Origin of the sequence: Ignatzschineria rhizosphaerae, assembly GCF_022655595.1 — a bacterium.
Lineage (GTDB): Bacteria > Pseudomonadota > Gammaproteobacteria > Cardiobacteriales > Wohlfahrtiimonadaceae > Ignatzschineria > Ignatzschineria rhizosphaerae.
This window is the reverse complement of the sequence record NZ_CP093379.1, coordinates 280,343-395,685: the sequence shown is the minus strand read 5'-3', so window position 1 is coordinate 395,685 and position 115,343 is coordinate 280,343. Positions and strand designations below refer to the sequence as shown.

100 protein-coding genes, 3 tRNA genes and 1 pseudogene (1 of these 104 cut by a window edge) are annotated in these 115,343 nt (G+C 39.0%); 43 read left to right on the top strand and 61 right to left on the bottom strand.

The features are described from left to right. Window positions 1–14 precede the first annotated feature (14 nt). From MMG00_RS01755 to def, 7 genes are all read right to left on the bottom strand, one after another. The gene (locus MMG00_RS01755; protein ID WP_242150525.1) at window positions 15–1,190 is read right to left on the bottom strand and encodes a lytic transglycosylase domain-containing protein; all 1,176 of its coding nucleotides are present in this window, start codon (window positions 1,188–1,190) and stop codon (window positions 15–17) included. 241 nt (window positions 1,191–1,431) lie between these two features. Further along, window positions 1,432–2,814 carry an argininosuccinate lyase gene (argH, locus tag MMG00_RS01750; protein WP_242153227.1) on the bottom strand — a complete coding sequence of 461 codons (1,383 nt, stop codon included), beginning with the start codon at window positions 2,812–2,814 and terminating at the stop codon, window positions 1,432–1,434. Next, window positions 2,804–4,996, bottom strand: a complete 2,193-nt coding sequence (locus MMG00_RS01745) for a sensor histidine kinase (RefSeq protein WP_242150522.1) — start codon at window positions 4,994–4,996, stop codon at window positions 2,804–2,806. The genes argH and MMG00_RS01745 overlap by 11 nt, the downstream gene beginning before the upstream one ends. Beyond that, window positions 4,993–5,730 carry a DUF4390 domain-containing protein gene (locus MMG00_RS01740; protein WP_242150519.1) on the bottom strand — a complete coding sequence of 246 codons (738 nt, stop codon included), beginning with the start codon at window positions 5,728–5,730 and terminating at the stop codon, window positions 4,993–4,995. Before MMG00_RS01740 ends, MMG00_RS01745 begins: the two co-directional genes overlap by 4 nt. Before the next feature lie 25 nt (window positions 5,731–5,755). Continuing rightward, entirely contained in the window at window positions 5,756–7,102 is a 1,347-nt protein-coding gene (gene rsmB / locus MMG00_RS01735; protein WP_242150516.1) for a 16S rRNA (cytosine(967)-C(5))-methyltransferase RsmB, read from the bottom strand. Further along, the gene (gene fmt, locus MMG00_RS01730; RefSeq protein ID WP_242150513.1) at window positions 7,103–8,035 is read right to left on the bottom strand and encodes a methionyl-tRNA formyltransferase; all 933 of its coding nucleotides are present in this window, start codon (window positions 8,033–8,035) and stop codon (window positions 7,103–7,105) included. It lies immediately after the preceding gene. 138 nt (window positions 8,036–8,173) lie between these two features. Further along, complete coding sequence (def, locus tag MMG00_RS01725; RefSeq protein WP_242150510.1) at window positions 8,174–8,701, bottom strand: peptide deformylase; 528 nt, start codon at window positions 8,699–8,701, stop codon at window positions 8,174–8,176. Window positions 8,702–8,984: 283 nt separating this feature from the next. Between def and MMG00_RS01720 the strand changes: the two genes are divergently transcribed. The 7 genes from MMG00_RS01720 to MMG00_RS01690 all read left to right on the top strand — a co-directional run bounded on the left by MMG00_RS01720 (window position 8,985) and on the right by MMG00_RS01690 (window position 16,665). Further along, complete coding sequence (locus MMG00_RS01720) at window positions 8,985–9,914, top strand: DMT family transporter (RefSeq protein ID WP_242150507.1); 930 nt, start codon at window positions 8,985–8,987, stop codon at window positions 9,912–9,914. A 334-nt stretch (window positions 9,915–10,248) separates the two neighbouring features. After that, window positions 10,249–11,484, top strand: a complete 1,236-nt coding sequence (locus tag MMG00_RS01715) for an acetate kinase (RefSeq protein ID WP_242150504.1) — start codon at window positions 10,249–10,251, stop codon at window positions 11,482–11,484. Between the two features lie 202 nt (window positions 11,485–11,686). Beyond that, window positions 11,687–13,354 (top strand): phosphate acetyltransferase, encoded by a 1,668-nt coding sequence (gene pta / locus MMG00_RS14275; RefSeq protein WP_242150501.1) that lies wholly within the window; start codon window positions 11,687–11,689, stop codon window positions 13,352–13,354. A 195-nt stretch (window positions 13,355–13,549) separates the two neighbouring features. Then, on the top strand, window positions 13,550–13,993 hold the full coding sequence (locus MMG00_RS01705; RefSeq protein ID WP_242150498.1) for a type II toxin-antitoxin system RatA family toxin: 444 nt from the start codon (window positions 13,550–13,552) through the stop codon (window positions 13,991–13,993). Continuing rightward, entirely contained in the window at window positions 13,974–14,297 is a 324-nt protein-coding gene (locus tag MMG00_RS01700) for an RnfH family protein (RefSeq protein WP_242150495.1), read from the top strand. Before MMG00_RS01705 ends, MMG00_RS01700 begins: the two co-directional genes overlap by 20 nt. 233 nt (window positions 14,298–14,530) lie before the next feature. After that, window positions 14,531–15,883 (top strand): MATE family efflux transporter, encoded by a 1,353-nt coding sequence (locus MMG00_RS01695; RefSeq protein WP_242150492.1) that lies wholly within the window; start codon window positions 14,531–14,533, stop codon window positions 15,881–15,883. Window positions 15,884–16,014: 131 nt separating this feature from the next. Continuing rightward, on the top strand, window positions 16,015–16,665 hold the full coding sequence (locus MMG00_RS01690; RefSeq protein WP_242150489.1) for an SDR family oxidoreductase: 651 nt from the start codon (window positions 16,015–16,017) through the stop codon (window positions 16,663–16,665). A 323-nt stretch (window positions 16,666–16,988) separates the two neighbouring features. Here the strand turns inward: MMG00_RS01690 and MMG00_RS01685 are convergent, their stop codons facing one another. From MMG00_RS01685 to pyrG, 3 genes are all read right to left on the bottom strand, one after another. Further along, the gene (locus tag MMG00_RS01685) at window positions 16,989–17,456 is read right to left on the bottom strand and encodes a tRNA (cytidine(34)-2'-O)-methyltransferase (RefSeq protein WP_242150486.1); all 468 of its coding nucleotides are present in this window, start codon (window positions 17,454–17,456) and stop codon (window positions 16,989–16,991) included. 32 nt (window positions 17,457–17,488) lie between these two features. Further along, window positions 17,489–17,866: an Imm58 family immunity protein gene (locus MMG00_RS01680; RefSeq protein WP_242150483.1), complete on the bottom strand. Its 378-nt coding sequence runs from the start codon at window positions 17,864–17,866 to the stop codon at window positions 17,489–17,491. Between the two features lie 133 nt (window positions 17,867–17,999). Continuing rightward, window positions 18,000–19,625, bottom strand: a complete 1,626-nt coding sequence (pyrG, locus tag MMG00_RS01675) for a CTP synthase (protein ID WP_242150479.1) — start codon at window positions 19,623–19,625, stop codon at window positions 18,000–18,002. A 211-nt stretch (window positions 19,626–19,836) separates the two neighbouring features. On the opposite strand from pyrG, the gene tkt reads away from it, so the two are divergent. The 6 genes from tkt to MMG00_RS01645 all read left to right on the top strand — a co-directional run bounded on the left by tkt (window position 19,837) and on the right by MMG00_RS01645 (window position 32,100). Continuing rightward, window positions 19,837–21,804: a transketolase gene (tkt, locus tag MMG00_RS01670; RefSeq protein WP_242150476.1), complete on the top strand. Its 1,968-nt coding sequence runs from the start codon at window positions 19,837–19,839 to the stop codon at window positions 21,802–21,804. Window positions 21,805–22,328: 524 nt separating this feature from the next. After that, on the top strand, window positions 22,329–22,709 hold the full coding sequence (gene yajC / locus MMG00_RS01665) for a preprotein translocase subunit YajC (protein ID WP_242150473.1): 381 nt from the start codon (window positions 22,329–22,331) through the stop codon (window positions 22,707–22,709). 91 nt (window positions 22,710–22,800) lie between these two features. Next, window positions 22,801–25,650 carry a protein translocase subunit SecD gene (gene secD, locus MMG00_RS01660; RefSeq protein WP_242150470.1) on the top strand — a complete coding sequence of 950 codons (2,850 nt, stop codon included), beginning with the start codon at window positions 22,801–22,803 and terminating at the stop codon, window positions 25,648–25,650. A 181-nt stretch (window positions 25,651–25,831) separates the two neighbouring features. Further along, entirely contained in the window at window positions 25,832–28,981 is a 3,150-nt protein-coding gene (locus tag MMG00_RS01655) for a DNA translocase FtsK (protein ID WP_242150466.1), read from the top strand. A gap of 66 nt (window positions 28,982–29,047) precedes the next feature. Continuing rightward, a complete protein-coding gene (locus tag MMG00_RS01650) occupies window positions 29,048–30,433 on the top strand; it encodes a leucyl aminopeptidase family protein (protein WP_242150463.1) in 1,386 nt (461 codons plus the stop codon). 353 nt (window positions 30,434–30,786) lie between these two features. After that, a complete protein-coding gene (locus MMG00_RS01645; protein ID WP_242150461.1) occupies window positions 30,787–32,100 on the top strand; it encodes a serine hydrolase in 1,314 nt (437 codons plus the stop codon). Window positions 32,101–32,324: 224 nt separating this feature from the next. Here the strand turns inward: MMG00_RS01645 and MMG00_RS01640 are convergent, their stop codons facing one another. The 4 genes from MMG00_RS01640 to ung all read right to left on the bottom strand — a co-directional run bounded on the left by MMG00_RS01640 (window position 32,325) and on the right by ung (window position 35,827). Further along, window positions 32,325–32,468 (bottom strand): hypothetical protein, encoded by a 144-nt coding sequence (locus MMG00_RS01640; protein ID WP_242150458.1) that lies wholly within the window; start codon window positions 32,466–32,468, stop codon window positions 32,325–32,327. After that, on the bottom strand, window positions 32,455–33,444 hold the full coding sequence (locus tag MMG00_RS01635; protein ID WP_242150455.1) for an ornithine cyclodeaminase family protein: 990 nt from the start codon (window positions 33,442–33,444) through the stop codon (window positions 32,455–32,457). Before MMG00_RS01635 ends, MMG00_RS01640 begins: the two co-directional genes overlap by 14 nt. 114 nt (window positions 33,445–33,558) lie before the next feature. Next, a complete protein-coding gene (locus MMG00_RS01630) occupies window positions 33,559–34,842 on the bottom strand; it encodes an MFS transporter (protein ID WP_242150452.1) in 1,284 nt (427 codons plus the stop codon). A 307-nt stretch (window positions 34,843–35,149) separates the two neighbouring features. Beyond that, complete coding sequence (gene ung, locus MMG00_RS01625; RefSeq protein ID WP_242150449.1) at window positions 35,150–35,827, bottom strand: uracil-DNA glycosylase; 678 nt, start codon at window positions 35,825–35,827, stop codon at window positions 35,150–35,152. Between the two features lie 69 nt (window positions 35,828–35,896). Between ung and MMG00_RS01620 the strand changes: the two genes are divergently transcribed. Beyond that, a complete protein-coding gene (locus MMG00_RS01620; protein ID WP_242150445.1) occupies window positions 35,897–36,283 on the top strand; it encodes a fluoride efflux transporter FluC in 387 nt (128 codons plus the stop codon). A 242-nt stretch (window positions 36,284–36,525) separates the two neighbouring features. On the opposite strand, the gene ychF is transcribed toward MMG00_RS01620, so the two are convergent. From ychF to MMG00_RS01595, 5 genes are all read right to left on the bottom strand, one after another. Continuing rightward, entirely contained in the window at window positions 36,526–37,620 is a 1,095-nt protein-coding gene (ychF, locus tag MMG00_RS01615; RefSeq protein ID WP_242150441.1) for a redox-regulated ATPase YchF, read from the bottom strand. A gap of 23 nt (window positions 37,621–37,643) precedes the next feature. Next, window positions 37,644–38,204, bottom strand: a complete 561-nt coding sequence (gene pth, locus MMG00_RS01610) for an aminoacyl-tRNA hydrolase (protein ID WP_242150438.1) — start codon at window positions 38,202–38,204, stop codon at window positions 37,644–37,646. 30 nt (window positions 38,205–38,234) lie between these two features. Beyond that, window positions 38,235–38,891: a 50S ribosomal protein L25/general stress protein Ctc gene (locus tag MMG00_RS01605; protein ID WP_242150435.1), complete on the bottom strand. Its 657-nt coding sequence runs from the start codon at window positions 38,889–38,891 to the stop codon at window positions 38,235–38,237. An 80-nt stretch (window positions 38,892–38,971) separates the two neighbouring features. Continuing rightward, window positions 38,972–41,218, bottom strand: coding sequence for a DNA topoisomerase IV subunit A (parC, locus tag MMG00_RS01600; protein ID WP_242150432.1), 2,247 nt, complete (start codon window positions 41,216–41,218; stop codon window positions 38,972–38,974). Window positions 41,219–41,744: 526 nt separating this feature from the next. After that, on the bottom strand, window positions 41,745–42,410 hold the full coding sequence (locus MMG00_RS01595) for a protein-L-isoaspartate O-methyltransferase family protein (RefSeq protein ID WP_242150429.1): 666 nt from the start codon (window positions 42,408–42,410) through the stop codon (window positions 41,745–41,747). 188 nt (window positions 42,411–42,598) lie between these two features. Here MMG00_RS01595 and glyA point away from each other — a divergent pair, with 188 nt between their 5' ends. The 3 genes from glyA to MMG00_RS01580 all read left to right on the top strand — a co-directional run bounded on the left by glyA (window position 42,599) and on the right by MMG00_RS01580 (window position 45,538). Continuing rightward, entirely contained in the window at window positions 42,599–43,852 is a 1,254-nt protein-coding gene (gene glyA / locus MMG00_RS01590; protein ID WP_242150427.1) for a serine hydroxymethyltransferase, read from the top strand. Window positions 43,853–44,210: 358 nt separating this feature from the next. Next, a complete protein-coding gene (locus MMG00_RS01585) occupies window positions 44,211–44,462 on the top strand; it encodes a chaperone NapD (protein ID WP_242150424.1) in 252 nt (83 codons plus the stop codon). Between the two features lie 461 nt (window positions 44,463–44,923). Next, the gene (locus MMG00_RS01580) at window positions 44,924–45,538 is read left to right on the top strand and encodes a YdcF family protein (protein WP_242150421.1); all 615 of its coding nucleotides are present in this window, start codon (window positions 44,924–44,926) and stop codon (window positions 45,536–45,538) included. Window positions 45,539–45,544: 6 nt separating this feature from the next. Here MMG00_RS01580 and MMG00_RS01575 read toward each other — a convergent pair whose 3' ends face one another. The 5 genes from MMG00_RS01575 to MMG00_RS01555 form a co-directional block, all read right to left on the bottom strand. Beyond that, entirely contained in the window at window positions 45,545–46,558 is a 1,014-nt protein-coding gene (locus MMG00_RS01575; protein ID WP_242150418.1) for a CobW family GTP-binding protein, read from the bottom strand. 58 nt (window positions 46,559–46,616) lie between these two features. Beyond that, window positions 46,617–46,823, bottom strand: coding sequence for a YbdD/YjiX family protein (locus MMG00_RS01570; protein WP_242150416.1), 207 nt, complete (start codon window positions 46,821–46,823; stop codon window positions 46,617–46,619). Window positions 46,824–46,974: 151 nt separating this feature from the next. Further along, window positions 46,975–49,086, bottom strand: a complete 2,112-nt coding sequence (gene cstA / locus MMG00_RS01565; protein ID WP_242150413.1) for a pyruvate/proton symporter CstA — start codon at window positions 49,084–49,086, stop codon at window positions 46,975–46,977. Window positions 49,087–49,432: 346 nt separating this feature from the next. Next, entirely contained in the window at window positions 49,433–50,488 is a 1,056-nt protein-coding gene (locus tag MMG00_RS01560) for a DKNYY domain-containing protein (RefSeq protein WP_242150409.1), read from the bottom strand. A gap of 153 nt (window positions 50,489–50,641) precedes the next feature. Then, the gene (locus MMG00_RS01555) at window positions 50,642–50,977 is read right to left on the bottom strand and encodes a winged helix-turn-helix transcriptional regulator (RefSeq protein WP_242150406.1); all 336 of its coding nucleotides are present in this window, start codon (window positions 50,975–50,977) and stop codon (window positions 50,642–50,644) included. Window positions 50,978–51,107: 130 nt separating this feature from the next. Here MMG00_RS01555 and MMG00_RS01550 point away from each other — a divergent pair, with 130 nt between their 5' ends. The 3 genes from MMG00_RS01550 (at window position 51,108) to MMG00_RS01540 (ending at window position 53,813) form a co-directional block, all read left to right on the top strand. Continuing rightward, window positions 51,108–51,662, top strand: coding sequence for an NAD(P)H-dependent oxidoreductase (locus MMG00_RS01550; protein WP_242150403.1), 555 nt, complete (start codon window positions 51,108–51,110; stop codon window positions 51,660–51,662). Between the two features lie 90 nt (window positions 51,663–51,752). Continuing rightward, window positions 51,753–52,424, top strand: coding sequence for a glutaredoxin 2 (grxB, locus tag MMG00_RS01545; protein WP_242150400.1), 672 nt, complete (start codon window positions 51,753–51,755; stop codon window positions 52,422–52,424). A gap of 294 nt (window positions 52,425–52,718) precedes the next feature. Continuing rightward, a complete protein-coding gene (locus MMG00_RS01540; RefSeq protein WP_242150397.1) occupies window positions 52,719–53,813 on the top strand; it encodes a DUF1176 domain-containing protein in 1,095 nt (364 codons plus the stop codon). 99 nt (window positions 53,814–53,912) lie between these two features. Here MMG00_RS01540 and MMG00_RS01535 read toward each other — a convergent pair whose 3' ends face one another. Beyond that, a complete protein-coding gene (locus MMG00_RS01535; protein ID WP_242150394.1) occupies window positions 53,913–54,161 on the bottom strand; it encodes a hypothetical protein in 249 nt (82 codons plus the stop codon). Between the two features lie 42 nt (window positions 54,162–54,203). Then, window positions 54,204–55,601, bottom strand: coding sequence for an ATP-dependent RNA helicase DbpA (gene dbpA / locus MMG00_RS01530; protein WP_242150391.1), 1,398 nt, complete (start codon window positions 55,599–55,601; stop codon window positions 54,204–54,206). Window positions 55,602–55,803: 202 nt separating this feature from the next. Between dbpA and MMG00_RS01525 the strand changes: the two genes are divergently transcribed. After that, entirely contained in the window at window positions 55,804–56,640 is an 837-nt protein-coding gene (locus tag MMG00_RS01525) for a shikimate dehydrogenase family protein (RefSeq protein WP_242150388.1), read from the top strand. 186 nt (window positions 56,641–56,826) lie between these two features. Here MMG00_RS01525 and MMG00_RS01520 read toward each other — a convergent pair whose 3' ends face one another. The 8 genes from MMG00_RS01520 to MMG00_RS01485 all read right to left on the bottom strand — a co-directional run bounded on the left by MMG00_RS01520 (window position 56,827) and on the right by MMG00_RS01485 (window position 66,437). Further along, the gene (locus tag MMG00_RS01520; RefSeq protein WP_270049332.1) at window positions 56,827–57,177 is read right to left on the bottom strand and encodes a hypothetical protein; all 351 of its coding nucleotides are present in this window, start codon (window positions 57,175–57,177) and stop codon (window positions 56,827–56,829) included. Between the two features lie 167 nt (window positions 57,178–57,344). Then, window positions 57,345–58,313 carry a hypothetical protein gene (locus MMG00_RS01515; RefSeq protein WP_242150385.1) on the bottom strand — a complete coding sequence of 323 codons (969 nt, stop codon included), beginning with the start codon at window positions 58,311–58,313 and terminating at the stop codon, window positions 57,345–57,347. A 477-nt stretch (window positions 58,314–58,790) separates the two neighbouring features. Beyond that, window positions 58,791–59,618, bottom strand: a complete 828-nt coding sequence (locus MMG00_RS01510) for a MetQ/NlpA family ABC transporter substrate-binding protein (RefSeq protein WP_242150381.1) — start codon at window positions 59,616–59,618, stop codon at window positions 58,791–58,793. Window positions 59,619–59,677: 59 nt separating this feature from the next. After that, window positions 59,678–60,559: a MetQ/NlpA family ABC transporter substrate-binding protein gene (locus MMG00_RS01505; protein ID WP_242150377.1), complete on the bottom strand. Its 882-nt coding sequence runs from the start codon at window positions 60,557–60,559 to the stop codon at window positions 59,678–59,680. A 224-nt stretch (window positions 60,560–60,783) separates the two neighbouring features. Further along, the gene (locus MMG00_RS01500) at window positions 60,784–61,944 is read right to left on the bottom strand and encodes an acyl-CoA dehydrogenase family protein (RefSeq protein ID WP_242150374.1); all 1,161 of its coding nucleotides are present in this window, start codon (window positions 61,942–61,944) and stop codon (window positions 60,784–60,786) included. A gap of 142 nt (window positions 61,945–62,086) precedes the next feature. After that, window positions 62,087–62,761: a methionine ABC transporter permease gene (locus MMG00_RS01495; RefSeq protein WP_242150371.1), complete on the bottom strand. Its 675-nt coding sequence runs from the start codon at window positions 62,759–62,761 to the stop codon at window positions 62,087–62,089. Between the two features lie 2 nt (window positions 62,762–62,763). Then, on the bottom strand, window positions 62,764–63,846 hold the full coding sequence (locus MMG00_RS01490) for a methionine ABC transporter ATP-binding protein (protein WP_242150368.1): 1,083 nt from the start codon (window positions 63,844–63,846) through the stop codon (window positions 62,764–62,766). Between the two features lie 515 nt (window positions 63,847–64,361). Next, window positions 64,362–66,437, bottom strand: a complete 2,076-nt coding sequence (locus MMG00_RS01485; RefSeq protein WP_242150365.1) for a RelA/SpoT family protein — start codon at window positions 66,435–66,437, stop codon at window positions 64,362–64,364. Window positions 66,438–66,942: 505 nt separating this feature from the next. On the opposite strand from MMG00_RS01485, the gene MMG00_RS01480 reads away from it, so the two are divergent. Both MMG00_RS01480 and MMG00_RS01475 read left to right on the top strand, forming a co-directional pair. Beyond that, the gene (locus MMG00_RS01480) at window positions 66,943–68,154 is read left to right on the top strand and encodes a tetratricopeptide repeat protein (RefSeq protein WP_242150362.1); all 1,212 of its coding nucleotides are present in this window, start codon (window positions 66,943–66,945) and stop codon (window positions 68,152–68,154) included. A gap of 30 nt (window positions 68,155–68,184) precedes the next feature. Continuing rightward, window positions 68,185–68,550 carry a DsrE family protein gene (locus MMG00_RS01475; protein WP_242150360.1) on the top strand — a complete coding sequence of 122 codons (366 nt, stop codon included), beginning with the start codon at window positions 68,185–68,187 and terminating at the stop codon, window positions 68,548–68,550. Window positions 68,551–68,699: 149 nt separating this feature from the next. Here the strand turns inward: MMG00_RS01475 and tsaA are convergent, their stop codons facing one another. The 7 genes from tsaA to MMG00_RS01440 form a co-directional block, all read right to left on the bottom strand. Then, entirely contained in the window at window positions 68,700–69,542 is an 843-nt protein-coding gene (gene tsaA, locus MMG00_RS01470; protein ID WP_242150357.1) for a tRNA (N6-threonylcarbamoyladenosine(37)-N6)-methyltransferase TrmO, read from the bottom strand. Between the two features lie 9 nt (window positions 69,543–69,551). After that, window positions 69,552–71,585, bottom strand: a complete 2,034-nt coding sequence (gene ligA / locus MMG00_RS01465) for an NAD-dependent DNA ligase LigA (protein WP_242150354.1) — start codon at window positions 71,583–71,585, stop codon at window positions 69,552–69,554. A gap of 358 nt (window positions 71,586–71,943) precedes the next feature. After that, window positions 71,944–72,828 carry a cell division protein ZipA C-terminal FtsZ-binding domain-containing protein gene (locus MMG00_RS01460; RefSeq protein ID WP_242150351.1) on the bottom strand — a complete coding sequence of 295 codons (885 nt, stop codon included), beginning with the start codon at window positions 72,826–72,828 and terminating at the stop codon, window positions 71,944–71,946. A gap of 125 nt (window positions 72,829–72,953) precedes the next feature. Further along, on the bottom strand, window positions 72,954–74,045 hold the full coding sequence (locus tag MMG00_RS01455) for an RDD family protein (protein WP_242150348.1): 1,092 nt from the start codon (window positions 74,043–74,045) through the stop codon (window positions 72,954–72,956). Between the two features lie 72 nt (window positions 74,046–74,117). Beyond that, a complete protein-coding gene (locus tag MMG00_RS01450; protein ID WP_242150345.1) occupies window positions 74,118–74,777 on the bottom strand; it encodes a flavin prenyltransferase UbiX in 660 nt (219 codons plus the stop codon). 114 nt (window positions 74,778–74,891) lie between these two features. Continuing rightward, window positions 74,892–75,788 (bottom strand): Hsp33 family molecular chaperone HslO, encoded by an 897-nt coding sequence (gene hslO, locus MMG00_RS01445; protein WP_242150342.1) that lies wholly within the window; start codon window positions 75,786–75,788, stop codon window positions 74,892–74,894. Then, complete coding sequence (locus MMG00_RS01440) at window positions 75,781–77,403, bottom strand: TerC family protein (RefSeq protein WP_242150339.1); 1,623 nt, start codon at window positions 77,401–77,403, stop codon at window positions 75,781–75,783. The genes hslO and MMG00_RS01440 overlap by 8 nt, the downstream gene beginning before the upstream one ends. 101 nt (window positions 77,404–77,504) lie before the next feature. On the opposite strand from MMG00_RS01440, the gene mutS reads away from it, so the two are divergent. Continuing rightward, window positions 77,505–80,159 carry a DNA mismatch repair protein MutS gene (gene mutS, locus MMG00_RS01435; RefSeq protein ID WP_242150336.1) on the top strand — a complete coding sequence of 885 codons (2,655 nt, stop codon included), beginning with the start codon at window positions 77,505–77,507 and terminating at the stop codon, window positions 80,157–80,159. Between the two features lie 345 nt (window positions 80,160–80,504). Continuing rightward, a complete protein-coding gene (locus MMG00_RS01430; RefSeq protein ID WP_242150333.1) occupies window positions 80,505–81,281 on the top strand; it encodes an alpha/beta fold hydrolase in 777 nt (258 codons plus the stop codon). Between the two features lie 449 nt (window positions 81,282–81,730). Here the strand turns inward: MMG00_RS01430 and MMG00_RS01425 are convergent, their stop codons facing one another. Continuing rightward, window positions 81,731–82,480 (bottom strand): SDR family NAD(P)-dependent oxidoreductase, encoded by a 750-nt coding sequence (locus tag MMG00_RS01425; RefSeq protein WP_242150330.1) that lies wholly within the window; start codon window positions 82,478–82,480, stop codon window positions 81,731–81,733. 155 nt (window positions 82,481–82,635) lie between these two features. Between MMG00_RS01425 and MMG00_RS01420 the strand changes: the two genes are divergently transcribed. The 3 genes from MMG00_RS01420 to MMG00_RS01410 all read left to right on the top strand — a co-directional run bounded on the left by MMG00_RS01420 (window position 82,636) and on the right by MMG00_RS01410 (window position 83,674). Continuing rightward, window positions 82,636–82,719 (top strand) — tRNA-Leu (locus tag MMG00_RS01420). Between the two features lie 230 nt (window positions 82,720–82,949). Continuing rightward, a complete protein-coding gene (locus MMG00_RS01415; protein ID WP_242150327.1) occupies window positions 82,950–83,168 on the top strand; it encodes an EexN family lipoprotein in 219 nt (72 codons plus the stop codon). A 125-nt stretch (window positions 83,169–83,293) separates the two neighbouring features. Then, window positions 83,294–83,674 carry a PAS domain-containing protein gene (locus MMG00_RS01410; RefSeq protein ID WP_242150324.1) on the top strand — a complete coding sequence of 127 codons (381 nt, stop codon included), beginning with the start codon at window positions 83,294–83,296 and terminating at the stop codon, window positions 83,672–83,674. Window positions 83,675–83,741: 67 nt separating this feature from the next. On the opposite strand, the gene MMG00_RS01405 is transcribed toward MMG00_RS01410, so the two are convergent. Then, a tRNA-Leu gene (locus tag MMG00_RS01405) sits at window positions 83,742–83,823 on the bottom strand. 117 nt (window positions 83,824–83,940) lie between these two features. Between MMG00_RS01405 and MMG00_RS01400 the strand changes: the two genes are divergently transcribed. Both MMG00_RS01400 and eco read left to right on the top strand, forming a co-directional pair. Continuing rightward, window positions 83,941–84,120: a hypothetical protein gene (locus MMG00_RS01400; protein WP_242150321.1), complete on the top strand. Its 180-nt coding sequence runs from the start codon at window positions 83,941–83,943 to the stop codon at window positions 84,118–84,120. Window positions 84,121–84,281: 161 nt separating this feature from the next. Beyond that, a complete protein-coding gene (eco, locus tag MMG00_RS01395; RefSeq protein ID WP_242150319.1) occupies window positions 84,282–84,755 on the top strand; it encodes a serine protease inhibitor ecotin in 474 nt (157 codons plus the stop codon). Window positions 84,756–84,834: 79 nt separating this feature from the next. Here the strand turns inward: eco and MMG00_RS01390 are convergent, their stop codons facing one another. Next, the gene (locus MMG00_RS01390) at window positions 84,835–85,512 is read right to left on the bottom strand and encodes a hypothetical protein (RefSeq protein WP_242150316.1); all 678 of its coding nucleotides are present in this window, start codon (window positions 85,510–85,512) and stop codon (window positions 84,835–84,837) included. A 288-nt stretch (window positions 85,513–85,800) separates the two neighbouring features. Between MMG00_RS01390 and MMG00_RS01385 the strand changes: the two genes are divergently transcribed. From MMG00_RS01385 to MMG00_RS01370, 4 genes are all read left to right on the top strand, one after another. After that, window positions 85,801–86,028: a hypothetical protein gene (locus MMG00_RS01385; protein ID WP_242150313.1), complete on the top strand. Its 228-nt coding sequence runs from the start codon at window positions 85,801–85,803 to the stop codon at window positions 86,026–86,028. A gap of 65 nt (window positions 86,029–86,093) precedes the next feature. Next, on the top strand, window positions 86,094–86,336 hold the full coding sequence (locus MMG00_RS01380) for a hypothetical protein (protein WP_242150310.1): 243 nt from the start codon (window positions 86,094–86,096) through the stop codon (window positions 86,334–86,336). 13 nt (window positions 86,337–86,349) lie between these two features. Further along, window positions 86,350–87,048 (top strand): uracil-DNA glycosylase family protein, encoded by a 699-nt coding sequence (locus MMG00_RS01375; protein WP_242150307.1) that lies wholly within the window; start codon window positions 86,350–86,352, stop codon window positions 87,046–87,048. Window positions 87,049–87,120: 72 nt separating this feature from the next. Continuing rightward, window positions 87,121–87,197: transfer RNA gene (locus MMG00_RS01370), tRNA-Met, on the top strand. A gap of 67 nt (window positions 87,198–87,264) precedes the next feature. On the opposite strand, the gene MMG00_RS01365 is transcribed toward MMG00_RS01370, so the two are convergent. Continuing rightward, the gene (locus tag MMG00_RS01365) at window positions 87,265–87,768 is read right to left on the bottom strand and encodes a hypothetical protein (RefSeq protein ID WP_242150304.1); all 504 of its coding nucleotides are present in this window, start codon (window positions 87,766–87,768) and stop codon (window positions 87,265–87,267) included. A 70-nt stretch (window positions 87,769–87,838) separates the two neighbouring features. On the opposite strand from MMG00_RS01365, the gene MMG00_RS01360 reads away from it, so the two are divergent. Then, the gene (locus MMG00_RS01360; RefSeq protein WP_242153261.1) at window positions 87,839–88,642 is read left to right on the top strand and encodes an integrase core domain-containing protein; all 804 of its coding nucleotides are present in this window, start codon (window positions 87,839–87,841) and stop codon (window positions 88,640–88,642) included. Here the strand turns inward: MMG00_RS01360 and MMG00_RS01355 are convergent. After that, window positions 88,621–89,352, bottom strand: coding sequence for an MFS transporter (locus MMG00_RS01355; RefSeq protein ID WP_242150301.1), 732 nt, complete (start codon window positions 89,350–89,352; stop codon window positions 88,621–88,623). The two genes, MMG00_RS01360 and MMG00_RS01355, sit on opposite strands and share 22 nt — an antisense overlap. A 103-nt stretch (window positions 89,353–89,455) precedes the next feature. Here MMG00_RS01355 and MMG00_RS01350 point away from each other — a divergent pair, with 103 nt between their 5' ends. Further along, window positions 89,456–90,382, top strand: coding sequence for a LysR family transcriptional regulator (locus MMG00_RS01350; protein WP_242150298.1), 927 nt, complete (start codon window positions 89,456–89,458; stop codon window positions 90,380–90,382). A 2-nt stretch (window positions 90,383–90,384) separates the two neighbouring features. Here the strand turns inward: MMG00_RS01350 and MMG00_RS01345 are convergent, their stop codons facing one another. From MMG00_RS01345 to MMG00_RS01325, 5 genes are all read right to left on the bottom strand, one after another. Next, a complete protein-coding gene (locus tag MMG00_RS01345) occupies window positions 90,385–92,091 on the bottom strand; it encodes a DKNYY domain-containing protein (protein ID WP_242150295.1) in 1,707 nt (568 codons plus the stop codon). A gap of 149 nt (window positions 92,092–92,240) precedes the next feature. After that, entirely contained in the window at window positions 92,241–93,014 is a 774-nt protein-coding gene (locus MMG00_RS01340) for a PadR family transcriptional regulator (protein WP_242150293.1), read from the bottom strand. A gap of 351 nt (window positions 93,015–93,365) precedes the next feature. Continuing rightward, window positions 93,366–94,562, bottom strand: coding sequence for an SGNH/GDSL hydrolase family protein (locus tag MMG00_RS01335; protein WP_242150290.1), 1,197 nt, complete (start codon window positions 94,560–94,562; stop codon window positions 93,366–93,368). A 178-nt stretch (window positions 94,563–94,740) separates the two neighbouring features. Continuing rightward, entirely contained in the window at window positions 94,741–95,967 is a 1,227-nt protein-coding gene (locus MMG00_RS01330) for an SGNH/GDSL hydrolase family protein (protein ID WP_242150286.1), read from the bottom strand. A 10-nt stretch (window positions 95,968–95,977) separates the two neighbouring features. After that, on the bottom strand, window positions 95,978–97,483 hold the full coding sequence (locus MMG00_RS01325; protein WP_242150284.1) for an MBOAT family O-acyltransferase: 1,506 nt from the start codon (window positions 97,481–97,483) through the stop codon (window positions 95,978–95,980). 348 nt (window positions 97,484–97,831) lie between these two features. Here MMG00_RS01325 and MMG00_RS01320 point away from each other — a divergent pair, with 348 nt between their 5' ends. The 3 genes and pseudogenes from MMG00_RS01320 (at window position 97,832) to MMG00_RS14265 (ending at window position 100,347) form a co-directional block, all read left to right on the top strand. Continuing rightward, window positions 97,832–98,389: a hypothetical protein gene (locus MMG00_RS01320; RefSeq protein WP_242150281.1), complete on the top strand. Its 558-nt coding sequence runs from the start codon at window positions 97,832–97,834 to the stop codon at window positions 98,387–98,389. Window positions 98,390–98,721: 332 nt separating this feature from the next. Further along, window positions 98,722–99,303 (top strand): annotated as a pseudogene (locus MMG00_RS14270) (class I SAM-dependent methyltransferase); the annotation flags it as partial. Between the two features lie 3 nt (window positions 99,304–99,306). After that, entirely contained in the window at window positions 99,307–100,347 is a 1,041-nt protein-coding gene (locus MMG00_RS14265; protein ID WP_349775521.1) for an HNH endonuclease, read from the top strand. 100 nt (window positions 100,348–100,447) lie between these two features. On the opposite strand, the gene MMG00_RS01305 is transcribed toward MMG00_RS14265, so the two are convergent. The 4 genes from MMG00_RS01305 to hutU all read right to left on the bottom strand — a co-directional run bounded on the left by MMG00_RS01305 (window position 100,448) and on the right by hutU (window position 106,788). Then, the gene (locus MMG00_RS01305) at window positions 100,448–101,767 is read right to left on the bottom strand and encodes a Na+/H+ antiporter family protein (RefSeq protein ID WP_242150277.1); all 1,320 of its coding nucleotides are present in this window, start codon (window positions 101,765–101,767) and stop codon (window positions 100,448–100,450) included. Window positions 101,768–101,912: 145 nt separating this feature from the next. Continuing rightward, entirely contained in the window at window positions 101,913–103,451 is a 1,539-nt protein-coding gene (gene hutH / locus MMG00_RS01300; protein WP_242150275.1) for a histidine ammonia-lyase, read from the bottom strand. Window positions 103,452–103,718: 267 nt separating this feature from the next. Continuing rightward, window positions 103,719–104,954 carry an imidazolonepropionase gene (gene hutI, locus MMG00_RS01295; protein WP_242150272.1) on the bottom strand — a complete coding sequence of 412 codons (1,236 nt, stop codon included), beginning with the start codon at window positions 104,952–104,954 and terminating at the stop codon, window positions 103,719–103,721. Window positions 104,955–105,120: 166 nt separating this feature from the next. Continuing rightward, window positions 105,121–106,788 carry a urocanate hydratase gene (gene hutU / locus MMG00_RS01290; RefSeq protein WP_242150269.1) on the bottom strand — a complete coding sequence of 556 codons (1,668 nt, stop codon included), beginning with the start codon at window positions 106,786–106,788 and terminating at the stop codon, window positions 105,121–105,123. A 400-nt stretch (window positions 106,789–107,188) separates the two neighbouring features. Here hutU and hutC point away from each other — a divergent pair, with 400 nt between their 5' ends. After that, window positions 107,189–107,896: a histidine utilization transcriptional repressor HutC gene (hutC, locus tag MMG00_RS01285; protein ID WP_242150266.1), complete on the top strand. Its 708-nt coding sequence runs from the start codon at window positions 107,189–107,191 to the stop codon at window positions 107,894–107,896. 172 nt (window positions 107,897–108,068) lie between these two features. On the opposite strand, the gene MMG00_RS01280 is transcribed toward hutC, so the two are convergent. Next, window positions 108,069–109,181 carry a mechanosensitive ion channel family protein gene (locus tag MMG00_RS01280; RefSeq protein WP_270049330.1) on the bottom strand — a complete coding sequence of 371 codons (1,113 nt, stop codon included), beginning with the start codon at window positions 109,179–109,181 and terminating at the stop codon, window positions 108,069–108,071. A 360-nt stretch (window positions 109,182–109,541) separates the two neighbouring features. Then, window positions 109,542–110,444, bottom strand: a complete 903-nt coding sequence (locus tag MMG00_RS01275; protein ID WP_242150263.1) for a lytic transglycosylase domain-containing protein — start codon at window positions 110,442–110,444, stop codon at window positions 109,542–109,544. A 211-nt stretch (window positions 110,445–110,655) separates the two neighbouring features. On the opposite strand from MMG00_RS01275, the gene aroQ reads away from it, so the two are divergent. Genes aroQ through accC form a run of 3 tightly spaced genes read left to right on the top strand, consistent with a single transcriptional unit; the run spans window position 110,656 to window position 113,019 of the window. After that, window positions 110,656–111,114: a type II 3-dehydroquinate dehydratase gene (gene aroQ / locus MMG00_RS01270; protein ID WP_242153221.1), complete on the top strand. Its 459-nt coding sequence runs from the start codon at window positions 110,656–110,658 to the stop codon at window positions 111,112–111,114. A gap of 59 nt (window positions 111,115–111,173) precedes the next feature. Continuing rightward, window positions 111,174–111,650 (top strand): acetyl-CoA carboxylase biotin carboxyl carrier protein, encoded by a 477-nt coding sequence (accB, locus tag MMG00_RS01265; protein ID WP_242150259.1) that lies wholly within the window; start codon window positions 111,174–111,176, stop codon window positions 111,648–111,650. 13 nt (window positions 111,651–111,663) lie between these two features. Beyond that, window positions 111,664–113,019: an acetyl-CoA carboxylase biotin carboxylase subunit gene (gene accC, locus MMG00_RS01260; RefSeq protein WP_242150256.1), complete on the top strand. Its 1,356-nt coding sequence runs from the start codon at window positions 111,664–111,666 to the stop codon at window positions 113,017–113,019. A 267-nt stretch (window positions 113,020–113,286) separates the two neighbouring features. On the opposite strand, the gene MMG00_RS01255 is transcribed toward accC, so the two are convergent. The 4 genes from MMG00_RS01255 to MMG00_RS01240 all read right to left on the bottom strand — a co-directional run. After that, window positions 113,287–113,565 carry a hypothetical protein gene (locus tag MMG00_RS01255; protein ID WP_242150254.1) on the bottom strand — a complete coding sequence of 93 codons (279 nt, stop codon included), beginning with the start codon at window positions 113,563–113,565 and terminating at the stop codon, window positions 113,287–113,289. A gap of 79 nt (window positions 113,566–113,644) precedes the next feature. Further along, window positions 113,645–113,818, bottom strand: coding sequence for a hypothetical protein (locus MMG00_RS01250; protein WP_242150251.1), 174 nt, complete (start codon window positions 113,816–113,818; stop codon window positions 113,645–113,647). A 108-nt stretch (window positions 113,819–113,926) separates the two neighbouring features. Beyond that, on the bottom strand, window positions 113,927–114,874 hold the full coding sequence (gene hemH, locus MMG00_RS01245) for a ferrochelatase (protein WP_242150248.1): 948 nt from the start codon (window positions 114,872–114,874) through the stop codon (window positions 113,927–113,929). Between the two features lie 136 nt (window positions 114,875–115,010). Further along, window positions 115,011–115,343 carry the final stretch of a malate dehydrogenase gene (locus MMG00_RS01240; protein ID WP_242150245.1) on the bottom strand. 648 nt of this gene lie beyond the right edge of the window, so 333 of the gene's 981 nt are visible here — the last part of the coding sequence; its start codon lies beyond the right edge, outside the window; it ends in the stop codon at window positions 115,011–115,013.

The following is a 115,343-nucleotide window of genomic DNA, read 5'->3' as shown; positions in this document are numbered from 1 at the left end:
ACACCTTTCTAAGATCAAGGTTGGATACGACTTGGTCTGTAAAACCCATGATAATCAAGTCGCTTCATCGTCCCTTTAGGTAACCAAATATCATAATTACTCGGAATCTCTGCACGATTAGTCTCTATATTACGAAGCCATGCTGGATTTAACTCAATCAGTAACGATGATGGTACCCCCACCTCTTTAGAAAGATCATTGAGCTTCATAGGCGTTACTAACTGAATACCTTCAATATTACTCGCCATGAATGTATAACGAAATCCTGGGAAATATTTATCTGGCTCTTTCGCAATCTTCATCGCTGCTAAAAATTCTGCATAAAAGTTACGAGAAGCAAACTGAAATGCGCCTTCACTATAGTTAAAAACTATTTTCCCCATATCATTACCATAACGCTCTTTAGCACGAATACCGTGACCTACCCCTGAGTTATAAGCCGTAATCGTTAAAGGCCAATAATTCACAATATTATGGTTATATGCCATTAATTTTGCCGCCCCTTGCGCTGAGTGGCGAGGATCAAAGCGAGAATCTAAGACATTTGCCCTCATTGGCATAAAGCTTCTTGCGGTAGATGGCATAAATTGCCACATTCCAGAAGCACCCACTTTAGAGCGTGCCCCTTTATTAAAAGAGGATTCTACATGGGGTAAATAAGCAATTTCCTCTGGTAATCCTGCTTGTCTAAAGACCTTTTTAAAATAAGGAATATATGCCTGACTTCGCTCTAAACCACGGCGAAACTCTGATTTAAGACCTCTTTGTCCCCGTAACCTTTCCGAAGCTCCAATTAAAGCCTCAGGCCCCCCTGCTTTAAGCAGCATCTTTTTAATACGTTCTTGATTACTTGTTAAAGGTCTAGGGTTTAACATCGCCTCTTCAATCACCAAAAGGTCATCTTGAATCAGTTCAGAAATGGTATCCCATGTCATACGATCGCCTTGACGAATAGGAGAGAGTTCATAAACCACCTCTAAATAACGGTTATCATGGAATGCAACGACATCCGTATCCCACCGAGAATAGACATGCGTCCAAAAATTAATCATCGGTGCCATTGCCTTTGGCTCAGGAAATTCCACCCGAGAAGTAGGTCTAGGAGCGCTAGCGCATCCTGCAACAATCAAAATGAGAAGCATCAGCACGAAATGACGTTGCCATGCTCTAATATTTTTCAAAAAACTCATCAGTAAAGTGCCTCTTCTCAGCTAGTTGCCGCAATAATTGATTTCCCAAAGAATCGAACAGTTAGCGCCGAAAAACCTTAGCCTCTCGGTTCTCACCTATCTTTTCATTAGCATAGGGGATTAAATTCTCTAAAATTGATTAAGGGATAGATTCTCTATCCCTTATGGTGACTATTAACCTTTCATTTTTACCATTAACGCCGTTAATGATCAATGAACAATTATATATTGAATATCCTACTTAGATAATCGCTTTCGCACGAGATATTGCTGCTAGCACTTGCGCTGGCGCTGTACCACCATGATGATTACGTGCAGCAACCGATCCTTCTAGGGTTAAGTATTCAAACACATCAGCCCCAATTAGATCTGAGAACTGCTGTAATTCTGAAAGTTCCATGTCCGCTAAATCACGCTCTGTTTCAACGCCTAAACGAACCGCATTACCCACAACTTCATGCGCATTTCTAAAAGGCATGCCTTTACGCACTAAGTAGTCTGCTAGGTCTGTTGCTGTTGAGAAACCTAACTTTGTGCGCTCATACATTTGTGCTTTTTTACTAGAGATCGCAGGAATCATATCGGCAAATGCACGCACGCAACCTAATACTGTATCGACAATATCAAATAGCGGTTCTTTATCTTCTTGGTTATCTTTATTATAAGCAAGCGGCTGGCTCTTCATTAATGTTAAAAGAGAGAAGAGATGACCATAAACACGGCCAGTTTTCCCACGGACTAACTCTGGTACATCCGGATTTTTCTTCTGCGGCATGATGGAAGAACCGGTACAGAAACGATCTGGCAAATTAATAAAATCAAATGCCGGCGTTGCCCAAAGCACTAACTCTTCTGAAAAACGTGAAAGATGCATGGATAAAATCGAGGCATCTGCGGCAAATTCAATAGCAAAATCACGATCTGAAACAGAATCTAACGAGTTTTCAGATGGCGCATCAAAGCCTAAAAGTTTTGCTGAGAGATGACGATCAATCGGATAAGTAGTTCCGGCAAGTGCAGCTGCCCCTAATGGTGAAATATTAAGGCGTTTACGACAATCTTGAAAACGTGATCTATCACGTTTAATCATCTCAAACCATGCCATTAAATGATGACCAAAAGTAATTGGCTGCGCAACTTGAAGATGCGTAAATCCTGGCATAATCGTATCATGCTCTTTTTCTGCGACTTCTAAAATTCCTTCTTGAAGGCGCTTTAATTCCGCATCAATCAAATCTAGTTGATTACGAAGCCAAAGACGGATATCTGTTGCCACCTGATCATTACGTGAACGGCCTGTATGTAAGCGTTTTCCAGCAATACCAATTTTTTCAGTTAAGCTTGACTCGATATTCATATGCACATCTTCAAGCTCAATTGACCATGGGAATTCACCAGCTTCAATCTCTTTTTTTACTGCTGCTAAACCCTCTTTAATCAATTTAAAGTCTTCTTCTGTCAAAATCCCTTGCGTAGAGAGCATCTCTGCGTGCGCAAGCGAGCCAGCGATATCTTCAGCGTACATACGTTGATCAAAGTTCACAGATCCTGTAAAGGCTTGCACAAATGCATCTGTACTCTCTGAGAAACGTCCGCCCCACTGTTTATTGACTTTATTCGACATCATCTTTTCCTTCTTCTATTTCCTGATAAATAGGTAGTATCACTTCAACCTGCGTTCCAACTCTATCTTTGCCAGAATAGATCGCAATTCTACCATTATGTTCTTCAACAATTTTTTTCACTACAGATAAACCTAAGCCCGTTCCTTTTGATTTAGTAGAAACATAAGGCTCAAACATTCGATTGATAAGGGATTCATCAATACCGCTTCCATTATCATTTACTCTTAAAATTAAGGTCGCTTCATCTTGCAATTGCAGATCTACTACCACTTTTCCATCTAAATTCTCTTTATCTTCTTGGCATGCTTCAATCGCATTTTTAATGAGATTATGAAAAAGCTGACGTAGCCGAATCTCATCCCCATTCACATAGATAGATTTTTTAGGCCTTAATAATATCACCTCAACACCGCGAACATAATCGCTATAAAGGAAGGTAACCTCTTCTGCTAAAATTGTAATATCAATTTTCTTAAGGTTAATCTTTGGCGCTCTTGCATATTGGCTGAAAGCATTCACCATCTTCTTCATCGCATTTACTTGGGTGATAATCGTCTGCGTTGATTTTTCTAATAAAAATTGATCTTCTATCTCGAGCTTTTCTTTTAGCTTAAAGGCCATGCGCTCAGCGGATAACTGAATCGGCGTTAAGGGGTTTTTAATCTCATGGGCAAGACGCCTTGCAACTTCCCCCCAAGCAGCTTCCCGCTCTGAGTTAATCAATTGCGTAATATCATCAAAGACGATCGCATAACCACTTGGCAAACTGCGATTCTCAAGAGGCTCAGATGTACGCACCGATAAAATCTGGGTAATACCTTTTTCAACGCGCATCACTTCTAAACGATCGGTCTCTTCTCCTAAGGATTTTTTCAAAAGATAATCTGCAAGTGGGGAAAAGAAAAATCCTAATGTTTCATCGATCGTTTCAGGCTCTCCTAATTTTAAGCGCTGTAAAAGCGCACGATCAGTGCCTAAGATCGAGAGCGCCGCTTCATTAAAGGTTCTAATTCTGCCGTGATTATCAAATACTAAAACACCAGATGAGAGATTTGCTAATACCGCTTCAAGATAAGAGCGCTGCGCCACTAAAAGTCTTTGGGAGGCCTTTTCCGCTTCATTTGATTGACGAAGCTTCATAATCATCTCATTAAAGGATTCTGTTAAAAAACCGATCTCATCATTAGATTTTACGGTAATTTCTCGATCAAAATTCCCTTCAGAAACTGATTTAGAAGCAATTGAAAGCCGGCGAATAGGATTCACTAAACGCCGCGTTGCAAAGTAAGATCCCCCTAATGCGAGCAAAATTGCTAATAATGATACTAATGTCAAAATTGCAATTAATTGCCCCTTTAAAGATTCTTGTAAGGTTTTATATTGTTTATAGCTCTCTACAGAACGCTGCGTTGAGAGCCCTAACTCTGTATAGCGTGGGGGAATTTCATAAATGGCTTGTACCACTCTTGGGACATCGGAATCAACGCGAATGATGACTCGTACCTGTAACTCATCATCTCCCACAGGTTCAAGCCAGACATAATCCATATCATTAAAGACACTCATTAAAACAATGTCATTAGGTAATTCTGGAAGATTAACAGTGGTATTACTAGAACTTGTTGCTAAGATTCGTCCTCGATGATCAAAGACCGTAAGATCCATTGCGTTCGCATCAAAGCGTAAATTCTCAAGCTCATAAGCTAAATCTAATGAGTTTAATTGCGCAACTCGATCCCCTATAGATTGGGTGATTTCTAAAGCATCTAAGCGGCGAGTTTCAAGCGCTGATTGTGCTAGCGTTAATGCATCATCAAACCCTTGATCTAAAGACTCATCAAACCAGCTATCAATCCCTCTTTGAATCATCAATCCTGCAAAGAGGAATAAAATTACAATCGGCACAACAGAGAGTCCTGAGAAGAACATCATCATTCTCGCATTTAAACGAGCGCCTAATCGCTTTTTACGAACCCCCTGAAAGAGCTGGATTAAAAAGTAAGTCACAAGGGAAATTAAAGAGAGATAGCAAATTGCACCTGCCACAATAATCCAGGTGTAATAACGAGTATAAAGCGCCGCTGACTCAATAGAGCGGACCATCACTCCAAGGATAATCGTTAATAGTACCGAGAGCAGAATAAAAAGCGTAAAAGCATGTTTACGCAATAGACTCATCATATTTTCAGCTCCCATTTATACCAGCTGGAATTTAACCACCAATTTTTCGATAGATATGCCGGAATCCGAAGGGGCGTAGGAAGCGCTTCAATATCTAGCCAAAGCTTTGCTTCTCCCTGATAATCACCGATCTTAAATCCATCCTCATCCATTAACTTAAACTCAATATTACTAGGCGTTGAAATTGAAAATAACGCTAAACTCAAAGTAGGATAACTATGCTGTTTCTTTGTCTCAATATCTCGCACAACAAATTGCTTAGAGAGCCCATGATAAAAGAGTAGATAGCGAATCTCTTTGGCATAATTATTGCCATTCCAAAAACTCCAAAAACCTTTCTCTTGAATACGAATATCATACACAAATGTTAAGGGGATTCCATTTAACAGCATCTGCGTCTGCTCTTCACTCATCACAATATCGCTTTTAATCGATAGCAACATATCCACTTTAGTCAAAGTACCATTTAATAGTTGGTCAGTATCTCGAATACGTGCCATCGCTGAACCGGCTTGATAAAAATCACTTCTAACACTTTGAACTTCTAAGGAAGATTGCTTTGGCGCAGCTTCACTCCATTGTAGTGGTAGCAATAATCCACTTATCATTATCAGTAATAAAAGATGAGATCTTTTGATAAAATCGCTATAAAAAAAAGATAGCAAGTTTTGAGAAGCGGTTAATAAACCACTTCCCCATCGTCTATCTCTTTTTACAAACCGATCTAATCTCATCAATATGATTTACCTAAGGTTTTACCTATGATTCAAATGCAACCTTCTCTAGTAACGCGTAATAAAAGCCATCAACACTCTTTTCAGATTCAAAATATCGAGGAAGAATTTGCACACCAACATCTCTAGCTTCTGCAAAGGGGAGCTCAAATTTGATCTCACTTGCACTTTTTTCAGATTTTAAGAAATGGCGAATCTGCTGCTCATTTTCATCTTTTAAGATTGAACAAGTCGCATACAACAACTTACCGCCCACTTTTAACTGCTTCCATGCGTGTGCTAAAATTTCAGCCTGAATCCCTTTTAAGTTATTAATATCCGACGCTAAACGCAAACGCTTAATATCCGGATGGCGATGCATAATGCCGGTAGCTGAACACGGCACATCTAATAAAATGCGATCAAACATCTGATCAGTTTCATAAACTTCGCAAGGAATGGCTTCAATTGAGACAAAATCAGGGACTTGCCCACAAACACGCTCAACATTCTCCACAACTCTAGTAAGACGCTCTTTTGAGCTATCTAAAGCCACTAACTTTTGCAGTTTTGGCGCTCTTTCTAAAATCGCCGTTGTTTTTCCACCTGGTGCGGAGCAGGCATCTAAAACGATCATCCCTTCTTGTAGATCCAAAAGCTGCGCAGCTAACTGAGCGGAGGCATCTTGAACACTCACATCCCCATTTGAAAACCCCGGTAAAACATCCACACTGACAGGTTCTTCTAATACAATCGCTGTTTCTACAAAATGGTGTGCCATCGCCGGAATACTTGCCGCTTTTAATTTCTCTAAATACGCTTCTCGACTATTTTTTTGTAAATTAACGCGCAAAATCATCTCAGGATGAAGCTGATAAAAGGTTCCGATCTCTTCTAACGCTTTCTCACCCCACTGCGTTTCAACCCGTTTTGCAAACCATGCTGGCATATTACTCTTACCGGCCAGGAATTTTGCAGGGGGTAATTTCCCTCTTTGAATATTTCTTAAAATCGCATTTGTTAATCCCGCAGCCCAAAGCTTACCCATCTCTTTAATAAGATTAACCCAGTTATTTAAAATGGCATATTCCGCAGTTGCCATCTCTGTTAACTCATAGGCTGCTAAAATCTGTGCTAATTTCACTTCAATCTCAGCAGCTTTAATTGGCTTTGAGAGCATCTGCGAAACCCGATCATCTAATGCATCATATTGTCTTAATGTGCCAAATAAGAGATGTTGCACAAACCGTTTGTCACTATCACTTAAATTTCCCGATAAACGAGGCAACGCATCTGTTAAGGATTCTCCATGCAAAACAGCGTTAAGAATCTCCACTGCGACAAACCTTAGATTATTCATTAATTTTGGATATAGCGCTTCTTTAATTGCCATCTATTGACATACCTTTTGATTAATTTCGTGACCTTTAATAAAGAGCGCACTCTCCATTTTTCTTTTACCCGCTACTTGCAGCTCTAAAATCTCAAGCTCAAAGCCATCGCCTGTCACAACATAAATTTTATCCGCTTCAACACGCAAAGTGCCGGCCGTAGCTTGTGACTTATTGGCGGTCTTTGCAACTCTAAAGAGCTTTAACAACTCCCCATCAATGCTCGTAAAAGCCCCAGGAAATGGATTAAAGGCATGGATTTTTCGCATAATTGTTTCATGGTCTTCTTCCCAATTCACCTTTGCTTCCTCTTTAGAGATTTTCTCAGCATAAGTGATCCCTTCCTCTAGCTGTTTTTGGGGGCTTTTTTCACCTGCAACAACTGTTGGAATCGTCTCTAAAAGTAACTTAGCGCCCAATACTTTTAACGTATCATGAAGCTCGATCATTGTTGTTTCTGGGGTAATAGCGACAGAAGCCTCACTCCAAACATCGCCGGTATCTAATCCTTTATCCATCTGCATGATTGCAACGCCAGTTTTATCATCCCCAGCTTCAATCGCGCGGTGAATAGGCGCAGCGCCTCTCCATCTTGGTAGTAAGGAAGCATGAATATTTAAGCAACCAAGTTTTGGAGCTTTCAATACTGCCTCTGGCAAAATTAAGCCATAAGCGACCACAATCATTAAATCAGCATTAAGCAAAGCTAACTCCTCTTGTGCTTCACTATTACGAAGAGAAAGAGGTTGGTATACAGGAATATCATGTTTTAGAGCAACTTCTTTAATAGGCGTAAACTGCATCTTCTTACCTCTGCCTCGAGGACGATCCGGCTGCGTATACACCGCAACAACTTCATGCTCACTCCCAATCAACGCCTCTAATGTCGGCACTGAAAATTCTGGGGTTCCTGCAAAAATAATTCGTAAACTCATTACCTACTTCCTCTTTACTAATCTTCTTTTAAACAGCTTTAAATATCTTTGAAACAGCGCGTAAAACCTATCATTTATCATAAAGAGATTTACTAAAGGTTAATCCTTTATCTCCTTAGGGATGATTGATGCGATGAGTTAAGCTTCTGCCTCTTCACGCTCACGCTCTTTTAAGACTTTTTCCAGCTTTTTCAAAACACGTTGTTGCTTCATTCGAGATAAGTAATCGATGAAAAGCACCCCATTTAAATGGTCTAATTCATGCTGAATACAACGCCCTAATAACTGATCGGCTTCTAATTCGAAAAAATCCCCATTAGCATCTTGCGCTCGAACTGTAATTTTCTCAGGACGAATAATCGGACCGCTATACATTGTTGGCAACGAGAGGCATCCCTCTTCAGCAGCATCTGTCTCTTCAGATTCTGCAATAATTTCCGGATTAATAAAGACTCTAGGATCATCTCGCTCTTCTGAGCAATCTGTGACAAATACACGTTTTAAAACGTTCACTTGGTTTGCCGCAAGCCCAACACCTTTTTCTGCATACATCGTCTCTAACATATCCGCTACAAATGTTTTTAACGCATCATCAAATTCCGTCACCGGCTCTGCTTTTGCTCTTAAAGTTGGATGCGGAACAGTAATCACATTTAAGATCGCCATATCAATAAATCTCTCTCTTTCTATCTTAATGTCCTATATAAAATAGAACTTCTACAAAACGAGTTATTTTACACTACTTAGCGCTTTCTCGGTAGCTTTCAAAATAATTTCATTAAGATAGTAAAAATGCTATAAATCATCCATAACGACCACTTTCGCACAATTGTTCACTTAGCGCCTTTTGCACTTTTTACAACCGCACCAAAATAGCATAACTATATGATAAAAAACCATTTTCCAAAATCATCATTTTATAGCTCATCGAAAATGGGGAGAAAATATCATGGCTGACCGACAACATCTTAAGTTTGTAGCGCTCCTACTTGTGGCGACTTTCTTTATGGGATCATCCTTTCCCACTGGCAAATTTTTAATCTCTACAGAACTCATCCCGCCCTTTTATCTCGGGGGTGTGCGCTTTATCATTGCCGGCATCGCACTTCTTATTTATTGCGCCTTTCGTGAGGGCTTCTCTCAAATAATTCCCCATACAGAGACTTCTATCTCCCGAGGATTTCTAAATCTCTTTTTGATTGGGCTTTTACAAACCGCCTCTGCCATGGGCTTTTTAAATCTAGCACTTGGGCGCATCGATTCAGCATTAGCCTCAGTCTTATTTTTTACCAATCCTCTTTGGGTATTAATTTTCGCCCATTTTATAAAGATCGATCGATTTACCCTTCAAAGACTTCTCGGATTAATACTCGGTATTGCCGGCGTATTTCTATGTCTTAATGTCGAAAAAGAAGGAAGCTTTCTGGGCATGTTCTTTGCGCTCTTAGGCGCTATTAGCTGGGCACTTTGCACCATTTCCACCAAAACAATTCTCGCTATTAAAAATCCCCCCTTTGTCCTTGCAGGTTGGCAAATGCTCTTTGGCGGCATTGTGCTGTATCTTATCTCTTCTCTTTTAGGAGAATCTTATTCGCTCTCTGATATCTCTACACTAGGCTGGTTTAATTTTTTATGGTTAATTTTTCCTGCATCAGTAGGTTCTTTTTCTCTCTGGTTTTTAGCACTTCAAAAAGGGGGCGCCGCGCAAACCTCCGCATTTCTCTTCCTCACGCCAATGTTTGCCACAATATTAACCATTTTATTTTTAGCCGAAACATTATCCGTCAGATTCATATTAGGTTGCTTACTAATTTTTTCCGCGATATATATTATTAATCAACGCAAAAAACCTTCAATCACTTTAAGGGGGATGAAATAATAATTTTACTTAATAAAGCGGCGACTTTAATACACTTAAAAGGTTAAAAATAGCCTTATGAGAGTTTTTAGAGTGTGAGCACCTTTTAATTAGGAAAAATATTATATAAGTCAAACTCAAGTAAAGTTCTCCCCATACTCCTTAAAAAGAGTGATATAACTAATGGGGTAATTTAAGAATTTTTTATATCGTAAACAATTCAGGCACAAGGATATTAAAAGAGCTTTTACAAATGGAGATGTAAAAGAAAAAACTCTGATATCCCTGACCCAAAACCATCAATAAATAACAATAAAAACATCTCAAAGATAGATGTTTATAGGAGTTAAACAGTATGTATGCTTTAGTCATCAATTGCGGAAGTTCCTCTCTTAAATTTGCTTTAATTAGCTCAAAAGAACGCCAAACGATTATTAGTGGCGGCGCTGAGCAGCTCGATTCACCAGAGGCATCTCTTACTATCAAACATGATGGCAAAAAAACAGATGCACTTAAAGACAGTAGTCACCTTGGCGCTTTTAAAGAGATTTTTGCCTATCTTGATCAAAAAGGATTTGCCAAAAATATCATCGCAGTTGGCCATCGTGTTGTTCATGGCGGTGAATACTTCCAAGAATCTGTTGAAATCACGCCTGAAGTTATTGAGATTATCAAAAAATGTGCGCCACTTGCGCCGATCCATAACCCTGCAAACTTAATTGGTATCTTAGCAGCGCAAGAAGTTTTACCAGCACTCCCCCACGTTGCGGTCTTTGATACGGCCTTTCACCAAACAATGCCCGAAGAAGCATATCTTTATGGACTTCCGCTTGAGATTTATGAAAAATATAATATCCGCCGCTATGGCTTCCACGGTAGTAGTCATCGCTATATTACGGAAAGAACGGCGCGCATCTTAGATATTCCGCTTGATAAACTCAATATCATTAGCTGCCATCTTGGAAATGGCGCTTCAGTGGCTGCGGTTAAACATGGTAAATCTGTTGATACCAGTATGGGTTTAACACCGCTTGAAGGGCTAATGATGGGAACTCGCTCAGGCTCATTAGATCCTGGCTTAATTCCTTACCTCGTTGAATGTTTAGATTATGATATTTATGAAATTGATAAACTCTTAAACTTCAAAAGTGGATTACTCGGCATCTCCGGCGTCTCTAATGATTGCCGTCTTTTAGAATCAAAAGCGAAAGAGGGGCATGTTCGCTCTCGACTAGCGCTTGATATGTTTGGTTATCGCGTATCAAAAACCATCGCCTCTTACCTTCCTGCTCTTCAGCGTTTAGATGCTATCGTATTTACAGGCGGAATTGGTGAAAATTCCGTCTATATCCGTGAGCTTATTATGAGCCAGCTCGCTTTCTTAGGATATACCTTCAGCAACCCTTCAAATAGTTTTTGTACCGGTGGTAAAGAGGGCGTTATCGCAACAAGCAGCGGCTTTGGTAAAGCTTTAGTTGTTTGCACCGATGAGGAGGGCATGATTGTCCAAGATACCCTTGAAATCCTTGCTAAAAAAGAAAAAAGCGAATTAAGGCAGAGATATGCAATATCACTGCCACCTTATTACTAGATGACGCAGATTTTACAATATTCATCAGCTTCATTGCCGCGCGCAATCATCTACTAAAAGATCTAATCGCGTTGACATCAGGTATAACCTCACCACGCCTTAGATCTTTTTCATATATTTATCTATCGATAGCATGCACTATCATTTTAAACATCAAAGATTCATCCATTGACATACTTCTCTTTGATAAGGAGTTACCATTATGAAAACTTTATTTGTGGCACCTACGGGTGATATTCAGAGCCTAAGCTCCATCTCTCTTGCCCTTGTGGATGCACTCAATGCAGCAGGCATCAAGGTCGGATTCGTTAGACCCATCGGAGAAGATAATAATCGCTCAGAGAAACTCTATCGAGAACTCTTTAATGATGAAACACCCCTTCCTATTTTAGAAGGCGCTGTCAATCAGGCCATTCGCTCTAATCAATATGATGAATTATTAGAAGATATTGTCGGCCGCGTTGCGGAAGCTGGGAAAAATCATGATGTCGTTGTTGTGGAAGGGTTAACTTACAATAATAGTCGCCCTTATACCCACGATCTAAACGCAGATATCGCTCGCACACTTTGTGCAGGCGTTGTCTTTGCCGGCAACTCCCTTGCTAATACCCCGGAAGAAGTCGCAGCTCACTTTGATTTAAATGCTTATATCTATAGTGAGTCACATATCTGGCTTGCAGGTTACATTATTAACCATGTTAAAGATCCTTCAGCGATCGCAAAAACTATCACCTATTGCCAAACAGATTTTTGTAAATCTTTAGAAGTTTTAGGAATCATTCCTGAAAATAAAGCGCTAACCGATGACCTAGAAGCTATTCGCTTTATTACCCAACATTTAGATATTCAATCACTGCTAAAGCAACTCAAAGAACCTAGTGCAAATCGTATGCCACCATCGGCATTTCGCTACAAACTTATTAAGAGCGCACAAGCTGCAGATCGTCGAATTGTTCTTCCTGAAGGGGAAGAGCCACGTACTTTGCGTGCAGCAACCATCTGTGCTGAGCGAGGCATTGCAAGATGCGTTCTATTAGGGGATAAAGCAAAAATTAAAACCATTGCCAAAGATAATAATATTATTATTCCCGATCACGGCATTGAAATATTAGATCCCAAAGATATTGCCGAACAATATGTAGCAGGCTTTGTAGAAAGACGCGCGCATAGAGGCGCTACAGAAGAAACTGCCCGTGAAGCCTTAAAAGATAGCGTTGTAGTTGGCACCATGATGCTAGCCGTTGGCGATGTTGATGGCTTAGTTTCAGGAGCCGTCCATACAACAGCAGATACTATTCGCCCTGCCTTTCAGCTCATTGGTACTGATAAAAATTCCAAACTCGTATCAAGCATCTTCTTTATGTTAATGAAAGATCAGGTTCATGTTTATGGGGACTGCGCCGTTAATCCAACCCCAACACCTGAACAGTTAGCCGATATTGCAATCCAATCAGCAGAATCAGCCAAAATATTTGGGATTGAACCTCGTGTTGCAATGCTCTCTTACTCAACGGGGACATCAGGCGCTGGTGAAGAGGTGGAAAAAGTTGCCAAAGCAACAGAAATTGCCAAAGAGAAAGCACCAGAACTACTCATTGACGGCCCTCTTCAATTTGATGCCGCAAGCGTTCTAAGTGTTGGAAAACAAAAAGCGCCTAATAGCAAAGTTGCAGGTCGAGCAACAGTCTTTATCTTCCCTGATTTAAATACTGGTAATATTACCTACAAAGCCGTCCAACGTAGTGCTAATGTTGTCTGTATTGGCCCAATGCTACAGGGCCTTGCTAAACCAGTTAATGATCTATCACGCGGCGCACTTGTCGATGACATTGTCTATACCATTGCCATTACAGCCTTACAAGGCTCGTAAAAGCACAACAATCAACTTCTCGCTCAATCATCTTTCAAAGATGTTGACCAATAAGACGCGAATTTAGGAAGTTTTTTGTTATACTATGAGGCTACTCAAATTTGAGTAGCTTTTTTTATGATGTATTAGTGTTGGAAAAGGCGTGATTGTTATCCGTTTAAGATCAACACATCAATTTGTTTATTGAGGGATATTGTGCCAATCATACGCCGATCACAAACAGAACCTTTTAGCGCAAAGCAGATGTATCAACTTGTTAATGATGTTGATTCATACCCAAACTTTCTACCTTGGTGCCGCGGCTCAAGAGTTCTAAAATCCACACCAACAATGATGGAAGCTTCTATTTTAACTGCTAAAGGACCACTTAATAAATGGTTTACAACGCGTAATACGTTAGTTGAGAATGAAAAAATCACCCTCAATTTAATAGATGGACCTTTTAAGCATCTACGAGGTGAATGGCATTTTGTAGATCTACCAGAAGGAGGCTCTGAAATTCATCTCATGATTGATTTTGACTTCTCATTTGGCCCTGCTCGCCTTCTATTAACCCCTATATTTGAAAATATTGCCGGTAGCATGGTTTCTGCATTTAGTGCGCAAGCAAAGGTTCGCTATGGTAAATTCATCGGCTAGGCAACGTGCTTTCATCACAATTGAGTTTGTTTTAGCACTACCTAACAAGCAGCCTATTGAGAGCCAAAAGTTTCAAGAAGGGATAACATTGAAAGAAGCGCTCCCTTTTTTTGCACTCTATCATAAGGCCGTTAAACAGATTGAAAACCCCATTTTTGGGGTGTTTAATATTAAGGTTGAAGATGATTATCTGTTAAAAGATGGTGATAGAATTGAAGTCTATCGCCCGCTTATTATTGATCCTAAAAAAGCACGTCAAATCCGCGCAGCAAGAGATCCGCAATTTAAACATAAAAAGTGGTAAATATCGCTTTTTCTAAAAGCCATTACTAAAAAAAATAATAAAGCTATAAAGCCTTAATGATTTCTCTTATAATTCGGGAACAACAGTTAGGCTTACCTCTTACCCATCTTAATTTTTACTTCAGCAACAGTATGTTAATTTCTGATTTCTTCTAAGAAAGCAGCAGCACCGCCTGCCAATTTCTAAGTTGAAATATTCTAAAATTCTTACTCTATTGTTGATATGACTTTCTTATGAATAACACTAATCCTGTATTACAAAAATCACTTTTTTCACTGAGTTGGCCGATCTTTATCGATATCCTTTTGCACTTAGTGACACTCCTTATTAATACCTATATGATTAGCCATATCTCCCAAAAGATGGTGGCAGCAACAGCGGCAAGCAATCAGTTTTTTGATACCACGGTTACTATCTTTAGCTTTATCGGCATTGGTTGTAGCGTGGTTGTTGCACAATATCTAGGCGCAGGAAAACGCGAAGAGACTCGTAAAGCAATTCATCTTTCTATTGCGCTCAATTTTCTTTTAGGGCTTATCTGCTTTTTAATGATCTTCTTCTTTGGTCGCTCATTATTAGTCTTAATGAACACGCCTGATGATATTTTAGAGATGAGTAACAACTACTTCCATATCATTGGATTTTGTTTAATATTTGAAGCACTAGCGGTTATTCTAGCATCTTGCTTACGGGTTTATGGTCATTCAAAAGTGCCGATGTATGTCTCCTTTATCATGAATATCGTCACTATTCTTGGTAATATCCTCGTACTTTATGGCTTCTTTGGATTACCACAGCTTGGGCTTGAAGGCGTTGCCTGGTCAACCGTAGTCGGGCGTTTAATTGGTGTTTCCCTTCTCTTTTATCTTCTTTTTTATGGCATTAAGGTTAAACTCGACTTCACCCTCTTTTTTAAATTTAAAAAAAATATTATTCAACAGATCCTCAAAATAGGATTACCTTCAGCTGGTGAAAACCTCTCTTGGTCAGGACAAATGTTAGTAATGTTAGCCTTTGTTGGCTTGATGGGTGAACAGAGCTTAGCGGCGCATAACATCTACATTCAACTCTCTTATATGCTGATGCTCTTTGGAATTTCTATTAGTATTGGCAATGAGATTATTGTAGGTCATTTAGTAGGAGCTAAAGCCTTTGATGCGGCATATTCTCGAACCTTTAAAAGCTTAAGAATGGGGATGATTGTCACCCTTGGCGTTGTCATTGCCTTTTATCTCTCCCGCCATTTTATTGTTGATAATTTTACTGAAAATACGATCGTTCAAGATCTTCTTTTACCGATGTTTCTCCTCTCTATCTTTTTAGAACCAGGACGCACGCAAAATATTGTGATGGTCAATGCGCTTCGGGCAACTGGAGATGCTAAATTCCCTCTGATTACAGCCATCATCTTTATGTGGGGAGTTGCAATTCCTATAGGATACTATTTAGGAATCGTCAAAGAGATGGGATTAATCGGTATCTGGATTGGCTTTTTATCTGATGAGTGGATTCGCGGCTTAGTCAATGCTTGGCGCTGGAAATCTCGTAGATGGGAAAATAAACGACTCAATATTGAAGCGCACTAAAGCCCCCAATTACCACCCCACAAACAATCCGACTTTAAAGATCTTAACAACCACATCAACACCCTAGAGTTAAATTCTCCACAAGATGTGCTACCCTAAAGTAATGTTAGATCAATTAAAAGGAGCCTAAGATGTCACAGGTATTTATTGTGGGAGGATCAGGTCAAATTGCACGTTTATTGGCAACCACTCTTTCAAAGGGAGGTCATCAAGTACAATCAATGTATCGAACCCCCTCTCAAAAAGAGGCGCTTCAAGCATTAGGAGCAAAACCTATCTTAGGAAATCTCCTAGAACTAACACCGCAAGAGCTCTCGGAACTCATGAAAGGGAGTGATACTGTTGTTTTCTCAGCAGGAGCTGGTGGAAAAGGTGGCATGGAGATGACTGATGCCATTGATGGTAAAGGGCTTGAGCTTTCGGTTAAAGCGGCTGAAAAGGCAGGAATTAAACGCTTTATTCTTGTTTCAGCCTTTCCTGAAGCAGGTCGAGATAAGGCGCTTGGTGAAGGCTTTGAAAACTATATGCGCATCAAAAAAGCCGCAGACGTTTACCTTACTCACTCAACTTTAGATTGGGTAATCGTAAGACCCGGCACCCTTACCGATCATCATGGTTCTAAAAAAATCAACGTAGGACCTGCTATCGCTTATGGGGATGTTTCTCGAGAAAATGTCGCCCTAACTTTAGCGCAAATCATCGAGCATCCTAAAATCAAAAAGATCATCATTGAACTTACAGATGGAGATACAGATATCCCGCACGCTATTGCAGCACTTTAAAATAGCGTGATTATTAACAGGATAAAGGAAATATTTAGTCAATACCGAGAATCTAGACTTTTCCTAGATTCTCGGTGTTATATATCATAACCTATAATCTATCAGCAATATCAGCACCTGACGAACCTTCTAATATAATGAAATCGCTTTAAAAGCCACTCAATCAGAGTGGAAATCTCGGTTTAAGATGCAAAAAAATCACTCTCTCCGGCATCGTGCAGACTGCTTTGATTCACATTCCTCCCGGCTTTACTTTTAAAGCAGTTTCTTAAACCCAATCGGCTCCCCACTTTTAATGCTGATGCTTTAATATCATTGAAAGACTATTGAAACTCAAATTGGCGCCACGCTTCATATACCGCAATCGCCACCGAATTTGAAAGGTTTAAACTCCTACCAGCATTTTCAACCATCGGTAAACGAAGACGCTGCTCAGCTGGTAAACCAAAGATAAAATCTTCAGGAAGCCCTCTTGTTTCTGGGCCAAAAATCAGTGCATCATTCTCTTCAAATTGAGCTTCAAAAAAATTTCGACTCCCTTTTGTGGTCATCGCATAGACCTTATGAGGTTTTATGGCCTCTAAACATGCTTGTAAATTAGGCCAAACATTCATATCTGCCCACTCAGCGTAATCAAGTCCGGCTCTACGAAGCGCTTTTTCTTCTAAGTTAAATCCAAGCGGCTCAATTAAATGAAGTTTCGCCCCACTATTAGCGCAAAGACGAATGATATTACCAGTATTAGGCGGAATTTCTGGTTCGTATAAAATGATCGATAACTGTTTATTCATATTTTTACTTCTACCAATTAAAATTTTAAGACTCAATTTACCTTTAAGTCAGATAAAGGACATTCTAAGCTCGTTACAACATCGACAACCCGATCATTTTCAAAACAAAACATCATTCCAGAAAAATAAACCTGTTGAGTAGACTCTTCTTTTATAAAGAGTGATAAATCTGGATATCTTTCAATAATTTGATGCATTTTTAAAAACGCATCTGAACGATCGAGTCCCAGCCAATCATAATGGATCAATACTCCCATTTCCTCTATCGTCACCATTAATGAATGAATACTCAAATCATCGTACATATTGGTAATTCCCCGATCAATACTTGTCATTAATAATGAAATCACAAAATATAACAAAATGGCAATAATCAATAAAAACACCCAATAACGCTTGAAAAAATGCATCTCATCACTCCAAAATCATCAATAGGGCTTTAGCATCCAATATTCATCCCTTTCTTATAGAAATAAAAAATTCCCACAACATCATATTATGGGAATTTTTATTAATCTAATATTTTAAATCTAAGCTTGAAAATTAAGCTTCGGTTCTAGCTGCTTTTTGAGCATTCGCTGCATTAATAAATGCAATAAAGAGCGGATGCCCATCTCTTGGCGTTGATTTAAACTCAGGATGTGCTTGCGTTCCTACAAACCAAGGGTGTTCTTTAAGCTCAATAAATTCAATTAAATTACGGTCATTTGTGCGACCTGAAATAATTAAATTACCATCTTGCAATTGATCTGCATAATCAAGATTCACACCATAACGATGACGATGACGCTCGCTCACATCTGTTCTACCATATGCGGCAAATACTTTAGTATCTTTTAGCACTGTTGAAGGTTGTGCCCCCACGGTCATATAACCACGGAACTCATCAGTCTCTTTATCACGCTGAGGATCAAGCATTTGAATAACAGGATAAGCAACGGTTGGATCTACTTCACTCGTATTAGCGCCCGTTAAACCTAAAACATTACGCGCATACTCGACAACTGCTAACTGCATCCCTAAACATAAACCTAGGAAAGGAATTTTATGCTCACGAATATATTGAATCGCACGAATCTTCCCTTCAATACCACGCTCACCAAATCCACCTGGAATCAACACCGCATCCATTCCTGCAAATGTTGCAGCAAGCGCCGTATCATCCATCGTCTCTAATGATGATGCTTCTACATAATGCAGTTTAATCTCTGTTTTTGTCTGAATGCCAGCATGGAAAAGCGCTTCATTAATAGACTTGTAAGTGTCTGTTAATTCGGTGTATTTCCCAACAATCATCACATTTGCCACTTTATCAGCAGAGGTAATATTTTCTAAAACCTGATCCCACTCAGAAAGATCGGCTTCTTTTGCTTGCATATTAAAATGCTCAAGTACGATGCGATCTAACCCTTGTGAATGAAGGATTCCTGGAATTTTATAGATAGAATCTGAATCAACACAAGATATTACCGCCTCTTCCACCACTGAAGTAAAGAGCGCAATCTTACGGCACTCTTCTTGCGGAATAGGCTCTTCAGTACGGCAAATTAAGATATCTGGTTGAATGCCAATTGAACGAAGCTCTTTTACTGAATGTTGTGTTGGTTTTGTTTTAAGCTCCCCTGACGCTCTTAAAAATGGCACTAATGTTAAATGCATAAAGAGTGAACGGCGAGGGCCAACTTCTGTTCTAATTTGGCGAATAGCTTCTAAAAACGGTAGAGATTCGATATCACCAACAGTACCACCAATTTCGATCAATGCAATATCAGCACCTTGCGCCACGCCATAAATACGATCTTTAATTTCGTTAGTAATGTGTGGAATCACTTGAACAGTGTTACCGTGGTATTCACCTGCTCTCTCGCGCTCAATAACAGTTTTGTAAACACGCCCGGCGCTAACACTATTACGGCGACTAGCAGTCATGCGAATAAAACGCTCATAGTGACCTAAATCTAGGTCTGTTTCTGCACCATCATCAGTTACAAAAACTTCACCATGTTGGAATGGGCTCATTGTCCCTGGGTCCACGTTAATATAAGGGTCCAATTTCATCATTGTAACCTTGAGGCCTCTTGCCTCTAAAATCGCACCTAAAGAAGCCGCTGCGATACCCTTGCCTAAAGATGAAACTACGCCACCTGTGACAAATATAAAATGTGTCATGAACCCACCCTGAATTTATGTGAATAAAAAGTCTATCAGGGAAGACATTTTAATATATTTCACAAAAAATTTCGATAAGAATTAAAATTCATTTTTTAAATCGCTAAATTTTTGACTGAGAATCCGACGAACGAAGCGAGCTTTTTGTGACAAGATTGAGTATAATTAAGCCTCCTATTTCTTAGTGCTAATTTAAAGGTTAAATTTAGTTATGTCGAAGATGAACGAACAATGCGCAAACGCTATTCGCGCGCTCAGCATGGACGCTGTTCAAAAAGCAAATTCAGGTCACCCTGGCGCACCAATGGGTATGGCTGAGATGGCAACTGCGCTTTGGGGCTTAAACCTCTCACATAATCCTAACAATCCACATTGGATTAACCGTGATCGTTTTGTCCTTTCAAACGGTCACGCATCAATGATTCTCTACTCTCTTCTTCATCTGACAGGTTATGCTGTATCAATCGATGATTTGAAAGATTTTCGTCAATTAAATGCTAAAACTGCAGGTCACCCTGAATATGGTTTTGCAGATGGAATTGAGACAACTACAGGCCCTCTTGGACAAGGTATTGCCAATGCTGTTGGTTTTGCCCTTGCTGAAAAGATGATGGCAGGAACTTATAACACGGATGAACACAAAATCGTCGATCACTACACATACGCATTCTTAGGTGATGGCTGTATGATGGAAGGTGTTTCTCACGAAGCTTGTTCACTTGCGGGAACCTTAAAGCTCAATAAGCTCATCGCACTTTATGATGATAATGGTATCTCAATTGATGGGGATACAAGCGGCTGGTTTACAGATAATACTAAACAGCGCTTTGAAGCCTATGGCTGGAATGTGATCGGTCAAATCGACGGACATAGCATTAAAGCCGTTGATGCTGCCATTAAAGAAGCGAAAAAATCAGATAAACCAACACTTATTATCTGTAGAACCTTGATTGGTAAAGGCTCTCCTAACAAGGAAGGCTCTGAATCAACGCATGGCTCACCATTAGGTCTTGAAGAGATTGCCGCAACGAAAGCAAGCCTTGGCTGGAATTTTGGCCCATTTGAAGTTCCAAAAGATATTTACGCAGCATGGGATGCTCGTGAAGCAGGCGATGCTAGAGAAGAAGAATGGAATCAACTTTTCGAAAGCTATGTAGCTGCAAACCCAGAAAAAGCAGATGAATTCTTACGCCGCATTGGTGGTGAGCTTCCTCACGATTTTGATGAAACCTTTAAAGCAGCACTCAACAGTGTTAACGAGAAAGCAGACAACATCGCAACACGCGTTGCTAGTAAAAATGCGCTTGACCTTCTTGCGACAAACCTTGCTGAAATCGTAGGCGGATCTGCGGACTTAACACCATCAAATAATACCTTCTTCAAAGGTAGCCGTGATTTAGATATCGCAACGGGTAAAGGTAACTATATCCGCTTTGGTGTTCGTGAATTTGGTATGTCTGCCATTATGAATGGCCTTGCGCTTTATGGTGGATTCATCCCTTATGGTGCAACGTTCTTAGTCTTCTCAGACTATGCGCGTAATGCCATCCGTATGAGTGCACTCATGGAGCAACGTGTAGTATATGTCATGACACACGATTCTATCGGTCTTGGAGAAGATGGCCCAACCCACCAACCTATTGAGCACGTTGAATCTCTTCGCTTAATTCCTAACTTAAACGTTTGGAGACCTTGCGATGCCGTTGAGACATTAGTTGCATGGGGTCATGGTTTACAAGCAGAAGACAACCCAACGCTTCTTGCGCTTTCAAGACAAAACCTTCCACACCAAACTCGTGATGCAAAAACGCTTGATAACGTCATTAAAGGTGGATACGTCCTCCTTGAAAATTCTGATGCCGATATCACATTAATTGCAACAGGCTCTGAAGTAGAACTTGCCATGAATGCAGCTAAAGAGCTAAACGCTCGCGTTGTTTCAATGCCATGTGTAGAGCTCTTTAGAGCACAAGATAGCGCTTATAAAGCAGCCGTTTTAGGAAATACTAAACGCCTAGCGATTGAAGCTGGCGTAACACGTGGTTGGTATGAATTTGCTGACGATGTTGTAGGTATCAATACATTTGGCGCATCAGCTCCGGCAAATCAACTCTTTGAACACTTTGGCTTCACCGTTGATAATGTTATTCAACACGCTCAAGCTTTATTAGCAAAATAACTAGCAATGATTTAATCAATCACTTGGTAACATTAAAATCCCGTAAAGATCTCTACTTTACGGGATTTTTTTAATACCTTATTTCCCATCCTTTCCTCACTACCTTTAAAATTACCACTCTTAATCCCTTATATTTCAAATATCGCCTCAAAACTTAAACTATTAATATTTAAGGCATTTTTAATAAGCACGACAAACTTCAGCATAATATTCAATTTTTTTTACATTTAATCGTTTATTGTCATCCTTTAGAGATACTACTAATAGATGATAAATATCAAAAACAATCTCTTGAAATTGAGATCTTTAAGCCTCATCTAGTAATGAGCTATTCCTAAAATGATGATCACAAAATGTTTATAAAAAAGGATTCTTATTCAAAAAATAATAAGCAATCAAACTATTGCGACAAATTCTATACAACTTCAGATGAAGTACAGGAACTTTTAGGTATCGTCAAAAATATAATGCTAGAATGATCGGCTATTAATTCAATTTTTTAACTTAATTTTTATGGAGCATTTATGAAGCGTTTAATGTTTGCTTTATCTGCCTTATTAGTTTCACCGGCATTTGCACAGCAAGAACAACAAAGCATCGTCCCTACCTTAATTCTTTTTGGTGGTATGTTCGTTGTAATGTATTTCTTAATGATTCGCCCGCAACAAAAAAGAGCAAAAGCTCATCGTGATCTTATCGGCTCACTTAAAGTGGGTGACGAGATCCTTTTAAGCTCAGGCTTTGTAGCAAGAATCAGAGCATTAGATGAAAACTATGTGAGTGCAGAAATCGCTCCTAACGTTGTAATCAAAGCTCAGCGCCAAGCGATTAACTCTCTTTTACCAAAAGGTACTTATAAAGAGAAACTTGATGCGACTTCTGAAAAAACAGAAAAAGCAGACTAATATTATTTAGCACTGCCCTTTCTGGATGCCGGGCCTCTAATAGAGGTACCGGTATATTTGATTCACTTAGATAAAAAGTAACCCAGTAATTATGCTAAATCGCTATCCACTTTGGAAAAACATTCTGATTTTTGGGGTCATTGTTCTCTGTACGATATTGGCTCTCCCAAACTTATTTGGTGAAGACCCTTCTATTCAGATCTCCCCCACAAGAGATACTCAAATCAACCAAGCTTTGGTTGAACAAGTTGATTCTGTTCTCAAGAAAAATAACTTTGATGTTAAACGCATTGAAGAAGGTGAAGACCAACTTCTGATTCGTTTCAAAGATACTGAAGAGCAGCTGAAAGCTAAAGATCTTCTTGATGGTGTATTACAAGATCAATATCTCACAGCTTTAAACCTTGCTCCAGATATGCCAAATTGGCTCTCAGGCCTTGGGTTACAACCAATGTATTTAGGACTTGACCTTCGTGGTGGAGTTCACTTTTTATTAGAAATCGACATGGATGGGCTGATTAATCAGCTCACTAACACCTATGCCGAAAGTATCCGCGCAAACTTAACTGAGAAAGGCTTAACGCCACTTATCGAAGTGACTGATGCGCAAACGATTACTGCTGCTTTTGCGAATGCTAATGAGGCGAATCGTGCAAGAACACTTCTTGCAAACAACCAATCCTTTATGGAGCTAAGCTTTGACACAACAGGTAATCGCCTAACTGCTAATATCAGCAATAAAGAGATTAATGAGCGTAAAGCCAGTGCCGTAGTTCAAAACATCGCAACGCTTCGTAATCGTGTTAACGAACTTGGGGTTGCAGAACCAATCATCCAACAACAAGGGCTTGATCGTATTGTTGTTCAGCTTCCGGGCATTCAAGATACAACTCGTGCAAAAGAGATTCTAGGAACAACGGCAACACTTGAGTTTCGTATTGTAGATGATCGCTCAGCAACAGAAGCACAACGTGCGCTCCAAACAGGTCGTGCGCCACTAGGAACAAAACTCTACCAAACGCGTGAGGGTGTTCCATACCTTTTAAAACGCCAGGTGATTTTAACAGGGGAATCAATTGTTAAAGCCACTGCAGGTTTAAACCCTGAAACAAACCTTCCAGAAGTTTACATCACCCTTGACTCAAAAGGGGCTGATCGCTTTGCTGAAGGTACTAAAGCCAACGTTAAAAAACCGATGGCAACCGTTTTCATTGAAAACAAACTCCAAACCACTTTTGATAAAGATGGTAATGAGATTCGTAAAAGTATCACCACAGAAGAGATTGCAAACGTTGCCACAATTCAGCAACAACTTTTCTCTAACTTCTCAATCTCAGGTATTAACTCACTACAAGAAGCTAACAATCTTGCAATTACCTTAAGTTCAGGGGCACTTGCTGCACCTATTCATATTATTGAAGAGCGAACAATTGGACCAAGTGCTGGTAAAGAGAACGTTCAGCGTGGGGTTGATGCTGCGATGTACGGCTTATTGATGGTCATGGTATTCATGGTCTTTCGTTATCGCGGATTTGGAATGGTGGCAAACGTTGCCCTCTTTGCAAACCTGATTTTAGTATTAGCTGTTTTATCACTTTTACAAGCAACTTTAACGCTTCCTGGAATTGCCGGTATTGTCCTCTCACTTGGAATGAGTGTTGACGCTAACGTACTTATTAATGAGCGGATACGGGAAGACTTACGCAAAGGTAGCACCCCGCAACAAGCGATTAATAATGGATTTGGTAAAGCATTCGGGACAATCATGGATGCAAACCTTACAAGTCTTTTCTCAGCTGTAGCGCTCTTCTTTATCGGGTCTGGTCCTATCAAAGGCTTTGCCGTAACCCTTTCTGTAGGGATTATCACTTCTGTATTTACTGCAGTCTATTTTAACCGTGCGATTATCAACCTTCTTTATGGCGGTCGACGTACTGTGAAAAGACTTTCAGTCGGTGGTCGTGAGCGCCTTAAAATATTCTCAGGCGAGACAACCTACAACTTCATGAAATATGCAAAATTCTGGATCGGCGCTTGTGTTGTTGTTTCCATACTTGCAATTGGCATCTCTGTTACAAAAGGCTTTAAATTAGGTCTAGACTTTACAGGCGGTACTGAAATTGAAGCGGTGTATCAATCCCCAGTCGATATCGATACCGTTCGTGATAGATTAGAAGCGGAAGGTTTTGAATCTGTTGTTGCGCAACACTTTGGCTCAGCACGAAATGTTCTAATCAACATTCCGACAACCTCAGATTTAGAAGAGTCAACAACGGTCACAGATACACTCACAGCCGCTTTAACACTTCCTGACAATCCTATGACGATTCAAAAAATCGACTATATTGGGGCAAAAGTAGGGAGTGAGTTAGTATCTGATGGGGTAATGGCTTCTGCCCTTGCGATCTTCTTAATTCTGGTCTATATCTGGTTTAGATTTGAATGGAAACTAGCCATGGGGACCATCTTATCAACTGTGCATGATGGACTCTTTGTGGTCGCAGCCTTCTCAATTCTTGGACTTGAGTTTGACTTAACGTCACTAGCAGCGATTCTGGCCGTTATCGGTTACTCTGTAAACGATACCGTTGTAATCCTTGACCGCATTCGTGAGAACTTCAGACTTGATCGCACAAGTACTCCTAAGCAGATTATCAACGCTTCTATCAACCAAACATTATCAAGAACGATTATGACGTCGCTCACTACCTTCTTAGCGGTGCTTGCACTCTATATCTTTGGTGGTCAAGTGATTCACTCATTCTCGCTCATTATGTTAATTGGTATCGTCGTTGCGACCTATTCATCGATCTTTATTGCAGCAGCTGGGGCATTTGTTTTAGGTCTTAAACGTGATGACCTTATTCCCGCGCCAATTAGTAAAGAGGATGGAAATGAGGTGATTGATGAAGGTGATAATGAAAGTAACCTGACACACTAGGCACTACTTTCAAAGCATCATATTAATTGGTTAAAAAACCTTTACACCCAAAGCAGTGTAAAGGTTTTTATTCATTGGGTGTTTTGTTAGAATAAGGGGCTGTATCACTGTTTATGATAGAATGACTATGATTGACTGATACACTACTTCATCGACTTATTTGCAAAAAGGATCGTACATCTTGCGGCAGGCTGTTCCTAAAAAACCTAAAACGTCCACGGTCATACTCTCTGTCTTCTCTAAGACAGTTGGCGTCGTGCTTTTTGCTGCAACAGCGATTGTTGCCTTAGCAATGGCTGTTAGTCTCTATAGCTATCATCCTGCCGACCCTGCTTGGAGTAGCGCCACAGCTGAAAGAGAGACAATCCATAACCTTGCCGGCGAAAAAGGTGCTTACTTTGCAGATATTATTTTATCTGCGATCGGGAGCACCGCATGGCTTCTCCCCATTTTACTCCTTGGGTTTGGCTATCAACTCTTTTTTAAACGCAAACTCTTAACAATCTCTTTAGATCAGATTAGCTTTCGTCTACTTGGCGTTTTAATCGCTATTTTCTCACTAGCAGCACTTTTAGATCTACATAGTGGTAATGGCGGAATGATGGGCGGCTTTATAGGCACAGAGCTTATTCATCTTATTAATAATACCCTTGCCATAGATACACAAACACTGCTCTACATTACCAAGATTGGCTTTGCAATCCTTACATTTATAGGATTCTATCTTATCACCGGCATGGGTCCTATAGGTTGGGCTGACCGCCTTGGCTCCCTGATTTTTACAGTAATCAATCTTATTTTCCCAAAAAAAAAGGATGAGCCACAGACCAAGCAGCAATATATGCCTGATCATGATGGCAATATTGATCAAAACGCTATTGATCGAATGTTAGATCAAAATGAACAAAAAAGCCCAAGCTTCTTCAATAAAATCTTCTCCTCTAAACAGAGCGAGCTTAATTGCCATCAACAAGACTTCATTGAAATAGATGAATCTCTCCTTAAAGAAGATGAATACCAGACAAATGCGCCGATCCAAGATCCGCTCTTTAATAGTTATAACTATCACCCGCTAGAAGAAGAGAAGATTGAATTAGAAGAAGATGTAATGAATAACAATAATAATATCCCCCCTATTTTTAGAAACCTACAGAAAACGGCTACTGAAAATCAAGATGAGCAATCTTCGCAGGCGAAAGCGCCTGAAGATTTTAAAATCGACCCTCTTGCTCCCCAAATGGATGAGTGGGATCAATTTATTCGTGCGCCGCAAACCCCAGCTCAAGAAGAGATCTCTCATATTGAGAGTGAAGAAGATCCATCTGAGAAAAAAGGGATTCCCTCTATTTTTAAAAACCTCTTCAAAGCACGTAAGAAAAAACATGTCTCTATTGCAGAGGGCTCAAAAGTTGAACCTTCTCTCACCGCCATGACCACAAATGACACCAGTGAAGAAGAGAGTGCAACACTTACTGAAAGTAAACCTCTTATCAATGCCTATCAACCTGAACAAGCTCCCGAAATAGTCGAAGATCCAGTGCCATCGATCTTAATCAATGATGAGCCAATTACGCCATCATCATTACAATTTTCTATTAGTGATAGCTTTGATGAACCTGAAGATGAGGTAGAACTCTCTTTCCCTAAAGAGATAGCACCTCAAGCTGAAGAAGTCAGCCCTCACATACAAAAAAACACCGATATCTCACCAGAGAGCACTTCGGAAACACTACAAACAAATGCGTCTAAACCTGAGTTTATCGGTCATGAAATCGATCCACGTTCTGGCATGCCCATTGCAGTAAAAGCCCCCAAAGAATATCCAATGGCAGGAAGGCTCCCTGGCCTTGATCTTTTAGGTAATCCACCACCTGTCACCGAAAGTTATGATGCGCTTGAATTACAAGAGCTCGCAAGCTTAATTGAAGATCAATTTAAAAACTTTAATATTGAAGTCAAAGTTGTCAATATTGAGCCAGGTCCTGTCATTACACGCTTTGAGCTAGATTTAGCTGCGGGTGTTAAAATTGCACAAATTAATAACCTCAATAAAGATATCGCTCGTGCTCTTTCTGTAACAAGTGTTCGCATCGTAGATATTATTCCTGGTAAACCTTATATCGGCCTTGAGATTCCGAATAAAAAACGTCAAATCGTCTACTTTAAAGAGGGACTCTATGCTGATGCTTACCGTAATAGCAAGCATCCTTTAACGATTTTACTAGGAAAAGATGTTTCCGGTCAGCAAGTGGTGGCAAACCTTATGAAGATGCCACACCTACTCATTGCCGGAACGACAGGCTCGGGGAAATCTGTAGGGCTTAACACCATCTTATTAAGCCTTCTTTATAAAGCACATCCTGATGATCTTCGCTTAATTCTGATTGACCCGAAAATGCTTGAATTATCAGTATATGACAATATCCCTCACCTTTTAGCACCTGTTGTAACGGATATGAAAGAATCGGCTAATGCGCTTCGCTGGGCAGTTGTGGAGATGGAGCGCCGCTATCTTTTAATGAGTAAGCTCCGGGTGCGTAATATTGATGGCTTTAACCAAAAAGTCAAAGAAGCGATTAGTAGCGGCACCCCGCTTAAAGATCCGCTTTGGGATGCATCACGGGAAGTCTCGGACCACGTTTCCGCGCCTGACCTTAAACCGCTTCCTTATATCGTTATTGTCATTGATGAGCTTGCCGATATGATGATGAGCGTTGGAAAGGCCGTTGAGGAACTCATTGCTCGCTTAACGCAAAAAGCGCGCGCCGCCGGAATTCATATGGTGGTTGCAACCCAAAGACCTTCTGTCGATGTTATTACAGGGTTAATCAAAGCAAACATTCCAAGTAGAATTGCCTTCCAAGTTTCTAGTAAAATTGACTCCCGCACCGTTTTAGACCAGCAAGGTGCTGAAAACTTACTAGGCCATGGAGATATGCTCTACTTCCCAACGGGCGCCCCATTCCCACTACGAGTTCATGGTGCATTTGTTGATGATAACGAGGTCAACCGCGTGGCTGACTTCTTACGCTTAACCGGCCCTACAGATTATATCGATGATATCTTAAAAGATCCGACTGAAGAGATTCCTGGCTTATCAGAAAATGCCTCTGGTTTTGTTGCATCCCCTGATGATGTTGATGATCCTCTTTATGATGAGGCCGTTAAAATCGTCTTAGAAGATAAGCGCCCAACCATCTCTTATGTTCAAAGAAAGCTTCGTATTGGCTATCAAAGAGCAGCACGCTTAATTGAAGCGATGGAAGAGCAAGGGATTGTTTCAGCGCCTGCTGGTAATGGAAATCGTGAGATTTTAGTCTCCTACGATTAAGCAATACCACTTTTTTACAACGCATTAATCTATTATTAAAAATAAAAAAGAGAGAAAGAGAAAATCATGTTACAAACTGAGTTAGAACATCTTTATACGGAATCAAAAGATCTTTGCATTCCGGTAGAATTTGCCAAAACAACCACTGATCTCTCTCTCACTCCTGCACAAGAGAGTTATCTGCAAACAATCAAGCAAGACTCTTCTTTAAAAGCTGGGGAAGTTATCACGCTTTATAATGATCGGGGCAATATCGAGCGCGTGATCATTGGTCATAATGAGAGTGAGCCTTTTTTTACACTTGGAGAGAGCTATTCCAAACTGCCCTTTGGCCATTATCAACTTCCTGAAACTTTATCAGAAGCGGAGCTATATCAGCACTTACTCGCATTTGGACTGGGCGCTTATCAATTTGATCAATATAAATCTCGTGATAAACGTCCTGTGCTCTTTTTCTTACCCCAGAATATTGCAGATAAAGTCAAACAAGCATTAAGTGCCCACTATCTAACAAGAGATCTTATCAATGAGCCGGCAAATGCCCTCAATCCTGATAATTTTGTAACACAAATCCGCGCCGAACTCTCAGGATTAAATGTCACTATCAAAGAGATTGTCGGAACAGACCTTCTTAAGCAAAATTTTCCATTAATCTATACCGTGGGTGCAGGGAGTAAATATGCTCCACGCTTAGTAGAAATTATTGCCGAGAAAGAAAACGCACCGGCTTTAACATTAGTAGGTAAAGGCGTCACCTTTGATTCTGGTGGACTTGATATTAAGCCAGCAAACGGTATGCGTTTAATGCAAAAAGATATGGGCGGCGCGGCGCATATGCTTGCGCTTGCAAAATGGATTTTACAAGAAGAGTGGAATGTCTCACTTCGCGTCTTACTCCCTATTGTTGAAAATAGCATTTCAGAATGTGCAATGCGCCCAGGAGATATCGTTAAAAGCCGTAACGGCATGAGTGTTGAAATCGATAACACAGATGCTGAAGGCAGACTAATTCTCTGTGATGCGCTGACTTATGCACTTGAAAAACCTTGTGATTTCCTCATGGACTTTGCAACCTTAACAGGGGCTGCTCGTGTGGCATTAGGAACTGAGATTCCAGCACTTTTTACCAATAATGATGACTTTGCAACACTCATGATGCAAAAATCAAAAGAGGCTTGTGATACTGTTTGGCGTTTACCACTTCACAAACCTTACAATGATTGGATTACTTCTGATAACGCCGATATTAGCAATTCTGGCAGTGTCCCTTATGCCGGCGCGATTACTGCGGCACTTTTCCTTGAGCGTTTTATCAGCGAAAATAAAGTTCCTTATGCCCACATTGATGTGATGGCATGGAATATTCGTAATCGCCCAGGAAGACCGAAAGGCGGTGAAGCAATGGGATTAAGAGCAGCTTTTGAGGCATTAAAAACACACTTTAATTGTTAAGCATTTTTTAAATATTTACCCTAAAGATATGCCATAGATTACAGCAATTCAACTTCCTTTGCCCTATCTATGGCGTTCTTAAAAAATTAGTTGTACACTGATTTAGATAAGCGTTATAAATTAAAAGCGTTGAATCTCCTATCGATTGGGATTCTAATATTATAAAAAAACATATTGAACAATTTAATAAAATCATCTTCTTGACGAACCCTAACAAGTGAAATGATATTTTTTGTATCAATAACCCTTAACTAAACAGCAACGAGGAATATTAAATTTATAACAAGCCCTATTGCGCCCTGTTATCTGTTTAATATTTTATTCATTAATCCTTAACACCGATAGAATAGTGAATGAAAAAGATCATCCGTAACCTACTCGCGATTCAGCTTATTATCACTAGTATCATTGCTATTGCCTATGCTGAAACTGGCTTCTCTGCATTCATCGTTGACCATCGTAGTGGCAAGCCTATCTACGAACATGATGCTGATGCTAGACGTTATCCTGCCTCTTTAACGAAAGTTATGACGCTTTATATTGTTTTTGAGGATCTCTCAAAAGGAAAACTTAGCCTCAATACTAAAATCCCCTTCTCAGCAAAAGCAGCCGCACAGCCACCTTCAAAAATTGGGGCTAAAGAAGGCAGCGCCATCACACTAGATACTGCAATAAAAGCATTAATTGTTAAATCAGCGAATGATGTTGCTTTAGCAGTTGCCGAGAAAGTGGGTGGCTCTGAGGAAGCGTTTGCAAGACGCATGAATGCAACGGCTAAACGCTTAGGAATGCATAGTAGTAACTTCGTCAATCCGCACGGTTTATTTAACCCAAGCCAATACACAACAGCAAGAGATATGATTAAATTAGGAATTGCGATTCATAATCATTTCCCTAAATATTATCCACTATTCCAAACGCCTTCATTTGATTATAATGGCGTCACCTTTACCTCGCATAACCGTGTTAATAAAGATTTCCCCGGCGCCGATGGGATTAAAACAGGCTATATTCGTAAATCTGGCTTCAACTTAATGACCAGTGCTCGTCGTAATAATAATCGAGTATTTGCTGTCGTTTTAGGCGGTAGAACAACACAACTACGAGATGATCTTATGATCTCAATGCTCAATGAGAGCTTCACAACCGGTTATCGTGGCCGCTCTGTTCGAGAGATTTCTCCTTATATCACCAAAGATATGACGGTTCTCTTCACACCAACAAAAACAGTCACTAGCGATAAAACCGTTCTGACAAATAATAAACGTACGCAACAAATAAAACCTAATACGGCAGTTGCAACGGCAACTCCAAAGCCCAAGGTTAATACTAAACCCGAGTTAGTAATGCCGGCACTGGTTTTAGAATCTACCTCAGAATATACACCCGCTGGTGATTATGACCCGGGCAATACCCCCATCCGAGGACCTATTGTGAGTGCTTCAGGCTTGAGCCACGCCGTTCAAGTTGGTGCTTTTAAAGATTATAATGCCGCAAGAGATAAAGCGAGAGAGGCTTACGAGAAAGTTCGAAATGGGAATGTCCAAATCTTTAATACTGGTGAATATTATCGAGCGCTGCTCTCAGGTTTAAACGAGAGTGAAGCTGAAGCAACTTGCACAAGACTTCGCCAACAAAAAACAGATTGTTTTGTCATTGCACTTTAAAAAAATAGCATGACAATCCACTAACCATACAGCCTTCGTTATTTTTCTTAACTTAGACTATAAAAAACCACTCAAATGAGTGGTTTTTTAATCCAATATTTTTATCATCAATTCGGTTTAAGAAACACTGCTTTAAAAGCAAAGTGGGACGGCGTGTGCAACAAACTAACCTCCATGATGGCGGATAGAACAACTTTTGCGCTTCTCATCGCCAATTCTCATCATCACTTTCCACAACCGACTCTCTGATAATCTGATTTAGTAACATTTAAAGCGATTTTACTATTAGCATCGATACTAATACCCATCTCAATACCGGTATTCATGCTTATCACTATATTGATAAACTTCTTTTTAAACTTCCACATCAATCCCAATCTTATCAATCAGCGCTTGACGGTAAACCCCCTCCGCCACTGCTAAATCAAAATAGGCCGATCCCACAGATTTAAAGAAAGTAATCTCTTGATCATCTTTTCGACCCTCAAGTTCACCTGCAACTAGGGCTTGCAGCTCTCCATTGATCTTTTCAAATGACCAGTTATTTTTCTCAACTGCGTGAATAAACTCTCCCGCCTCTTCTGTTACCCCGTGATGATCATCTACCACAATCTGATCTAAACGATTAATAAAAGCAAAGTCTACCTCACACATATCCGGAAGATAAGAGCCCACGCCATTGACGTGCGTCCCTTGCTTAATATCTAGACCATTGAAGACAGGTGTTTTTGATCGTGTGGCGCAGTTAATAATATCTGCCTTTTTAACCGCAACACTCACATCACTTTCAATAATAATCTCAATTTTTGAATCGATTGGATAATCTCGTAATGACTGCTCAAAACGTTCTGCATTTTTTTGTGTCGGATTAACAAGATAAATTGTCTCAATATCTCTTACTTCCAGCACTCCAAGCACTTGTTCAAATGCCATTTTCCCAGTGCCGATTACTGTTAATACTTTGCTATCTTCTCTTGCTAAATATGCCGTTGCTAATCCACTTAAAGCCCCCGTTCTAAGACGAGTTAAGTAAGATGCATTTAGGAGTGCTAAATGATCCCCATTTGTTGCATCTGATAGCAATATAACCCCTTGCGTTGTATTTTTACCGCGAGATGGATTGTTAGGGAAGATAGTCACTGCTTTCATGCTCATTAATTCATTTTCTAAATCTGCACAAGGCATATAGAGCACCGATGCATGCTCTTTAGGAAATTCAATCACCGTTCTCAGTGGGTTTTCAACTTTTTTAGCAAATTTCGCTTTTAAAATCTCCGCCACATCCTTCATAGCCTCCGGCATCTTATAGATCGCCATAATCTCTTTTTCATTGAGAATCTTCATTCAACCTCCTTCCTTATTATTTTGATAATGATAAAACAAGATCTTATGCCAATCTTTCATTAACATTTATAGAAAAGATTATTCATAAGACCTATTTACTATACCCAATCGCTTTTAATCTTGGAAACTACTCTTCTTATTCTTAGCAAAAGAGATTGCAACCAATGAAATTACGCCGGTAAACATAATGTAAATCGCAATAGGCACATAAGAGTCATAGTAGCTTAAGAATGCCACCGCAATAAGTGGCGCTGTACCACCTGCGAGTGCAGCCCCAATCTGATAACCTAAAGTGACTCCTGTATAACGAATTTCAGGGGCAAAAATCTCTGAGAAGAAAGTTCCTAACACTGCCGTAATGGGCGCCCAAATAATCCCTAACCCTAAAATAGTCGCAATATAGAGTAAAACGACTGATTTTTGATTCACCATCCAAAAATAAGGGAACATATAGGCAATCATCACAATGGTTCCTAAAATATAGAGTTTTTTACGCCCCACTCGATCAGATAAGCCGCCCATTACAGGAATTAAGAGAGAAGTAATAACACTTGAAACCATCACCGCCGTTAAGGTCGTTGTTCGACTAAAACCTAAATTCATCGTGGCATAAGAGACAATGAAAGTACTAAAGATATAAAATGGCGCCGTTTCCACAAACTTTGCACCAACGGCAATTAAGACCTCTTTCCAATGAAAACGAAAAGTATCAATAATAGGAAGCTTAGGGACTTTCCCTTCCTTTTGAACAGCTTTAAATGCCGGAGTTTCATCAATTCCATGACGAATCCAAAGCCCTAATACAACTAAGAGCGCACTTAAGATAAAGGGAATTCTCCACCCCCATTCCATAAAATCCTCATCAGGCAAAAGGGTCATTAATGAAAGTACCAAGGTCCCTAAAACCATCCCAATAGGAATCCCAACCTGCGGCACACTACCAAAGAATCCTCTACGCTCTTTAGGCGCATACTCTACAGCTAAAAGCAGTGCACCGCCCCACTCACCACCAATTCCGATACCTTGTAATAGACGAAAGAAGATCAGCAAGATAGGCGCCCAAATACCAATCGTGTGATAGGAAGGCAATAATCCTATTGCCATCGTCGCAATCCCCATCAGACTTAGCGTTAAAACTAATGTTTTTTTACGTCCAATTCGATCCCCAATATGGCTAAATAAAATCCCACCAAAGGGCCTGATAAAAAAGGTTAAGGCAAAAGAAGCATAAGAGAGTATTAACCCAATGGTGGGATCTTCACTGACAAAAAATATCTGATTAAAGACTAATGCCGCCACGGTTCCATATAGGAAAAAATCGAACCATTCGATAATGCTTCCCGTGAGACTTGCGATTAAAATTTTACGCATCGTTTTTGGGTCATGAGCTACTGTCATAACATCTCCTTCCATCTTATTTTGAATTATCCTCATTAAAATCAATCCTCTTTTATCTATTATTATTGGAGAGGATTGAGTCGCTACTTTAAGTGGTATCTTTATTATTTTATCGCTTTCAGAAACCAATCTTTCACAACATAGCTTCTACCTTTATAGGCATATCCTTTACATTTAGCAACGTCATAAGATAAATATTTCCGCCAAAACTGTCTCTTTTACCATTAAATAAGCTAATAATGCCTTATAAAAAAGCCACCTATTTAAAATAAGTGGCTTGATATCAAGATCTATATTTCTTACGCTTTTAATTTTGCCAATTAATCGGAGATTTTCCTTGTTGCAACAAGTATTGATTCGCCTTAGAAAAAGGCTTTGAACCAAAAAAACCACGATAAGCCGAGAGCGGAGAAGGATGTGCACTGTTAATCACATAGTGCCTTTCTATATCAATATTCTCCCCTTTTTTCTGCGCGTGACTCCCCCAAAGAATAAAGACGACATGCTCACAATGCTGATTAATCTCTTCAATTACCGCTGTTGTAAAGCGCTCCCAGCCAATCTTCGCATGAGAATTTGCCGCTTTTTCCTCTACCGTTAAAACCGTATTCAAAAGAAAGATCCCTTCACCACACCAAGCGGTTAAATCCCCATCTTGTGGTGCATTAAATCCTTCAACATCTGTTTCTAGCTCTCGGTAAATATTTCGAAGAGATGGCGGAATTTTAACGCCTCTTTGCACGGAAAAAGCTAAACCATTTGCCTGCCCTTGCCCGTGATAAGGATCTTGCCCTAAAATCACCACCTTAATGTTACGTTTAGGTTGAGAAAATACTGAAAAAACCAACTCTTGAGGGGGAAATACTCGCTTTCCTTCTCTAATTGATTTATCAATTCCCGCTTGAATCTCCTGAAAATAAGGTTTTTCTAACTCAGCTTTGATAAAATCTTTCCATTCGGGGTGAATTTTTTCCCATTCGATCATCTTAATTGACCTCTATTTAATGATATTTTGCTCTAATTTTGTCGCCATTGTAATGAGAGAACTCTAAAAATGCCACAACTCCTTCACAATCTTTTCCTAGTTATGCTCGGCGCTGCTTTTGGCGGTGGAACACGCTATCTCTTTACATTACTAGAGAATAAAATAGATACTCCCATTCAAATCTCTACCTTAATTGTGAATGTGGGGGGAGGATTATTAGTCGGGCTTATTGCCGGTTACCTACTACAAAAACCCGATCAAGGAATTCGCCTTTTTTTAATAGTTGGATTTTGTGGCGGCTTAACAACCTTTTCAAGCTTCTCACTAGAGACTATGACGCTGTTACAAAATAGAGAATATCTCAACTCCCTTCTCTTAATTCTCTCTCATTTCTTAGGGGCTGTGGGTGCAACTTTCTTAGGCTTTTATCTTATTCATAAAATAATGGGACATTAATACAAACTATCTCTTTTAGCACTATTTGGGCATCACAAAATTGATTGCACTAACTAACCATCACAGATACGTTGGTTGAAGTCAGTTTAAAAAGATATTCATTTTATATTGCTAGCAAAAAAAGGGATTATTTTTAAAGCCTTTTCGCGATACAAAAAAGCCCTGATAGATATCTCCACCAAGGCTATTGAGTTATTTATTAATCTCTATTAATTCGTTTGCTTAAAAAGATAAAAAATCCCTTATACGTTGAAACGGAAATGGATAATATCACCATCTTGTACGATATACTCTTTCCCTTCTAAGCGCATTTTACCTTTCTCTTTCGCCGCATTTTCACCACCAAGTGTGACATAATCATTATATGCGATCACTTCTGCACGGATAAATCCACGTTCAAAATCTGTATGAATGACTCCTGCTGCTTGTGGCGCTGTTGAGCCTTTACGAATAGTCCAAGCGCGAACTTCCTTAACACCCGCTGTAAAGTAAGTCTCAAGATCAAGAAGCTGATAACCCCCACGAATAACGCGGTTAAGTCCTGGCTCTTCAAAGCCCATATCATCTAAGAACATCGCCTTATCTTCATCATCAAGTTGTGAGATTTCAGCTTCAATAGCTGCGCAAATAGGCACCACAAAAGAGTTTTCAGCCGCAGCATATTCTTCAACTTTTGCTAAAAGTGGGTTATTTTCAAAACCATCTTCATTCACGTTTGCAATATACATCACAGGTTTTAGCGTTAAGAAGTGGAAATCACGAAGAAGAAGACGCTCTTCTGCATCTAATCCTAAAGAACGAAGGCTCTTAGCTTCATTTAATACCGGTAATACTTTAGATTTCAAAAGCTCCACTTGAGCAATAGCTACTTTATCGCCACCTTTTGCGACTCTCTCAAGGCGCTGCGTACCACGCTCTGCACTAGCAAGATCTGCAAGTGCAAGTTCTGTGTTAATCACTTCAATATCATCAATCGGATTAATCTGACCTGCCACATGAACGATATCATCGTTTTCAAAACAACGAACAACATGGGCAATAGCGTCAGTTTCACGGATATTTGCAAGGAATTGATTTCCTAAGCCTTCCCCTTGAGATGCACCAGCGACTAATCCTGCAATATCAACAAAGTCGATATAAGTTTGCTGAACACGCTCAGGTTTTACAATTTCAACTAATGGATCAAGACGCGGATCCGGCACATTGACGCGCCCAACATTTGGCTCGATTGTGCAAAACGGATAGTTTGCAGCATCAATGCCCGCATTCGTTAATGCATTAAAGAGTGTCGATTTACCAACATTTGGAAGACCTACAATTCCACACTGAATAGCCATAAAAATTCCTTTAAAATTATCATTTATTTACGATGAAGCTCATTCATCGCTTTTTCATATTCACCGGCAACAAATTGTGGCAAGACTCGTCTTGCCGCATCAATTGCATTGAAGATCTCATTTTCTTCTTTTTCAGGCGTTTTAGTTAAAACATATCCTGATACAAGGGAAGAATGGCCAGGATGCCCGACCCCCAATCTCAAACGCATAAAATCTCTAGAGCCCAATAGATCAATAATACTTCTTAAGCCATTATGCCCACCATGTCCGCCCCCTTTTTTAAAGCGCGCAACACCAGGAGGAAGATCTAACTCGTCGTGAACCACTAAAATCTCTTCCGGCATAATCTTATAAAAAAGCGCCAGTGAAACAACCGATTCACCACTTTTATTCATATAAGTTTCTGGCTCTAAAAGATAGACTTTTTGGCTACCAAACATCTCTTCCCCTACTAATCCTTTAAAACGATTATTGAAGGAAAGCTCACTATTTCTAATACTATCAATAAACCAAAAACCCGCATTGTGGCGGGTTTTTGCATATTGAAGCCCTGGATTTCCAAGGCCTACAATCATTTTAATCATAATGAAATACTCAATTAAAAGAGTCTTTAATTACTCTTTATCTTCAGTTGCTTCTTCAGCTGCTGCTTCTACTTCTGCTTCAGCTTCTTCTTCATCTGCAACAACTTCAACACGTGGCTCAACGATCGCAACAACTGGTTGGTCATTCATCTCTTCTTCGTTCATGATGTTAACGAACTCAACGCCGGCAATAGCTGGAATATCAGAGATCATGATATGCTCACCAACAGCAAGGTTTGCGATATCAAGTTGAATAACGCTTGGAAGATCTTTTGGTAAGCATGAAACTGCTAATGTTGCTTCATGAAGTGTTACGATACCACCATTCACAACACCTACTGATTTCTCTTCGTTGAGTAATTCAACAGGAACATCAACAACGATAGCTTCGTTAGCATTTACACGCATGAAGTCTAAGTGAGTGATGATAGGCTTGTATGGGTGACGTTGAACATCACGTAAAATTACAGGCTCTTTTTTACCATCAACTACTAAATCGATGATTGAAGTGTAGATATCTGCATGGCGGAAGCGTTTTAAAACTTCGTTATGGTTTAAAACAAGGCTTACCGCTTCTTTATGGTTACCATAAACGATAGCAGGAATGTTTCCTTCGTGACGTAGGCGGCGGCTCGCACCTTTACCCATATCTGTACGAACGATAGCATCAAAAAAATAATTTGACATTGGTTAGCTCCAATTAAAATGTTTAAAGTACGTTACAACCGCGACCAGTTGTAACAGTCAATCCCGTGATTATACGGTGATTACTCCTCGTTTGCAATCGTTATCGATTTTAACTTAAGGTTCAAACGTAATTCTTTTCCTCGTTTACCACGTTCTTCAATGAGATTCTCCCACTCATTAGGGGCAAGCTTAAATTTACGTTTCCCATATTCAACTTCTAAAGTATCCCCTTTTGAGATCACTAAGATCCCTACAAGGCTATCTTTTTTAGCTTTAAATTGCGCACCTGGTATCCCAATAATTTGATTTCCCTTTCCACGCGCCATCACAGGTAGCTCAGAAGTAGGTACCACTAAGAATCGTCCTTGATCACTTACGGCAATTACAAATTGTGATTCAATATCGGTAATTTTTTGCGGTGGCAATAAGATCGCATCATCACTTAAGTTAACGGTTGATTTACCCGCTTTTTGCCTTGTTAAAAAATCACTATATTGGGAGATAAAGCCATAACCATTAGAGGCTGTAACTAGATAATGACTATCCTCTTTATCTAAAACAAGATGCTCTATCTTGGCATTATCTGTTAGGTTAATGCGAGTTGTAATCGGCTCTCCGGCAGTTCTTGCCGTTGGCAACGTATGTGCCGGTGTACTAAAGGTTCGCCCTGTACTATCAAAAAGTACTAGCTGCTGATTATTTCGCCCTATACAAGAGGTTAAAAAGCCATCGCCTGTTTTATAATTAAGACTTGTGGGATCAATATCAAGCGTTTTAGCCGCTCTGACCCAGCCCATTTTAGAGATAACAACCATGACAGGTTCACTTGAGACTAGTGCTGATTCATCAATGGCTTCAGCAGCTTCACGCTCGATAATTTTAGAGCGGCGATCATCACCGTATTTACTTGCATCTTCTTTTACTTCAGACTTAATCAAATCGTTGATTTTTTGTGGGCTTTCAAGATGCGCAATAATATCATTTAATTTTGCACGAAGCTCTGCTTCTTCCCCTTTAAGCTTCATCTCTTCAAGTTTAGCAAGCTGGCGTAATCTTGTTTCTAAAATATAATCCGCTTGAATTTCCGTAAGATTAAATGCTGCCATTAACTTCTCTTTTGGCTCATCTTCAAAACGGATAATGCGAATCACTTCATCTAAATTTAAAAATGCGATGAGTAAACCTTCTAAAAGGTGTAAGCGCTTTTCAATACGATTTTTATGAAATGTTAAACGGCGAATAACGGTATCTCGGCGAAATGCAATCCACTCCGTTAAAATTGCATCTAACGATTTAACTTGAGGCTTTAAATCAAGCCCAATCATATTAAGATTGACTCTAAAAGATTTCTCAAGCTCAGTCGTTGCAAAAAGATGATTCATCACCATCTCTACATCCACACGATTAGAGCGAGGAATTAAGACGATTCTCACCGGCTCATCATGATCTGACTCATCACGAATATCTTCAATCATGGGGAGCTTTTTAGCCTGCATCTGCGCTGCGATATCTTGCTGAATCTTCTCCCCTGAAACTTGATACGGCAATTCATAAATAATGATCTCGCCATTTTCTTCACGATAACGAGCACGTACTCGGACAGAGCCACGCCCTTTCTCATAGATTGAAAGTAGCTCTTTTTTCGGCGTGATAATCTCACCACCTGTTGGGTAATCAGGTGCCGGAATAATTTTCGTTAATTCCTTAAGAGACATTTCAGGATTATCAATAAGCGCACAAACCCCTTTTGCCACCTCTTTTAAGTTATGAGGTGGAATATCTGTCGCCATTCCGACGGCAATACCAGTTCCGCCATTTAAGAGAATATTGGGCAATCTAGCAGGTAGAAGCTTAGGTTCATCCAGTGATCCATCAAAGTTTGGTGTCCACTCAACAGTCCCTTCCCCCAATTCCTTTAAAAGGATTTCAGAGTATTTAGAAAGCTTAGACTCGGTATAACGCATTGCCGCAAAGGATTTAGGATTATCTAGAGAACCAAAGTTTCCTTGTCCATCAACCAATGGATAACGATATGAGAAGGGCTGCGCCATTAAAACCATCGCTTCATAACAAGCACTATCACCATGAGGGTGATATTTCCCTAAAACATCTCCTACCGTACGGGCAGATTTTTTAGGTTTCGAACTAGCATTTAATCCAAGCTCACTCATCGCATAGATAATACGACGCTGAACAGGTTTTAATCCATCGCCAATATATGGTAGCGCACGATCCATAATGACATACATCGAATAGTTGAGATATGCCTCTTCAGCAAAATCTGCCATTGGACGTACTTCGAAGTTTTTATTAGACAAGTTACTCATATATTTCTCATTTAATTATTTTGTTTTTATACTATTTCTATCCACTACAAACATCTATGCCTTTCTGAAATAACGGAAAACTTCGATGATAGTGAAATTCATTGAGCCTTATGATAAAGCGTAGTACTAATTATAAAAATCCCCGCAAAGACAACACATTATTCATATTTTCTATCAATGACTTTAGGCTTATAACCCCAAGATTGTACTGTAATAATCATCGACAAGATAGTCGTTTTCTGCATGATTCATTGCCGAATGGCTTATCAAGTTCCCTTAAAAAGAGGTCTCAAAGCCTTCCAATAAATATCAGATTAATATTATTAAAGATATTTATTTTTGATTATTTCTAATATCTATTTACAAGAATGAAAAACTCCTTCATCTACTTTTAAGATATTTTTAATAACAGATTAAAATAAAAAACCCATCTTAATGTAGATGGGTTTTGATTAATTGAGATGAGATTTACCTCTTCATACCTTTAGTGAGATAATCTTCAACCTCTCAATAAATCCGATCTATTTTAAAATACAAACTCAGCTTTATCTTCAAAGCCAACAAGGCGCTCAAGATCACGTTCGAAAACTGGCGTTGTACGAATTTGACCGGCAATCTTACTAAAGATTGTCGCACTCATTGCATTAGGTTTCCCAACAACTGCTAATAGACGCCCTTTTTCATTTAAAAGCTCAAAATATTCAGCAGGCATTTCAGGAACTGATGCTGTAAAAATAATCGCATCAAAAGCCCCTAAAGCTTGATACACATCTTTGATATTCCCTGTTTTATACTCGATGTTAGTAAATCCAAGTTCACGAGTAATTGCTTCAGCGTTTACATTAAAGCGCTCGACCATATCAACAGTCACAACTTCATTACCAAGACGTGATGCACATGCGGCTAAAAAGCCACTACCCGTTCCTACAATCAATACACGCTCATGATCTTGGATAGCAATTTCTTGTAAAAAACGACCTTCAAATACAGGCGGAAGCATTTTATGTGCTTCATTTAGAGGAATACGAGTTTCAGAAAATGCGACTGCCTCATACTCTTTTGGTACGAACTGGTCACGAGAAACCGTATCAAACACATCAAGAACACGCTGATTTAAAATATTCCACGGTCTTAACATTTGCTGAATCATATTCGTACGAGCTTGCTGGATTTTTTGTTCGTTGTCTAACATTTTCCCACCTTTCCAAAAAGTCTTATTTCTAATCCAATATCCAAATTAATATCCTAATAATCATGACATCATAACACCATTCAAAAAATCCTTGAAATTATTAAACAACAAGACTTGCAAGCCCTCTCGGGAAAATCTAAACTAATGGCGCACCACATCTTTTGTTCTTAACCCCGAAGGAATAATTCATGTTTAAAAATACCTCTCTTAAAGACTTTGATCCAGCGCTTTTTGAGGCTGTTGAACAAGAAAACAGACGTCAACAAGATCATATCGAACTCATCGCTTCTGAAAACTACTGCTCACCATTAGTAATGGAACTTCAAGGCTCACAACTTACTAACAAATATGCTGAAGGCTATCCAGGTAAACGCTACTATGGTGGTTGTGAATTTGTGGATATTGCCGAAGATTTAGCCATTGAACGCGCTAAAAAACTCTTTGATGCAGATTATGCAAACGTTCAGCCTCACTCAGGTTCACAAGCAAATGGTGCTGTTTATTTAGCACTTTTAGAAGCTGGTGATACTGTTTTAGGCATGAGCTTAGATCACGGTGGTCACTTAACACACGGTGCAAAAGTAAACTTTTCAGGCCGTACTTATAATGCGGTTCACTATGGTGTCGATGCTGAAGGCTTAATCGATTATGATGAAGTTGAAAAATTAGCACTTGAACATAAGCCAAAAATGATTGTGGCAGGCTTTTCAGCATATTCAAAAACATTAGACTTTAAACGTTTTCGTGAAATTGCAGATAAAGTAGGAGCTTACCTCTTTACAGATATCGCACACGTGGCAGGTTTAGTAGCAGTTGGTTTATACCCAAATCCTATTGAGTATGCTGATGTTGTGACAACTACAACCCACAAAACCCTTCGTGGTCCACGAGGCGGGTTAATCCTTACCAAAAATAGACCTGAACTGGAAAGAAAATTAAACTCAGCGATCTTCCCTGGTATTCAAGGTGGCCCTTTAATGCATGTCATTGCAGCAAAAGCGGTGGCATTCTTAGAAGCGCTTCAACCTGAGTTTAAAGAGTATCAACAACAAGTGATCACTAACGCAAAAACCATGGCTCGCGTTTTCCAATCACGTGGTTACAAAATCGTTTCTAACGGCACTGATAATCATTTAATGCTTGTTGATTTAATCGATCGCGGCTTAACGGGGAAACAAGCAGATGAAGCACTTGGCCGCGCTAACATCACAGTAAACAAAAACTCAGTACCAAATGATCCACAATCACCATTTGTAACATCAGGGATCCGTATCGGAACTCCTGCCATTACAACTCGTGGTTTTAAAGAAGCACAGTGTGATCTTCTAGCTAACTGGATCTGTGATATTTTAGACAACATTGATGATGAAACCGTAATTGATCGTGTTGCTAAAAACGTTGTCGGTCTTTGTGATAAATTCCCTGTTTATCCTGCAAAATAATATTAAAATGACTCAATAAACACTATTGAATTATGTAAAGCCCTGTCTATAAATGATCAGGGCTTTTTCATATCTCTTTTCTTGTAAACCATCTTATAAATTGATCTAAGTCGGCATAACTTCACAGTAAAGCCTCTCTTTAAGTCATAAAAATAGATAACCTGCCGTATACACCCAGCATCAAAACACTCCTAACCTATTAATATATATCGCAAAAATTAACAAACTCTTTGAGAGCCATCAAATTTGATCAAAAATTTCACATCCTTTCTAATATTTTATGATAAGTTGAAGGTGCATTTAAAATAATGCACTTAAGGGATGTAACTTAAGGATTCTGTTTGATATGAGGTAACTTATGACAACTAGTACAATTACACACAAACACAACGTTTGTGGCATCATTGTCACTACGAACTATGCAAATAAAGCGGATCTCTTAGCCTTTTTAGCTACCGTTGAATCTTGCAACATTATTGATAGCACCAATACCCAATTAGCCGCAATTATCGAAGATACGGCAATTAGAAGTGCTCGGGAAGCAATGTCGCTCATTAAAGAACAACCGATAGTTCATGATGTGACATTAATTAACCAGTTTTATAAATAACATTTAATTTCATTAGCTATTTACAAAATAGCCGAATGCAATAGGATTCATAAAGCCTTACAACTACAAGTCGTAAGGCTTTTTTCTTAGGCTTTTCTTTAGTTGCCAAAGCGTTATAGATAGATGCTTTATTACCCACTTTACAAACAGAGACAATCATTAAAATAAAATCAACCACTTAATCTATAAAAATAAGTTATTCCTCTATTGTCAGCACATTATCCCGAAAGTTATCCCCAGAAATTGTGCATATCTTTTAAGTTATCCAAACTATTTTAAATTTAAAAAATGCAGTAGATCTTGCCACTAAAACAGAGAGGTTATATCAATATAATAAAGATCTTTATCATAGATATCCTCTATCACATCCTCTATAATTCACTAAGTGATAATTTATATAGTGCAATAACTTCAATATTCAGCATCACTTCTATGCGCTTTTCCTACTCTAAATGGTGGCTATGATTTTAATATTACGATTATTGCTTACAACGCTTATCATCGGCATATTGCTCTTTATCACAATTATTGCGCTTGGTAACGGTTATATCTATTATCAAAACCAGCAATATAGCCCGCAAAAAAATGCCGATACCATCATTATTTTAGGTGCACATATTGAAGGTTATCCTTTAAGACCAAGTTTAATGCTGCAATATCGCCTTGATAAAGCGGTAGATTATTGGCGAGAAAATCCAGAAGTAACCATTGTTACAACAGGTGGTAAAACTGTGGGCTATTCTCAAAGCGAAGCTCAGGTTATGCAGCAATACCTTATTCAACAAGGCATTCCTCAAGCGCAGATTTTATTAGAAGAGGAATCTACACGAACAGCACATCAATTTATTAATGCACAAAGCATTTTAAAAAATGCCGGTAAAAAAGTTGAGGAGGTTGTTATTATCACCAATGACTTTCACCTTCCTCGCTCAATGATGCTTGCTAAAAGATCAGGTCTGACAAATATCTCAGGCCTTGCAGGAAGGACTCCACAAGATCAAGGCTCAAAAATCACCGCACATATCCGAGAACCTCTCGCTCTCCTTAACTCTTGGTTATTTGATCATCCTGAGTAAAACAGATTATTCATAAGTTTCTGTTTGTTTAAATTCTTCAAGTAACGTTTCAAAAGGGAGGTTTCGCCCGATCACAACAAATTGGCTAATAATCTTCTCACTAGGCTGCCACTCATCGCCATAATCAAAGCCAACGACTTTATAGACACCTTGAATTACCAATTTTTTTGGCTCATCTGCAATCGCTAAAATCCCTTTATAACGGAGCATATCATTACCGTGACGCTCGACTAACATCGTCATAAACTCTCCGATTTGATCAAGGTCTAACGCACCTGCCTCAAAAAGGTATGAGCGAATATTATCATTCCAAGATTGCTCGCTATTAGAGGTAAAAGGCTGAAAGCTAAAAGTCGCTTTATCCGGCTGAAATTGAAAACTCTTTGCCTCTAAATCTAATTCATCATCAATTTCAAATGCTGAAATTCCTAACCACGACTCTGGTAAGATTTCTCCAAATGAAGCTTCTAGCAAACTCGCTTTTGTGTTAATACGATAGATTCGATCAAGCACTAATACTTTTTGCGCATCATCTACTCGATCGAGCTTCGTTAATACCAAACGATCGGCAAATCCAATCTGCACGGAAGCTACAGGATGTTCATCAAGCTGTAACATAATATGCTCAGCATCTACTAAGGTAATCACCGCGTCTAAATAGACTTCACTACGAATGCGCTCATCCACAAAAAAAGATTGGATAATAGGTCCTGGATCTGCAAGCCCTGTCGTTTCTAAGATTAACCAATCAATAGATATTAAGCCTTTTTCAATTTTATCTAAAAGCTCATGAAGGGCCTCAGTTAATTCCCCACGAACACTACAACAGATACATCCATTACTTAATTCAATGAGTTCTAAAGTTTGGCTCTGATTTAATAAAGCGCCATCAATATTCACCTCACCAAACTCATTTTCAACAATCGCAAACTTTTTAGTTTGATCAGTTGCTAACAGATAATTAATAAAAGTTGTTTTTCCTGAACCTAAAAACCCCGTTAAAATCGTTACTGGTAACATAAAGATCCTTCCTAAAATTGATTATAATGATGATACTCTTAATGTAGATTTGCGCATCTTAACAACAACGAAATCCGCCAGTGCCACCTTTTCCGCCATATCTTGCTTCTTGACGTTCTTTAAAAAACTCCTCATAAGTCATCGGCTCTTGGTCTGGATGCTTTAGTTTTACATGCTGCACATAATTATCATAATCTGGAATCCCTACCATTAGATTAGCCATTTGACCTAGGTACTTCCCTGCTTTTGCAATTTTCTTAAACATGATGTTCTCCTTTCATCAGTAGCTATTACTCATCATCCTAATTAAAATAGAGAGTCTCTTGCCATCATCTCACAGATTTTGACAAGAGAACCCTATATTCATTGACATAACGACCTCATCGAACCATTTCAATCGCTATTTTATACTCAACTTATTGAACTTTAGATACTGCCTCTGGAAATGGTTCATAAGGTGTTTCATTTGCGGTTGGCTTAGCACTTCTTAAGCCGCCTAATGCTGTTTTAAATGAGTAGATTGCAAGTAACACCACAACTAACATAAAAAAGAGCGTTAATATACCATTGACTTGATTATTAAAAATGACTTGCTCTACTTTATCAACGCTACTAAAAATTGCATTAGAGACAAATGGTTGCTCAATAAACTGTCCCTTAAGCTGCGCTGCTTTTGCAAAAAAACCAACCGCTGGATCTGCTGAAAAGACCTTCTGCCAGCCAGCTGTCATCGTACAGATTAAGAGCCACGCCGTTGGGAAGATTGCAACCCAGACATAACGTTGCTGCTTCATCTTATAAAGAACTGCTGCGCAGAGCATTAGAGCGATCGCTGCAAGCATCTGGTTCGCAATTCCAAAAAGTGGCCACAATGTATTAATGCCACCTAATGGATCTACAACTCCTTGATAGAGGAAGTATCCCCAAGCAGCAACGACAACGCCTGTTGCAACAAGGTTTACAGCAAGTAAATCCGTTCTACCCCATTTAGGATTAATAACCGCTAAAATCCCTTGGAACATATAACGAGCAGAGCGCGTTCCGGCATCAACTGCCGTTAAAATAAAGAGCGCCTCAAACAAAATTGCAAAGTGATACCAAAAGTCCATCTTCACAAGGCCACCTAAGGCGCCATGTAAAATGGTTGCCATTCCAATCGCTAGCGTTGGTGCGCCCCCTGTTCTAGAGATAATACTAGGTTCATCGACGGCAATGGCAAGTTGTCTTAAATCCTCTGGGGTGATTTGAAAGCCAAGATTACTAACCGTTGTCGCAGCGGCTAAAACCGTATCTTCTAAACCTGAGGGGTTTAAAAATGCCATCGGACTATTCATCGCAAAATAGATACCAGGATCGATAATCGATGCACAGATTAATGCCATGATCGCCACAAATGATTCCATCAACATTCCACCATAACCGATAAGCGGTGCTTGATCTTCATTTTCGAGCATTTTTGGTGTTGTTCCTGAAGCGATTAAAGCATGGAATCCTGATACAGCACCACAGGCAATCGTAATAAAGAGGAATGGAAAAAGATCCCCAGACCACACAGGACCATTATTTCCTCTTTCTGCAAACTGCGTTAATGCCGGCATTTTAAGCTCAGGCATTACTATCACAATCCCGATAGCTAAGGCGATAATAGCGCCTATTTTTAAGAAAGTTGAGAGATAATCACGAGGAGCGAGCAGTAACCATACCGGTAAAACAGCCGCAATAAACCCATAGATAACCAGCGCTAATGTTAATCCTTTTCCTGAAAAATCAAACCACACGCCAATTGTTGAATCTGCAATATCCTTCCCAAACACAATCCCTAAAATTAAAAGCACAAATCCTATAACGGAGATCTCTAATACACGCCCTGGGCGGATATAGCGCATATAAACACCCATAAAAACGGCTAAGGGTATCGTAAATGCCACAGCAAACGTCCCCCACGGGCTATGCTCAAGTGCTTTTACTACGATCATCGCAAGGACTGCTAGGATAATAATCATAATCATAAAACAAGCAATTAAAGCAATAATACCGGGAATAGAGCCCATCTCACTCTTAATAAGCTCCCCTAAAGATTTCCCATCACGGCGCGTAGAGACAAATAGCACCATAAAGTCTTGAACCGCTCCGGCAAAAATAACTCCCGCTAAAATCCAGAGCATTCCTGGAAGATATCCCATTTGCGCGGCTAATACAGGACCAACCAAAGGTCCAGCCCCAGCAATTGCCGCAAAGTGATGCCCAAAAAGAATCGATTTACGTGTGGGGACGTAATCAAGCCCATCATTATGCTTAAAAGCAGGTGTTAAACGAGTACTATCCACCTTTAAAACACGTTTTGCGATATAAAGTGAATAGTAGCGATACCCAATTAAATAAACACAGATTGAAGCTGTTAAAACCCACATCGCATTAATCGTCTCTCCACGATTTAATGCCACATAGCCAAGGCAAAGCGCCCCTAAAACAGCAACAACGACCCAAATTAAATGACTTTTAAAGCCACGAGATGAAGTTGCAACCATATTACTTACCCCTAAAATCAAAAGGACTATCGATTAATCAAACTCTTCAGTGAGATTACAGATCAATATGACACATTTACGAGATTATGGAATAGCAACTATAGAAATAGATTAGAGGATGCTGATTAGAAACAAATAATATAAAAAATCTCTTTTTACTTTAAGTGCTTTCTTAAAAAATAAGCAGGTTATAGTAAAATCGATTTAAAAATAGCTAAATCAGATTACCGGCACATCGATTATGGGACGCGCAATAATCGTTCTACCATGCATCGGGCAAGCTGATTTGACTCAAGCCGTGCTATTTTACTTTTAAGATAGTATTTCTTAAACCGAATCGACTATATTAAATCTCATCCCAAGAAAACAGAAATTCATCTGAAGGACATTCTACTTCTTGCGCTTCCATATAATAGCCATTTTTATCCTTCCCTAATATGGTAATCATTGTGCCTTTTAAGTTATATTCTGCGGTATGAAATGTCTCATAATCTACTGCTAAAAACGGTTTAGAAATAAGATAGATTTGATTTTTATCTTTTGCATAAGGAGTATTATCAAAATATTGAAATGTTTGAGCATCAGCACCTTCAATCTCCATTATCCCCTCACGAGTAAAACCAAATACTTTATCTTTATCTCGTAAGTAACCAGAGCCATATTGCAAAGGCTCAATCGTCATATAATCAAACGATAGATTATTTATCTCCTTAGAACCATAGGTATAAAGATGATCTTTATCCACGGCATAGTATCGATTGAGCATCTTGATCGTTTCAAGGTCTGCATCTTTTATAATGGATAGATCGTGCCCATTCATAGCTGATTCTGACTCATAATAGACTTGATGATTATCCCGCCAATATTGCTGCGTTTGAGAAGAACCATCCCATGGCAAATCTCCGCCAACTTTAAATTGCGATAAGTACTCATGATCAAGGATAAAGCTGAGCTTCTCTAAAAAGTGAAAATCGGCATTCTCAACCTTACTTCCTACATAATATTGCCCATTTTTATCTTCTGCAAAAGGCCCATTGATAATCTTAAAAGTTGCAGTGTCTATCTCTTTTAAAAAATCACCATATACATAGTAATAGTTCTTATCCTTGGCATACCATGCATTTAAAGGTTTAAAACTCTTCGCATCAACGATTTTACTCATCGGTTCCCCGAAATAGTAAACTTGATGATTATCTTTGGCATAAGCGGCATCAAGAATTTTAAAAGAGCGAGCATCAGCTCCTGAAACCGGACTTCCCCAATAATGAATAACTCCATTTTCGATCGAATAAAATCCCATCTCTTCAGGATCATCATGTGTAAAACGATCCCCATAAAAAAACAATCCTCCTAACAAGGTTGCCGCAATCAAAAATATCCCAAGTAGATGAAATCTCTTCATAACTATTGATACACTTCCCTTAAAATCTATTGTCTATAAACAAATCCACAGGTACTAACTAACTTACCCTTCAGCCACCGTAGCACACTTACAAACAGCCATTATGAGTTATAACAACCTGTTTTGAAAAAACACTCTATTTTAAGAGTCCATTTAACGATTATTCTCCCCCCATTCGCACATCGCATCGATAATCGGTAACAACGATCGTCCTCGCATCGATAAACGGTACTCTACTTTGGGGGGAATTTGCGGATACTCTTTACGAATGACTAGCTCATCACGTTCTAATTCTTTAAGCGTATTACTCAAGGTTTTAAAGGATATTTTCTCAATATGACGCTTTAGCTGATTAAAGCGCATAACAGAATTCACACTCAACCAATAGAGGATCATAATCTTATATCGACCATTAATTAAGGATAAAGTATAACCAATTCCTGTTTCTGAAATTGGTGTATCCCCAGCTATACACGGCGACTCAATCATTTTACACTCTCCTTTGGGTTAGTATATAACCTCATTTACCGTACTTTTTTTTTGATATCGACTCTCTTACAATAAATTCAACTTGAAGAATTTATTTTCTAAATGCTTCATTATTATAAGGAAATATCAAATGAAAAAAACTCTCGTTATTATAGCGCACCCAAATCTTGAACGTTCTGTTGTCAATAAAGCATGGCTAGAAAAACTCAAATCACACCCTGAACAATATACCATTCATGATCTTTACGAAGTCTATCCTGATAAAAATATCGATGTTGAGGCTGAGCAAAAATTAGTAGAAGACCATGACCATATTGTCTTTCAATTCCCTCTCTTTTGGTTTAGCTCACCGCCCCTTCTTAAAAAATGGCAAGATTTAGTGCTGACCTATGGCTGGGCTTACGGCTCTTCGGGGAATGCCTTAATCAATAAATCGTTCTCACTTGCTGTTGCTGTTGGAATTTGGAAAGAGGACTATCAACCAACGGGACGTTATCTTCACACGATTGAAGAGGTACTAAGACCTTTTGAGATGACCGTAAACTATATTAAATCACGCTATTTAAAACCTTTTTTCCTGTTTGGAACAGAGCCTAATGCAGCAATGAAAGAACTCTCTAAGCAAGAAATTGAGCAAAGCGCTGAAGATTATCATCAGCACTTGCAATCTCTTATCAGTATTTAACCTCGTCTTTCTTCATTTTCCTATCATTTGTGGCTGAGCTAAAACTATTTTATAGATAGCTCTCCACTAATTTCTACTAAGGAGATAATTATGAAATTATATTTACTAGATCACTGCCCATTTTGCGCTCGTGTTCGTGTGATACTTGGCTTAAAAGATCTTCCATTTGAATTACACTATATTCAACAAGATGATTCTGAAACCCCAACAAAAATGACGGGGAATGATTTAATGCCTATTTTAGAATATGCCCCTCATCAATATATGGTGGAAAGCCTAGATATCGTTAAGTATCTCGATGAAGAGATTGGAGAATCGATCTTACTGCCGGAGCAAGACCCAAGAATCGCCAACTGGATTAACAATTCTGATGATATTTTTGATCGTCTCACTACACCCCTTTACTATCAAATGGATCTTCCTGAACTTGCCTCCTTAGAAGCAAGAGAAGCTTATCGGGCGATCCATGAACCTAGAGTAGATGATTTTAATCAGCTCCATAAAGAAGCGACTCGCCTCATGCAAGAAGGTCATAATGCCCTCCTTAAACTTGAAACAATCATCGACCTTGATCGTGTCAAGCGCCAAACATTTGCCCTAGATGATATTTTACTCTATCCCATGCTACGTCATATCACGGCAATTAAAGGGATCGAGCTTCCTTCAAAGGTTGCAAAATATATTGAAATAATGGAAAAAGCTTCCAAACTCCCAAGTTATCAAAGTAAAGCCATTGATCCCTTTGCGCCAGTACCAAGATAAGCACTGTGTCTTAAATTTAAGAAATTGAAATCAGAGACAAAAAATTAAAGATACGCTAGATGATATAGTAATTCCCTAGCGTATTTTTTGTTTTTTTGAAAATTCATTTAAAGCCATCTTCTTTGAAATCGGTAGATATAACTGTTGATCACCGTTATTATTCATCGTTACTAATCATAGCTATTACCCTTTCAATAAATCCTTCAATCATACGAAACAACTCATCACAAGATTCTTGCACGTTTATTCAATAGATAAAATAATATAGACACACCACTATTAATAGAGATTCCCATGCCAAAAAAAAGAAAAATGAGCTTACATAAAAAATGGATACTACTAAGTCTATTTAGTACTTTTACTATGGCTCTATCAAATCTTGCTCATAGCGCTCCCTACTTAAGTGAAAAGGTAGATGATTGGCTTTTAGATTGTGATAATACCGGCACTTGCCGTGCTCATGGCTACCAAACATGGGAAGAGAGCAATTTTGTTTTAGGCGCATCAATACTACTTGAAAGAGCTGCTGGTGCTAATAGTGAAGTGCAGGGATTTATACAGCTAAATATGGCAACAGATAGGGATCTTCCGAAAAATTTCTCACTACTTTTAAATCAAGAAAACTATGGTGATTTAGAAAACCCCATGGATGATCAATTTACTTTAACGCGCACTCAACTTGCCGGAATACTACAGTCCCCAAAGACACTGGAAAATATAGTAGTCGAGGTAAACTTTAAGAATCTTGATACCATTGAAAATATCAAGATTCCGGGCGCTGGGCTTTTAGAGATACTATTAAAGATGGATGAATTTCAAAAACGTATTGGGACCTCTAGCGCCTTAATTCAAAAAGGAGATCTTCCTGAAGATAATATCTTAAAACCAATCCAGATTCCTTCCATCACCATTCCCCTTCTTACAGAAAAAGAGGAAGATCTCACCTATTTTAATAAGCACCTACCTGAAATTAGAACCATTGCTAAATCTTTATTTGTAGAAAGTGATGAAAATATCTGTTGGACAAATGATGATTCAGAGTTAGAGCAAATGGAGATCATTCTTTACGGACTCGATAAAGATCACGTTTTAGTCACTCATCAATGCTATCTTGCAGCTTATAACTATGGTTCTGCCTACTATGTTATCGATCGAGATCTTAAAATGCGGAGTCAGCCAATCATTGGACAAGATTATGAACATGGAGAGATCTTCTCTTCTCACAAAGGCCGTGGACTTGGAGATTGTTGGAGTTTTCATGCCTATGCTTGGAATGGGCAGACATTAGTGCAAACAGAAGGTGGATATTCAGGTAGTTGCCGAGGCATGGCAGGCGGATTTTGGACAATCCCACAAGTTGTGACAAAGGTCGTGAATCTTAATAGATAAATTTCCCCCATAAATAAGAGGACTCAAGATTCTTTCGTAACCTTTCAATTCTTAAAAAGAATCAAAGTTTTGAGCGATGTCAAAATCTTTGAGACACTATCAATCTTCATCCTTCGGAATCTTTGTCGACTTAGATGTTTCGTTAGCTATCTCTTCTGCTTGCTCTTTTTTAGCCTTTTTATAAACATCAATAATGATTGAGAAAAGAATTGCCGGCACAAAAGTCCACAAAAATGCTGAAAAGTAAGGTCCCACTAGATAATCTCCAATAGAACCATGGTCGTCTCTAAACATCATAGCGATCAAAAGGACAATGGGATAAAACACCACATATAACAGAACAAACATGATTGCCTCACTTTTTTAAATCATCAGCACTCTATTGTTAAATTATTCACCTTTAACAATCCTTGCTCGGCAACGAAGCCCTTTTAAGGTGGTGTTCCAAATTTGATCCACTGCTTTTTCCGCACACTCCCGCTTAACTGCCACATAAGATTGCATAGGAAAAATAGTGATTTTCCCAACATCAGCCCCTTGAATACCACCTCTAGAAGTTAATGCCCCTAAAATATCGCCGGCACTAATCTTTGATTTTTTGCCTTCATTAATTTCAATCGTAAGCATCGGTGCAATCAACGAAATCGGCGAAGTTTCTACCAATTTTGAAAAAGGAATCTCTATCATCTCTTGCTCGGTATAGGCTTTGATATCTTCTAAACGATGCCCCTTTCCCGCAAGGCTTAAACTGACCGCAATTCCTGTTTTTCCTGCTCGTCCTGTTCTACCAATTCTATGGACATATACTTCTGCATCAAAGGGAATATCATAGTTTACCACCATTGAAAGATCCTCAATATCAAGTCCTCTTGCTGCTACATCCGTTGCAACTAATACCCGGCAACTATGATTGCTAAAACGTAGTAATACCTGATCACGTTCACGCTGGTCTAAATCCCCATGAAGCGCTAAGCTATCGATATTATGATCTTGTAAGAACTCAGCAAGCTCAATAGTTGAGGCAATGGTATTACAAAAAACAACCGTTGATTCTGGCGCATACTGATACAAAAGATTCAAAGTTGCATCCGATTTATCACGTCCATCTTCTAAAATTACAACAGATTGCTCAATTTTAGGAGCTTCAGTAACCGTTGCTTCTACCACAACCATCTCTGGTTTATATTGGATTTTACGGCTAATCGCTTGAATATCTTGAGGATAAGTTGCCGAAAACAGTAGTGTTTGGCGTCTTTGTGGCGTGTATTGAATAATCTCTTCTACTTCATCCAAAAAACCCATATCAAGCATACGATCCGCTTCATCTAAGACTAGAACTTTAACATCTGCTAAATCCAAAGTACGGCGCTCTAAATGATCTAATAATCTTCCAGGGGTACCAACCGCGATATGAGGCGCATGTTGTCCCATCGCATGAATTTGACGTTTAATGGGTGTTCCCCCACAAACTGTTGAGATTTTTAAATTAGGGATATATCGTCCTAATCTTCGAAGCTCTTTACTTACCTGATCTGCAAGCTCTCTTGTCGGGCAGATGATTAAACTTTGCGTTGTAAATTGCCTAACATCAATCTGCTCTAAAAGCCCAATACCAAAAGCAGCTGTTTTACCGCTTCCGGTTTGCGCTTGCCCCAATAGATCACGCCCTTTTAAGATAATCGGCAATGCCTTTTCTTGAATTGGCGTCATTGAGGTATAACCTAATTCTTCTAGATTTAAGAGCTGTGTTTTAGGAAGAGAGAGGGTTGAAAACTTTTGATTAGGCACTGTATATTCTCTGAAATAATAAAAATAAAAATGAGATATCCATCTCATCGATTCTTGAATGGTACGCTATTTTTCAATACTCATAAACTATAAATAATTAATGCTTAGCAATCTAAGAGAAGTTTTCATCCTCATTTTTCTCAAAAACTTACTTTATACCCTACACTTCTTACACCACAACACTAAATTGTAGGAGTAAACTATGAGTGAATTTCAAATTTCTGGTGAAACAAGGCTCTTTGGTATTTTTGCAGATCCTGTTAAACAAGTTCAAACCCCACAATTTATGAACCGTATTTTTAAGCAGCTGAAAATTGATGCCGTATGTGTTCCTTTTGAAGTCGATAGCGATCATTTAGAGCAACTTTTGAATGTGAGTAAACATATTAAAAATTTTGAAGGTGCTGTCATCACAATTCCGCACAAGATTCCTATTATGAAAATGTGTGATCAGTTAGCTCCTAATGTCCTTGAAATTGGCACGGTGAATGCTATCCGTTTTAATGATCAAAAAGAGGTGATTGGCGATACTTTTGATGGCTCTGGATTTGTTTTAGGCCTTCTTCGCAATAATGTCCCTCTTGATCAAACTTCTAGAGTTTATCAAGTTGGTGCTGGGGGTGCTGGTAGAGCTATTGCCTTTAATCTACTCCATCAAGGTGTTACAAATCTGACGATTTATAATAAGCCCCTAGAGCAAGCACAATTATTAATTGATGACCTTCAAAAAACCTATCCTAATGCAACATTAACCTTAGGAGATGATCAACCTACCGATATGACGGTCTGTATTAATGCAACGCCTGTAGGTATGATTGGTATGGAAGAGATGATACCGTTTTCTCTCGATCATTTAGATCAAGAGACTTGGATTACAGAAGTAATTATGAGACCTGATGTCACGCTTTTACTAAAAAAGGCACAAGAGAAAGGGATGCCGATTGTAAAAGGTGTTGAGATGCTAAAAGGACAAGCGACACAAATGGCGGCATTCCTGCTCAATGATCCAGCCATACTCAAGATCGATCTTAAATTGTAATTTTGAAAAGTCATTTGCGACTTCCCTCTTCCCTCATAAAATAAAAGCGCTCCTATTATTAAGAGCGCTTTCATCACTAAAATAGTAATGTTACTACTAAAGGAAACATTAAGCAGATACGGCAAATAAAAACACCGTCACAATAGACCAGATACCAAGGCAAATGGCGATAATTCCTAACGTACCTTATAATGGTGCAATTTTAGCTAATACCGCTTCGCCTTTTGCTTTTGCTGCTTCATTTTTGTTTAAAACATACTTTGTCACTAAACCATAGCCCATAATGAACCCTAACAAAGCCTCTAAAATGGCAACGGCTAATCCTGTAATCCACCAAATCGGAGCATGTGCTAAAAAGTTGATAGAGAGCACAGAAGCGATAATCCCCCAAACACCCCAAATTAAGAAAATAACGCCAATAAAGCCCTGATAAGGAGCAACTTTATCTAATAACTCTTTTGCATTAGGCTTTTTCGATAAAACAAGTAAAGGGCTTGCTAAAAGTCCTAAGATAATTAATAAAATGCCGTAAATCATTACTCAATATTTCCTATTTGAAATTAAAAAAAAGCTAGTATATAGACATAAAATTAACATTCAAATAGATGGCAATATAATCAGCAATATAAAATTCAAATAAATTATTAATGTGTTTTCATTTGCTTTTTAAATTAAATATCAAAAGTGTTTTTTTAATAATCCTCTTATCTAAAATGTTTCTTAAAACAGGCATTAATAATTCCATTAGTCACAAAGAACCCGATGATTAAAAAAAATAGAGCAATAATGATTAAGGTAAAGGAGAAAAGTTCAAGCATCATCGCCCCAGAGGCTGACCATAAGTAAATTCCTGTGCCCATTGCGGACAAAATTCCCGATGCTAAAAATAAAATAGGAGTCGCTATCAATACTGATGATAAATGCAATTGTGTTAAAGAGGGGTGATTTTTCACGCCTAGAATTAAAAAATAAAGGCTCATTGGTATATAAGCAATCATATAAAAGCTAGGGATCATCTTTAGCAATATCACGCTCCAACTCATCTCGTAAAAAGTATCTGATATCGAAAAATTCACTAAGGAAGTCCACACAAGATGAAAGATGATCTCTATAAAACTATAACTAGTAAAAATTGCCAACATATTGGCAAATCGCCAATAACGAGAAGAATAAACCTTACAGAGCCCACCCTCATAACGATCAAAAGCCCTGCGGAACATACTGATTAATAAAATAAAGGTTAAAAGGGGGACTAAGAAAAGAAGAAGTAACAGTAATGATAACCATTGAAATAGCGTCATTATAGATTCATACGTCAAGAAATAGATGCTGTTATTTACAAGAACAATAAAAAGACCTAAAAATCCCCAGACAATCAAATAAAAAAGTACCATTAACCCTATCGTAAAAATAATATTTATTCTTGTGACAACATTAATTTTAAAATGATGAAATACCATCATGATAAATCCCATCAAAGCCGTTGCTGATAATATGGCACCTAATAAAAAGGTCAGAAAACTAAAACCGTCATCAAAGGGAAAGAAGTCTAAAACATTAAAGTCCTTATAAAAGACAAGCCCTAATATTGTGATGAGCTGTAAAACTAAAATCGTTCCAACTCCAACCATAGGAAGCTTATAAAGCGAGAATGGGTGTTCTATCTTATTCATGTGATATTTCCCTATCCCTTCTTAGGCGCTTGCTTCATTTTATAAAAAGCAGCCAATAAAGAAAAAATGGTTGCCGGAATAAAAGAAAAAAGTAACGCTCCCAAAAAATTTATGACTAGATCTACGGGAAAACCGCCTATTCCAACTAAAACCGTTCTCTCTGAGAGTAGAGAAATAATTCCTAATACGAAAGGAAAAGACATGATATAAAACATGAAAAATAACATGCTACTTTAAGCCTCACATAATCTGTATCAGTGTGATATTTTCCCTACACCAATGAAATTAAAGAAATATCCATTATTTTATATAAATAGGTTACGCATAATTAATATAATTTATACCTTAAATCTTAACTTTAAAATATTTGTCAACAGCATGATATTAATTAACAAGAAGAAACCTATAAAATCTCTAGGCAAAAAAATACCCAGAAAAGTCTTCTGGGTATGATGCATGAACCACTTTACCTAAATATTACTTCTGCCAGGCTGTTGGTAAAATAAAACCATCATAAAGAGATTCATTTTGAATATAGCTTGCAAAAGCATCAGACTCATAGGCTGCTTTTAAATCCTTCGCCCACTGTTTATCTTGATCTTCGCCACGAATAGAGATCATCACCACATGCTCTTCTGGCGTCTCTTCCACAACTAAAGCATCTGTCATTTTAAGACCGGCATTGGCAACATAGTTTCCATTAATCACTGCAAAATCGACATCTTCTAAAATTCTTAAACCTTGGGCTGGATCTAATAATAGAACTTTTATGCCATTTAAAGAGATAATATCTCTCTCACTAAAGCGGGAAACTTCTTCATTTGTCACTTCAACCCAACCGATGCTCTCTAAGATTCTTGCTGCACGTTCAGCATTGACTGGATCATTCGGGATTGCCACGGTCATGCCGGCTTTTACATCGTCTAGAGATTGATGTTTTGTGCTACGAAGCGATTGCGGCGCGCTTGCGGTGTCTGCAAGTTTCACCATATTCATACTTAACTCTTTATTCATTTCTTCCATATAAGCGATGCTTTGATGCCCTGCGACATCAATCGAACCATCTTTTAAAGCGGGGTTGATTTGCATATTTTGCGATAAGATTTTTACCACAACTTCATAACCTTGATCCTCAAGAATAGGACGAATTCCCTTCTCAAATTGCTCAGCATATGTTGATGGGCCAAAACCAAAGACAATCTTTTTATCAGAATCTTTACCCTCACCACAAGCTGCAATTAGTAGCGTTATTGCCATCAGAGAGATAACTTTAAAAGAGTGTGTCCATTGTTTTAATAATTGCATGATAAAAGTCTCCTTAACTTTTTTGCCAGTTTTACTGGTCCTGTTTGCAATAGTTAGATCTATTTAGACCATGATTTCGGGAATATTAATCCCTCATAAATCGGGTCATTTTTAATAAATACTTCAAATTCTTTTGACTCATAAGCCTCTTTAATATCTTTCGCCCATGTTTCATGTTGGTTTTTCTCTAAAATAGCGACTTTTACAAGATGCTCTTCTGGAGAATCTTCAATCGCTAATCCATCTTGAATACGCTCTCCGGCATTTGTGACAAAGTTACCATTCACCACCGCAAAATCGATATCTTGTAAAGCACGTAGCATTAATGCCGATTCCATCTCCACAATTTTAGGAGTAACGCTCCCTGGCTTAATCTCATTGACGTGAAACGTTGAAACATCAATTTCAGGGGCTAGCTCAATCCAGCCCACTGATTCGAGTAATCTTGCTGCTCTTTCAGAGCTCACAGGATCTGATGGAATCGCAATGGTCATACCATCACGGATATCATCAATACTCTGATGTCTTAAAGAGCGAATAGTTTGCGGCGCGCTTGGTGTATCAGCCCAAACCATCATCGCATCTCCGCCTAACCGACGATTCATCTCCTGAAGATTTGCCGTACTAATATGGACAGAAACATCTACCGCACCTTCTTTTAATGCCGGTGGAATCATAGAGTTTTGAGAGAAAGTCTTAATAGAAACCTTATAACCTTTCTGCTCTAAAAGCGGAATAATTCCCCCTTCAACTTGATTCACATAAATAGAAGGGCCTAAACCAAAGACAATCTCTTTTTTCTCACCTTGCTCCTCACTACAAGCAGCAAGGATCATTCCGGCAATAAAAAGTAATCCTATTTTAAATACCGATAACATTGCCGGCATTTTTGATAATAATTGCCTGAGTGATCCCTTTCCCATCTTTTTTGTGATATTCATTCCCTTCCATCCTTATAATTCTATGATGTTATTAACAATGTTTTTTAATCTACTTCATTAAAAAATATCAAAAACTAAAGGCTAAACGCCCTAAGAAGATAACTTTTAAGACAAAGCTTCCCCTGTCTAGCTTTTTTGCTAAACAAAATTTATTATTTGATGCTATTTAAAATGCGGAGCTTATATGATTAAACGCTACTACCGGCATTAATCCCCCACAATCATTAAAGTGTTAAAACACTTTTCGCTAAATTGGTGTAAACCATATCTTCCATCGGCGGATTATGTAATCCTGCACGAACATCTCGATAAGCTCTTGATAATGGATGCTTTTGAGATAAGCTTCTTGCGCCAACAATTCGCATGGCAAGATCAACGACTTCTAAAGCATGATTGACGATCGCAACTTTAACAGCGCTTAACTCATCCCCCATCTCCAATCGTTCCTCAGCATTTGCCTCATCCCATTTTTTCGCAACACCAAAGAGAAAATACTCCATCTCCATGAGTTTTACTCGAATCTGCCCGATTTTTTGCTGTACCGTTGGGAACTGCCCGACGGTTCCCCCTTTCATCGCATTTGAAGAGTAACTATTGGCAAAATCGACCGCTTCTTCAAATGCGCCTGTGGCAATCCCAAAATAGACTGCCGGAATATGAAGAAGCCATCCTTGGGGATCTTTCTTACCTGGGATTAAGTATTGCGCGAGATCCTCATTTCTAATCTCAACATTCTCTAATACCAGATCATGACTCCCTGTAGCGCTCATCGCAATTGAATCCCATGTCTCTTCAATTGAAACGCCGCTTAACTCTCTTTTTACCAGAAAACTTGCAACCTGATCTGAACCATCGATGCCGGCGCTCACCGCAAAATAATCTAAAACAGGCGATAATGTCGTAAATGTCTTACGACCATTTAAAGCCCAGCCATTAGCACTCTTCACCGCTGTCGTTTCTGGGCGACCGCCTCGCGTTGGGCTCCCTGTTGCCGGCTCTGACGCGGCATTATTAATGAGCGCCCCTTTTGCGATAACATCTTTAGCAAACTCTGCATAAAGTGCAGGATCCCAATTATTAGTCTCCCCAAGATGTTTACTAATTCCCATATGCCAACCGATCGCAAGCCCTGTTGAGCCATCATTTTTAGCAATTTCTGCTTGCAGTCTTAACATCTCTTCTAAAGAGATCCCTGCGCCCCCTAAAACTTTGGGAACCGTTAATGCCGGGAAATTAACAGCTCTTAAATCAGCATAATTTTCTAATGGAAATGTTCCTGCAACATCATGCTGATAAGCACGTGCTTTAAATGCTTTTGCAATCTCTTGAATCGCATCAAGACGGGCTTTAGAACTCATTTCTACTAAATTAATAACATGACTCATGACTTTCTCCAGGACGAATAATAGAAGGACACGTGATTTCACGCATCTTACTTAGTGGATTTAGGGCTGAAATTGATATGGGATTTGAGATGAAATAGTTCTTTTATAAGAATATAAACGACTATTTCATCTCAATAATTATTTAATGATAACGTTTAGCAAGGAAGTTACCGAGTGACTGAATCGCTTGAACAATCACCACAAGCAGCACAACCGTATAGAACATCGCGACACTATCAAATCGCTGATAACCATAGTTAAGGGCTAAATCCCCAATACCACCACCGCCAACAGCACCAGCCATTGCTGTCGCACCCACTAATCCAATGGTTGCTGTTGTGAAGTTCAAGATAAGTGAGCCACGTGCTTCTGGTAATAAGAACTTCCAAATAATCTGAAATGTTGTAGCGCCCATTGAGTTAGCAGCTTCTACAATCCCATGATCCACTTCTAAAAGTGAACTCTCTACCAAACGCCCAATAAAGGGGGAGATATAGATAATTAAAGGCACAATTGCCGCAGAGGTTCCAATCGATGTTCCCACTACCATTCTAGTAAAAGGAATGATTGCCACCATTAAGATAATAAAGGGAAGTGAGCGTACGATATTCACAACCGTATTTAATACTTTATAAAAAAATGAAGACTCTTCAATCCCACCTGGGCGTGTTAAAACCAATAAAATGCCAATGACTGAACCTAAAATTGTCCCGATCACGAGCGAAACGCCTACCATGACAAACGTTTCCCAACCTGCTTGGAGGAATTGTTCCAATGTCACTTGGGTTTTAAATGTTTCTGTATACCAATCTAACATGATTATGCTCCTCTTTTCACAGAATCAAGATTTAACTCTTTTTGTGTCACATTAATCGAGTGTTTCGATCCTTCATGTGTCACTCTTACGCCATGGAAACGTAGAAATGCAATCGCTTCTTCTACTTTGGCGCTCTCTCCTGTCATTTGTACAAAGGTGCTACCTAAAATATTGCCCTCGATCTCAATCATGTTGGCAAAGAGAATATTAATCACCACATCGCCCTTAAGAATTAGCTCATTAATCACAGGTTCCTGCGCCGAGCGTCCTAAAAACTCAAAGCGATAGATATCGGTTAATGTTGGGTCATCAAGGTTTTGTAACACGCGCTCCGGAATAGAATCCCCAATCACTGTACGGACAAAGCTTTTCGTCGTTGTTTTTTCTGGATTCCCAAAGACATCAATAGTTTTACCACTTTCAATTACTTCGCCTTTTTCCATTACGGCGACTTTATTACAAAGATATTCCACCACTTCCATCTGGTGCGTAACCATCATAATCGTCACGCCTTGCTCTTTATTGATCTTCTTTAAAAGATCTAAAATTGAGATGGTTGTTTGGGGATCTAATGCCGAAGTTGCTTCATCACAAAGGAGAATCTTAGGGTCATTTACTAAAGCACGCGCAATACCAATACGCTGTTTTTGCCCGCCCGAGAGCTCACGGGGATAAGAATTCTTTTTATCAGGTAACTCAACAAACTGTAAAAGCTCGTCCACTCGGCGATTAATCTCTGCTTTTGAATGATTACCACTTAAGGTGAGTGGTAATGCGATATTTTCCGCAACAGTTTTAGTCTCAAGCAAATTAAAGTGCTGGAAGATCATACCGATATTTTTTTTCGCTAAACGGAGCTCTTTTGGCGTATACGTTGAAAGATCTCGTCCATCAACAATCACTTTGCCTTTTGTAGGACTTTCAATATCATTCACAAGACGAATTAATGTACTTTTTCCGGCACCACTATAGCCGATCACTCCAAAGATATCGCCTTTTTCAATATGCAGACTAACATCTTTTAACGCTTCAGTTTCAACACCGTTGCGTAGATAAGTTTTATAGATATGTTCAAATTGGATCACTGGGTTTTCTCCGTTTATAGACTTTTAGTAATGAAATTGGGTTTTGACGTGTCAAAATGCAACAGCACATGATCATCTGTATCATTGGGTTTTTCATCATTTTACACATTCTCTTTCAACTCCTTACTCTGTGACAAAGCGCCTACTTCTTGTGGCAGGATACGATCTCAATTATTCAATCTTTTCGTGCAAAGCGCAACACCTCCTATAATAAAACATACATAGCATATAAAAACAATATGAATTAACATTTTTTTTATCAAATAAACCTTTTAAAAAGGTTTAAACACGCTATATAAAATCATACAAAACCTTTTTAAAGCTAGATTTATCAAGCGATATCAGTATTTCATTAAAAAAAATAGATGACATCAAAAAAGCCTACCTTATTGGTAGGCTTAGTAATTTTTATACACTTTTATGTCAATTTTTAAAACATCCTCAAAAGATCGGTATTTAAAACAAAAATCATCGCTAATTATTTAGACAATTCAAGCTGTTATTTTATTAAATATTTATTTTCGATAAGCCTTTAATACTGCGGGAATCTGATTAATTCGGTCCAAAAGACGGCTTAATTGATCTACATGATTAATCTCTAACGTAAAACTAATTGATCTTGTATCTGCGCTCTCTTGCTTCATATTCATATTCGTTATCTTCAAATGCTCAGCCGATACTAATTGACTAATCTCTTGAAGAAGATCCACATTCGCATAGGCAATCACATGAATATCCGCTTCAACAAGACGCTCATCACTCGATCCCCAATCAACATCTATGCCTCTTTCCGGATTTTGATCCAGCATATTTTGGTAATTAACACAGTTAAGGCGATGAATCGTCACACCGCGATTGATCGTAATATATCCCCCAATAAGATCTGGTGGTGCAGGTTTACAACAAGTCGCCATTGAGGTTAATAATTTCCCCATCCCTTTCACTTGAATGCCGCTTTGGGCTTTTTTCGTTTGCGGGCGCACCATTAAATCTGGATCAAAATTATTTTTGGGTTTTTCTCCTGGCAACCTTGCGATAAGCTGCGCAATAGTGATATCCCCTGAACCAATATTGGCGTAAAGATCATTGATACTTGTACAATGAAGTTTACTGGCTAATCGTCTTAACTCTTCATCACTTAAACGGACATTTAAGCGCGAAAGCTCCTTTTCCACCATTGCCTTTCCAGCTTGAAGATTACTCTCAATCTCTTGCGCTCTAAACCATGCCCGAATTTTAGAACGGGTACGACTTGAGCCTGTATACCCTAAATGGGGTGACATCCAATCCCGACTAGGATTTGGGACTTTCCCTGTTAAAATTTCTACCACATCACGATTTTGAAGCACATAAGTCAATGACACAATTGCCCCATTGACCTTCGCGCCTCGGCAACGATTACCTAGACCTGTATGAATTTTATAAGCAAAGTCTAAAGGGGTTGATCCGGCAATAAGCTCTAAAGGCTCACCTGCTGGAGTCATCACATAGACATTCTCATTAAAGATCGACTCTTCAGTGATCTGTTCTTCACCCTCTTCAAGGGCTCTATTTAAGTGATCACGTAGCCAATTTAAATCCGCCTGATCAATAGAAGTTCCTCGCCCTTCCTTATACTTCCAATGCGCAGCAACGCCCATTTCAGCATCATTGTGCATTTTGTGCGTTCGAATCTGTACTTCTAAGGCTAAATCTCCTGGCGCTAAAACCACCGTATGTAATGATTGATAGCCATTAGGTTTAGGATTGGCAATATAATCATCAAACTCTCTTGGAATCGGTACCCATAATTCATGGATAATGCCTAAAACAGCGTAACAATCTGCTGTGCTATCGACTAATATCCGCACGGCTCGAATATCGTATAATTGCTCAAAACTTAAATTCTTCTGGCGCATCTTCCGCGCAATACTATAAATATGCTTCACACGCCCAGAAACATCCGCCTTAATTTGATGCTCAAGCAACAAACGCTTAATTGTTGCCATGACATTTTCAATATACTCCTCACGCATCTTACGCTTGCCATCAAGCTTTGATGCTATCTCGCGATAAAAATCAGGCTCTAAAAAACGAAAAGCATAATCTTCAAGCTCCCACTTAATTCCTGAGAGCCCTAGCCTATTGGCAATCGGTGCAAAAATGGTATTGGTATTTTGTGCAATGGCACGCTGCTTATCTTCTTGTGAATCGCGCGCATTACGCATCACAATCACCTGATAAGCAAGCATGACAACAATGACCCTTACATCTTCTGCAAAGGCTAAAAACATCTTACGCAGCGTTTCTGGAGATTTCTCGTGCGAAATCGATCCTGAGGTTAAATGATTCACAACGCCAAGATATTGAATAAATTTACGAGTGCTTTCTGGCTGTTCTTCAACTGAAACGCCTAAAATAAAGAGAATCAAGGCGACTTGCGGCATTACCTCAATATCTAGTTGATCTAGATAGTATGCCGTTTCAAGTGCGATTTTATATAGTGGATGATCCTGATATTTAATACAGGCAGCGAAATATTCCGGCTTCCACGAATCTTCTTTACTTTGTAGCCACTCTTGGAGAGCGGTCAATGTTATTGACTTTGACACATCTACTTCTCCGTCTCATTTATCATTATTCTTTGCTAAGCAAAATAGTCAGGTAATCAGACATTATAATGCAATTATCAAACAAATGGGTCTCTCTTTTATAGCGATATCTGCAAAAACACTCAAGTGTTCGCCCCTTTTTTGCACGCTAAAACTCACTCGATTCCCTAAATACACATCTATCCTCAATATTTATGACTTTCGATAACAATATCCCTTAAGACTTAATCATTAACCCGAAGCCTTAAAAAATGCCTACCATGATTCATCCTCAATGATTGGTAATTATGAGTATTTAAATACAATAAATAGTATTTAAATATACAAATATAGCTATATTCCCAATATAAAATAACAATTTTTCTTGTACGCTATCAAGCCTCAATATATTTAACATCAACATTAATAGTATTACTAATATTCAAATATTATTGGATCGACTTTCAACATCGCTTTAATCGCATAAAAGCCTTCATTTCCATAATTTTTTTAATGGATAATCCTTATGAAAAAATATCTCTTACTCTGCCTTCTCTCTTGCTCCTTTGTCTTTGCACAAGGCTATTCCACAATTAAATTGAAAGCAATGCAAGGAAATGCCGCCGCACAAGTTGCCGTAGGTGAAGAGCTCTATCATGATGCAACTACTGAAAAAGAGTATCTCGAGGCTGAAAAATACTTAAAACTTGCGGCAGAACAAGGGGAAGGATTAGCACAATATTATCTTGCTACTATCTACTACTTAGGACTTGCCGGTGTTGAAGATGATCAGCTTGCCCTCAAATGGTTCTTAGAATCAGCCAAGCAAGGAGATTCCGATGCTCAATATTATGTGGGTGAAATTTATTATTATGGGCTTACCGCTGATCCTGACTATCAAGAAGCTTATAAGTGGTTGCAACTTTCTGCTAAAAATGAGGATCCAGATGCACAAAATTTATTAGGAGAAATTGCCTATTTAGGCAGCTTAGGAGAAGAAGACAATGAAACTGCATTTCAATGGTTTACATTATCAGCTAAGCAAGGAAACTCAGCTTCTCAGCATCGTTTAGCGGAAATTGCTTATCTTGGCCTATTAGGAGAACCTGATTATGAAACAAGTTTATATTGGCTAAAACTCGCCGTTGAGCAAGATGATGCCGATGCGCAAGGATTACTGGCGGAATTTTACTTCTATGGGGATGCATTACCTCAAGATTATGAAAAAGCTCGTTACTGGGCTGAACTCGCGGCAGCGGAGGATAATTCTACAGGGCAAATGGTATTAGGGTATCTCCACCTTCATGGGCTTGGAGTTACACAAGATATTGATTTAGCAGAGCGTTATGCAATTTCATCTGCTGAACAACAAGATGCTGCCGGAATAACTTTACTTGGAAAAGTCTATATTCAACGCTATCTTGAAGACAAAAATGCAGCTTATATCAAAAAAGCACAAAGATACTTTGAAACTGCAGCCCTTAATTATGAAGAGCCCTATGCCCAACTTGCCCTTGCTTCCCTCTATGCACAAGGAATAGGTGTTAAGCAAGATCTTAAAAAAGCAATGACCTTTGCTCGTCTTGCCGAAGCTCAGGGATTATTAGAGACTCAAACCATCATTGCTGTGATCTACTCAAAAGAGGGAAAGAGTGATCTAGCACTTGAATGGGCTCAAAAAGCTTGTCAAAATGAGATTGAGGGCGCTTGTAATTTCTATCGAATACTCTCACAATAATGATCATCACTTAAAGGAGATAAGCTGAAGATGTTTAAATTAGTATTCCATATTAATGAGCCTCAAAAATGGCCTATGTTACTTAATAACATTCACAATACGATTCAAGCTCTTCAAACAGACAATGTGCCTTTTAATATTGTGATTATCGCGAATGCCGGCGCGGTACAAGGATATCTAGATTCTGAAACCCGCCAAAAAATTGCGGAGCTAACCATTCACAATGAAGCTGAAAATATCCAATTTTATGCTTGCCAAAACTCCTTAAAAGGGCAAGACATTTCTATAGATGAACTTAATCCTAAAAATACGCCCATCACGATAGATACAGTCCCCGTTGCAATTATTGCCTTAGTAGAGCACCAAAAAGCTGAATTTGCTTATATAAAGCTCTAATAAAAAAATTAATAGATAGGCAAAAAAAACCTCTTAGAGATGAGTTTAAAATCACCCTAAGAGGACAAATTAGCTTTATTAACTACCTAGATACATCAGTATCAAATCACTCTGCAAGAGCTATCAAAATAGAATACCCTTAACCACCCCTATCTTGCATTGATCCTTGTCACTAAAAAAGCTTTACCAACCAAAGAGATAGGGAGATATTGATCTAAAACAGCTCTCATTAAATCTTCCTGTGATAAGCGCTTAAAGGAGATATTCCAAGCGCGTAAACTCACGCCATAGACTCGATCTAAATCATGATGAAATTGCGGTGTTGGATTTTGAGCAATGACTTCAGTGATTAACTCTTTTAAATAAGGGGAATCAATCAACCTATTTTGCAAAAAATCATGAACCTCTTTCGTAAAATAGACCGCATAATGCTCTGGCCTTTCTGCGGCAAAAATACTCTTTGCTTCAGGTAAAGCATCTGCAAAGGGGATATAAGGCTTGACGCAATAGATTGGCGTACCATCAACTAAATCGTGACCTGAAACTTCAATTTCGACATTTTTCCAATCAATAGATTCAATCTTAACAGCAGATAATCCTAAGCCATTAGGACGAAAAGAGCTTCTGGTAGCAAAAACTCCCATTCGCTCATTTCCACCCAATCTTTGAGGTCGAACAGTCGCTTTACCATTCCAATGATTTTGATGAAAGCCAAAGGTAAGCCAAATATGGCTAGAAAGTTCTAAACCATGAAGATAATTCTCATGATTAAAGGGCGGTAAAAATCGGATCATTCCACGGGCAGACTTCACAATCCCCGCTTGCCGAGGGACGCCGAACTTTTCAGGAAAGCAACCTTCCATTACCGCTACGGCTTCTATCTCTCGTAAACCATAGGCCGAGTATTCCTGCCCTTTAAGATCATTTAAGCTATCTTTATGAGATTCTGGAGCATGATGCAAATCAGGCTGTATTTTTAGATTATCTTTCATGGTCGATAACTACAAGGTTTCACCTAAAAGCGCTAAAAAATCCTCTTCACTAACAATCGCTACCCCATGTTTTTCTGCTTGCGTTAGTTTACTGCCGGCTTTTTCACCGGCAAGTAATCTTGTCGTTGATTTAGAAACAGAGCCTGTCACCTTTGCCCCAAGCGCCATGAGTTTATCTTTAGCCTCATTGCGATCATATTTTGAGAGCGTGCCGGTAATCACCCACGTTTCACCCAAAAGTGGTAACGCATCATGATTTGTGACATCCACTTTTGCCGGATATTGAATCTCAATGCCGGCATTTATTAAGGCTTGGATAAGTTCTTTATGATGATCTAGTGCAAAAAACTCCACAATCCGTTTAGCAACAATAGGACCGATATCTTCTAACTGCATTAAGACCGTTTCATCCGTATCTATGAGATCTTGTAAGGTTTCAAAATGACTGGCAAGTGTTCTTGCCGTCGCTTCCCCTACTTCGCGAATACCAAGGGCGTAGATAAAGTTTGAAAATGCCGGTGTTTTACTACCTTCAATACTAAGAAGCATTTTCTCAGCAGATTTCTCCCCCATTCTTGGTAATTCTAATAAGCGCCCTTTTTCTAAATGGTATAGATCAGCGATAGAATCTATCACCTTCTCTTTTAATAAAACTTCCAACCATCTGCCGCCAATACCATCAATATTCATCGCGGTGCGTGAGACAAAATGCTTTAATCCTTCAAGTTTTTGCGCATCACAAGTCAATCCCCCACTACAACGCGCAATTGCTTCTCCTTCAAGGCGGATAATGGGCGAATCACAAATGGGGCAATTTGTTGGAAAGATAATCTCTCTCACCGATTTTTCATCACGATTTTCAACTACGACTCGAATCACTTTAGGAATCACATCTCCTGCCCTGTGAATCATCACTTCATCCCCAATCATCACCCCTAGCCGGGTAATCTCATCTTGATTATGAAGGGTAGCATTAGATACCACAACACCGCCCACTTCAACAGGATCAAGTCTAGCCACAGGCGTAATAGCACCGGTTCTTCCCACTTGGAAATCCACATCAAGCAAACGAGTTCTCGCTTCCATTGCCGGGAACTTCACGGCAATGGCAAAACGGGGAGAACGAGAGACAAATCCAAGCCGCTCTTGAAGCAGTAGATTATCTACTTTAATGACCACACCATCAATCTCAAAAGGCAATTCATCTCGTGAGCTTTCCGTCTTTTGATAATAAGCCATTAAGTCTTTAAAATCAGCAATCTTCTCATTTAAAGGGGAAACCGGAATGCCGAGCGTATTCACATAAGTTAGCCACGCACTGTGACTCTCAATTTCAACGGGCAATGCTTCATAAAGCCCCACTCCATAGCAATAAAAGCTGAGCTCTCGTTCTGCGGCGATTTTAGAGTCTAATTGTCGAATCGAGCCAGCAGCTGCATTTCGGGGATTTGCAAAAGGCTTTTGCCCTCTTTTTAACTGACGATCATTAATCTTTTCAAAGACCGATTTACGCATAAAGACTTCCCCTCGCACCTCTAATCTTCGAGGAAAATCTCCCGCTAATTGATGAGGTAGGCTACGAATCGTCTTCACATTTTCTGTAATCTCTTCCCCCACAACACCATCACCTCGGGTTGCAGCCTGTGTTAAAACCCCATTTTCATAAATAATGCTCACTGCTAAACCATCAAGTTTTGGCTCAGCATAGTAATCTACCTGCGTGATAGAACCGCCTAAACGCTCTAATACTCGCTGATGAAACCCTTCAAGATCAGCTTCATTAAAAGCATTATCTAAAGAGAGCATCGGGCGCTCATGGCGAACTTCTGTAAACCCTGATAAAACTTTCCCCCCAACTTTTCCTGTGGGGCTATTAGGGTCTTTCCACTCAGGATGAGCTTCTTCTAAAGCCTTTAACTCGTGAAACAGCGCATCAAACTCATGATCCGGAATAAGCGTTTCATCCAGTACATGATAATTATAATTTAATCGATTAATCTCTTTCGTTAAAAAACTCATACGTTCTTTATTGGAGTTACTCACGCTGATTCCTCTATTTTGTTCATTCAAGCCTTTTGAAGCATCTTTTCGATCCTTCTAAACAACTGGCTTATTTCTAATACGATCTTGTTGAACTTTCTAATCGTAACATCGGTTTAAAAACGCCTAAATCAAATTGCCCGAGCATCGGTTATGAAAGACGCAAGACTCGTTCTATCAGAACATCGTGCAAGCTGATTTGATTGACATGCTGTGCTATTTTATTTTTAAGATAGTGTTTCTTAAACCGAATTGACTATAATTTTATCAATACAAGATTTCAAACCATAAAAAAAGTGCTATTAAATAATAGCACTTTTCGAGCGCAATCACTGTAATTGCCATCTCAATATTTGGTCAGTTACTCACGATTACGAGTCTCATAAGCCTCATAAGCTCTCTCCCACTCTTCATTATCAAGCTTATTGATTTTATGAAAGAGCTCAATAAGATCATCTTTACTCATGACTCGTTGATTGGTATCTAAAATCTTCCCCCCTAATGCTGAGCTAAAATGATGAATACCCGCTAAAAGTTGCTCAATCGTACTAATATCTGGATCTGGCCCTGGAATTTTTGAGAAGAAGATTAACCCAGGCGTTGTATCATCTAAGTGATAGCGCACCAAATTCTCATCAAAAGTACCATCTCCCAATAGATGACCAATAGAATACATTGGTTCATCTCCATAATGCGTTGTTGTTAAAAGCTGGATAAAGCCCCCATTTTCAACGCGAAGATCAAGCTCGTGAGCGACCGTTAAAATCTCTTTAAAGCTATAAGGCTGATCGGGCGCAGCACTTAAAATCAGCGCAACCGTTTCAACGGATGCTGGGCGCATTAAATTCCCATCATCACTATAGATCGCCATATCAGTACGCTTCCCACGAAATAGACCCGATAACTTACCGAAAAAACCTGTTGATTTACGATCTTCATCGGCAAAAGCAATCTCTTCTAGATTCTCGTTAATCTCTTGAGAGAAAACGGGCGCCTCTTCTACTGAAACGGTTTCTACTTTAGGACGATAAGAGAGATCATCATGATCTATCGCATTAATATCGGCAGACTGATCCCTATTGACATCATTCGTACGATCTACACTTGATGTATCATCAAAAAGACCATTTAAATCTGGCTCTACTTTATCTGTCACATTATCTTCAGCCTTATTTCGTTCAAGGCGTACCCAATAGACTGCTGCTGCGATAAGAAGAATACCAATTAAGATATACACAATGACCATAATAGTTCTGTTTTCCTAACTTTTAAACATGGGAAATACTGTTCGTTTGCCCTTATCTCCTTTATTAGATACGAGCCCTTTAAATATTACCTTATTTTTGAGATTTTTACTGCACCTCAATGATTTTATTTATCTGAAGGAACTGATCCTACAACCGTGCCGGCAACCATATCATAAAGTGTACGACGATAGAGAGGATCACGAATTGCCCAAAGAACCGTTCCTGCAAATAAGAAAATCCCCACAATCGGCAATGAAGTTAAAAACTGCATTCCCATAAAAAAGAGAATCGTTCTAATCGCAATACTGTTCCATGTTAAATTTTTCCCCGTGCGCAGGCTAAAAATTCGAATCTTAAAAAGTCGTTTTCCAAGCGTTGCACCATAATAACGCTCCTGAACTGCAAAATAGATAAAGTATAGTAAAATATACCAAGGCCCGATCGTTTTTAAGATCTGTGTTGATAAAGCCTCTATTTCAGGACTGGCAAGCATCTTTTCTAATGAACCGCCTGACTCATTAAATAACGCAACATACTGATTAATCACCTCTAAATCCACTAACCCAAAATTAGCGAGGATATTAGAGAGAATGAGCTGAAAAAGGATCACGAAAAAGAAAAAATCAATGATAAATGCCGCAAAACGTTTTCCTAAACTTGCCGGCACAAAGCCTTCAAGATCTTTCGGCAATAGCATCACTTTTAAGCGTGATAAAGTCTGCTGAAGATCCTCTAAAGAGATCTCTTTTGGGGGATTTTTGTCAGAATAATCTTGCTGAAAATTCTCAGCATCCCGGCGATCTTTCTCTTCCCTCGCTATCTCTGCTTCTGTATTAGCATCTTCTAAAGCTTTTGAGGTTTCTAAGTTTGGTGCAGATGAATCTTCTTCTACTTCTTTCGTTTCACTTGCTTCTTTTACAGCCTCAACACTACCTTGAGCTTGAGGGCTTTGCGTAATCTCAGGCATCACTTCAACAATAGAAAGCTTTAGACCATGCTGATTAAAGAATCCTTCTAATCCAACGATTTCCTCTTGTGTTGCAGATTCCCGAAGCGTGACACCATCAGGAGCAAACCATTTTGCAATATCTTCTGGTGGCACACTATAAGCTTTTGCCACACTTAAAATTGCCGATTCTTGGGTAAAGCCCGGGAGCATCTCTCCTGTAAATCGTACACGGTATCTCTTCGTGTTCTTCTGACTGATCTGACTCATTGCATTCCTAATATTTGGTTATCAAATGTTTCGTCATCTTGCTGACAATAATTCCAACTACTCAATTGTGGCCTATTCTAAGGCTTTTTTATCGCCCCAACGCATCATTAAATCATGGGGAATTTCGATCTGATCTAAAATTCTTGCCACCATAAAATCAATAATATCTTCTACCGATTGAGGCTGATGATAAAACCCTGGATTTGCCGGCATAATTTGGACATTCATTTTACTAAGCGTCAACATATTCTCTAAATGGATCTGATTAAATGGCGCTTCACGAACCACTAACATTAAATGTTTTCGCTCTTTAATCATCACATCTGCAGCGCGCTCGATCAAGTTATTCGATTGCCCAGTCGCAACCGCTGCAAGCATTCCCATGGAGCAAGGACAAATAATCATCGCTCTTGAAGTATTAGAACCTGAGGCCAATGGCGCCATCCAATCCTTCTCACTATAAATATTAAGCAGCTCTGAATCTTCAATATTAAAACGCGCCATTAAACGTTTTTTCTGTTCACTAAGAGAATTCCCTAAATGAATCTCCATCTCAAGGGCTAAAACCATTAATGCCGCGTGCGTTAATAACACATTAACAGGATATCCCTTTCCCACTAACACTTCGATCAAGCGCAAACCATATTGCGCCCCAGAAGCGCCTGATAGCGCCACACTAATACGATCACTCTCACGGTAGGGCTTTACAGGGATCTCAAATTGCTGAGTCATTTTCAGCTCCTCTTATCGTTATTAACATCCATTTCATTTCAAATAGCGCCTTTCATCTTAGCAAAAAAGCGCTCCATGAAATCCCTTCATAGAACGCTTCTTCTTAAATCTCAACTAAGCATCAAGCTTAGCTTGCTCTTCTGGTGTGCAAAGTGAAAAATCCACATCCTGCTCACTAAAGAGATAACGCTTACCGCAAAACTCACAATCAACATATACCGTGCCATCTTGCTCATTTAAAAGCTCTCGAAGCTCTTCTTCGCCTAAATGGTAAAGCATCGTTAAAGAGCGCTCTTTAGAGCAATTACACTCAAAGTGGTATTGATCTGGTTCAAAAATACGTACCGCAAGATCTTCATCTGTTTCATACAAACGATACAGTAGCTCCGATGTTGGTAGCGTTAATAGCTCCTCTTTACTCGCTGTTTCAGCAAGCATGATTGCACGATTAAAGAGATCTTCATCATGAATCTCCCCAGGTAATCTTTGAATCATTAACCCTGCTGCCGCATTTTCAGAAGTTGCTAAAAATAATCTTGTTGGTAACTGCTCTGATGTTTCAAAATAATACTCAATCACCTTAGCAATCGATTCTTCCGTTAAAGAGATCACGCCTTGATAAGGTTGCTTAAAGTGCTCTGCATCAATGGTAATTACTACATGACCTTCTCCACAAAGCTCTTTTAAGCTCGTTAAGCCTTCCACATCCCCATCAATTTTGGCAGTCGCACGAATGCCGTGAAGGTGATTGACCTGTACCACAAGCAAACTCACAGGACCATTTCCTTGAATTTGCACCGTCAAACGACCTTCAATTTTAATGGTTGCGCCTAATAGCGCTGTTGTTGCAATCAACTCCCCTAAAAGTTTTTCAACATTTTTAGGATAATTGCGGCGCACTAAATGCTCCCGCCAAGTATGTTCTAATAATACTCGCTCTCCCCGAATAGGGAGTTTATCAAAGATAAAACGGTCTAAAAGATCCACGGTTTTGTCTTTACTATTAATCATTTTGTTCCTCTTTGTTCTCAGCCATCTCTTCAAGTCTCTTCACATTTACCATTAAGATGCGCTTATCATCCACATCTAATACTGTAAATCTAAAGCCCTCGATATCTAAGGAATCGCCCTTTTCAGGTAAGCTATCGAACTGATCGACCATAAGGCCGCCAAGCGAGCTATAATCACCATCTTCATCAACAAGCCCGCGAATATTCAAGGTTTGCTCAACTAACAATAGATCACACCCTGCATCAATATTCCACTCATCATCGGATACTTTCTCTACAGAAAGGGCTTCATCCTCATCTGGGAATTCACCAGCAATTGCTTCAAAGACATCTAACAACGTGATAACCCCTTGAACACCGCCAAAGTCATCGGTTACAACCACTAAATGCGCTTTACTATCACGGAAAATATCCATCATTTTGAGCACACTTGTTGAACGATGCGAGAAGATCACAGGTTTTATACTTCGCTCCTGAATCTCTCCAAATTCAATGAGATCCATCACAACATCCTTCGATCTTGCTACGCCTTTAACATTATCAAGCGCGCCATCACATATCGGAAACTGATTATGGGGATTCTCTTCTAAGCTTTCAAGGAGCTTCTCTTTCGAATCTTGTTGATTGATCCATGAAATATCATTTCTTGGCGTCATAATTGAACGAATAGTTCGCTCCCCTAATGTTAAGACGCCGCTCACCATGTTGCGCTCATCTTCCCCAAAGAGGATTGGCATCTCTTCATCGCCCTTCTCTTCGCTATCTTCCTCATCAGACTCATCTGGCTGATTACCCAATAAGCGAAGCACCATATTTGCCGTTCTTTCTCGGCGTGAATATTGGTTAAGAACCGTCTCTTGTTTACGATTAATCCATTGATTGATAATCTCAATAAAGAGTGAGAACCCAATAGCTGCGTAGATATAGCCTTTTGGAATCTCAAAGCCAAATCCTTCCACCACAAGGGTTAAACCAATCATTAACAAAAAGCTTAAACAAAGCACCACAATCGTTGGGTGTTTATGCACAAAGATTGTAAGCGCTTTAGCGGCAAAGATCATCATTCCCATAGAAATGGTAACCGCTAAAATCATCACCCAAAGATAATCGGCAATACTTGTTGCCGTAATGACCGCATCAAATGAGAATACAGCATCAAGCACAATGATTTGCATAACAATAGGCCAAAACTTTGCGTAGTTTTTGGATTTATTATTAAAATCAACCTCGCCCTCAATTCGTTCATGAAGCTCTCTTGTGGCTTTTTGAATCAAGAAAAATCCACCGAGAATCATTATAATGTCTCTATAGGAGAAGCTACCGAGAAACTTCAGCAGGTTATTGAAGGAAAAAGTCGCATAATGATTAGGGTCTGCATAGATCGGATCTGTTAAAGTAATGAGCCATGTCATAATAGACAACAGACCAATACGCATGACTAATGCTAAGGAGAGCCCAACAACTCGTGCTCTGCTACGTTGTTTTGGTGGAAGTTTATTGGCAAGAATTGCGATAAAGATGAGGTTATCGATCCCTAAAATAACTTCTAATAAAAGAAGTATAACGAGCGATATCCAAACTGATGGATCCACTAGGGATCCCAAAAATACTTCCATGATTCTCCTTCTAAGAATGTATGGTATACAAGTAAAAAATAGTATTTCCTATTTTACACGATTTTTTCATAAATTTAATAGTAAAAAGAAGCAAATAACGAATGACAGAGAATATGAAAGACCTCAAAGCACATACGCCGATGATGCAACAATATTGGGAAATTAAAGACCGTTATCCGAATATGCTCCTCTTTTATCGCTTAGGTGATTTCTACGAGCTCTTTTATGATGATGCTAAAAAAGCCGCTAAACTCCTCGATATTACCTTAACTCAGCGCGGAAACTCAGCAGGCGCACCGATTCCTATGGCAGGAATTCCCCACCACTCTTCAGAGAGCTATCTTGCTCGCCTCCTTAAGCAAGGCGAATCGGTTGCCATTTGTGAGCAAGTTGGCGAAGTGACTGGCAAAGGCCCTGTTGAGCGAGATGTTGTGCGTATTTTAACGCCGGGCACGCTCACTGATGATTATCTCTTAGATGCTAAAAACGATAGTATTACCGCAGCGCTTTTCCAAGTGGAAGAGAAATGGCTCATTGCATGGATTAATCTTGCTGGCGCTGAGTTCTCCCTCATGCCGCCCCTTTCAGAAGAAGCGATGACAGCTGAACTTTTACGAATCAAACCCTCTGAAATCGTCCATAGCGAATCTTTAAAAGTGCCAGCAAAAATTCGCCACCTTTGCCACTTTACCCCATTCCCCGATTGGCATTTTGATCAACCTCGTAACTACACGCTACTTTGTGAACATTTTAAAACACAAAGTCTGCAAGGCTTTTCGCTAGAGCAAGATCATTTAGGAATCCATGTTGCTGGCGCTCTTCTCACTTACGTGAAAGAGACACAAAAAGACCCTTTAAGTTACATCAACCAAATCACCCTTGAGTCAATTGATGATGCGGTCATTTTAGATATGACAACGCGCCGAAATTTAGAAATTGAGCGCACGCTCTATGGGGAAACCAACAATACCGTGCGAGATCTTCTTGATGAGTGCCAAACACCGATGGGCTCAAGACTTCTCTCTAGATGGCTTAACCGCCCGCTACGCGATCATAAAGTGCTCAATGAACGTCTTAATCTGATTGAATCTTTAGAGGGCAAACCTCAACATAAAAATATCCGTGAGGCGCTCCAAAATATCGGTGACCTTGAGCGCTTAGTCACACGAATTGTCCTAAAAACAGCGCGCCCAAGAGATTTAACACAGCTGCGTAAAATTCTCCAAAACACGCCAGAAGTTGCGGCTGAAATTACGAAGAATGAAAAACTTACTGCTATTAATCCCCTCTGGCTTGAATGGCTTAAACCACAAAATGAACTTTGTGCGCTCCTTGAAACAGCGATTGTGGATGAACCGCCCCTTCTAATTCGTGATGGTGGCGTGATTAAAACCGGTTATGATCAAAATTTAGATGAATTAATCGAGCTTAGTACTAAAGGAGATCAATTTCTCTTAAATCTTGAAACTAGTGAACGTGAGCGCTTAAACATCCCTACACTTAAAGTAGGATATAACCGTGTTCATGGCTATTACATAGAAGTCTCAAAATTGCATTCTGATAAAGTACCGACAGAATATGTCAGACGACAAACCTTAAAAGATGTTGAGCGCTATATCTATCCTGAATTAAAAGAGTTTGAGAATAAGATCCTCTCCGCTAAAGAGCGCTCCTTAGCACTTGAAAAAGTGCTTTGGGATGAGTTATTAGAGAAGATTGAACCGCATCAAACCGCGCTTCGCCTCTTAAGTGAATCGCTAGCGAATATTGATATCTTTATCACGCTTGGCCTGCTTAAGAACCGTTACAATTGGTGCCGCCCTGAATTTAGTAAACAGATCGGTATTGAGATTAAAAAAGGTCGTCACCCGATTGTCGAGCGCACCTTAAATCGCCCATTTATCCCTAATGATCTCTCCATTCATCCACAATCAAATATGCTGATTGTAACGGGCCCTAATATGGGCGGTAAGTCCACCTATATGCGTCAAACGGCGCTGATTGCTTTAATGGCACATATTGGTTCTTTTGTGCCGGCAGAGAGTGCAAAACTAGGTCCTATTGATCGCATCTTTACCCGAATTGGGGCGCAAGATGACTTAAACTCTGAGCAATCAACCTTCATGGTTGAGATGACAGAAACCGCCACAATTCTCAACTACGCTACCGATCAGAGCTTAGTCTTAATGGATGAAGTTGGCCGAGGCACTTCAACACTTGATGGCCTGTCTCTGGCTTGGAGCGCGGCGGTTTATCTCACAGAAAAGGCAAAAGCGATGACCATTTTTGCCACCCACTATTTTGAGATGACAGAGCTTGAAGAACTCTACGCAACCGTTAAAAACTTGCATCTTGATGCGGTTGAATATAAAGATGAGATTATCTTTATGCATGAAGTCAAACCTGGCGCTGCCTCTAAGAGCTATGGCTTACAAGTTGCCGCCCTTGCCGGCGTTCCTAAAGCCGTTATTGAATCAGCTAAAACGAAGCTTTCTCAATTAGAACAAAGCTTCTTAGCCGCATCTGTCACCCATGGCAAGAACGAAGTTTCACAAAAAGCGCCAGCAATTAATCAGCCCGCAGAAGTCATTGAAAAAATGCCGGCAAAGAAAGCAAGCCCACAAGCAGAGATTCCGTTTTTTATGGAGCCAACACCATCAGAAGTAGAAGAAGAGATTCGCGCTATTGATGCCAATGATCTCACACCAAGAATGGCGCTTGATCTGATCTATGCTTGGCAGAAGAAGCTTCGCTAAATTCACTGAGCGTTAAACCACCACTTGAAAATCTTAAATAACAAAACAAAATGCCGGCAATATTAAAAGATTGCTGGCATTTTTATCTCATACAATCCTTTTCTTGCTATCTATAAAAAGGATCTCGCAGACAAGAGGGATGCATACTTCTCACGGTTTTATGCCAACCATAAAAATGCCAGTTCCTCAGCTTTGACAAGTGCTGCAATAGCTCTATCTAAGGACTATGCAAGCCCATTTTCAATACTATCAAATAGTACGATCTTGAAGAATCCCTTGAAATTCCCCTCTTTCACCCTCAGATTATATGCATCAAGCTTCTAAAATTATAAAAATGGGAACGATATGACGCAGTTACTTAATTACAAAATCACCACACCGGAAGTTGAAAAACATCCTGTACCAATTCTTCTGATGCATGGTCTATTTGGGGATATGAATAATCTTGGCATGATTGCTCGAGGTTTAGAGGAATACACCACCATTCAAATAGATGCTCGCAATCATGGGGAATCTTTCCATAGCGAGATTATGAATTATGATGTGATGGCGGAAGATATCGTCCATTTACTTGATCATCTTGGCATTGAAAAAGTGATTTTAATAGGCCATTCAATGGGTGGAAAAGCCGTGATGACCGTGACAAAACTCATCCCAGAAAAAGTCGATAAACTCATCATTATTGATGTTGCGCCAGTGGCTTATAAAGAACGCCGTCATGATGAGATTTTAGCAGCACTTAATGCCGTTAATGAGAGCGGTGTAACAGATCGACGCGAAGCTGCCGAGATTATGCGGCAATATATTACGGAAGGCGAATTTGTCATTCAATTTCTCCTAAAGTCCTTCCGTGATGGCAAGCTCCGCTTTAATGTTCCGGTATTAGATAGAGAATATGATGCGATCTCTGGCTGGAAAAAAATTCCAACATGGAATGGGAAAGCATTCTTTATTATTGGTGGGGATTCAGGTTACGTCACGCGAGAATATCAAGCAGAAGTTCAAGCACAACTCCCTAACTCCTCGGCTATCGTTATTGCCGGCGCTGGCCATTGGGTGCATGCTCAAAAAACAGATTCTGTAGTAAAAGCGATTCTTAACTTTCTAGGAAAAAATGAGTAAATCTCAAAAGGAAACTGATAGTAATTTCGCCGAAGAAGCCACGGAATAAAATTGCTGGCTTATCGGTTATGAAAAGCTAAAATCCCCCGACCCGGCATCGTGCAAGCTGATTTAATACATGCAGTTTCCTTACTTTTAAAACAATGCCTCTTACACCGAATCAGCTATCAACAAACTGATAAAGCAATAAAGCAATTATCTAAAAAAACATAAAGCCCCGAAACCTTCCTCACCAAGAAGCATTTCGGGGCTTTTCACACAATTTTTAAACTTTAACTTAACCTTTGATCTAAAATATCTCACAAGCTAATCGTTGAAGTTATTTAGGAGTTTCTCCACCATAACGAATTCTCCCTTTTAAGACTCTGATACAAATCATAAAAAGTGATGATGGTGGATCTATATGATTTAATACCAAAAATAATGACTTTCAAAGTCTAGAAAAAACCTTAAACATTCTCATCAATCATTGCCGGCATGATTATTTCCTTCACGCAAGTTGCTGAAGAAGTTGACGCAATAAACTCAATTGCAGAGAGAACATCTTGCAAAGGAATCATTGAATAATGGCTCTCTTCTAAAACTCTCTTTATCGGCACATCAATCTCAAACTCAGTAGCTAAATACCCCAAACTCAATACTGAAACACCGATTTTATCTTCACGCACAATCTCCCGTAAAGATTCGAGCATACCTTTAAGCGCAAACTTTGTTGCAGAAAATACTAGCTCTTTCCCTTTATGGTTAGGTAAACCCCACGTTGAGCCGACCAAAATAACTTTCGCATTTGCCGAAAGTCTTAAATTTGGTAAAAGTGCCTGAATATGCAAGATGGCGGAAGTGATATTCGTTGTCACCATCTTTATGACCTCATCAGCCGGCACTGACTCAAAATCATAAGCATCACTAAAGGCCTTCTCTTCCCAAATCCCCACGTTATAAACCAATATATCAAGAGGCATATCCCCTAAGTCTTCTGCAATTTTCTGCGTACTCTCTATTGGCGCTCCTAAATCAGCCTCAATCCAGTGACTACTTTTTGCATCATTAATAAAAGATGGTGTACTACGTGAAACTCCAAAAATCGTATCTTCACTCTTGGGAAACTTCTTAAAAATCGCCGCTCCTAAGCCACGACTCACGCCATAAACAATAATATTACGCCCTTCTCTCTCTTTCTTACGCATTCCAGCCATCATATAACCTTTAAATTCTCAGTAAAATCATTTAATTAGCAACTACTTTAATATCTCAACCACACTTGAGGTCAAGCAAATATAACATCCAACAAAATACTCAAACTTTTCATTGACAAAAAAGCGCTAAGCCAAGTAAAATAGCTGACTTAAATAGAGCCGGAGTGGTGGAATGGTAGACACGGAGGATTCAAAATCCTCTGCTGAAAGGCGTAAGAGTTCGAGTCTCTTCTTCGGTACCAAATTGAAAAAGCGATCCTTTTATAGGGATCGCTTTTTTGTTAACCATTTTTTATTAAAGCCCTCCACTTTATTACTCATTACTGATTCTTTAACCACAACGTTATTAAAAGAGTAAATAGATCCTGTTCAAACTAGGGGCAAAATATTATAATATTTACTGACTAAAAAATTAAAAGCTGTAATATCAAAAACTTATTTAAAACAGATAATTCTATTACAGAACTTAATAATGAAAAAGATAATACTCATCACTTCTATCTCTGCCTTTTTCCTCACAGCTTGCGGCGATGAATATGCAGATCTTCGTAAAATGACAGTACAAGACTATTTAGATAATAAATCCTTATTAGATGAAGTTATGAATAAATGCCATAACCATGAAATAAAAGATGAAGATATCTGTGAAACCATGAAAGAAGCTATCGACTCAAATCATGATGCTTGGTAATAAGTAGTTAAATCATGCCTGATTTTGTAATCGTTTAAATGATCTTTTCACTTTTTAAAAACTTTTTATCCTCCTTGAAAATGCTATATTTGTAGAATAAATATAATAAATAGAGGAGATAAGTTATGGATCATGACCACAATCTTGCGGAATATATTATTGAGCAAGCAAGTGATGCTTTCATTTATGCAGATATTCATGGAAATATTCAACGCTGGAATAGTGCCGCTTGCCAACTGTTTGGATTTTCTAAAACTGAAGTTCTTGGAAAAAACATGAACCTGATAATCCCTGAAAGAGCCCGAAAGGCGCACTGGGATGGTTTTAATATGGCAATACAAAGCGGTAAACTTCAACTATCGGGAAAACCAACTTTAACAAGGATATTACATAAAGATCCAGATAGACGGCTTTATGTAGAGATGAGCTTTGCTTTAATTAAAAATGAAATTGGCAAAGTCCTTGGTAGCGTCGCTATCGCTCGTGAAGTAGAGCGAAAAGAATAGTTTCTAAAGCCCCCTAAATAAAAAGCTTATAACTTCTTATTGCTGATAATTTTGCAGTAAAATAGGGAACCGAAGAAGAGACTCGAACTCTTACGCCTATTAAGCTACGGATTTTGAATCCTCTATGTCTACCATTCCACCACTTCGGTAAATTATCGCTATTTAACAATACCTTGATCTACCTCTTAGCAAACAAAAGTGAAGCGGATAATAATAACCCCACAGTTGTATTATTCTTAATTTTCATTTAATTATAGGTGCAAGCGATGATCCATATTAAAGACGCTCAAGTGTTATATAAAAAATGGCAAAAGATGAAAGAAGAGGATCCTAATCTCTCTTGCGATCATCCAACACTCTTAAGAGAATATGCCGATGGAATTGGCAAAACGGGGGACCGTATTTGCAATCAGTGCGGCACCGCTTTTAGTGCTAATGAAGCATAATTTTAGAGCCCCGAAATCATACGGGGCTTTTTTATAACTTACACGGACCTCTTCATCTATACATCTCCTAAAGTTGAGTGCTAAAATAAGGTTAGCTGAAGTTATCTAACTTTCTAAAACTGATTACTTCTGACCTATCAATGATTACTTAAGAGGTTTGTATGAAATTATCACGCTTATTAATGACAATCTCAGGCGCAATGCTTATCTCCGTTGCTTCTGCAAACGGGGCTGACACTTTAAAACCATTTCCAGAAGCTAAAAAAGATGAGATTCGCTACGTCATTGAACTCCCTGAACTTGCTAATGAAGATGCCGTAAAGGTACAACTTATTGCCGGCAAGACCATTGAAGTCGATTGCAACTACCAAAGTTTTGGTGGCACAATTAGTGAAGAGAACCTTGAGGGTTGGGGATATAGTTTTTATAAAATCTCTGAATTAATGGGACCAATGTCAACTTTAATGGGATGCCCTGAAGATAGTAAACATGAAGCCTTTGTGGCAATGCAAGACTCTCCACTCATTCGCTATAACAGCAAACTTCCGATTGTGATTTATGCACCTGAAGATGTCTCTGTAAAATACAGAATCTGGCAAGCAGATGTTTTAGAGATGGATGCTCAAAAACAGTAATCTTGGTAATTCGATATGCCAAATACAAAAAGCGATCTATCAAAGATCGCTTTTTTCATATTCACTAACTACAACTATTTTATCTCACCACATCTGCATTTTTGACAATGAAAAGACATCTTCCGCCTGTAGCCCTCTTAATTTCTGATAACTCCCCATTTAAAGAGATTGGCTGACCTGTACTAAATCTTAATGTTTCTCGAATGCTATTAAACATTACCCCAAGACTAACCAGTTGATTGGCATCAATATAGACAATATTACTACTATCTCCATATTGATTACTATGAGAAACACTGGTCATTCGTCCTTGAAAATGGATCTTTTGCCCAACCCATTTATTATTAGCCGTTCCCCGGTGGCTCTTCCACTCATTACAAATATCTGCAATAGAAGCATCTTCTAATAGTGGCTTCTCTACCACCTCATCTGATATCTCTTCTGGTGAAACCTCATCTAATACCTCTTCATTGCTAGCTTTAGCGATCTCTGGCTTCTTAGCTGGCGCTTTTACTGTAGCAGGAGCAACCTTTCCAGATTCTGTCTCTTTACTTGCTGCAATAATTTCTAAAACCTCAGGGACTTCTTCGATGTGACGATCCTCGGTAGCTTTCTTCTCCCCCTCATTGACGACCTCATCTATCACTGCTTCCTCTTGAGCATCTGATAACGCCTCTTCATCCATAGCTCCGCTGATTGTTTTACAGCCTACGAGCATAGAAATTAAAAGAAGCAGTAATCCTGTTTTAGCATTCATTAAATTTACCTTTAGATGTCTCTTATACCTTGAAAATTAACCTAAATATTAAATCGTTTATTTTAGATTAAATATTATATAGGAGATAAGCCATATTCGCGAAGGAATCATTGTGATTCTTGAACCCTCTCAAATTATATTATACTTCTGCTCTTTTCCACTGAAAAAAATAATCTATAATGCTTCCCAATTTCAAAGTTTTATTACTATTAATAGTCTAATATCGTGGAAAAAATAAATTATTTATTTTCTATAATACTTTTCAGTATTATCTTGCTCCCAACTTCTATGGCGAGTAACCTCTCTGATGCTCAAGTAAAAGAGCGGATCATTCAAGAATCTATTCAAAGCTATCGAGGAAACTGCCCTTGCCCTTATAATAAGGCGAGAAATGGTAGTAATTGCGGGAGAAGAAGCGCTTATAGTAAACCTGGCGGATATACACCAAAATGCTATGCTAATGATATTACAAAGCGAGAAGTACAAGCTTGGAGAGATCGTAGAAAAGCACAATAAAAACGATCATTTAGAAACCTAAAAAGAATCTCAATCACCAATTTAATTTAAGAAAGGAATTTCTTATGAAAACAGCATATATTGTTCAGCCTTTCACAAAACAAGGCTCACAGCTTATTACAGATACCGCTATTCAATGTAATAGTGCAGATGAAGCAATTAGACGCGCCGATAAATTTTCTAGCATGAGAGCCGGCGTTATTGCCGTATCACAAGAGTATGATGAAGAAACTGGCGATTATGGCGAATTAAAAGTCCTCGCAAAATATGGAGAAATCCCCGCAGGTGCCATTGGAGATGAAGATTAAAGGATAATCACTTATGGAAAAAATCCTTTCCCTCTATCAAGAAAAATTTTGCTTCAAAGAGTTTTACAATACGCTCTTACAGAAAATTAAAAATGATCCTATAACATACACTGATAATCTTAAATTCTTATTTGGTTATCAATATAAAGAAAACTCACAAACAACATCTGCATTTGATACCAAAGTAGGAGATATAAGAGTTGATCTACCTGTTTGGTTCGGCAATATTAACACCGCTCAATTAAAAATTATGATTCTCGGCTTAGAACCAAGAGATACACATAAAAATTTTAATATCGAACGTGTCGAAAAATATGTTTTTGCTACCCCTTTTGCGCTAGAACTTCAAAAAAACAAATATACATCAGCTCTAATGAAATTATTAAACCATGAAAAAACATTCATTTATTTCAGTGATATTGTTAAAACATATGATGTTACTAAAAACAAAGAGTTCGATGATAAACTAGCTCGTAAAAATTTTTCAAAGCGCGCATCTCTTTGGCATGATTTTATTTTAAAAGAAATAGCCCTTATACAGCCTGATTTAATTATTGGTCTTGGTAATGATAGTTATAACTTTCTCGATAAAAACTTACATTTAGATAATATTGTACTCAAAAAAATTCGACATCCTTCTTATGGCGGAGCAAAAATTGCTGAGCAACAGATCCATGAGCTATTGAAAACCCATTTCCCAAACAGTAATTAGCGTCATTATTAACCACAATTGAGATATCCCTTGTCTTTATGAAAAAAAGGTATAGTATAGCATCTTCATTAACGCGGGATGGAGCAGTCTGGTAGCTCGTCGGGCTCATAACCCGAAGGTCGTTGGTTCAAATCCGGCTCCCGCAACCACATTAAAAAGCTCGTTTTTTAACGAGCTTTTTTCATGCGTCTTTTTTTAATTTCTAACAAGATCACTCTAATTCGTATTAGCTTTCAATACCCCTTTAGCGCCTTTAAAGAGTGGTAAGAATAATAAAACTATAACAATGCCCATATAGATGATAGGAAGAAAGAGAGATTGCGTAAATACGCCATCTTGTAGCCATAATGCCGGAAGAATAAAGGCAATAGATGCAAAAAGATGATTAAAAGCCGCTTGCAATGCATTAAATCCCCCTCGCTCTGTGGCTTTTGGAATATCTGCACAGATGATGGTGATAACAGTAAAGCGAAGATACGTTGCAAACATTAATAAAAAGCTAAAAAGGTAAGCGAACCAGCGAACAGGAACGCTCCAGATCAACATCATCAAACTTAGTAGTAAAAGTGCTGTACCAATAATAAGAAGAGGCATTCTTGATAGAGATTTTTTTACCGCTTGATCACTAAATTTCCCCGCTAATTTCGTCCCTAGAAGTGCGCCCAAACCACCTACAAAAAATAACCATGGGATCTCTATTGCCGGTAACTTTAATAACACTTCATAAATCGGCACTAATAAAGTGTAGGATTTTATCGCGTTGTTTACAGTATTAGGAGAAAATACTGTTATGAATATCCATCGAAAAACAAAATTAACGCCGTTTCATCGAGAAGAGATTTGGCGATTACATCATCAAGAAAAATTTACCGTAACCTATCTAGCTGAGCGTTTTATGGTAAGCAGACCTACGATCTATAAAGTACTAAAACAAGGTAGATTGAACTTGTTTGTGCCATTAGCTAGTAAAAATGAACGTTATAGAACAATTAAGTATGGCATTAAACGTCTTGCAAAGATTGAAAAATCTATTGAAGAGAAACTTAAAAAGAGGGCTAAACGTTATAACAAAAACTATCCTGGCGAGATGGTCCATGTGGATACTAAACGGCTCCCTCTTTTAAAAGGAGATCTTAAAAATCGCACTAGAGAGTATTTATTTGTAGGAATTGATGATTTTTCAAGAGAACTTTATGCCGGTATTTATCCTGATAAATCACAGTTTAGTGCTGCTGAATTTCTTCGATGGGATCTGTTAGAACAGTGTCCCTATACTGTAGAATGCACCTATTCGGATAATGGTCGTGAGTATAAAGGTACATCAGAACATGCCTTTGTCGAAATGTGTCTAACACATAAGATTAATCAAAAGTTTACAAAGCCAGCTTGCCCTCAAACGAATGGAAAAGCAGAAAGAGTCATTCGAACACTCATGGAAATGTGGCATAATCAGGAGGAGTTTATCAGTTCAGATGATCGGAAAAAGAAGCTAAAACGATTTTTGAACTATTACAACACAGTAAAACCTCATAAGGGTATTAATGGTTTAACGCCTTATGAAGTTTTAGAAAATTATTTTAACACTGAAGTGTAAACAACCCGCCGATTTCTAACAAATAAAGGAATAAACATAAAGGTGCCTAAATTAGAGATTCCCGGCAAAGCAGCCGCTATCAGTAACCTTAAACTCATCTTTATTTGTGGCCTTAAAGGAAGTTCTACCTCTTGAACTGGCTTATCATCCTTAATACCAAATATTATGGCAATAGCGCAAAATAGACAGATAACGGCTAATAGATAAAAAGCACTATGCCAATGCCAGACTTCAGCAAGCCAAAGCATTAATGGTAATCCGGCAATACTTACAAGCGGAAAAGCAGTAAGTACAAAAGCAATTACCTTAGATCTTTGATCTTGCGGTATTGCATCTAATAGCAATGCCATTGCCGTTCCTAATACAAGTCCACCAAACATTCCTGTAATAAAACGCACACTCAATAATAGACTAAAATGCGTTATCCAAGGAATCATACTTGTTAAAAAACCGATCATCAAAAGTGATAGTAGTAAGATACGCTTTTTATTAAAACGATCCAGCAAGAAAAACCCCACCAATCCTGATAATACAGAGGCAAGCGTATAACTACTTGCAACATATCCGGCTTGATTTACCGTTTGCCCTAACCCTTTGGCCATAAAGGGGAAAAGGGGTGTCACCATCATATACTCAAGCGCATTCACAAATTGCACACCAAAAATAATAAGAGTGATCACCGTGATTCGGTTAAATTTTAATAAGCGCATAAACTTCCATCGATCAAAACAAAAAGCTAGTATAATTAAAGCTAGTTTTGATCACTAGATAGCATTTTTGAATATTATTGTTATCAATAATGGGATAATAGAAATGGATTTAAACGCCTTAAAAATTTTCATCTATGTCGTAGAAGCTGGTAGCTTTACAAGGGCTGCTAAAGCTTTGGAGATGCCCACTTCAAATGTGAGCCGCGCTGTGACGCTACTAGAAAAGCGGCTTAATTGCCAACTACTAATTCGCACCACTCGTAGCCTTCGCCTTACAGAATATGGGGAGCTTCTTTTTAATAAAGGAATGCCGCTTGTCAAAGAGGTAGAAAATGCGGCACTAGAACTAGGCGAAATGAAAAATGAGCTCACCGGCACTCTAAATATTGCAATTCCTAGTGAAAGTGGCCCGATCTTATTGGGGGAGATACTGATTGCCTTTGCGGCAAAGCACCCCCAATTACAGTTAAATATCCATACCAACTTACTTGGCTCTACTAATCTTCAAGATAATATTGATTTAACCCTCTTTTTCCACCGTGGCGATCAACTAGATAGCACTATGATTACTCGTAAAATCCGATCCTTTGAGAGCATTGTCGTGGCATCACCAAAGCTCTTAACAAAAGTTAAGCCCCCCAAAAGAATCTCACAATTAACCAAACTCCCCTGCATTACAACCTCAAGCGCTCTTAATAAAAAACCTTGGTGCTTTATAACTCCTCAAGGGGGTTATGAGCATTTAACTATCTCCGGCAATTTTTGTGCAGATAGTGGTTTACTAGCCGCTAAGGCTGCGGTATCGGGTTTAGGTTTTGCCATACTAACAAAGGAGATGTGCCAAGATGCAATTGATGATGGGCGCTTAGTTTCTATCGCCCTTCCACAGAAACCTGCCGCCTTAGAGCTCCTTCTTGCCTATCCTCAACAAAAACATCTTTCACCAGCAACACGGGTATTTATTGATACTTTACTACTCTATTTTGAAACGCTTGCTGAAAGTAGCCCCTCATCACTCATCAATATTTAAGTTTAATATCCCCGAAGATGATGAGCTTCGATCTCGTCAAAACGTCTACAATCTGTAAAATTTTGAAACATCGTATATTTAATGCCGGTCGATTTTTCAATCATAAAGTCTTTAACCTTTAATACATCTACTAGCTTTTGATCTCGAACTGGTACAGCATCAGCACGAGGCGCTTTAGCATCCTTAAATGAAGTAGTGAAATAGTATTCAAAAAGATTATCCTCAAAAGCATAGGCAACACTTTCAGGTTTTGACACTAATATCTTCAAATCCCCTTTATCACGACCTTCTGCAAACTCACACAGTTGATAAGGAATCACTCGCCCCCCATTTTTCATCCCAAAAATAGAATCTAATTGGAAGAACCCATTCGCATCAGCGAAAAGAATATCCTGCGCCATTGCCGAAGAATCCATTGTTAATGGCCCGACTATAAACTCTGAATAATGTGTTCTCTCTCGATTATGATGTTTGATTAATTGCTGATCATCGATAATAAATAGAGTAGAAGCAAGATACATCATCGCCACTTTTTCTGGATTTAAGGATACTTCTACTTCGCCATAATGATAAACATGATTTTTATCTTTAGCCCAAACTTCATCGGTATTTCTACGCGTTCCTGAATCCATCATATGGCATTGTAGATAGGGATATTCTTCAATAGTAAAAAGAGGATCTGTATATTCCCGCTCTATCGCAAGTGCCGCCTTAATACAGGGAAACATCTCATCCATATCCTGTACAAAGGGACAATCCTTTTCAGGAATATCCATCATCGCTTTATCTTTTGGGCAACTTAAAGACAGGACTTCAAAGGTCTCTGGATCAGCGCCTTTAATCACCTCTTGACGGTAAAATACTACCGATTGATTCTTAGCATAATAACAGGCACTTGAATCAGACAATTGACAAGGAATCATCTGTAAACCCGGCGCAATATCGGTTAACTCAAATCGTCTGTTATTCACCCAAACATGCTGATCATCTTGCGCGAAGGAATCATTCACTAGTTCAAATGTTAAAGGATTGGCACCTTCTAAAATAGCGCCCTTATCATAAACATGAGTACGATCCTTATAGAGATAGTAATCAATATACTCAAACTCTCGCCCATTAACCGGCAAGTAATCCCCTTGTAAAAAAACAAGATTATCAACCACAAAGAAAGCCCCTCGAACATGCTCAAACCGATAATTTGAAGGATCAAAATCATCTGTCATGATAACGTTAGGAATCACTTTATCTCGATAGATCATCTGTTTTTTATCTGTTAGAAAGGCTGTATTTTTCCCAAAACCTACCAATTCTTTTAGATCAAAATCACCCTCTACTAAGTGATAGCTATATGAGACGGTTGTCTTAGTCGGAGGATTCATTCGGGGACAGATAATGCAGGTTGTTGTTGTCCTAACTATTTCTCGCTCCCAATAGAGCTCTCCATTTTCTGCAATGATATAAGGTGAATTAGGAATACGATCGAAATAAATCTCTTGCTTCTCTTTGATTTGAAGCGGCTCTTCCCCCAACTTTTCTAATATAAAGTTAGTCGCAGCTTTTGCAGAATTTCCGGCAACTTTACCTATTGATTCCGTCAAGGTTGGAGTATGGCTTTTCTCAATAAAGATCTTTTCAGGGAGCTCTTTTGTAAAGGAAATAAAAGGAAAGAGGCTAACAAAAACAAATATCAATGTTGTAAGAAAACGCATACAGAAAGACCTTAAATAGAAAGTTATCTTATTGTAAGGTAAATAGCTTTTACGGCAACCATAAAAAAAGCTTAAAGGGTTGAGAAGTAGGATGCTTCTATCTTACGCCCTTTAAGCCTTATGAATTTTTGAGACTTACATCAATATCTTTACGATAATACTCTTTTAATTTTAGTGATTGCTTCATCTAAAACGTCCCCTAATTGCATCATGGTTGCTTCATCAATATCAGGACGATTATGCAATAGTGTGCGCATCTCTTTCATCTTCGTTTTAAGCGGATGACCTGCTGACTTTCGCTCAAGTTCATAAGCATTTTCCATCGCAGTAACTAATGCACCTTGCGCTTTAAGCCACTCTAATAGCGTCTTTGCTCGCTCTCTATTTTCAGCAAAGCTCGCCTTACCACTTTCTGTAATGACATAACTCTTTTTAGTACCATCCATCTCAACTGCCGCTAATTCACTCTCTTCTAAAAATGAGAGCATCGGATAGATCATCCCTGGACTTGGTTTATAGAAACCTTGAGACAATGTTTCTAGCTCTTTAATAATCTGATAGCCATGCAAAGGCTTTTCAACCAAGAGAGATAGGACTAATAATTGTAGTTCATCAGCGCTAATCCGGCGACTTCCTCCAAAACGCCCCTGCCCTCTACCATGACCCCGACCTCTTTCATGGTGTCCATGCTCTCCGTGACTACCTCTGCCTCGTCCATAACCACCACCATGACGACCATGATCACCATGCCCACCACGACCGCCCCGACCAAAATGATCATCACTCCTAGAATGACAATGATCCATTCCATCTCCACGATGACGGTGATGGCCTCTACCATGACCACGGGAATACCCCCCACGCTCACGATGATGCTCTGAGCCAAAGCCCATTTCAAACCTTAATTCAGGTACTCTTCTCATAAGAAGCTCCTTTAATATTAACAATATAGATAACGATAGATGACTTAGAGAATAAAGCCCTCTGTCGCCGATAAATCTTAAAATTTAGAGTATTCTTTATCAGTATATCTCTTTTTATATCTTAAGATATATATCGTAAGATACATTTAAAATATTCTATCGTCAATAATGACTGCTAAAAAAACTTCCAACAAAACAGAAAATGAAGATTAAAAAAGCTTTAAAATTAGATGATAAGCAAGAATTTAGAAGGGTTTTGTAGTGCGACATATTACAAATACCGAAATAAAAAAAGATCGCTAAAAAGCGATCTTCTTCTATCAAAATAAAATGTATCTTAATGAATGAGTTTTATTGGGACAATCCTACAAAGCTCATTAAATCACGGTAAAAAAGACGTGCACTTAACTTATATCCAGCAGAACTTAGATGGACTTTATCACGTGCAGCGAGCTCTTCTTGCTCCCATTTTTCAATACTACAAGCCCCGCCCATCGCTTTTTGCCAATCCCAATAGAGGACTCGCTCAGATCTTGCTACGGCGTATTGTGTCTGCTTTACCACTTCATAAGAAGGCGGTCTTCTATCAGCACAAGAACCCACCCCATTTCTTAATAATGCATCGGGTGGGCTAATAAGTAAAATCGCCGCATTAGGTAGCTGCATTCTAATATTACGAATACTATCCACTAGATTACGGCGATAATTATCTGCATCAAAAACATCATTAAAGGCTTCATTGGTTCCATATTCTAAGATTACAAGATCACTATTAGTTGCAGATAATTCGCGATACCATTCTGGAGACCATCTATTCCAAATAGAGAGCTGCGCACCATTTGTCGCAATTGAAGAGACAATAGCGCCCGGCTGATTACTCTGCTGTAACCACATTCCCCCCAATTCCACTTGACGGTCATCTGCAGTAATTCTAAAGGGCATTGGCGATCTAAAACTCATTGTTTGCCATCTACCGATTCCTTTTAGCGCATTACTTAAATTAAGATGCCCGCGATCATTCGTGACCGAGATTGCCTCTGCACTTCGTGCCTTCATCACCATTCGAACATCCCAAAGCCCTCGGCTTTTTTCGGGATTAGTTAACGTCACATCAATATAACCACCGACTCTCGTTGGTGATGCGATATAGCCGCCCATCGGGAAATCTAAATCGCTCTTTGTTCGGCTACTTGCTAAATCCCAACCGGCACTACGCCAAGTCATCTCTGCATTTCTTTGACCACGAACATTCATGGGGGTCACCCAACCAATACCCGCATTACCCAATCTTGCTTGTAGCGCATCGCGTAATCCCCCTGTGAAAAAATCCGCTGCTGAATGGGAATCCCCAAACTGAGTAATGGCGACAACTTTCTGACCACCATGAGCAATATCACGCATCTTTGCTTTGAATTGGGCAACATTACGCTCACCGAAATCTGTAATTCCAGGCCCCATCTCTTGACGATAATCGCTTAAATCATCAGCACTGCAAGCTGCAATCAGTAATGCGCCGATGATCAATAAGCCATTTCTTAATACTCTCATTTTTATTCCCTTTTATTGAGTCATTACAATGTTTAACTCATCCTTGAGACTGTAATACTTTTAAAACTGCGCAAAAGTTTATCGATCGCTATCTTACAATAATCACTCTTGATTGCCATCTATTTATACACTTTCTACAAACCTTTATGGCTACCAACTAATCATCAATACTCTAAAGTCAGCTATTTTCAGGTGTAGACATCAACATGAGAGGGGATTCTGGCGTTAAATCATCCTCTACTTCTTTAAGATTTTCTTCTTGGATATTCTCTTCATTAATATTACTGATGTCTTGCGCTGGAACAGGATCACTCTCAGATGTCTCTGGCTCTGCTACCTCGTCCTCGACTTCTTCTTTTATAATGGTTAACGCCTCAATCACTCTCTCTGCGATCAAGCGCTGACCTGTAGGCGTAAAATGGATCCCATCATTTGTTCGAACTTTACGATTTCCCTCTTCACTTTCTACATAAGCACTATATTCTTCATCACTACAACCTAAAAGATCACTAGTAGGAATATAGGTTCCATTAAACTTCGCCATCTCAGAGGCGTAAATGGTATTGAGGTAAACCATATCTTGATGAAGCTTCTCTTTACGCATACAAGGCGCCCCAAGCCAAATCACTGGCAGTTGATAGCGATTAGCCTCTAGGATAATCTTCTGTACTCGCTCACGATAGGCTCGCTCCCAATCTGCACTTTTAAAGCGTAGATATTGCTTACGCCCTGGCACAGGGAAATCCCATGGATCATTAGCCCCCATATAGACAATAACCGCTTTAATATCGAGATCTTTCTCTAAAGTTTGCGCGACAACTTCTGGCCAGTTATAAAACTTAGGATATGCAAGCCCTGTGCTTTGCTTACTTAAATCAACACCATCAATATTTTCAGATCGATAAAGTGACTGCCTTACCCTTGGGGCAACGCCTTGCATCAAAGAATCGCCAACAAAAAAGAGCTTATCTCCTGCCATCACTTCAATTACAGAAGGTAACTGCGGGAGAAAAGGCCCGGCAATCATCGGATCAACGTGAGAATAAGGTGTTTCTTCCCCGTCACTTTCCACCAAATCAATCGTCTCTAATACCTCTTTAGAAGTAATTTCCCCATCACTGAATGGCAAATGACGCTGATAACTTGCTTCATCAACAATACGATCTACCCCTTTTAAGCCACTTTGCGATACGATGTCTGTTTTATAATCCGCCTCATCTATTTTTAAAAACTCCCAATCTAATTCCAGCGCATCAATATGGGGTTCAACCCAGCGTTCAATCGCCGCTAATGGTGATTCTTGATGGTACGTTTGTGCCCAATAGACGTTGATAGACTCTCGATAGATAAAGAATACGCCGGCAAGCGTCACGATGAGAATATAGAATACTTTTGATTTCGACATTTCTCTCTCCTTAGAAGCTTGCGTAGATAAATTGTGGAATCCCTGAAGGGGCTAAATAGATCACGCCCCATAAGATTGCGACAAACAGAAGGGGTAATAATACAAACGGAATCTTCTTTGTAAGGTTAATAAAGATCTCCGGCAACTTTGTTAAAAGTGGGTAAATAGCAAAGATCACAACAATCAATCCCGCTAATATTCCCAATGGCTCAAGATTCTCAGCAATATTGCCGTAATTATGAAAGAGCGAAGTAATATATGCCATAGAATCATCAAAGGTTTCACTTCTAAAAAAGAGCCAACCAATCCCAACATAATTAAAGGTGATAAAGCGCCCTAAATATTTGCGCCAGCCCGTCACTTCGCGTCGCATTATATCTCTAACTCTGCCCTTAGATAATCCTCGGTGCAATAATCGTCGCTCTTTAAACTGATCTTTAATATTCAAAAGCACAACACCAATACCATGAAGCGCGCCCCAAATCAGAAAGTTTAATGTCTCTCCGTGCCACAATCCTGATAAAACCATACCGATCATGACATTAATCTGCGTTCTAGAAAATCCTTTACGATTCCCCCCTAATGGAAAATAGATATAATCCCGAATCCACGTGGAAAGACTGATATGCCATCTTGTCCAGAACTCTTTAAGACTTGTTGCTAAATAAGGGGCATTAAAGTTGATGGGTAATTTAAAACCTAATAACAGGGCAATTCCGGTAACAAGATCGGTATATCCGGAAAAATTTAAATAGATTTCAATCGCATAAGCGTAAATCGCTAAAATTAACTCAACCGTATGATACTCCGTTGGGTTATCAAACACCGGTTTCACAAATGCTTGGGAGAAGAAGGAACTTAACCAATAAACTTTAATCACCGCTAAAATTATCAACATAAAAGCGCGATGCGGCTCTAATACTTCTCTTGGCTTGGGGTTTTGTAATTGTGGCAAGAAACTTTTTGCGCGGTTAATGGGACCTGCAATAATACTCGGGAAAAAGGATAAAAAGAGTGCAAAGTCAAAGAAGCTAACAGGCTCCATTCCTCGCCAATTTTCTTTTGTTAGCTCACTATTTCGTTTATCGATCGCTCTTTCATAAATAGAGACGAGATAACTCATAGAGTGAAAAGTATAAAAAGAGATACCGATCGGCAAAATAATCTCAGCCACCGGCAAAGAGAGTTCAATCCCCCACTCTGCAAATTGGTGCTGTAATTGTGGGGCAAAAAAGTTAAAGTATTTAAAAACAGCTAAGTTGCCAATCGCTGCAACTACAGAAATTATCAGCCATAGCTTTGGTCTTAAACTATAAACAATTCCAGTTGAAAGCAGATAAAGAATCACCGAATAACTACCTAAGATTAACGCAAAGTTAATATTAAATAACCCAACAATAAGATAGCTACTAATCAGTAAGATGAGATTTTGAATGGCAACTCGCGAGCGAAAGATCCAATAAATCAGAAAAAAAGCGACAAATATTGCTGCAAACTCTATTGATAGATAACTCACAATCCAACCTTACCTAGTGATTTTTATAATAATGACGATGATCTAAAGTCACCTGTCCTTAAGCCTCTTAATATTTACAAAACAGCTCACTATCAGTAAACAAGAGTAGCCGTTCATTCTACGTATTTGAAGAGGAGATTCAACCCTCTTTTTTAAGGAAATTTTGGGCTTCTATCAACAATCTCTCAATTATTATTTATTTATATGTTATTTTAAGATAAATTACAAAATATAATGATTATTAAAATATAACTAGAAACATAATATTAAAATTATAAATGTTATCAATCTAACTACCAATCATTATCATAAATACTGTATTAACCCTTTTTTAAAGTGCCTTTTGTCATGAACAGACCTTTTTTAACGCTAATGCTCTCTATTTTACCGTTTCCTGTCACTTTTGCCGATCCCCATGCCATAGACCCAACCATGATCGCCCAAAGTCAGAGCTGCACACCTGTTTCCATTAAAGGTTCACAAAATGATCCACAGACCTTTTGTATGCTTCGTCTTGATCAACAGATATTTCCTATAAAAAATGCCCAATTTGAGAAAAAGATTTCCCTCTTTGCTGGCGATAATCTCACTACAGAGCATCATTCAGCCACAGGCTATATCGGCTTTTCCAGTCGAGAGTATGATCCTAAAGATCCTAAAAAACTCCTTCATGAGGCTTATTTAAATATCCCTTTAGGATCCTTTGGAAAGGCACCAACACAATTTTCCTATCATGAGATGGGCCATAATAACTTTGGCTACATTATTGAATCTAGTACTAACTATCAAGGAATTGAATCTGGAGGAATCCATATTATTGCCGAGAATAATGGCAAGGCATTTCATCAATATATCCCAACCTTTGCTGATGATTTTGGCTATCACGGCGATGAAACCATAGGCTGAGACGATTACTTACACCATCAAAGTTCAAGATAGTGATAATGCCAATATCTACCCTTTAGAAATTACTTTAAATGGTAAATATGAAGATGTTGAATATTCTCAAGAAAAGTTCATTTGGATCTTTGATGATGCAACGCAAACTTACCTCAAACCTGCTAACTATCCGGCATTAATTTAACAAGATATAGGCGATAAAAAACAATCCCCAAAATAAAAAGAACAGCGGTTCATCTCCCTTTGAAATAGGCAATATCTTAAACTTTTAATACTAAATCCCCATTATTAGCTATCATCTACTATAAGACCGTCAATGTAAGTAGCTGGATAAGTTTATGTCTAATACAACTGAATATTACAATCTAAACGCCTTGCGTTTTTCTAAAGAGACTTTCTCCATTGATATGGAAAAGCTCTATTTAGAATTTCTTCAATACCTTCCGGCAACAGGTAACATTTTAGATATTGGCTGCGGCTCAGGTCGAGATGCGCTCTTCTTTCATAAAAAAGGCTATCACGTTACCGCTATTGATAACTCCCAAGAGCTTGTCCAACTTGCCCGACAAAATACCCATCTAGATATTCAATTAGCAAGTTTTTATGATATTGATGAAACTCAAAAATATCATGGGATATGGGCCTGTGCATCGCTTCTTCATTGTGAAAGAGAGCGCTTACCTGAAGTTTTAAAAAAAATTATCCAAGCGCTTAAGGACAATGGCATCTGTTACCTCTCATTTAAATATGGTTCAAAAAATAGAGAAGAAAATGGCAGATCATTTACAGATCTTAATGAACAACAGGCCAATCAACTTCTTACGCAATTTCCTAACATAGTTCTATTACAGCAATGGATTACAACAGACATTCGCCCTCATAAAAAAGAGCGTTGGTTAAATATTTTAGTAAAAAAATTACCGATGAATTCATTAACGCCTTCGGCAAGTTTCCAAATTCAATTTATCACAGATATCCAACAACTATTAGCAACCGCAAAAGCGACTTCAACTTATAAATTTGCCCTTTTAATCAGTTTAGTAAGGCTCTCAATCGAAAAGAGCCAATCTAGCAGTGACGCACTAAAAATCTCATTAACCGATATTGCAGAAAAATTTATTGAGCTTTATTGGCAACAAGCACGACCTTACTTTCCTCTTAAATCTCCTCTAAATAGAGATGATGCTATGCATTACCCAATCTTAAAACAAAACACGGGGAAACAAGCCGTTGTGATTAACAGGATCTTAGAAGCACAACAAATAGCACCATCCTTAGCAAATTTTAAAAAGGATAAAAAAGCGTGGTCCAAGCTTCTTAACACCATTAGCAAAACGATCTATACTTATCCATTAAAACATCTGCAAAATAGCGACACGACTCCCAATGAATTTTTATACCACTATCATAAGATAGATAAAAAGACGATAACACTCCTCCCTCACGTGGCCTTTTGTCTTACTCGCTTTTCGATCTTTATTGAAGAAGTTTGCCAAAAATATTGGGTAGATAATATTCAGCTCTTTGCCGGCAATCAAAATAAGTTTGAGGACTTACCCAATCTTGATGAGTTTTTATTTAGTATGGATAGAAATAACCTCTCACAGATAAAACCCTTCTTTCATAAAATTCAAAAAGGTTGTTGTTTCTACTGTGGTCAAAAAGTTTCGATCAATGCCGGAGAAATCGATCATTTTATTCCTTGGTCACTCTATCAATATGATACTGCACACAACTTCGTTTTAGCCGATAAAACATGTAATACTCGTAAAAGTAATAAGCTTGCAGCAAATCATTTCTATGAAAAATGGTTAAGAAGAAATGCTCAATTTCAGACAGAAATTACCGAAGAAATGGAGAAATATAACTTTTTAGTAGATCGTCAACGATCTGAATCTATTGCTAAAAATTACTATTTGCAAACATTCAAGCTGCACGAAGATCATGGATTTTGGCAGCCTTAATCATCTTTCATCTAGTCTATTAAAATATTGATCATCAATAACGCCCGATAATAGTATCGGGCGCTGTAAAGATTATAGAGTTATCTATCAACTTTGATGATCAATTTAACAAGAACATTGCCGCTAATACCCCAGAGATAATCAGAGGAATATTATAGTGCAGGAAGGTTGGTACGCAGGTATCCCAAATATGGTTATGCTGTCCATCTGCATTTAATCCAGCCGTTGGCCCTAATGTTGAATCTGATGCAGGGGAACCTGCATCTCCTAACGCCGCTGCCACGACAATTAGCATAGTTGTAGCGCCGACAGAAAAGCCTAAGGCAATACTAAATGGCACGTAAATGGTGGCAATAATGGGAATTGTGCCAAAAGAAGTTCCTATCCCCATTGTGACTAATAATCCAATTAATAGCATCATCACGGCGCCCCAGAACTGGCTACCGCCCACTAAACTATTAGAAGCTTGCACAATAGCATCAACGCCTCCTGTTTCACGAAGTACATGGGCATAACCTGAAGCAACTAACATCACAAAAGCAATAAAGCCCATGATTCTAATACCTTCTAGCAGTGTACTATCTTGAGTTTTAAAAGGGATCGCTTTAAATAAAACCATAATACCTAGGCCAATTAGTGCACCTAATGGTAAAGATCCTGTCATCAATTGCACCGCAAAAGCACTAACAGCTCCTAAGATTGCCCCAAGATGCTGAAGCGTAAATCTATCTGTTACTGCCAACTCTCCCTCTTTCCCTGTAACAATGGGTAGATCTCTATAACTGCGTTTTCTTCGATAACTAATAAACACCGCAATCAATAATCCCACCACCATACTCAAAGCCGGAACCCAGACATATTTCCAGACCTCAGAGCTTTCAACAGCCATCCCATTTAACGTCATATTATCGGCAATAATGCCGTGGAAGATTAAACCAAATCCCACCGGTAATGCGACATAAGGTGCTTTTAAACCAAAAGTTAAACAGCAAGCCGCAGCCCTTCGATCAATTTTAAGATCATTCATCATCTTTAATAATGGCGGAATTAAAATGGGAATAAATGCAATGTGAACAGGTATTAAGTTCTGGGAGAAACAGGCAATACCCGCTAAAATTAGTAGAAATATTTTGGCATGTTTTCCCACAATTTTTTCTAACTTCAAAGATAAAATGGTTGTTAAACCTGTTTGTGCAATCCCTACGGCAAGCGCCCCTAATAAGACATAACTTAAAGCAGTATTAGCTTGCTCGCCCATGCCATCGATAAGAAGACTCATCGTTTTACTTATCTCAAAACCACCAATCATCCCACCTGCGATAGCTGAAATCATAATCGCTAAAAGAATATTCACGTTACTAAGACACAGCACACACATCAAAACAACAGAAACAAGAACTGGATTAAATAAAATGTCCATATCCTCTCCCCTCCTTCAATTTTAATTTAATTATTTTTATTTTAGTGACAGACCATTTCACAATGATTTATTAGCCTAATTAAGTGTGGAGATTTTATGGCTCCCTTCCGATCTTTCCACATCTATCAATTTATAAAACGGATGGTTAAAGGAGCTTTTCGCCTAATGCGAATTCAACCTTTTCGATAAAGTGATCATCAATCAGCTCTATCGCCTTATGCATATCGATATAAGTGACACGATCTTCAGAAAGTGGCGAAATAAGAGAACGAATAATATCATAAGCCGCCTTTGTACCTCTGCCTAAAGCTTTGTCAGAATCCTGTTTGTTAAGATCAATCGCCTGACAGGCCAGCATTAACTCCATACCCACCACCGATTTGGCATTTTTAAAAATATCTAATGCTTTACGAGCAGCAATTGTTCCCATACTCACATGGTCTTCTTGATTTGCCGACGATGGAATAGAATCAACACTAGCAGGATGCGCTAAGACTTTATTTTCAGATACTAAAGAGGCCGCAGCATATTGCACAATCATATAACCTGAATGCAAGCCTCCATGCTCTGTTAAAAATGCCGGCAATTCATTATTTAAAGCAGGATTTACTAATCGCTCAATCCGTCTTTCACTGACATTGGCAATTTCAGCTAAAGCAATGCCTAAAAAATCAAAAGCAAGCGCCATCGGTTGCCCATGAAAATGCCCTCCTGAAATCCCCATTTTCTTATCCCGTAAAATAATCGGATTATCAGTAACCGAGTTAATCTCAATTTCTACTCGGCTTTTAACAAAAGCTAATGCATCATAGCTAGCTCCTTGTATTTGCGGCGCGCAGCGTAAAGAGTAAGCATCTTGAACTCGAAGCTCCCCTTGATGCGTTGTTCTTTCACTCCCCTTTAAAAGCGTTAATAGATTAGCCGCAACAATTCCCTGCCCTGGATGAGGGCGAAGAGCATGTAGCTCTGGAATAAAAGGATCTGTAATACCATTTAGGGCTTCCATCGTCAGTCCCGTTGCAATATCGTTAGCTTTTAATAAGGCGATGGCATCATATACCGTTAATGCCCCCACAGCGGTCATCACTTGCGTGCCATTAATAAGCGCAAGGCCTTCTTTTGACGTTAATTCAATAGGAGATATTCCTGCGCGCTTCATTGCGTCAATACCAGAGAGCATCTCTCCTTGATATTCCGCTTCCCCCTCACCAATCATAGGCAATACCATATGCGCTAATGGCACAAGATCGCCGCTAGCTCCAAGGGAGCCTTTCTCATAAATACGAGGATGGACCTTTTTATTGAGCATCTCAATTAAAGTATTTAAAGTACTTAATCGAATACCAGAAAAGCCTTTTGCCAGATTATTAATACGCAATAGCATAATCGCCCTAACAATCTCTGTGCTAAAACATTCACCAATCCCACAAGAATGGCTAATAATAAGGTTCTTTTGTAGCGCTCTTGCCTCATCTTTTGAGATATGGACATTACTAAAGTTGCCAAACCCAGTTGTAATACCATAAACAACCTCACCTGAGGCGACTAACTCATCAACATACTGCCGTGATAGCTCTACTTCCTTTCTCGCCGAAGATGTTAACTCAATAGAATGATAATGCCTTGCAACATTAATAATATCTTCCAGTGTGAGATGGTTCCCATCAATTTTAATTGTGGACATAAATTTTATTCCTCTAACTTTATCACTAATTTATATCAAGCTCCGCTAAATATCGGGTAAAAGGAGCTGATACCATTAGTTTATTTTGGTATTTATATTGCGATATATATTTATTTATTTAAATCGGATTTTAATAGGGTTTATAGAACTCTATGGATTGAAATATCTAATAGATTTTGGTTATTTAAATAGCCCCCAAAAGAGATAAGGAAATGAAACATCATCTACTGATTTTCCTAATATTTCCCAAAAGCACTTCTACCTTGCCTAATGAATCCTGCCTTCAAATATTCGATAAACCAACGGGTTATATCCAACCTCATAAAATATTTCGACAGGATCTTCCACATTCCAAGCAATAAAATTTGCCTTAAACCCTGAGCGAATCTGTCCATGCGTTTGCGCTCTATTAAGCGCCTTAGCCGCATGAATAGTCACGCCTGCCAGTACCTCTTGCGGCGTTAAGCCAAACAAAACACCAGCAGCATTCATCGCCATACGTAAAGAGGTAAAAGGACTTGTTCCAGGGTTATAATCGGTGGAAACAGCCATTGGTACCCCATATTTTCTCAAGAGCTCAATAGGCGGTTTTTGAGTTTCACGTAAAAAATAGAAAGCTAAAGGAAGCAGCGTTGCTACAGTCCCGGATTTAGATAGCGCTTTAATAGCCGCTTCATCCAAAAACTCAATATGATCAACTGATAATCCCTGATATTGAGCGATCAGCTCACTACCACCTAAATTAGACATCTGCTCCATGTGCCCTTTTACAGGGATTTTTAGTGCTTTTGCGGCTTCAAACACCTTTTGTGTTTGTTCTAGTGTAAACCCAACAGATTCACAAAAAACATCCACCGCTTCAAATCCCTCTTCTTGCCAGAGAGTTGGTAATATCTCTTTACAAACTAGCTCAATATACGCATCTCCATCCCCTTTAAATTCTGGCGGAATAGCGTGGGCAGATAATAATGTTGGAACAATCTCTATAGGATAGTTCACGCCAAGTGCTTTAGAGACTTGGAGTTGTTTTCGCTCGCTCTCTAGATTTAAACCATAACCTGTTTTCGATTCAAGTGTTGTCACGCCATCTTCAGCAAGTGCAAGCATCCGCGGATAAGCACGATCATAAAGCGCATTAAAAGACTCCTCTCGAGTCTGCTTTACCGTTGAGTTAATACCGCCTCCTTGCGCTGCAATTTCGGCATAAGGGACACCATTTTGGCGCATTTCCCACTCTTTAGCTCGATTCCCGCCAAAGACAAGATGTGTATGACAATCTATTAATCCTGGGGTAATTAATAATCCTGTTAAATCAAAACAGAGTGCATCTTTTGGAATATCATAACTGCCGGCTTTAAAAACGCCGATAATTTTATCATCTAAGGTGATTAGATCATGCTGATCCAACAGACCATAATCTTGCTCTAAAGAGGAATCCATTGTCGCAATTTTAGCACCTTGCCAAATGCTTAATCCTCTCATCCCTTTAATATTTTGACTCATTTTCTCCTCCTAATAGTTTTATATATTCCAAACATCAAAATAAATAAGCGCATAAAATATAAGCTCAACAACGTTGAAATACTAAAAACCATACTTATTGATAGAGATTCTTTCCCCATCAAAATCTCTGATGATGAGGAAAATCATTAACTATTTGAGCAATTGACTATTTCACCATCGGGAGATGTAATCCCTGCGCTTTAGCGCAATCGATGGCAATATCATATCCAGCATCCGCATGGCGCATGACTCCTGTTCCTGGATCATTGCGTAACACTCTCGCAATACGCTTATCAGCATCCTTTGAACCATCGCATAAAATTACAACGCCTGAATGTTGTGAGAACCCCATGCCAACACCACCACCATGATGTAAAGAGACCCAAGTAGCGCCGCCTGCGGTATTTAATAACGCATTTAATAATGGCCAGTCTGATACGGCATCTGAGCCATCTTTCATCGCCTCAGTTTCTCTATTAGGACTTGCTACGGATCCTGAATCAAGATGGTCTCGGCCAATAACAATTGGTGCTTTCAATTCACCATTACGTACCATCTCATTAAAAGCTAATCCTAAACGCTGACGATCTTTTAGTCCCACCCAACAAATTCTTGCCGGTAACCCCTGAAACTCTATACGATCACGCGCCATATCTAGCCAATGATGAAGGTGAGGATTATCTGGGATTAGCTCTTTGACTTTTTGATCGGTTTTATAGATATCTTCAGGATCGCCAGAGAGCGCTACCCAACGAAAAGGCCCTATCCCCTCACAAAAGAGTGGCCTAATATAGGCTGGCACAAATCCTGGGAAATCAAAAGCATTCTTAATACCCTCATCAAATGCCATCTGACGGATGTTATTCCCATAATCAAAGGTTGCAGCGCCTCTCTTTTGCAGATCTAACATCGCCTGCACATGTTTTGCCATACTTTTTTTAGCAGCTTTATCTACTTCAACCGGATTGGCGGTGCGTTTCTCTAACCACTCTTCCATCGTCCAACCTGAAGGGAGATATCCATTAATAGGATCATGAGCACTTGTTTGGTCCGTCACCACATCAGGAGTAATTCCTCGCTCGACTAATTCTGCAAAAATATCAGCAGCATTGCCTAAAAGCCCAATAGATGTTGGCTTTCCGGCTATTTTAGCTTCCTCTAATAGCTGCAATGCCTCATCAAGGCTTTTAGCCTTCTTATCGACATAGCGTGTTTTTAAACGAAAATCGATCCGCGTTTCATCACACTCTACGGCAATCATATTAAAGCCAGCCATTGTTGCAGCAAGTGGCTGCGCGCCACCCATTCCCCCTAAACCACCTGTCAGTACCCAGCGACCACTAGGATCTCCCTCAAAATGCTCTTTTGCTGCCGAAACAAATGTTTCATAAGTCCCCTGAACAATGCCTTGAGAGCCAATATAGATCCAAGAACCTGCTGTCATCTGCCCATACATCATGAGCCCTTTTTGATCTAACTCGTGAAATTTCTCCCAAGTTGCCCAGTGGGGTACAAGATTTGAATTAGCAATTAAAACGCGTGGGGCATCTTTATGCGTTTCAAAAACTCCCACAGGCTTTCCAGATTGCACCAATAGTGTTTCATGATCTTCTAAATTTTGTAGTACTTCCAAAATTTTGTCATAGCACTCCCAATCTCTTGCCGCACGGCCAATCCCCCCATAAACCACTAAACTCTTGGGGTGCTCTGCAACATCGGGATCTAAGTTATTTTGAATCATGCGATAGACCGCTTCTGTTTGCCAGCTTTTACAAGTTAACTCAGTCCCTCTTGGTGCGCGAATGACACGACTATTATCCGTTCGATGTGACATAGTTCACTCTCCTCTTATTTTAATAACACCTTGTTTAAGTTGAATTTGCTAATTTTTAATCAACCTCAAAATATTTAGATGCTTAGATTAATGATTATCAAATGTATATACATTTATACATGAATGTATTTAATTAACCACAGCTTTAAATCTATAGCAAGGGCTTTTTAAAAAAGAGCGCAACGATCTCTTAAAAGCATTGATAAATACAGTTCCACTGTAATACCACGATAAACAAAATCAAAAAATAAGATTAAAATAGTACGATTATATTCTTTCTCAACACTATGAACTACTGTAGTAGCATGATAGAATAAGTTAGGCAATTATTTCTAGGTTGTTATACAATCTCATACACCTATAGCGATTTATCTCTAAATCAATTAAAAAGATCATTTTTATGGCTATCCCTAAATTTAAAAGTATTAAGAACTATCTTCTCAATAGTATTGCCTCAGGAGAATTTCCACCTGGTGCGCAAATTCCTACAGAGCTTGAATTAGCCAAAAAATTTGGTGTCAGTCGAATGACTGTTAATCGTGCTGTTAATGACCTCACCACGCAAAATGTCCTTACGCGCACCCCCGGAAAAGGAACTTTTGTCACGGGGCAAAAATCGGCAACTTCTCCTGCAAATATCGGAGATATTAAAAAAGAGGTCATCGCTCGCGGCAATCTCTATAGCGTTAAAGTTTTAGAACAAAAAACTGTCGCAGCTGATGAAACCACCGCTTTAGGTTTAGGTATTCATACCGGCGCTAAAGTCTATTACTGCCAACTAATTCATTATGAAAATGGCCTATCACTGGTACTTGAAAACCGTTATATCAATCCGATGTTCGTTCCTGAATTTATTCAGCAAGACTTTACACAATTAACACCCACTGGGTATTTATTAGAAAAACATGGCTTGAGCCGTATGGAACAAGCTATTGAGGCAGTTGCTTGTACTAAATATAATGCTGAATTATTAGAGATATCAGAGGGAGAGCCCTGTCTTTACATCACAAGACGAACATGGGATAAACACAATATTATTAGTGTTTCTAGTTTTATAGCACCCGGCATTCGTTATAAATATTTCTTTGGCCGAAACTATAGTAACTAAGCCTCTTTATGAATAATTCTCCCATAAAAAACCCTTTAGTCATGACTAAAAGGTTTTTATTGTGAAGTAAGAATTAAGAAAAGCCTTTGGTTTATAGAAAAATCGGTTTAAAAGTACTAAGTCAGGCTGCTAGCGCATCGATGATGAGAAGCTAAAAATAGTTCTAACCAATTTATGAGCTTTGCCCTGATGGGGTAGCCACACTAGTCCCTTTGGAAATAACAGCCTCGTTATCAACTGCTTCCCCTTGGCTTAAGGCAATTTTAAATGGATTTTCACTATTATCGAGATAGAGCATCTGTGTTGTATCAGCAAAATCAGCACCATGACGATGAACAATTTCAATGATTTGTAGATAGACCTCTTGTTGTGCTTCTAACCATTCGGCCCATTTTACGGTTTTAGTAAAACAGTAAATCATAATATTTAATGAAGACTCCGCAAAAGCATCAAAATAAACAAGCAATGTCTGGGTTGTATCAATTTTTGGATTACTCTGTAACATTGCCCGTATATCTGTCACGACTGCGGCAATCTTATCAGCATCTTCATAACGAAGCCCAATTTGGGTCTCTATTCGGCGATTTGTCATTCTTCCTGGGTTTTCAACACTAATTGATGAGAAAAGAGAGTTAGGAATATAGAGCGGGCGATTTTCAAATGTCATAATTTTAGTAATGCGCCAACCCACCTCAACAACCGTGCCTTCAATCTTTCGATCGGGAGAGTTAATCCAATCACCGATATTAAAAGGACGGTCAAAATAGAGCATCACGCCAGAGAAGAAATTACTTAAAACATCTTTACTCGCAAAGCCAATCGCAATTCCGCCAATTCCCCCAAAAGTCATCAACCCAGAGAGGCTCATACCAAAATGCTCCCCAAACAAGAGCACAATTGCTATAAAGATCGCAATCTTTAGCACTCTGGTAATAATTTTAGCTGAAGTCTTATCAGCCCCTTTACTAATCTGAATCTCTTCTAAACGATTAACGAAAAAGTAGAGGGTATTAAGCACAATTAGCCCGACTAAAATCATCTGAATATAACTGACTGTTGTGGATGAGAGCTGTTTTAAATGAAAATCTACAATCGCCATCTCCAAATATTGAGTAAATACCATGACAGCGCCACAAAGCACAGCACCTAATATGAAATGAACAAGGATTCCCTTTCGGCCCCAGCGATGTTTTTTGGCAATTAAACTTAATATTAAATACACCAATAAGATTACCAAAAATATCCCAAGCCCAATGCTGTACTTAATTATCATAGGGTCTTTCATCTTCTAAGCTCCTTAATGCTCATTCGCTGTGCTGACTTATAGATCTTTAATATCAGCGATATTCTATATTGGTCCCTATCTAGAAAATCTTAGATTCTAGAAATACCAAGCTAGTATAAAGTATCTCCCCCTTTTAAAAGGAATCTATTCTTCTATTTTCGTCAAAATAGTAACATTTTTTTACGAAACAGTAGTGAGCATCCTCTTTACAGGTTTATTTTTAGCAAAAAAATAGGTGCGCTTAATGTAAGCCCACCTATTTTCTCAATCTCTATTTTCTTTTAACTTATATCATTTTTATAATTTTTGACCTAGCAAACAAGACTTTAAGCTATCAGAAATGAGGCGTTAACCACTTCCCTATAAAACATAAGCTGAAGAGTCGCCTAAAGTGATCGCATCTTTTGTCATAATCACAATAGAGGCACCATCTCTCGCATAAACATCAGCAGGGTTAAAGTACTTAATCGTACGCTCTTGAACGCCTTGCTGTTTTATTGCCCCTAGAAGCTTTCCTTTATCTTGTGATTTTACGGCCACAATTTCTGGAATCTCAACAACAGGTACTGCTAACTGATCTTTCTCAAGCGCAAGCTCAGAAAGCGCTAAGACACGAGGAATGTACGCACGAGTAATTTGTGGTAACTCAATGCTCCAAAAGTCATCAGACTTCCCTGCCTGACGGTTTTTCTTCATACTACGAAGTACACGCCCTTCACCGGCATTATAAGCCGCTAAAGTTAATAGCCAATCTCCATCGAAACGCTTATTAAGATACTCAAGATAATCAAGCGCTGCTTCTGTTGCTCTTACCAGATTTAAACGACCATCTGATTTTGCTGAGATATGTACTCCAAAGGTTTCTGCTGTTGGCTTGCCTAATTGCCATAAACCAACATGTGCCCCATTACGAGCATTAGGTTTATATCCACTTTCAACAAGCGGCACGAAAGCAATCTCAAGGGGCATATTACGGCGTTCTAATTCTTCCACCACGTAATTAAATACCACAAGCCCATCCCCATTTAAGTGAGTAAAGACTCCTGAGTTTTTTGTTTCGTAATTATGAATCATCGCTTTCACACGATCATGATCCTTATCACCCATTCCCATGCCTTCAGCAAGCTTTGTAGAGAGTAACAACTCTTTAGGAGCCGTTGTCTCAACATTCTTTGCCACACTCCATGAGAGGAGAGATGAGATTAATACACAGACAGAAATTCCTAATTTAATCCTGAAGTTATACGTTTGTTTTTTAATCATCCTATTTATTCACATTGCCAAACAAGTCGGAATTATAACCGAGATTGTATAAAAATACTCCTTTATTTTATTTATCTGCATCATAAACTTAAGGGAAATCTTACTTATATAGATCAATTAATACGGAGAAAAGATGCAATATGGGGGTTCTTAATGCTATAAGTGAATATTTAGGCACTCTTAAAAATTATACGGTAAAATATTCTCTATGATGAATCAAGACAACTGTAAAAAGATCCTTTTAATCAATGGCGTTAACTTAAACCTCTTAGGGATGCGTGAACCTGAAATTTATGGTCACACAACACTCAAGATGCTTGAGACGAACCTTATTGAGAAAGCAAAAGGACTTGGAATAGTATTACATACCATGCAAAGCAATCGTGAGTATGAGATTGTTGAAACTATTCACCAAGCAAAAGCACAAGGAATTGAAGGCTTTATTATTAATCCGGGTGCTTTTACACATACAAGCATTGCCATTCGTGATGCTTTTTTAGGGGTTGACATTCCTTTCGTAGAGATACATATTTCAAATGTATATCAGAGAGAATCATTTAGACACACATCTTACTTTTCAGATATTGCAAATGGCGTGATTGTTGGATGTGGACTTTATGGTTATGAACTTGCACTACTAAATATTACGAATATAATCTCTAACAAATAGATCAATAAGGAGATTCCTTGGGGAATCTCCTTATCATTTTACAATAGGAGCTAATCTTAATGGATATTAAAGAAATCGAAAAACTCGTAGAACTCATTGATAAATCATCAATTGATGAGATCGAGATCACAGACGGAGAAGAATCTCTTCGTATTAGCCGCTTCCCTAAAGAAACACAAGTATTTGCGGGCCAAATGCCAATGATGCAGCAACCACAAATCGCGGCAGCACCACAAACAAACGTACAAATGCCATCAGTTGCAACAACAGCAGCGCCAGAAGCGGCTCCTGCAGAACTTTCAGGTAAAGTTGTTCGCTCACCAATGGTAGGTACATTCTACCGTGCGGCATCTCCTACATCTGACGCATTCACAGAAATCGATGCACAAGTTAACGTTGGTGATGTGGTATGTATCATTGAAGCGATGAAGATGTTCAATCAGATCGAAGCTGAAGTCTCAGGTAAAGTAGTTAAATTCTTAGTTGAAAACGGTGAACCTGTTGAGTTCGATCAACCTCTAATGATCCTTGCATAAGGAGCAATTCGAGATGTTAAAAAAAGTATTAATAGCAAACCGTGGAGAGATCGCACTGCGTATTCTCAGAGCTTGTAAAGAGCTTGGAATTCAGACAGTTGCCGTTCACTCAACGGGTGATAAAGATTTAAAACATGTGCGCCTTGCAGATGAATCTGTCTGTATAGGACCACCTGCACCTGGTTTAAGTTACCTCAATATTCCAAGCATTATTGCAGCAGCTGAATTAACCAATGCCGATGGTATCCATCCTGGCTACGGTTTCTTAGCTGAAAACGCAGACTTTGCAGAACGCGCTGAAAATTCAGGCTTTGTATTCATTGGTCCTAAAGCGGAAACGATCCGCATTATGGGTGATAAAGTTTCTGCTAAAAAAGCAATGATTGAAGCAGGCGTTCCTTGTGTTCCGGGCTCTGGGGATGCGCTATCTGATAATAAAGAAGAGAATATCCGCCTTGCACAGGAAGTGGGCTACCCAATTATCGTTAAAGCTTCAGGCGGCGGCGGTGGGCGTGGAATGCGCGTTGTGGAATCTGAAAAAGATCTACTTCGTTCAATCGAGCTTACAAAAGCAGAAGCTCTTGCAGCTTTCGGGAATCCTGAAGTTTATATGGAGCGCTACCTACAGAAACCTCGTCACGTTGAAATTCAAATTTTAGCAGATGGTCAAGGTAATGCGATTCACTTAGGGGAGCGTGACTGTTCATTACAGCGTCGTCACCAAAAAGTATTAGAAGAAGCTCCAGCACCAGGGATTACCCCTGAAGAGCGTGCTCGTATTGGTCAAGCTTGTGTTGAAGCGTGTAAACGTATCAACTATCGCGGCGCCGGTACTTTTGAGTTCCTCTATGAAAATGGTGAATTCTTCTTTATCGAAATGAATACCCGTATTCAAGTTGAGCATCCCATTACTGAGATGATTACAGGTGTTGACCTTGTTCGTGAACAGCTTAAAATTGCAAGTGGTATGCCGCTGACTATCAAACAAGAAGATATCAAGTTTGAAGGCCATGCAATTGAATGCCGTATCAACGCAGAGCATCATGAAACGTTTATTCCTTCTCCTGGGATGATTACCACCTATCATCCACCTGGTGGTCCTGGAATTCGTATCGATACCCATATCTATGCAGGATACGCAGTTCCTCCTTTCTATGACTCAATGATCGCAAAAATCATCGCTTATGCGCCAACGCGCGAAATGGCGATTGGTCGTCTTAAAAATGCGCTTCATGAGCTTGTTATCGAAGGAATCAACACGAATGCTGAGCTACATTTAAAAATATTAAATGATCCAACATTCTTAAAAGGCGGTATGGATATCCACCATCTTGAAAAAATGCTTAAAGAGAGCAAAGTAACCGCTTAACTGCAAATACTTTCTATTCTTTAAATACTATAAAGCCACAGAATTTAACTTCTGTGGCTTTTTTTAATGTCGCTATTCAATCAATAATTATGGTAGATTCAGTTTAAGAAACACTATTTTAAATAGTATTAAGGGCACATAGAGTGTGTATCAAATTAGCTTGTACGCTGCCGAATAGAACCAGTCCTTCGCTTCTCATAATCGATGCGCTGGCAATCTGATTCAGTCACTTTTAAACCGATTTCACTATAATAGAAATAGCCTCATTTAAGATCCCTCGATCTCATTAGCGATATTAGTCCAAAAAAAAGGAAGGTAATCTTCTTCTTCGATACTCATTAATCTCATCGACGGCAATGCTAAAAAAGGATCTTCGAAAATACCAGTGGCGCGTCCCCTAATTCCCATCATTAAAAAAGAGGGATCAAATAGCGCTGTTTCCAACATTAAAATAGCATCTTCTTTAATCGATAGATGCGTAAATAAAAAATAATAAGCATCATCTGAAAATAGATCTAAAGGATTTTTAAATTCATCTCTAGCCATCAAAAGACAAACTCTTATGCTCGCTCTTCCTAACTGGTATTTATAATCGTTTAGAGCTAAACATTGATGATAATTTTTATCAGTCCCCCTCTTGAAAACGAATCACATGATCTTGGTAATAATCAACATAGCCATAACGATCAGGCTTACTTAGCTCTTCGATTTGAAAACGGATCGTTTGAGCGCTACTTAAAGTGGATAAAAGCGAGAATAGTACCCATAGCAGTATTAATGGCAAAAATATAACTCTCATTAAAAGATCTCTAAGCAATTGATTAATAGAGACAGTATCTCATAAAAAAATACCGCTCAAGCAAAGATTGAGCGGCATTCGATATTATTGACAAAGAGGCTTCTAAAATTAATTCAAGATCTCATCCTTCATCATCTCAATATGCAAATCATGACTATTAACACATGGTACAAATGTATAAGAACTACCACCTGCTCCCATGAAAATATCGTGATTTTCCATTGCCATCTCTTCTAGTGTTTCTAAGCAGTCAGCACTAAATCCTGGGCAGAAAACAGCGATATTTTTAATCCCCTTGGAAGGCGCTGTTTCAAAAAATTCCGCGGCATAAGGTTGAAGCCACTCCGCTTTTCCAAACCGAGATTGAAATACAGTTTCAAAGCGTTCTAACGGCTCGCCCATTCTCTCGGCAATGAGCTTGGTTGTCTCCATACATTGATCATAATACGGGTCGCCATCGACATAAGTCTGTTTTGGCATCCCATGAAAAGAGAAGACATATTTATCAATGGTTTTTCCTACCGTATTTTCCTTTATTTGGGCAATACAGGCATCAAGGTATAGAGGATTTTGATAATATGCCCCTAAAACACGAAGTGCTGGGAAATAACGAAGTTTTTTCAGCACATCACCGACATCATCCATGACAGAAGCCGTCGTAGCGGCTGAATATTGCGGATAAAGAGGGAATACAACAATCTCATCCACCTTCTTAGCAATTAGCTCATTAACCGCCTTTACCATCGAAGGATTGCCGTAGCGCATCGCAATGGTTACTTCATAGTTTTCTGGCAAAAGCTGACGCAGTTTTTCTGCTTGTTTTTCAGTAATCGTTAAAAGTGGCGAGCCATTATCCCAAACAATCTGATACTTTTCAGCCGATTGTGCAGGACGAGTATTGAGAATAATTCCATAAAGAATCGGATACCATTTCCATTTAGGTAACTCAATGACGCGAGGATCTTTTAAAAATTCTTCTAAATAGACTTTTAATGCAGCTTTAGTAGGCGCATCTGGCGTACCAAGGTTTGTTAAGACAATTCCGATCTTCTTCATTATTAAATCTCTTTTTTGTTCATTAATAAAAAGGGGCATACCCTATTCGAATATGCCCGCTATTTTAACAGTTATTTGATGCTAATTGCTAATCAATCTCATTTATGGGCTTGATAGCACATCAAATTGAAGATGATTAGCCAAGAAGTGATTTAACCGCATCTGCTTCTTCACGAAGTTCTTTCTCTGTTGCATCCATTTTTGCTTGTGAATATTCAGAGATTTCAAGACCTTGAACGATTTCAAAATCACCATTTTTACAAACACATGGGTATGAGTAGATAATCCCTTCTTTAACGCCGTATGAACCATCAGCTGGAACTGCCATTGATACCCAGTTACCTTCTTCTGTACCAAGCGCCCATGAACGCATATGGTCGATTGCTGATGATGCCGCTGACGCTGCTGATGACGCACCACGTGCTTTAATGATTGCTGCACCACGTTGTTGTACTTGTGGGATATAATC

Excerpts from the sequence above, each read along its gene's own strand:
- MMG00_RS01755 (WP_242150525.1), bottom strand. The coding sequence starts at position 1,190 with ATGAGTTTTTTGAAAAATATTAGAGCATGGCAACGTCATTTCGTGCTG.
- argH (WP_242153227.1), bottom strand. The coding sequence starts at position 2,814 with ATGTCGAATAAAGTCAATAAACAGTGGGGCGGACGTTTCTCAGAGAGT.
- MMG00_RS01745 (WP_242150522.1), bottom strand. The coding sequence starts at position 4,996 with ATGATGAGTCTATTGCGTAAACATGCTTTTACGCTTTTTATTCTGCTC.
- MMG00_RS01740 (WP_242150519.1), bottom strand. The coding sequence starts at position 5,730 with ATGAGATTAGATCGGTTTGTAAAAAGAGATAGACGATGGGGAAGTGGT.
- rsmB (WP_242150516.1), bottom strand. The coding sequence starts at position 7,102 with ATGGCAATTAAAGAAGCGCTATATCCAAAATTAATGAATAATCTAAGG.
- fmt (WP_242150513.1), bottom strand. The coding sequence starts at position 8,035 with ATGAGTTTACGAATTATTTTTGCAGGAACCCCAGAATTTTCAGTGCCG.
- def (WP_242150510.1), bottom strand. The coding sequence starts at position 8,701 with ATGGCGATCTTAAATGTGATTACTGTTCCGCATCCAACTTTAAGAGCA.
- MMG00_RS01720 (WP_242150507.1), top strand. The coding sequence starts at position 8,985 with ATGGCTGACCGACAACATCTTAAGTTTGTAGCGCTCCTACTTGTGGCG.
- MMG00_RS01715 (WP_242150504.1), top strand. The coding sequence starts at position 10,249 with ATGTATGCTTTAGTCATCAATTGCGGAAGTTCCTCTCTTAAATTTGCT.
- pta (WP_242150501.1), top strand. The coding sequence starts at position 11,687 with ATGAAAACTTTATTTGTGGCACCTACGGGTGATATTCAGAGCCTAAGC.
- MMG00_RS01700 (WP_242150495.1), top strand. The coding sequence starts at position 13,974 with ATGGTAAATTCATCGGCTAGGCAACGTGCTTTCATCACAATTGAGTTT.
- MMG00_RS01695 (WP_242150492.1), top strand. The coding sequence starts at position 14,531 with ATGAATAACACTAATCCTGTATTACAAAAATCACTTTTTTCACTGAGT.
- MMG00_RS01690 (WP_242150489.1), top strand. The coding sequence starts at position 16,015 with ATGTCACAGGTATTTATTGTGGGAGGATCAGGTCAAATTGCACGTTTA.
- MMG00_RS01685 (WP_242150486.1), bottom strand. The coding sequence starts at position 17,456 with ATGAATAAACAGTTATCGATCATTTTATACGAACCAGAAATTCCGCCT.
- MMG00_RS01680 (WP_242150483.1), bottom strand. The coding sequence starts at position 17,866 with ATGCATTTTTTCAAGCGTTATTGGGTGTTTTTATTGATTATTGCCATT.
- pyrG (WP_242150479.1), bottom strand. The coding sequence starts at position 19,625 with ATGACACATTTTATATTTGTCACAGGTGGCGTAGTTTCATCTTTAGGC.
- tkt (WP_242150476.1), top strand. The coding sequence starts at position 19,837 with ATGTCGAAGATGAACGAACAATGCGCAAACGCTATTCGCGCGCTCAGC.
- yajC (WP_242150473.1), top strand. The coding sequence starts at position 22,329 with ATGAAGCGTTTAATGTTTGCTTTATCTGCCTTATTAGTTTCACCGGCA.
- secD (WP_242150470.1), top strand. The coding sequence starts at position 22,801 with ATGCTAAATCGCTATCCACTTTGGAAAAACATTCTGATTTTTGGGGTC.
- MMG00_RS01650 (WP_242150463.1), top strand. The coding sequence starts at position 29,048 with ATGTTACAAACTGAGTTAGAACATCTTTATACGGAATCAAAAGATCTT.
- MMG00_RS01645 (WP_242150461.1), top strand. The coding sequence starts at position 30,787 with ATGAAAAAGATCATCCGTAACCTACTCGCGATTCAGCTTATTATCACT.
- MMG00_RS01640 (WP_242150458.1), bottom strand. The coding sequence starts at position 32,468 with ATGTGGAAGTTTAAAAAGAAGTTTATCAATATAGTGATAAGCATGAAT.
- MMG00_RS01635 (WP_242150455.1), bottom strand. The coding sequence starts at position 33,444 with ATGAAGATTCTCAATGAAAAAGAGATTATGGCGATCTATAAGATGCCG.
- MMG00_RS01630 (WP_242150452.1), bottom strand. The coding sequence starts at position 34,842 with ATGACAGTAGCTCATGACCCAAAAACGATGCGTAAAATTTTAATCGCA.
- ung (WP_242150449.1), bottom strand. The coding sequence starts at position 35,827 with ATGATCGAATGGGAAAAAATTCACCCCGAATGGAAAGATTTTATCAAA.
- MMG00_RS01620 (WP_242150445.1), top strand. The coding sequence starts at position 35,897 with ATGCCACAACTCCTTCACAATCTTTTCCTAGTTATGCTCGGCGCTGCT.
- ychF (WP_242150441.1), bottom strand. The coding sequence starts at position 37,620 with ATGGCTATTCAGTGTGGAATTGTAGGTCTTCCAAATGTTGGTAAATCG.
- pth (WP_242150438.1), bottom strand. The coding sequence starts at position 38,204 with ATGATTAAAATGATTGTAGGCCTTGGAAATCCAGGGCTTCAATATGCA.
- MMG00_RS01605 (WP_242150435.1), bottom strand. The coding sequence starts at position 38,891 with ATGTCAAATTATTTTTTTGATGCTATCGTTCGTACAGATATGGGTAAA.
- parC (WP_242150432.1), bottom strand. The coding sequence starts at position 41,218 with ATGAGTAACTTGTCTAATAAAAACTTCGAAGTACGTCCAATGGCAGAT.
- MMG00_RS01595 (WP_242150429.1), bottom strand. The coding sequence starts at position 42,410 with ATGTTAGACAACGAACAAAAAATCCAGCAAGCTCGTACGAATATGATT.
- glyA (WP_242150427.1), top strand. The coding sequence starts at position 42,599 with ATGTTTAAAAATACCTCTCTTAAAGACTTTGATCCAGCGCTTTTTGAG.
- MMG00_RS01585 (WP_242150424.1), top strand. The coding sequence starts at position 44,211 with ATGACAACTAGTACAATTACACACAAACACAACGTTTGTGGCATCATT.
- MMG00_RS01580 (WP_242150421.1), top strand. The coding sequence starts at position 44,924 with ATGATTTTAATATTACGATTATTGCTTACAACGCTTATCATCGGCATA.
- MMG00_RS01575 (WP_242150418.1), bottom strand. The coding sequence starts at position 46,558 with ATGTTACCAGTAACGATTTTAACGGGGTTTTTAGGTTCAGGAAAAACA.
- MMG00_RS01570 (WP_242150416.1), bottom strand. The coding sequence starts at position 46,823 with ATGTTTAAGAAAATTGCAAAAGCAGGGAAGTACCTAGGTCAAATGGCT.
- cstA (WP_242150413.1), bottom strand. The coding sequence starts at position 49,086 with ATGGTTGCAACTTCATCTCGTGGCTTTAAAAGTCATTTAATTTGGGTC.
- MMG00_RS01560 (WP_242150409.1), bottom strand. The coding sequence starts at position 50,488 with ATGAAGAGATTTCATCTACTTGGGATATTTTTGATTGCGGCAACCTTG.
- MMG00_RS01555 (WP_242150406.1), bottom strand. The coding sequence starts at position 50,977 with ATGATTGAGTCGCCGTGTATAGCTGGGGATACACCAATTTCAGAAACA.
- MMG00_RS01550 (WP_242150403.1), top strand. The coding sequence starts at position 51,108 with ATGAAAAAAACTCTCGTTATTATAGCGCACCCAAATCTTGAACGTTCT.
- grxB (WP_242150400.1), top strand. The coding sequence starts at position 51,753 with ATGAAATTATATTTACTAGATCACTGCCCATTTTGCGCTCGTGTTCGT.
- MMG00_RS01540 (WP_242150397.1), top strand. The coding sequence starts at position 52,719 with ATGCCAAAAAAAAGAAAAATGAGCTTACATAAAAAATGGATACTACTA.
- MMG00_RS01535 (WP_242150394.1), bottom strand. The coding sequence starts at position 54,161 with ATGTTTGTTCTGTTATATGTGGTGTTTTATCCCATTGTCCTTTTGATC.
- MMG00_RS01525 (WP_242150388.1), top strand. The coding sequence starts at position 55,804 with ATGAGTGAATTTCAAATTTCTGGTGAAACAAGGCTCTTTGGTATTTTT.
- MMG00_RS01520 (WP_270049332.1), bottom strand. The coding sequence starts at position 57,177 with ATGATTTACGGCATTTTATTAATTATCTTAGGACTTTTAGCAAGCCCT.
- MMG00_RS01515 (WP_242150385.1), bottom strand. The coding sequence starts at position 58,313 with ATGAATAAGATAGAACACCCATTCTCGCTTTATAAGCTTCCTATGGTT.
- MMG00_RS01510 (WP_242150381.1), bottom strand. The coding sequence starts at position 59,618 with ATGCAATTATTAAAACAATGGACACACTCTTTTAAAGTTATCTCTCTG.
- MMG00_RS01505 (WP_242150377.1), bottom strand. The coding sequence starts at position 60,559 with ATGAATATCACAAAAAAGATGGGAAAGGGATCACTCAGGCAATTATTA.
- MMG00_RS01500 (WP_242150374.1), bottom strand. The coding sequence starts at position 61,944 with ATGAGTCATGTTATTAATTTAGTAGAAATGAGTTCTAAAGCCCGTCTT.
- MMG00_RS01495 (WP_242150371.1), bottom strand. The coding sequence starts at position 62,761 with ATGTTAGATTGGTATACAGAAACATTTAAAACCCAAGTGACATTGGAA.
- MMG00_RS01480 (WP_242150362.1), top strand. The coding sequence starts at position 66,943 with ATGAAAAAATATCTCTTACTCTGCCTTCTCTCTTGCTCCTTTGTCTTT.
- MMG00_RS01475 (WP_242150360.1), top strand. The coding sequence starts at position 68,185 with ATGTTTAAATTAGTATTCCATATTAATGAGCCTCAAAAATGGCCTATG.
- tsaA (WP_242150357.1), bottom strand. The coding sequence starts at position 69,542 with ATGAAAGATAATCTAAAAATACAGCCTGATTTGCATCATGCTCCAGAA.
- MMG00_RS01460 (WP_242150351.1), bottom strand. The coding sequence starts at position 72,828 with ATGGTCATTGTGTATATCTTAATTGGTATTCTTCTTATCGCAGCAGCA.
- MMG00_RS01455 (WP_242150348.1), bottom strand. The coding sequence starts at position 74,045 with ATGAGTCAGATCAGTCAGAAGAACACGAAGAGATACCGTGTACGATTT.
- MMG00_RS01450 (WP_242150345.1), bottom strand. The coding sequence starts at position 74,777 with ATGACTCAGCAATTTGAGATCCCTGTAAAGCCCTACCGTGAGAGTGAT.
- hslO (WP_242150342.1), bottom strand. The coding sequence starts at position 75,788 with ATGATTAATAGTAAAGACAAAACCGTGGATCTTTTAGACCGTTTTATC.
- MMG00_RS01440 (WP_242150339.1), bottom strand. The coding sequence starts at position 77,403 with ATGGAAGTATTTTTGGGATCCCTAGTGGATCCATCAGTTTGGATATCG.
- mutS (WP_242150336.1), top strand. The coding sequence starts at position 77,505 with ATGACAGAGAATATGAAAGACCTCAAAGCACATACGCCGATGATGCAA.
- MMG00_RS01430 (WP_242150333.1), top strand. The coding sequence starts at position 80,505 with ATGACGCAGTTACTTAATTACAAAATCACCACACCGGAAGTTGAAAAA.
- MMG00_RS01425 (WP_242150330.1), bottom strand. The coding sequence starts at position 82,480 with ATGATGGCTGGAATGCGTAAGAAAGAGAGAGAAGGGCGTAATATTATT.
- MMG00_RS01415 (WP_242150327.1), top strand. The coding sequence starts at position 82,950 with ATGAAAAAGATAATACTCATCACTTCTATCTCTGCCTTTTTCCTCACA.
- MMG00_RS01410 (WP_242150324.1), top strand. The coding sequence starts at position 83,294 with ATGGATCATGACCACAATCTTGCGGAATATATTATTGAGCAAGCAAGT.
- MMG00_RS01400 (WP_242150321.1), top strand. The coding sequence starts at position 83,941 with ATGATCCATATTAAAGACGCTCAAGTGTTATATAAAAAATGGCAAAAG.
- eco (WP_242150319.1), top strand. The coding sequence starts at position 84,282 with ATGAAATTATCACGCTTATTAATGACAATCTCAGGCGCAATGCTTATC.
- MMG00_RS01390 (WP_242150316.1), bottom strand. The coding sequence starts at position 85,512 with ATGAATGCTAAAACAGGATTACTGCTTCTTTTAATTTCTATGCTCGTA.
- MMG00_RS01385 (WP_242150313.1), top strand. The coding sequence starts at position 85,801 with ATGGCGAGTAACCTCTCTGATGCTCAAGTAAAAGAGCGGATCATTCAA.
- MMG00_RS01380 (WP_242150310.1), top strand. The coding sequence starts at position 86,094 with ATGAAAACAGCATATATTGTTCAGCCTTTCACAAAACAAGGCTCACAG.
- MMG00_RS01375 (WP_242150307.1), top strand. The coding sequence starts at position 86,350 with ATGGAAAAAATCCTTTCCCTCTATCAAGAAAAATTTTGCTTCAAAGAG.
- MMG00_RS01360 (WP_242153261.1), top strand. The coding sequence starts at position 87,839 with ATGAATATCCATCGAAAAACAAAATTAACGCCGTTTCATCGAGAAGAG.
- MMG00_RS01355 (WP_242150301.1), bottom strand. The coding sequence starts at position 89,352 with ATGCGCTTATTAAAATTTAACCGAATCACGGTGATCACTCTTATTATT.
- MMG00_RS01350 (WP_242150298.1), top strand. The coding sequence starts at position 89,456 with ATGGATTTAAACGCCTTAAAAATTTTCATCTATGTCGTAGAAGCTGGT.
- MMG00_RS01345 (WP_242150295.1), bottom strand. The coding sequence starts at position 92,091 with ATGCGTTTTCTTACAACATTGATATTTGTTTTTGTTAGCCTCTTTCCT.
- MMG00_RS01340 (WP_242150293.1), bottom strand. The coding sequence starts at position 93,014 with ATGAGAAGAGTACCTGAATTAAGGTTTGAAATGGGCTTTGGCTCAGAG.
- MMG00_RS01335 (WP_242150290.1), bottom strand. The coding sequence starts at position 94,562 with ATGAGAGTATTAAGAAATGGCTTATTGATCATCGGCGCATTACTGATT.
- MMG00_RS01330 (WP_242150286.1), bottom strand. The coding sequence starts at position 95,967 with ATGTCGAAATCAAAAGTATTCTATATTCTCATCGTGACGCTTGCCGGC.
- MMG00_RS01320 (WP_242150281.1), top strand. The coding sequence starts at position 97,832 with ATGAACAGACCTTTTTTAACGCTAATGCTCTCTATTTTACCGTTTCCT.
- MMG00_RS14265 (WP_349775521.1), top strand. The coding sequence starts at position 99,307 with ATGAATTCATTAACGCCTTCGGCAAGTTTCCAAATTCAATTTATCACA.
- MMG00_RS01305 (WP_242150277.1), bottom strand. The coding sequence starts at position 101,767 with ATGGACATTTTATTTAATCCAGTTCTTGTTTCTGTTGTTTTGATGTGT.
- hutH (WP_242150275.1), bottom strand. The coding sequence starts at position 103,451 with ATGTCCACAATTAAAATTGATGGGAACCATCTCACACTGGAAGATATT.
- hutI (WP_242150272.1), bottom strand. The coding sequence starts at position 104,954 with ATGAGTCAAAATATTAAAGGGATGAGAGGATTAAGCATTTGGCAAGGT.
- hutU (WP_242150269.1), bottom strand. The coding sequence starts at position 106,788 with ATGTCACATCGAACGGATAATAGTCGTGTCATTCGCGCACCAAGAGGG.
- hutC (WP_242150266.1), top strand. The coding sequence starts at position 107,189 with ATGGCTATCCCTAAATTTAAAAGTATTAAGAACTATCTTCTCAATAGT.
- MMG00_RS01280 (WP_270049330.1), bottom strand. The coding sequence starts at position 109,181 with ATGAAAGACCCTATGATAATTAAGTACAGCATTGGGCTTGGGATATTT.
- MMG00_RS01275 (WP_242150263.1), bottom strand. The coding sequence starts at position 110,444 with ATGATTAAAAAACAAACGTATAACTTCAGGATTAAATTAGGAATTTCT.
- aroQ (WP_242153221.1), top strand. The coding sequence starts at position 110,656 with ATGAATCAAGACAACTGTAAAAAGATCCTTTTAATCAATGGCGTTAAC.
- accB (WP_242150259.1), top strand. The coding sequence starts at position 111,174 with ATGGATATTAAAGAAATCGAAAAACTCGTAGAACTCATTGATAAATCA.
- accC (WP_242150256.1), top strand. The coding sequence starts at position 111,664 with ATGTTAAAAAAAGTATTAATAGCAAACCGTGGAGAGATCGCACTGCGT.
- MMG00_RS01255 (WP_242150254.1), bottom strand. The coding sequence starts at position 113,565 with ATGGCTAGAGATGAATTTAAAAATCCTTTAGATCTATTTTCAGATGAT.
- MMG00_RS01250 (WP_242150251.1), bottom strand. The coding sequence starts at position 113,818 with ATGAGAGTTATATTTTTGCCATTAATACTGCTATGGGTACTATTCTCG.
- hemH (WP_242150248.1), bottom strand. The coding sequence starts at position 114,874 with ATGAAGAAGATCGGAATTGTCTTAACAAACCTTGGTACGCCAGATGCG.